Consider the following 115,343-nt stretch of genomic DNA (forward strand, 5'->3'; position numbering starts at 1 on the left):
AAGATTTTGTTTGAGATAAATACGAAAATTACGGAAAATGTTTTCTAACTTAGACCAGTGTTGATCAGTCAACATTGTACGAGGCATAGCGAGGAGTAGATTTGGTTTGGCGATTAAATTCTACTTTTTCGCTATTTTTTTTGCACAGTAAATGTCAACAGACCCTAGTAAAATGAATAATAAAAAAGCTCCCGGAAGGGAGCTTTTAGCGAGGAAGTGAATTTTATTGCTGGGCTTCTTCACGCACGTTCGCAGCACCTTGTTCAACAGCACCGGCTGCGGTTGCAGTTGCATCTTTGGTGGCTTCCTTGGTTTCATCCCAAGCCTGACTGGTTGCCGCAGCGGCATTATCCGCGGCCTGATCTAACTCTGCAGCAGCTTCATCCGTTGCAGCATCCATTTCAGCTGAAGCTTCTTCAGCAGCACCGGAAATATCATGACCTGCCTGTTCAGCAGCATTTTCCAGATGCTCGCCAGTGGTTGCACCTGTTTCAGGCGCCTGATCACGGTTACAGCCCACTAAAGCAACGGTAGCAGCAAGACCTAAAGCAACAAGTAATTTATTCATTGTCATATTCCTTTTAATTCTATTCTCAAGGCAAATATCCACAACAGCAGTGAATATTCAAAAATATAAACCAGTTCCGATCTGGCAATAGATAACAAATTGTTGATTAAATGTAAGAAAATGAAATACAAAAAAAGCCTATAGCGTAGTGCACGCTATAGGCTTGTGGTGTTCTAGAGTTAATTCAGCAGAATTATTGCCCCGAACGGATGATGTAATCAAAGGCAGACAACGATGCTTTCGCGCCTTCACCTGTGGCAATGATGATCTGCTTGTATGGCACTGTAGTACAGTCACCAGCAGCAAATACACCTTTGACATTGGTTTCATTACGGTCGTTAATCACAATCTCGCCACGGTTGCTCAGTTCAACTGCTGTTTCTTTCAAGAAATCGGTATTTGGTAACAAACCGATCTGTACAAAGATCCCTGCCAGTTCAACCGTATGCTCTTCATCTGTTGCACGGTCTTTATATTTCAGCGCTGTCACTTGTGAACCATCACCCACGACTTCTGTTGAAAGTGCATTTTTGATGACAGTCGTGTTTGGCAAGCTGTTTAGCTTGTCTTGCAATACCTGATCGGCACGTAACTTGGTATCAAATTCTACTAAGGTTACATGCTCAACAATACCGGCCAAGTCAATTGCGGCCTCTACACCCGAGTTACCCCCACCAATAACTGCAACACGTTTGCCTTTAAACAAAGGACCATCACAGTGTGGGCAGTAAGCCACACCACGGGTACGGTATTCTGCTTCACCTGGGACATTCATCTCTCTCCAGCGTGCACCGGTTGAAAGCACCACAGTTTTCGATTCCAGCTTGGCACCGTTTTCCAAGGTCACTTCAACTAAACCGTTGGCTGTTTCATCTGCACCTTTAATGTCAGATACACGTTGTAGGTTCATGATGTCGACACCGTATTCACGTACGTGTGCTTCCATTTCAGCGGCAAATTTTGGACCTTGGGTTTTCTTGATTGAAGTGAAGTTTTCAATGTCCATGGTGTCCATCACCTGACCGCCAAAACGTTCCGCCACGATACCGGTGTTAATGCCTTTACGTGCTGCATAAATCGCTGCAGTGTTTCCAGCAGGTCCACCACCAATCACCAAGACATCAAAGGCCGCTTTGGCATTTAACTTTTCAGCTTCTTTGGCTGCAGAGTTGGTGTCTAATTTGGCAATGATTTCTTCCAGTGTCATACGACCCTGACCGATGTGGTTACCGTCCTGGAATACCATCGGTACCGCCATGATCTTACGTTCTTCCACTTCATCCTGGAAGAATGCACCATCAATCATAGTGGCAGTAGTACCCGGGTTGTAAATCGCAATCAGGTTCAATGCCTGCACCACGTCTGGACAGTTATGGCAGCTTAACGATACGAACACATCGAAATCCGATTGGATACCCAAGTCTTTAATAGAAGCCAGCACTTCATCAGACACTTTTGGTGCATAGCCCGAAGTTTGTAACAATGCCAGAATCAAAGAAGTAAACTCATGGCCCATTGGTAAACCTGCGAAGAATACACGCGGTTGCTCACCGGCTTTGGCTACACCAAAGCTTGGTGCACGTTTGTTGTTGCCATCAAAGCGTGCAGTCACCTGATCAGACAGGGCGGCAATTTCAGTTACCAGTTCTTTGATTTTGTCTGATTTGTCAGAGCTATCTAAAGTGGCCACTAATTCGATTGGACCTTCAAGGCGTTCTAACAAGGCTTTTAATTGGGCTGTAGTATTTTGATCTAACATTGCTAACGTCTCCAGAGGAGTAAAATGTATTTGATAAAGACATGATAGGAGAAAATATTTAATTGGTGAAACGGTTTGTTTTTATCAAAACAATCGGTTTTTTAAATCAAATAATAAAAATCATGTATTTATGCGGAAGTTGCACATAAAAATGTATGGCTTTATCTTCTAAGATGTGGCTTGTCACTGGAATTTTCAAGAATTGACAATAAGAAAATCAAAGATTTGCTATTTGTGACTAAAACTAGGCATTATCCTGAGCAATGGCATTTAAAATTACAAAGGTGAGTATCAAGATGAGTTTAAGCCGAGGCATTTATCAGCATTATAAAGGGCAGTTGTATCAGGTGTTGCATGTGGCCACGCACAGTGAAACCGAGGAAAAGCTGGTGGTCTACCAGTGTTTATATGGTGATTATTCCATTTGGGTTCGACCACTGAGCATGTTTACCGAATCGATCAGTCTGGAAGATGATCGTGAATTACCGCGTTTTAAACTGGTTCAGGAAATGATGTGAGAGGTGAAATTGCTGCACCTCAATTCAAGGTCGCAACGAGACCTTGTTAAAGTGTAAATCGTACTCCAGATATTTTTGCACAAAAGCAGCTTTATCATGACTGCGTAGCAGATTGTTATAGATAAATTCTGGCACAGGATGATAAAGCTCTGCCAACCCATTGTTATAAAATATTTTTAAGTAGCGTGTTGAAGTATTGTATTTGCAGAAGGTTACAGTCAGGACAGTTTCCATTAGCCATTCCTCCTTTATTGTGTTTGGAATCGTTATAGTTTGACCATATGCCAAATGCAGAGCCGGATGTATTACTGATTTGTAAGAATTTTCAACTTTATCCGCGAAAGTCGAGTGTTGTGTGCCAACACTCCCGGTCAAAGCGCAGCGTATGGGGACAATCTGCACCACGGTTGCAGCAACACTAAACATTCACTGCAAAAAAACTACACTCAGAAAAATCAGAATCTTCTAAGCTTAGCGGCATCTCTGTAATAAAAACAATCGACTGAGCCATTCTCATGCAACTTTTTCAGTGCAGTTATTGTCAGCATCCGATTTATTTCGACAATACCCAGTGTACCGTGTGCCAGCATCATTTAGGTTTTGATGCGCAATATATGCATATGCTGGCGTTGCAACCGGGTCAGCGGGCAGGGGAATTTGTTGAAGCGGTCACGCAAAAGGCTTACCGTTTTTGCCAGAATCATCAGCATCAGGTCTGTAACTGGATTATTCCGTTTGACAGTCCGGAGCAGTTTTGTCCGGCCTGCCGTTTAAACCGGATTATCCCGGATTTAAACCAGCCGCAATATTACTGCCGCTGGCAAAAAATCGAGTTGGCCAAGCATCGCCTGGTCTATGCCTTGCTGCGCTGGAATTTGCCTTTACTGAGCAAGCTGGAAAGTCCTGAACGTGGGCTGGTGTTCGACTTTAAGGCCAATCCGAATGATGATCGTGCTCCCAAAGTCATGACCGGCCATGCCAGCGGGGTGATTACTTTAAATATTGCCGAAGCCGATGATGTCGAGCGGATGATGGCCAAGCAGAATATGGCCGAAGTGTACCGGACTTTGCTGGGGCATTTCCGGCATGAAATTGGCCATTATTATTGGGATGTTCTGGTGGCCAACAGTGATTATCTGGCACGCTTTCGGCAACTTTTTGGGGATGAGCGCGCCTGTTATCAGCAGGCGGTGAAGGACTATTATCAGCACGGCGCACCAAGCAACTGGATGGATGCCTATATTAGTGCCTATGCCACCATGCATCCGTGGGAAGACTGGGCGGAAAGCTGGGCGCATTATTTACATATTGTTGATGTGCTGGAAACGGCAACTTCTTTTGGCATGAGTATTCATCCGCAAATTGTGCATGAAGAGCAGCATTTTATGTACTTCAAGCAACGTGAAAATCCGTATTTTTTGACCGACTTTAACGAGATTTTTCAGGCCTGGTTGCCAGTGGCTTTTGCCATGAATAGTGTGAATCGGAGTATGGGGCAGGAAGATTTTTATCCCTTTGTGATTAGTCCGAAGGTGATGGAAAAATTACAACTGATTCATCAGGTGATCCATGGTTTGCCGCCAGTTTCGGACAATCCAATTCCTGTAGATGGTTAATGCTTGATCCATCATCAAACCCTCATCTATCATAAAATCATCCCACCTTATAAACGGCGGCATTGTCCTGTTTTATCGCCCTGTACCGTGTTACGTCCACCCACCGGTGGTGTCGCGTTATTTTCACATTCCAGATTGCCATCGACCTGATTACGGCTAATATTCAGCGTACCCCGATTGTTTTTGAGCTGGATATTGCCATTTACACGGTTATTGTGCAGCTGGGTCAGCTTGCCGCGTTCCAGTTGAATATTGCCTTCAATGCGGTTATTGGTCGCCACCAGCTGTGCAAAACGGCCTTTGGATTCCAGATTGCCATCAATATGGCTGTTTCGGAGAATGGCTTTGGCACCATCGGCCAGCATGACATTGCCATCGACCTGCACATTAATTAAGGTGCATTGCTTGCCAACGAAAATATTGTCGGAAATCGAACGATCTTTTAAGCTGCCGCTACACTGCACATCAGCCCAGGCCGGCAGGGACAGGGTGGTAAATAAGGCTGCAATTAATAGGGTTTTCATCGGTCTATCCATAGCGCATTTTTCAGTAGCTTAATCAACGCAGATGAAAATAAAAAGAATCTACAGCAGCTAAAATTGAGTAAAAATGTAAGCGCATCAATAAAAAAACCACGCGATCAAGCGTGGTTTTTTTCAATCAGTTTAATCTAATACAGATTAGATTTTACCAACTAGGTCGATTGAAGGAGCAAGTGTTGCGTCGCCTTCTTTCCATTTTGCTGGGCAAACTTCACCTGGGTGAGCGTGAACGTATTGAGCAGCTTTTACTTTGCGAAGAAGTTCTTGCGCGTCACGGCCGATACCACCCGCGTTGATTTCGATGATCTGGATTTTGCCTTCTGGATCGATGACGAAAGTACCACGATCAGCAAGACCGTCAGCTTCAATTAATACTTCGAAGTTTTTAGACAGTGTCCAAGTTGGGTCGCCAACCATTACGTATTGGATTTTTTTGATTTCTTCTGAAGAATCGTGCCAAGCTTTGTGCGTGAAGTGAGTGTCAGTAGAAACTGCATAGATTTCAACGCCTAATTTTTGGAATTCAGCGTAGTTGTCAGCAAGGTCACCAAGCTCAGTTGGGCAAACGAAAGTGAAGTCAGCTGGGTAGAAGAATACAACTGACCATTTGCCTTTAAGATCAGCTTCAGTTACTTCAACGAATTGACCGTTGTGGTAGGCATTTGCTTTAAATGGTTTAACTTCAGTATTAATTAAGCTCATCATTGTCTCCATGATTGAGGTTTGTTTTGAATTTCAATTAGATTATAGAAATTTGCTTTATTGCTGAAATGGTATTTTTACATTACCACCATCGGAAAAACCGAATTGATGATTGTTTAAGCCATATTCAGGCGGTGTGTATTATTATGTAGCCGAAAAATATGATGACCACATGACAATTAAAAAGTACACCTTTTTCATTCCTCATCAAACATGATGTCAAGCTCGGTAAAATTCAAGGGTAAAGCAAAAATATTTTTTATTTTTAGGCAGACTGCTTGGAAATGTTCGTCATCGTCACAATCTAGAAGCCACCGTACTCAGTTTGCGGACAGCGGATTCGCTGCAAAAGCAGACAGGCTGGAGGGTCTGTTCGTTCATTTCATGGGCGGATTCTTCCGCTGGCTGTCATTACAGCGTAAAATAGCCGATTGATATTTTTTTATTTAAATTAGGAATCTTGTTCTGTGCAGAGTCATTTAAATGTAGATCAACTCGTTATGGCGCGTGACCGTCATCGTTTAAATCGACTGCGTAAAGGAAAAGATGCAAATGAAAAACAATATTCTGAGCTATTTGAAAAATCCAATCTGAAAGTTCGGGAACGCCTGGGCCGTATTCCAAACATCAAACTGAATCAGGATTTGCCGGTCACCCAATACGCCGACAAGCTGGTTGAGGCAATTCAAAAACATCAGGTGATTATTGTGGCGGGGGAAACCGGTTCGGGGAAAACTACCCAGTTGCCGCAAATTGCCATGCTGGCCGGGCGCGGTTTAACCGGTCTGATTGGTCATACCCAGCCGCGTCGTCTGGCCGCGCGCAGTGTCTCGCAGCGGATTGCCGAAGAAGTCGGTGAAAAACTTGGTGAATCCATTTCCTTTAAAGTCCGTTTTAATGAACAGGGCTCGCAGGATTCGCTTGTCCGCTTAATGACCGATGGTATTTTATTGGCAGAGCTGGCCAATGACCGTTATTTAAGCAAATACGACACCATTATTATTGATGAAGCGCATGAACGTTCCCTGAATATTGACTTCATCATGGGTTATTTAAAGCAGCTGTTGCCACGGCGTAAAGATCTCAAAGTCATCATTACCTCAGCGACTTTGGACGTAAACCGTTTCAGCAATTACTTTAATGGCGCGCCGATTTTTGAAGTCGAAGGGCGCAGCTATCCGGTTGAGGTACGTTACCGTCCCATTTCCGAACTGAGCATTGGCGGCAGTGATGATGATGAGTTTGATGACTTTGAAGAAAACCTGCCGCGTGCAGTGGTGCAGGCGGTGGAAGAATGCTTTGCCGATGCACAGGAAAAAGGTCATCCTGAACATGCCGATATTCTGGTGTTTGCCAGCACCGAGCAGGAAATTCGTGAATTACAGGAAACCTTGATCAAGCATGGCCCGCGCCATACGGAAGTGTTGCCGCTATATGCACGTCTGGCCCTGGCCGAGCAGCAGAAAATCTTTAATCCATCGGGCGGTGGCCGACGGATTATTATTGCTACCAACGTCGCGGAAACGGCGTTAACTGTACCGAATATCCGCTATGTGATTGACAGTGGTTTTGCCCGGATTTCACGTTATAACTATCGTTCACGTGTACAGCGTCTGCCAATTGAAGCAGTTTCGCAAGCCGCAGCCAACCAGCGTAAAGGCCGTTGTGGCCGTATTGCACCGGGTGTCTGTATCCGTCTGTATTCGGAAGAAGATTTCTTAAGCCGTCCGGAATTTACCGAACCGGAAATTAAACGCACCAACTTAGCTTCGGTGATTTTGCAGATGCAAAGTCTGGGCCTCGGTTCGCTGGAAGATTTTGATTTTATCGAGCCCCCAGATCATCGACTGGTCAATGATGGTCGCAAGCTTTTGATTGAGCTTGGCGCAATGACGGAGAAGAAAGCGAATCCGTCTAAAGCGACTGACGAAAATAATAATCTCCCTCTGTCTAAAAGAGGGGTTGGGGGAGATTCCTTAACCAAAATTGGCCAGCAAATGGCAAAAATGCCGATTGATCCACGTCTGGCACGAATGATTCTGGGCGGGGCACATTTTGGTGCCTTAAATGAAATTCTGGTAATTGTGGCGGCACTGGCGGTGCAGGACCCACGGGAACGCCCGGCCGACAAACAGATGCAGGCCGATCAAAAACATGCCTTGTTCCGTGAAGCCGATTCCGATTTCCTGTTTTATCTCAAACTCTGGGATGCCTTGCTGGCCAATCGTGACTTGAGTGAAAACAAGCGCCGCAGTTTTGCCCGTAATCATTTCCTGAGCTGGTTGCGTTTACGTGAATGGAAGAAAACCCATGAGCAGCTGGTCGATCTGGCACAGGGTTTAAAACTGTCTTTCAATGAAAAGAAAGCCAGTTATGAAAATCTGCACCGGGCTTTATTAACCGGACTGTTATCGTTTATTGCCAATAAAACCGATGAACGTAATGTGTTTATGGCGGTGCGTCAGCAAAAAGCGCGGGTTTTCCCAGCCTCAACCTTGCATAAGACCAATACCCCGTGGGTGATGGCCTTTGAGATGGTGGAAACCTCACAGGTGTATTTGCGAACCCTGGCCAAAATTGAGCCGGAGTGGATTCTGCTGGCGGCGCGTGATCTGTTAAAACATCATTATTTTGAGCCGCACTGGTCGAAAAAAGCCGGGGTGGTCAATGCTTATGATCAGATTTCACTGTTTGGTTTAATCATCGAACCGAAACGTCAGGTGAATTATGAAAAGGTCGATCAGCCGGCGGCGCATGAGATTTTCCTGCGCGATGCCTTGACTACCGGTAACCTGGGAATTATGCCGCCGTTCTTAAAGCATAATTTACTCAAACTGGAAGAAGTGGAGCGGGTCGAAGACAAGCTGCGCCGCCGCGATCTGGTGGTAGATGAAGAAACCATCTATCAGTTCTATGCCGCAAAAGTGCCGACAGATGTGGCCAGCCGCCGTTCTTTTGAAGACTGGCGCGCGACAGTCGAGCCGAAAGAGCCACGTTATTTATTTGTTGATGATGATGCCTTGTGGCTGAATGATCGCCCGACCACGCAGCAATTCCCGGATTATCTGCGTAATGGCGAATTGCGTCTGGCGGCCAGCTACCGTTTTGATCCGAGCCATGATGAAGATGGTGCGACGGTAAAAATTCCGGTTCAGGCCCTGCCACAGGTCGATGAAAATATCTGGTCATGGGGGATTCCGGGCTGGCGTGAAGAGCTGATTGAAGCGCTACTGAAAGCCTTGCCGAAAGATAAACGCCGTAACCTGGTGCCAATTCCGGATACCGCGCGCAAACTGAGTGCACGAATTGATGCGACACATCTGCGTGAGCATATTTTCAGCTTCCTAGCTTTTCAGCTGCGCGGCGATCAGATCACTGAAAAAGACTTTAGCTTTGAACGGATCGATCAGTATCTGCTGCCGTTTATTAAAGTGATTGATGAAAAAGGCCGAGTCATCGAACAGGGCCGTGACCTGAGCGAGCTGAAAGCCCGCTGCCGTACCGAAACCCATAGTCCGGTGAAGCAGCTGAAAGGTGAATTTAAAACCTTCCCGGACAACTTTGTGTTTGAAGCCTCGCAAAAAGTCACTGGCGTGGTGGTCAAGCAGTATCAGGCGCTGGTACCGACCAAAGACTTTGCTGCGCTGGAACAGAAAGATGAATCGGGTGTGGTGATTCAAACCTTTAATGATCAGGCAGAGGCAATTAAACAGCATCGGGCCGGGGTGATTCGCCTGATTCATATGCAGCTGGGCGATTTAATCCGCCAGCTGAAAAAACAGATTTCTAAACCGCTGGCGCTGGCTTATTCTCCGTTGGGCGATAAAGCACAGCTGGAACAGATGCTGGTCTATGCCACCTTGCAGATGTCAATTGATGACTTGCCAGTCAACGCTGAACAGTTCCAAACGCTGCTACTTGAGGTAAAAAAATCATTCCTCAGTCATGGACAGAAAGCGCTGTTCAGCTTTAATGAGATTTATATTCAATGGCAGGATATCCGCCGTAAACTGCTGATGCTGGATGAGTCGGTCTTTGCCAAAAATATGGATGATATTGAAGATCAGCTGGACCTCATGAACCTGGCCGATTTCGTGTATAACAAGCCAGCAGACGTCTGGAGCGAATATCCACGTTATCTGAAAGCGCTGGTGCTGCGTTTGGAACGTTTGCCGAATAACCTGCAACGTGATGATGCCGCCATTGTGCAGATTGACCCGTGGATGGACAAACTGTTCAAGTTTAAAAATGACAGCCGCTTGAAAGAATTGTACTTTATGGTGGAAGAATTGCGCATCTCGTTATTCTCGCAGCCAATGAAGACCAAGATGCCAATTTCGCCAAACCGGCTACAAAAAGTATGGGAAAAGCTGGGAATCGGTTAAGATAGAGAGAATTTCAAAAAGGAGTTTTACATGGGCATTCGCATTACCGGTACGGGCTTATTCCATCCTGAAGATGTCATTACCAATGAAGAGTTAGTTGAAAGTTTAAATGCTTATGTGGAACAGTATAACTCGGCCAATGCTGACAAAATTGCAGCGGGCGAGTTAGAAGCACGCCGTGGCTCAAGTGCAGAATTTATTGAAAAAGCCTCTGGCGTGAAACGTCGCTACGTGTCAGAGAAAACCGGTCTGCTTGATCCAAACCGTTTACGTCCACATTTAAAAGAACGCGCTGATGATGAAATCTCGCTTCAGGCCGAGTGGGGCGTAATTGCAGCCAAACAGGCAATGGAAAATGCCGGTGTCACGGCTGAAGACATTGATGTGGTGATTCTGGCCTGCTCGAATATGCAGCGTGCCTATCCGGCGGTGGCCATTGAAATTCAGACTGCACTCGGGATTCAGGGCTATGCCTATGACATGAACGTGGCCTGTTCAGCAGCAACCTTTGGTTTAAAACAGGCGTATGATGCCATTAAAAGCGGTGCGCGCCGTGTCTTGCTGGTGAATGTCGAAATTACATCGGCACACAATGATTTCCGTTCGCGTGACAGCCACTTTATTTTTGGCGATGTTGCCACTGCGTCAATTATTGAAGACACCGACAGCAAAACCGGTTTTGAAATTGTGGACACTCAGTTATTTACCCAGTTCTCGAACAACATCCGTAACAACTTCGGTTTCCTGAATCTGTCTGAAAATGCCGATATTGATGACAAGCGTTTCCGTCAGGACGGCCGTAAAGTCTTTAAAGAAGTGTGTCCACTGGTTGCGAAAATGATTACCGCGCAGCTGGAGAAAAATGCGATTGCACCAGCCGATGTAAAACGTTTCTGGTTGCATCAGGCCAATGCCAGCATGAACGAACTGATTCTGAAACTGGTGGTTGGTAAAGCGGCTGCGGAAGCAGATCCGGCGTTGGTGCCAATTATTCTTGATGAGTTTGCCAATACTTCATCTGCCGGGGTCATCATTGCCTTGCATCGTACTGCGCATGAAGTGAATGATGGCGAATATGGCGTGTTATGTTCATTTGGTGCCGGCTACTCGGTGGGCTGTATCCTGGTACAAAAACACGTGGTTTAAGGGGCAGAGATTGCAGGTCCAGCATGATGCAAAATGGATCAAGACGCTGAGCGCCTTATCTAAACGCTATTTCACGCCGACCTTTTTAGGCAGTGAATATATTGATGCATCCCGACCTGCCATGTATGTGGGCAATCATTCCCTTTACGGGATTTTTGATGCCCCCGTTATTATTGATTATCTGTTCAATGAACATCAGGTGGCTGTGGTTAGTATTGCCGACCACAGCCATTTTTATTTGCCAATCTGGCGCGATATTGTCAAAAAGTTCGGCGCAGTCGATGGCCAGCGTGAATATGTGCGTGCCTTGATGCAGCAGGGCTATTCGATTCTGGTCTTTCCGGGTGGCGGACGTGAAGTGCTGAAACATCCGGGTGAGCAGTATCAATTGATCTGGAAACAGCGCTACGGCTTTTTACAGTTGGCACAGGAATTTCAGTACGACATTATTCCTTTTGCTGCCTTTGGCCCTGATGATATTTTCGAGTTTGGTTTTGATGCCAGAACCGTGGTGCAGCATCGTCTGTTTCAGAAACTGCTCAAAGTCCCTCAACTGGATAAATTATTACGTCATGGCGATGTGATTCCATCATTACCGAAACACCTGATTCCCAAGCGGGTACCTTTTTATTTTCAGTTTTTGCCACCGGTAGAGGTCGGGCAGAGATTAGGTTCTGAAGATTTGACCACGCTGCGAGAGGAAATCGCTCAGCAAATTTACCAGAGCTTAGCGCAGCTAAAAGCCCGTTCAACTGGGCACTCATCCTCATAATAGCCGGGTTGTGCCTGAGTTTAAGCCCGCATAAGTGATTTTTGATAAAAATAACGAGAAAACTTTATGAAAAATAATGCTTAGGTTAAGATGAACCATCCTTTTATTTGAAGTCTTTTGAACAGCTATGCAACCATTTGTTCTCTATAACTCAGAGCAGCGCAAAAAAGTAGAATTCGTGCCACGCGTCGATGGACAGATCGACATGTATGTCTGCGGTATGACCGTGTATGACTACTGTCATATTGGTCACGCGCGTGTCATGGTTGCATTTGACTACATCATCCGTTTCTTGCGGAGTCAGGGCTGGAAAGTCAAATATGTGCGTAATATTACCGATATTGACGACAAAATTATCAAACGTGCCAATGAAAATGGTGAAAGTATTACTGCTTTAACCGACCGCTTTATTCAGGCCATGAATGAAGATGCAGAAAACCTCGGTTGTCTGGCTCCGGATGAAGCACCACGTGCCACTGACTATATCGACCAGATGCAAAACATGATTGGTAATCTGGTTGAGAAGGGCGCGGCGTATCCAGCTTCAAATGGTGATGTTTATTTCCAGGTTGAAAAGTTTGCAAAATATGGCCGTTTATCCGGTCGTAAACTGGAAGATATGCAGGCTGGTGCTTCAGAGCGTGTCGATGTCGAAGTAGAGAAAAAACATCCGTTTGACTTTGTGCTCTGGAAACATGCCAAAGAAAATGAACCGGCCTGGCCATCACCGTGGGGCAAAGGTCGTCCGGGCTGGCATATTGAATGTTCGGCGATGTCGACCTGCTGCCTAGGCAATCATTTTGATATTCATGGCGGTGGTTCAGATTTAATGTTCCCGCACCATGAAAATGAAATTGCCCAGTCTGAAGCCTCTACCGGTGAGCAGTATGTTAATTACTGGATGCATGTGGGTTTTATTAATGTCGATGGCGAGAAAATGTCAAAATCGCTCGGCAACTTCTTTACCATTCGGGATGTGATGGAGAAATTCCATCCGGAAGTGATCCGTTATTTCATCGTGTCTTCACACTATCGTAGCCCGGTGAACTTCTCGGATGTAGCACTAAAAGAAGCCAAGACGGCGCTGTCTCGCTTCTATCATTCATTTAAAGCCTATCAGGCCGTGTATGGCGATAAGTTGGGGGAAACGCTAGATGGCACGTTGGTCGAACGCTTTAATACCGCAATGCGGGATGATTTTAATACCGCGGAAGCGATTGCAGTGCTGTTTGAAGTCAATAAAGAACTGAACCGCGCGGTGAAAGAAGAAAATGCCGAACAGGCAGCAATCTTCTATGCTACCTTGCGTCATCTGACCAATATTCTTGGTTTGGTACAGCACAATGTCGATGAATTCCTGAAGTCAGACATTGGCCAGGATGCACTTGGTTTATCTGAAGAACAGATTGAAGATCTGATTCAACAGCGTAAAGATGCCAAAAAAGACAAAAACTTTGCCCGTGCCGATGAAATCCGTCAGTCTTTGCTCGATCAGGGCGTAGTGCTGGAAGATACCCGTCAAGGTACCGTTTGGCGTCGTGCTGATTAAATCGCCACTTGGAAGCATAAAGAGTTGACAGTTGTATGAAACTCTCTATAATGCACTTCCATATTGCGGGAATAGCTCAGTTGGTAGAGCACAACCTTGCCAAGGTTGGGGTCGCGAGTTCGAGTCTCGTTTCCCGCTCCAAAATTCAAAAAGCCTGAATCATCTGATTCAGGCTTTTTTTATGCGTTTTTATCTAGATATGAAATATTATCCATTATCTTTACTAAAAATCGCCTTAACTGCTTGAACTAAAAAAATGAGATTGATGTTCACCATCTTCCTGTGCTGTGGTTTATCAGCAACAGGCGGAATCATGAAGAAATCGTGTGAAATCTTATACATTTAAAAACGTGACATTTGCATAGATATGCTAAAATTGCGAAAATTAATTTCTGCTTGGATGAAGACCGTTCAGCCCTGAACGAAGGTTAAAAATTTGAATTCTGAAAACATGTCAAACCCGATTGATTTTCAAGGTGTGGCGCTCAGTACCTTGCGTATAGAAGAACAAGCTTTGCAAACACTGGCCACACAAATTGATGAGCGCTTTAGCCGCGCCTGCGAAATTATTTTGCAATGTAAAGGCCGTGTGGTGATCACCGGTATGGGGAAATCCGGGCATATTGGCCGTAAAATGGCGGCGACTTTTGCCTCGACCGGTACACCTTCATTCTTTATGCATCCGGGCGAAGCAGGACATGGCGATTTAGGCATGCTGGTACGGGGTGATGTGCTGATTGCCATCTCCAATTCTGGCAAAAGTGATGAAATCATGATGCTGATGCCGCTGATCAAACATCTGCAAGTGCCGTTAATTACCATCAGCGGAGATGACAGCGGCCCAATGCCACAAAATGCCGATGTGGCTTTAACTTTAGGGAACATTCAGGAAGCCTGCCCACTGGGTCTGGCACCGACCTCGAGCACCACCGCAACATTGGCCTTAGGGGATGCACTGGCTGTGGCCTTACTTGATGCGCGTGGGTTTACCGCAGATGATTTCGCCCGTTCCCATCCTGCGGGTGCTTTGGGTAAACGCTTGCTGTTGCATGTCAAACACTTAATGCATACCGGCGCCGAGCTGCCAAAAGTCGCGCCAGAAACCCCAATGAACAAAGTGCTGTATGAAATTTCCGACAAGCGTTTGGGGCTGACCACGGTGGTGGATGAACAGGACACCTTATTGGGAATTTTCACTGATGGTGATTTGCGCCGTTTAATCGACAAACAGCAGGGCTTTGATATTCATCTGCCGGTGGCTGAAGTCATGATCAAGCAGCCTGCGACCATTTCTCAGGAAGCCCGTGCGGTTGAAGCACTGGCACAGTTACGCGATAAAAAAATTAATCAATTTGTAGTGGTCAATGATGCACATCAGGTGATTGGTGTGATCAGTATGCATGACCTGATTCAGGCCGGGGTAAATTAAAAAATGGCATCGTATATTTTATTGGAACAGGCACGTCACGTTGAGGCTTTGGTTTTAGATGTCGATGGTATTTTAAGTGATGGCTTCGTTACCTTAACCAATAGCGGTGATGAAATTAAAAACTTTGATATTCGTGATGGTCTGGGCATGAAACTGGTGCAGCAGGCCGGGGTGAAAGTCATCATCATTACCGGGCGTACCAGCCATATTGTTGAAAAACGTATGAATGCCTTGGGTGTGGACCTGATTTATCAGGGCCGTGAAGATAAAGGCGTGGCTTTACGTGAAGCCTGTGCCCAGCTGAATCTGGCACCAGAAGACTGCTTATATATGGGCGATGACTGGCCGGATTTGTCTGCCTTTGCCATTGCCGGGATGAAAGTGACGGTGCCGAATGGTCATGTTGAAGTGCGTCGTCGTGCTGATCTGGTGACTCAGGCGCAGGGTGGCCGCGGTGCGGTACGTGAAATCTGCGACATGATCCTGATGTCAAAAGGCGTATACGAACAGTTACTTGAAAAGTATACCGCGATCCCTCATTAATAAGATATTCCTCTGATTGAGTTGAGTTAAAACCCCACTTATGGACACCCGAGTTTTATATATTACTGCGATTGCAATTGCAGCTGTAAGTGGTGGTTATTACTATTACAGCGGTAAAGGCAATAAACTGGATACCGAGGGTTCCAGAAGTATGACCTATACGGCGGAGCAGATTAACCTGACTCAAACTGATGAACAGGGGAATTTATATGTTCGCGCTCAGGTTGACCGTTTAGAGCAGGATATGCAAAAGCAGACCTCTCAATTACAGAACCTGAATGCGTCGATGTATAAAGAAGGGAAAGTTGATGCCACTTTTTATGCCAAGCAGGCGCATGGCTATAATGACAATGAAAAAGTGGTGTTATCTGACCAGGTGCGTGCCACCAAAATCTTAGCGCAAGGTCAATTAGAACTGCAGACGACAGAATTGACGGGCTATCCGGACAGTCGGGAAATTGAAACCGATAAACAGGTGATGGTGCAGTCTCCACAAGCTGAATTTGTAAGCCAAGGACTGAAAGCCAATTTGAATGATGGTCAATACGAATTTTTTAATATTCGAGGAACATATGAACGTTAATCCGAAGCTTGCAACACCTCGTACTTTCCTGAAGAAAGCCGCGCTTGTAGGTTTGGCAGTATTGTCCTCAGCTACAGCCTGGGCCTTGCCTTCAGACCGGAACCAGCCAATTACCCTGGTGGCTGACCGTGCGACATTTAATGAGCGTACCGGTATTACCACCTATACCGGTAATGTGATTATCGAGCAGGGCACAATGCGCTTGCAGGCCAATTCAATTGTGGCCAATCTGAACAGTAAAAAAGAAATCAGCACCATTACCGCCAATGGTAGTCCGGCACAGTTCCAGCAAAAGACTGACCCGAATAAAGGTCTGGCCAAAGGTCAGGCGCAGAAAATTGTCTACAATGCGGAAACCGGTATTATTACTTTGTCGGGCGGGGCATTTTTACAGCAGGATGGGGCCAGTATTCGCGGCAATACCTTGCGTTATAGTATGAACAAAGGCGATATTGAAGCCATTGGTACGCCAAACAACACCGGATCATCTTCAGGTCGCGTACAGATTGTGATTCCACCATCCAGTTCAAAATCATTTCCGGGAGCACGCGATTAATGGATCAGGTCGTACAGCCACAAACTCTGACAATCAAACACCTGGCCAAAAACTACAGTAAGCGCTGGGTGGTGAAAGATGTTTCTTTCTGTATGCAAAGTGGCCAGATTGTTGGACTGCTTGGCCCAAATGGTGCTGGTAAAACCACCAGCTTCTATATGGTGGTTGGCTTGGTACGTATGGACAAGGGGGAAATTCATCTGGATGAACTGGATTTATCTGACCTGGCCATGCATGAACGTGCGCGCAAAGGCATTGGTTACCTGCCACAAGAGGCGTCAATTTTCAGAAAACTGACCATTGCTGAAAATATCATGTCGATTCTGGAAACCCGTAAAGACTTAAACAAGCAGCAGCGTCAGCAACGTTTAACCGAACTGCTGGCTGATTTTAAAATTACCCATATTAAAGATTCACTGGGCATGAGTGTCTCCGGTGGTGAGCGACGTCGTGCAGAAATCGCCCGTGCTCTGGCTGCCGATCCGAAATTTATGTTGCTGGATGAACCTTTTGCCGGGGTAGACCCGATTTCTGTCGGGGATATTAAAGATATTATTAGCACCCTTAAAGATCGCGGAATTGGTGTATTAATTACCGATCATAACGTGCGCGAAACATTGGCAATTTGTGAGCGTGCTTATATTGTCAGTGAAGGTGCAGTGATTGCCGAAGGAACCCCACAGGAAATTCTGGAAAATGAAACTGTGAAACAGGTCTACTTGGGCGAAGATTTTAAGGTGTAGTTGGTGAAAAACACATATAATTGTTATTTGTTGTATGTGTTTTATCCTGAAAGCGTTTTATAATTAACAAAAGTATAAAAAACTAGCTTAAAAACATTTACAATTTTAAAAATATTTCAAAATATTAGTTTGAATGACGACAATGATGGGTTGCAAGAGCTTAACAGTTCATAAAAATAAATTATTCAGGCAGACGCTACTGTGGCAGGCTTTATTGCTGAGTGGACTGCTGAGCCAGTCGCTTTATGCTGAAACGACGACTTCAGAACGGCAAACACTTCAACAGAGCGTGGCACGTTTATTTACCCCGCAATCTGACCAGAATTTTACTCGTGTCCGTATTAGTGAACTGAGCCAGTTTCAGCTCGATACACAAAATATTCAGGAAATGCCCCGGGCAGTACCAGCATCATCTGTTTCAGAAACAGCGGCATCAGCCCGATCCTCTGTGCAACAGCCTTTAAGTTTTAATGACACCATTCGGACCGCTGTTCAGCGTCATCCTGAAATTTCCCAGGCCATTTCCACTTTGGCAGCCCAGAATGCCAGTATTGATGTGGCGAAGTCCGGTTATTATCCGCAATTATCTGGTGGTATTTCCACAGCAGACCTGACCAAAGGCGAGCGCGGCCGTCAGCTGCTGAGCCTGAATGCCACGCAAATGCTTTATGATTTTGGCAAGGTCAAAAGCAGTGTCAACTTGGAACAGGCCCGTTTGGCCGCAGAGCAGGCCAATGTGCTGGTCAGTATTGATGATATTGCTTACCAGACTGCCAATGCCATGATTAATATCAAACGCTATCAGGAAATTACCCGTATTGCTGAAGAGCAGATTCAGGGGATTGCCCGCATTGCGGAAATCACCAATTTACGTGCCGAGGCCGGAATTAGTACCCAGGCCGACCCGATTCAGGCCCGTTCCAATCTGGAAGCTGCGGAAGCCAATTTAATTGTGCAGCAAACCCAGCTGCGCCAATTTCAGCAAAAGCTGCGCACCTTGGTCGGGTTTGAGGTTCATCAGCGTAACTGGCAGATTCCAGAGCGGCTGGTGAAAGAGGCGCAATTATATTCAGAGCCGGTTTTTCAGCAGATTCCCGGACTAATCGCTGCTCAGGCTGAAGTTGAAGTGGCCAAATTACGCAAGCAGCAATCACGTTTAAGTGCTTATCCCACTTTAAATGTGAAAGGTTCTATAAGTCAGGCCATCAATGGTCGTAATCCGAATAACAATGAAGATGATGGCCTCTATAATTCGATCATGCTGGAAGCCAATAGCAACTTTTATCAGGGCGGCGCAATTGCGTCACAAACCCGGGCGGCCAGTTATGCAGAAGAAGCGGCCAAGGCACGGGTCAATAGTGTGTATCTAGAGGTGCTGGATGAAACCCGCATGCTGCGTGAAGAAATCCAGAACAAGCAGCGCCAGATGAATATTCTGGTCAAGCGTCAGGCCACCACCATCCAGACCAAAGAGCTGTATCAGGAACAATATAAATTAGGCACGCGCTCAGCTGTCGATTTACTGAATGCCGAACAGGCAATTCATAGTGCCGCCCAGGAAATTGAAAATACGCGTTTTGATATTTATGCCGCCATTGCGCGCTATATCTCCATTACCGGACGGACACGCGATATTTATGATTTAAACCATATATCCATTCAGGGGTTTGAAGTTCAGCCATGAGTACTAAAATAAATTATCAACCATGGCTTCAAGCAGTTCTGAGCATTGCCAAGCATTACCGGATTGAACCATCCGCAGAACGTATCCGCTTGCAGCTGGACTGGAATCCGAACCAGAACATTGATGATATTTTAAATCTGATCGCCCGTCAGGTGGGCCTAAGTCTGCGCAAAACCGACTTTAGCGCCGAAGTGATCAATCCCTGGCGTTTGCCGGTACTGGTTGAATTCCAGGATGGTCAGGTGGGCGTAATTGACAAGGTCGATGCTGAGGGTAACCTGAGTATTCAGTTCAGTGGTGATCAGGGTTTGTCACAAATGCTGGCCAGCGACACCTTGGCTGAGCATGTGCGGCATGTCTATATCCTGCGCCCGGAAAAATCGGTGCCCGATGCGCGGGTAGATGAATATGTCAAACCTTATGAAGATAACTGGTTCTGGTCAATTGTGCTGCGGGACTGGAAACGTTATATCGATGTAATGTTTGCCTCCCTGATGGCCAATATTCTGGCGCTGGCCACCATCCTGTTTTCGATGAATGTCTATGACCGGGTAATTCCGGCACAATCGGTTCCCACTTTGTGGGTGTTGGCAGGTGGGGTGCTGATTGCGGCCATTTTCGAGTTTAGTTTAAGGGTCGCACGGATTTACCTCTCCGATATTATCGGCAAGCGCGCTGATCTGCGTATTTCAGATCGGGTCTATGGGCATGCGCTACGGATTAAAAACAGTGAACGCTCTAAATCGACCGGGACCTTTATTTCACAAATTCGTGAACTGGAAGGGGTGCGTGAACTGGTGACGTCGACCACCATTTCTGCAATCGCTGATTTGCCTTTCTTCCTGCTGTTCCTGGGCGTGTTCTGGGTGATTGGCGGGAACCTGTTCTGGGTGATGCTGATTGTGGTACCGCTCATGATTATTCCCGGCATTCTGGCGCAAAAGCCTCTGGCTAAACTGGCTAATGAGGGGATGCGTGAAGGGGCAATCCGCAATGCCATGCTGGTGGAATCGGTACAGGGCATTGAAGACATCAAGTTATTACGCGCCGAAGCCCGCTTCCAGAACCAGTGGAATCATATGAATGAAGTCTCCGCCGATATTGCCATGCGTCAGCGTAAAATTGTTGGGGTGATGACGGCCTGGACCCAGAAAATTCAGGGGCTGACCTTTGCAATTGTGGTGCTGGTCGGCTGTTTTGCCGTGATGGATGGAGAAATGACCACGGGTGCTCTGGTGGCCTGTTCAATTTTATCTTCACGGATGCTGGCGCCCATTTCACAGATTGCCGGCGTGCTGGGCCGTTTACAACAGGCCAAAGTGGCGAAACAGGGACTGGATGAATTAATGAAAAAACCGGTTGATCAGCCGGAACATAGCCACTTAATTCATCGTCCGGTGTTAAATGGTCATTATGAATTAAGCGGGGTCAGCTTTAAATATGGCGAAGATGATCCTAAACCAACCTTGATGGTGCCCAAGCTCGAAATTAAAGCTGGTGAAAAAATTGCCATTCTGGGTCGTAATGGTGCCGGGAAATCTACCTTGTTGCAGCTTTTTTCCGGCATGCAAACCCCGAATCAGGGCAAAATTAAACTCGATGGCGTAGAACTGGGCCTGATTGATCCTGCTGATGTACGCCGTGATATGGGGCTATTGAATCAGAATGCACATCTGTTTTTTGGCACGGTACGGGAAAACCTGACTTTGGGTGCACCATTGGCCAATGATGACGATATTTTACAGGCACTTCGAATTACCGGCGCGTTGGCTTTTGTGCAGGAAAAGAAAGAAGGGCTGGACCATCTGATTCTGGAAGGTGGTGTGGGGTTCTCTGGCGGCCAGAAACAGGCCTTGCTGCTGGCACGTTTGCTGCTGCGTCAGCCGAATATTTTATTGCTGGATGAACCGACGGCTGCAATTGATGATGTCTCCGAGAAACAGCTGATTGATCATTTGAAAATGTGGCTTGGGCACCGGACTTTGGTGGTGGCCACCCATCGCCGTGCAGTGTTAGAGCTGGTGGACCGGATTATTGTGGTCAATGATGGAAAAATTGTGATGGACGGGCCACGAGATCAGATTCTTAATCAGTCTGCATCTCAACCACGTCAGATGGCAGGAGCGAAGTCATGAGTGAACAATTAAGCAAACGTTCAATGCAGGTGACCGAGCTGGAGCCACCTTTACCTAAAGCCAGTCTGTTTATCTGGATTATCTGTATTGGACTGGCAGTTTTGCTACTCTGGGCCTGGCTGTTCAAGCTGGAAGAAGTATCTACCGGCACTGGTAAAGTGGTGCCATCTTCGAAAGAGCAGGTGGTACAGTCCTTAGAAGGCGGGATTCTCACCACCTTGAATGTCCGCGAAGGGGAAATTGTTAACCGTGGGCAGGTGCTGGCCCAGCTGGACCCGACCCGGTTTGCTTCTAATGTGGGGGAATCGGAATCTTTGCTGGTATCTTCCTTGGCGACTTCGGCCCGGTTACGCGCTGAAGTAAATGGCACACCCCTGGTTTTTCCGGAAGAAGTGTTAAAAGAGCCCAAACTGGTACAGCAGGAAACCGCTTTATACAATTCGCGTCGGGCCAACTTAGAAGAATCGCTGGCCGGTTTACGGCAGGCTCTGGTGCTGGTCGAGCAGGAATTGCGTATGACTGAACCCTTGGTGGCCAAAGGTGCGGCCAGTGAAGTGGAAGTGTTGCGTCTGAAACGCGAGGCCAATGACCTGCGTAACCAGATGAATGATATTCGTAACCAGTATTATGTCAAAGCGCGTGAAGAGCTGTCCAAGTCCAGTACCGATGTACAGACCCAGCAACAGGTGGTACGTGGCAAGTCCGACACCTTGAACCGCACAGTCTTCAAGTCGCCGGTACGGGGTGTGGTCAAGGAAATTGATGTGATGACCATTGGCGGGGTCGTACCGCAAAATGGCAAGTTAATGACCATTGTGCCTTTAGATGAACAGCTGTTAATTGAAGCGCGGATCTCGCCGCGAGATATTGCATTTATTCGCCCAGACCAGGAAGCACTGGTCAAAATTACCGCCTATGATTATTCGATTTATGGCGGTTTAAAGGGTAAGGTCACGGTGATTTCACCGGATACCATCCGTGATGAAGTCAAGCAGGACCAGTTTTATTATCGGGTCTATATCCGGACTGATACCGATAAACTGACCAATAAATCTGGCCAGCAGTTCAGTATTACCCCCGGAATGGTGGCCACGGTTGATATTAAAACTGGTTCTAAAACCGTACTGGATTATCTGATTAAACCGTTTAACAAGGCCCAGGAAGCATTACGCGAGCGTTAATCGTCAACTCAACATAACCTCCCAGTTTGGGAGGTTTTTTATTGCCAAAATTTGCCTGAAAACACGTTATAATTTCAGAGATTATTGCATTTTAGCTGTGTTATGCCATTTACCATTGCCTCCCTTGTTCGCTTTGAAGAAGATATTAAAAAGAGCCGTTTTGAGGCCATTGCCGTACCGGTAGAAAACGAACAGGCGGTTAAAGATTTTCTGGAAGCCAACAAAGACCTGACCACTACCCATCAATGCTGGGCATGGAAAATTGGCCATCAGGTGCGTTTTAATGATGATGGTGAACCTTCTGGCACTGCCGGCCGACCTATTCTGGCTACCATTGAGGGCAATGAGCTGACCAATGTGCTGGTGCTGGTCAATCGCTGGTATGGCGGGATTAAACTTGGCACCGGTGGCCTAGTGCGTGCCTATGGCGGTTGTGCCGGGCAATGCCTGCTGCTGGCAGAAAAAATTGAACTGATTGAAAAGAAAAAAGTCGAGTTTCAGTGCCAGTTTAATGAATGGGCCATTTTTCAATATGAACTGAATAGCCAGAATATCGAGTTTCAGGAACAGTACGGGGCAGATGGCGTGCAGGTCAATGCCTTATTACAGGTGCATCAGATTGAGCCTTTGGCCTTAAAAATTCAGGACGTTACCCGCGGCCGGGAACAGCTCAAAGTCATGGAGGAGCCAGCAGATGACTGAACATGATCCTTTGCTGAAATATCGGGAACAGCATAAACATCGGCTGAATTATATGCCATGGCTGTACTGGTCGCTGAAACCGAAAAACCGGGTTTGGGCCGAAGCCTGGCAAAAAGACTATCAGGCCTATTTGATGGAGATGGAAACGGTAGAAATTGGCGAGAACTGCTTTATTTCACCGCTGGCACATATTTTTGCCGAACCGGGACGTAAAATTATTATTGGGGATAATACTTTTATTGCTGCAGATTGTACCTTGCATGGCCCGCTGGACATTGGCAGTGAAGTGGCAATTAATCATCATAGTATTCTAGATGGGGGCCGGGTCGGGATTAAGATTCACGATCAGGTGCGTATTGCGGCCTATTGCCATTTATATGCCTTTGATCATGGCATGGATTTGGCTCAGCCGATTTACCAGCAGCCGGTGCGTTCGCAGGGCATTGAAATTGAACGCGATGTCTGGCTGGGTGCTCATGTCGGCGTTAAGGATGGTATTAAAATTGGCGCCCATGCGGTTGTTGGCATGCACAGCATGGTCACCAAAGATATTGAAAGCCGGGCCATTGTCGCGGGGAATCCGGCACGTTTGATTCGTTATCGTGATTAATTTCAGACATAGTTCTCTATCTGCAAATGTCTGTGTTTTATTTACATTTTGTCATGTCATCCGCTGAGGACTTATGCTAAGTTTTAGATAACAATTAAAACGAAAGCCTGGCAGACAGGCAACAAGAGAGGCGACAATGAAACGAGTAATTGCCTGTATTGATTCTTCACCTTGTATCAATGCACTCGCGGAAGCCGCAGCGTGGATAGCCAAGCAGACCCAGCGGGAACTGGTGCTGTTACAGGTGCTGGACTATTATCCGGCCAGTTATCACTTAGGTGAAATTAGCGGGGTCATTGGTTTTGAAAGCAATGCCATGTTATTGAAGGAACTGGCCGAGCTGGAACAGAAACAGAGCGACATTGCGCTGGAATATAGCAATAATCTGCTGCGTCATATTTCCGAGATGGTGCAGCAAAAATATAATATTGTGCCGACCCAGATTCAGGAAAAAGGCGATTTTCTTGAACAAAGTTTTAATGTCTTACAAGAAGATGATATTGCGGTTATTGGCCGGGTCGGGGAGCGTTCCGCCGAACGCAATAAAGCCCTGGGCAGTAATGTCGAAAACTTTATCCGCGGAGCCAATTGTGCCGTTATGACGGTGGGCGAGCAGTTTAAACCGCCAACCCGTTTTATTTTCGCTTATGAATATTCACCAACCTGCTTAAAAATCATGAAGCGCATCACCCAAAGTGATTTGCTGCGTCTGCTGCAATGTCATTTGCTGTATGTGGGTGATCATCCGGAAATATTGAATGAGCCGACCCAGTATTTAAAAGCCGCTGGTTTAGATGTGGTGGTGGAATATCGTTATGGAGATGTGGCGGAGAATATTCTGGATTATCAGCGTGAACATGGTATTCAGCTAATTTTGCTTGGGGCCTTTAGTCATAGCAAAATCCATCAGTTTTTCCTTGGCAGTATTACCACCACCATTTTCCGGAATTCGAATGTGCCGTTACTGGTAGTGAAATAAAGCCCAAATATCTTACACGCATCTGATGAATTACTGTCCAAGGTTATCCGCATTTATTGTGGATAACTATATGGACAGTATATGTAAGTTTATAAAAAATAAAATAAATATTATTTTGTGTGTTTTTTGTTCTGTTTGGACCTTATTTAACGATGGCCAAGGCAAAGCCATCATGCCCTTTGCTGCCTACCGTTTGCAAGGCAGTTGAGGACAATAAACGTGGATGCTCCTGCATCAGCTTAAACATCTCGCGAATGCCTTCAATGCTAGGCTTGTGATTGTCCGGATTGATGATGTCACCGGCGCGAATTACATTGTCCAGAAAAATTAAGGTGCCGGAGCGTGACAGATTCAGGCTCAGTTTCAGATATTCCGGATAGCTCTGTTTATCGGCATCAATAAAAATAAAGTCAAACGGGGCAGTATCAACCGGCAGGCTCTTTAAAATATCGGCGGCGCGGCCAACACGCAAATCAATAGTCTGTTTCAGCTTGGCCTGATCAATATTTTCCTGCGCCACGGCGGCGTGTGCATCACGGCCTTCAATAGTCAGAATATAGCCATCTTCCGGTAAAGCGCGCGCCAGCCACATGGTGCTATAGGCGGCAAAGGTGCCAAGTTCCAGAATACGTTTACAGCCGTTCATCTGAATTAACATCTGTAACAGCATGCCCTGGTTGGGCGCAACAGCAAGGTGATCCGGATAACCCCGATCATCGGTATGTTTTAAGGTTTGGGTCAGAATCGGATCTTCAGGAATTAAATGTGTTTCGATGTAGTGGTCGAGGTCGGTCCACATTTGTTTCATAGTCGGGGGCACCTTTGTTGCAATGCATGCATTTTAAACTTTTCCCCCTAGAGTGCAATTTTTATCGGGAGAGTTGCAGAATTAATAGACATAAAAAGAGGTGCCGCAGCACCTCCGTATTCAGATCCGGATTTATTCGTAATAGCACATTGACGAATAGCGGCTTAAATTCGGTCCCCAGGTACGATAGCCCTGCGTATCAATATGGATTTGCCCTGAAGCATACAGTCCCAAGCCCATATTCAGGCTTTGACCATACTGGGTCCAGAACTGGCACAGTCTGAACTTGGTATTTTCAATAAAGGCATAATCTTGCGGCTGTGGAAATTCCGGCCCAATCCGGAAATCAATAGCGGAATTATATAAATGCCGTGAGGAACTGGCACCACCGGCGCACTGGTTCAGCGGTAAATCGCGATAGACTGAAGTGACTTCAAAATCGGTCAGGACTTTGGAGGCAACCAGATATTTAAAGACTTTTAAGGTTGGAATCTGATTGCGCCATAATTCGCGGTTGGGCACCATGTATTGCGAGCGGCCACATTTTTGCCAGTCACGTGCGGTGCGCAGTAATTCAAAACTTGGAATAATATTGCCGACGCCTTCAGCATTCAGGAATTTTTCATATTCGCGGACCTGGCGCAGGTTATCGGTCACGGCAATCCAGCTGTTATAGGCATAGGGCACCACTTTTGGTGCGACCTTGCGTTCATAGCTGATTTTTTCTTGTGGGATATAAATCCGTTTTCCATCAGGCGAATGAATCGTTTTCCCTTTCTGCGGTGTGGTTGTACATCCGAGCATGATCAGGGGCACGATGCTGAGCGAGAGCATCGCCTTGAGAAATTGCGTCATTATGCAAATCAAACGTTTACTAAAATCCTAAGCATTCTAATCTAAAAGCTTCGGTAAAAATTGAAAATATTGCAATCAAATGTGTGTTTTAGGTATAAAAAAAGATCAGCTTTTGCTGATCTTTTTAAAATTACTTTTCTAAGTATTGTAATTTGTCTGGCTTGCCATTCCATTCTTCACGGTCAGCAGGTTGTTCACCAATTTGCGTGATATTTGGCCATTTTTCTGCCAGTTCAGCATTCAGCTCGATAAATACTTCTTGACCTTCTGGTAGCTCATCTTCCGAGAAAATCGCATTGGCTGGACACTCAGGTTCACACAGTGCGCAGTCGATACATTCATCCGGGTTAATCACCAGGAAGTTTGGACCTTCATAGAAACAATCTACAGGGCATACTTCTACACAGTCTTGATATTTACATTTAATACAGTTTTCAGTGACAACAAATGTCATGGCGACAGCTACCTAAAAATATGGTTCTAATAACTAAGCTGTATTTTAGGCAAAAATGATGTGAACTAACAATTGCTTTTACTGATATTTGATATAGACAGTGCTACTAAATTTGATAAAAGTGCTATAAAACCATCAAAAAAACTTATAAATGAAAAAGACTCTCAAATGAGAGCCTTTCCATATATGAGATTCAAGTCTTGAATCAGGTGTTTAGCTGCTCTTTCAGGGCATACAATTGTTCTAGAGCCTGACGTGGAGTGAGATTATCAACATCCAGCTGGCGTAAGGCTTCGAGGGCCGGTGATGGTTTTTCAACTTCGACAATCCGTTCAATCACTTCAGTTTCTACCACCGGTTCACTGAATAAATCATGCTGGACCGATTTTTGTACCGACTGATGTGACTGCTTTTCCAGAATCTTCAGGCGATTTTGTGCTTCTTTAATCACATTGGCAGGAATACCGGCCAGTTTGGCCACCTGCAAACCATGACTCTGGCTGGCCGGACCCTGCTGGACTTTATGCAGTAAAATCAGGTTGCCATTGAGTTCTTTGGCCGTAACATGATAATTATCAATACCTGATTCTTTGCCTAGCTCGGTCAGCTCGAAATAATGCGTAGCGAACAGGCATAAGCATTTGATCCGTTTGGTTAAATCCAGCACACAGGCCCAGGCCAGGGACAGGCCATCATAGGTACTGGTGCCACGGCCGACTTCATCCATCAGCACCAGTGACTGATTGGTGGCATGATGCAGAATTTGCGAGGTTTCGGTCATTTCCACCATAAAGGTTGATTTACCGGTAGACAGGTCATCGGCCGAACCAATCCGGGTGAAAATCCGGTCAATCGGACCTAGCACCGCAGCTTGAGCCGGCACATAACTGCCACAATAGCTAAGCAGGGCAATTAGTGCGGTCTGGCGCATAAAGGTCGATTTACCGCCCATATTCGGCCCGGTAATAATTGCCATACGATGGTTAAAATCCAGTGTGGTGTCATTTGGGGTAAATGCGGTTTTGCTCAAGGCTTCCACCACTGGATGACGGCCGGCGACAATCTTGACTCCAATTTCCGGTGAAAATTCCGGACGGGTCCAGTTTTTCAGGCGGGCCTGATGGGCAAAGTTGGCCAGCACATCAATCTGGGCAATGGCGCTGCTCATCATCTGCAAATTGCCAATGTCCTGACGCAGCTCATCCAGCAGCATTTCAAACAGCATTTTTTCCCGTGCCAGCGCGCGTGATTCACTCGACAATACCTTATCTTCAAAACTTTTCAGTTCCGGGGTGATATAACGCTCGGCATTTTTTAAGGTCTGACGACGGATATAATGCTCCGGTGCCTGTTCGGCCTGCGCACGGGACAGTTCAATATAGTAGCCACTAACGCGGTTATAGCCAATTTTAAGCGTGTTGATGCCAGTACGTTCACGCTCCTGAATTTCCAGATCAATCAGGAACTGGCCGGCATGATCACGGATTTGACGTAACTCATCCAGCTCGCTGTCAAAGCCTTCGGCAATGACATTACCATCACGCAGCAACACCGGTGGCTGTTCCACAATGGCCGCCATTAAACGCTGGTAAAGGCCCTGAAAATCGCCCAGTTCTTCATTCAGCTGTTGTAAATATTTGGATTGGCCGGCACTGACAATCGGCTGCACGGCATGACGTAAATACGGAATCTGGGCACAGGCCTGACGCAGCTGCACCAGATCACGTGGGCGCGCACTGCCTAAAGCGACCCGGCTCAGCACACGTTCAATATCACTAATTTCTTTCAGTACCAGACGAATTGGTGCATCGTGATAACCGGTTAAAATCGCTTCGGTCGCATCCAGCCTTGCATCCAGCAGTGCGGTATCACGTAGCGGTTGCATTAAGGTGCGGCTAAGTAGACGACCACCCATCGCGGTCTGGCAGTCATTAATCAGCTGAAACAGTGAGGTGCCGTGTTCAAATAAAGGTTCAATCAGTTCCAGATTACGCCGGGTCACCGGGTCTAGCGCAATAAAATCGCTACTTTGTTCCAGCTGAATCGAGCGGATATGCGGCAACGCCGTTCTTTGGGTTTCTTTGGCATAGTGAATCAAGGCGGCGGCGGCGGCTTTGGCCAAAGGCAAATGATCAATCCCAAAGCCAGATAGGGTAGCTACGCCTAGCTGGTCACACAGGGTTTTCTGGGCATTATTCAGGTTAAAATCGACATTTGGACGTTTGGTAACCGGGCAATCCAGCTGTTTTTTAACAGACTCGATGATATTCGGATCGACAATATCTTCATCGACCACAATTTCGCTTGGCATGAGACGCGACAGTTCAATCGCCAGCTGTTCCGGTTGATACTCCTGCTGCTGGACCTTGAAAATACCGGCACTTAAATCTAGCAGTGCAATCCCGATCTGGTTCTGCTGTAAACAGAGCGCGACCAGATTGGAAGATTGATAGCTGTTGAGCAGGGCATCGTCGGTGAGTGTGCCGGGGGTAATAATCCGTACTACGCCACGTTCCACCGGGCCTTTGCCAGTTACCTCGCCAATTTGCTCGCAGATCACCACGGTTTCGCCTTTTTTGACCAGCCGCGCCAGATAACCTTCGGCAGAATGATAGGGCACGCCGGCCATCGGAATTGGCTGGCCATTGGCCTTACCGCGATGGGTCAGGGTAATGCCTAACAGTTTGGCCGCCTTGTGCGCATCATCAAAAAATAATTCGTAGAAATCACCCATTCGATAAAACATTAAAGAATGTGGATGTTGCATCTTCACTTTTAAATATTGTTGCATCATAGGTGTTAGTGTGGATAGGTCAGGTCCTATATTTTCTGTATTCATATCACTTAACACCTTTAAAATTAATAATATTTACAATTAATTGCATACAAAAAGTTTTCCTGACGAATCCTGTTGAATCTTGTCTAAACCTGAACAATCCAATGAGTAAGTATACTTTTTGGTGTACCTTTTATTGGTGTGTGGTTAAAATACTAAGAACAAGATGATTCGATTTTTGAATTTCTGAAACGGATTCTAACAAAAACTGTGGCTTTGTTTCTAAGGAGATTTTTAAGTGAGTGAAAAAGAAACTCAAGCAACTAAAAAAGTTGCTCTATCTGCTAAAGCAATAGAGAAAATGAAGAATGATAGTTATAAAGCCGATATAGGTGAGAATGAAGGCTTGCGAGTATACAAAGGGAAGACTGAACCGTACCGGGTTTGTGGGAGACTTTTTATTTAAGTTAGGCCACCTGACCTAACGGGTTAATTTTATCATAGTACATTGCTTCAAAATCAAAAGGCGATACATAACCCAATGCACTATGTACACGCTCTTTATTGAACCAATCTACCCAGTTTAGTGTCGTAAGTTGTACATCTGCTAAACCTTGCCAATCTGCTTTTAAATATTCAATCACCTCTGTTTTGTATAAGCCATTCACTGTTTCAGCCAGAGCATTATCGTATGAATCACCAGTTGTACCGACTGATGCTCGTAAATTTGCAGCTTCTAAACGATTGGTATAGCGAATAGAAAGATATTGAACACCTCTATCGGAATGATGAATCACATTCTTTGGTATGCCTCGATCGTGCAATGCTTGCTCAAGTGCATCGAGTACCATATCTGTATTCATCCGTGTAGATACTTTCCATCCAACAATTGCTCGTGAGAACACATCAATAATAAAGGCGGTATAGACCCAGCCTGAATTTGTTTGAATATAGGTAAAGTCAGCAACCCACAAGTGATTAGGCTGATCAGCTCTAAAATTCCGTTTCACCAAGTCAGGTGCTCGTTTTTGGTCATCTCGGCTACGGGTGGTTTGTTTGTTCTTACCTCGCCAAACACCTTGTATACCTAGCTTTTTCATTAATCGAGCAACAGTACAGCGTGCAATAATATAGCCTTCACGTTTCAGTTTTTGCCAGACTTTACGTACACCATACCGACCTGAACTTTCCTTCCAAATTCGTTTAATCTCCTCAGCATGATGCAAGTCATGTAAATCTCGCTTTGCTCGATGTTCTGGATTTTCGCAGAGATCTAGAGTCCGGTAATAGGTTGAAGCTGCGATCGGTAAAATCCTACAAATCGCATCAACACCATATAAGTCTTTATTGTTATGGATGAAATCCACCATTATTTGTGTGGGCGGTTGAGCTCCGCCTGGGCGAAAAAAGCGGCTGCTTTACGTAGAATTTCATTGGCACGCTTTAATTCTTTAATTTCACGTTCCATTTGCTTCATTTTTTCTTGATCAGATATCTGTTGTACTTTAATAGGATTTTGCTGATCTAAATGCTTTTGATGCCAGGCACGAAGTGTTTCAGGAGTACAACCAATCTTAGGCGCAATTGCTGTGATTGCAGCCCAAGTAGAAGGATAATCTTTTTCAGATTCAATCAATAATTGAACCGCTCTTTCTCTGATTTCAGGGGTATATTTAGATTTTTTCATCGGAACACTACGCTTCGCTACGTCTTGCGAAGCAATGCTTCTCATCTCAGGAAAGTTAGTCTCCGACAAACCCAGTACGGTTCAATGGGATTTGATTTAGCAGATCACCCAAGACTTGTGAATCACTGATATTATTTGTCGTAAGCTGAACTGCTCGTATTTGCAGTGTTTCAGCATGTATACCAATATGCAGTTTACGCCATTGGCGACGATATTCAGGCTGATGTTTCTTACGCTTCCATTCGCCTTCACCTAAAAATTTTAACCCTGTAGAGTCGACGAGTAGGTGTAACCCATCATGACTTTTCTGATAGCTTATCACAATATCAATATGCTTTTGTCGTCTACAGAGGGTGGAGTAATCTGGTGCTGTCCAATTCAAACCACAGAGTTTAATTAGGCTTTGAGCAAAGCCAGTGACCATACGTAAAGAAAGACGGAATAGAGATTTGATCATTAAACAACATTGAATCGCTGTATCGGAATAAGTTTGATTTCGTCCATGCTTGCCTTGTGGCTGTGCATACCATTGGGTCTTGGGATCAAACCAGATTGAAATGTTACCTCGCTTGATTAAAGCTTGGTTATACGAGGACCAATTGGTTGTACGGTAGATTTTAGGGATAGGCTTCTTCATCTGGAAATTATATTGCTGAAGAAACCTTCAAGAATAGCTTTGTGCAACAAAGCCTTTTATAATTAAATGCTTATTTTAACACCCAAGTTTTTTAATAAATTAGTATAAAGAAAAAATGCCCAAAGTATTGGGCATTTTTAAATATAGTGTTAAAGGTATTTAATGAATACGACCCTGCTGAACAACCCATTTGTAGAGCATTGAATTTTTAATCGTCGACTGCGCAACGAGGGCTGCACTTTGTTGGCCACATAAGCTCTTCCCTTCAATCTTAATAATTCGCTCAGCTTCAGGATTTGCAGCGGGTCGATAAATGGTGAACAACGTATCCTGATCGCTTGAATAATAACAAGTACGCTGACTTAGATTACCTGAGCCATCAAAATTAATGGTTTCTACTTTTCCTTCATCAAGAATATATGACATCGTCATAGTGCCTTCTTTATTTGTTTGATAAGACATGGAAGACATACCTGCCTGAACAGTCTTTCCTGAACCACGAAATGTATTCAGATCAATACCATAAGTATATTTTTCCGCAGAATTAAATGACAAAGGTGACAAAGTCAAATTCTCGGTATAACGCATGATATTTGTGTTTGGCCAATAACAATTCAAACTGTATGAATTACGAGTCAAACTCGTATCTGTAATACGGCAATCTGATTCAACTTTAATACTCACTCGTGCAGGCTTAGATTCTCCAAAATCATTTTTAGCAATATAGATAAAGTGATCTTCAACCGATTTAAATATATCAGGTGAATAGCTGAATTCGCCAGTGACACTATTTAAACTCAGTTTTCCATGTTTAGGAAGTTCTACCAGTTGAATCGAACTAAAATTTTCAGCATCTAAAATCTGATTCAATGTATTGTTATTAAGCAAGTTAAAGGCTTGGCTATATGCATTTGGTAACTCAACATCTAACTTGGCACTAATTGGGCCAAAACTGACATTATCCTTACGATCAACAATGGTAAAACTAAATGGTATTGGGGTATTTTTAGGCTTTTTCGCTGCATTATTTTCCTTATAGATAAATTTAAAACTTAACCCCGAACTTGATTCCACCACATCACCAACAATGTTTGGATGATTGCTCGTTACTGTGAAATCTTGTCGATTTAAATCGAGATCAATATAACGACTAAACTGCTGAATTTGCTTTGGTATATTGTCGTAATAATCATTTTTTAACAGGCTTTGAATCTTCTTCATACCTGTCAAAATACTTTGGAAAGATGAAATTAAAACATCAGGTACCTGATCACTTAGTTTCAATTTAAGCTGTGCTTTTCTAAAATCTGACACATTATGGGTAAATAAAATATCTGAACTGCTTGCTAGAGATACATCTGATGCTACACTAAAACTAGTGGTTATCATTCTACGATTTGAAATAGCATCAAAATCTTGTTCGAATGCTCTAAAGGTTTTACCAATTTCACAATGCTCGATGATGTCTCCCATCAATTTAACTACTTGGTTTCTTTTCTTATATAGAACTACACCACCAGCAGCCATCAGAATTATTCCCGTTGTAGGATCACCTTTTAACATCATCCAACCAATTCCAGCCATTGCTGCACCAAAAGCAGGTGCAATATTCGCTTTGGTCCAGATCAAAGAGGAACATTTATCATTCAATGTACTTAATGTTCGCATTTGCATGGCTTGTTGAACTTCACTGTACTGATTAGCCTGTAAAATTTGTGCCAACTTTTGTTTATCCGATGCTGTCATTTCACTTAATGCGATCTCTATACGCGAGAATAACATAAGCCATTCTTGACGTTGAGCTTCGTCTTCAAGGCTCGCCCCTTCCTCAGGATTCTCTAGCTGCATATAAAGTTCATTGAAGTAATCTTGAAGAAATTGATCAGCATTGGCAATCGCGGTCATACGTTGACCAGTTTCAAATTGATGTGTAATACGCTGATTATCCACTTGAATTTCTATTTGATGTTGTCCAACAGTAAGTTCAGGTAGCAAAATATATAAGCTTTGATCGACTAACCCATATTCTACGGTTTGACCATCTACTTTCACGTCGAGCTGATAATAAGGTTGAGTATTTGGTAAGTTGAAAGTCATGATCTCATGTGAGGCATAGACATTATTTTCCTTAAGGCTTGGCAATACAGTAAATGCAAGATCATCTTTGCTGATCGTGCGTTGCTTTGCAATATCTAGAGAGGGCTGTGGATTACCTCCAGCATTGTTATTTCCACCGCTACTACTTCCACCACCGCCACCGCATGCACTCAGTAGAATCCCCATTGATATGAAAGTTGATAACGTCATTACAGCACAAGTTTTTTTCGACATTGCTGATTCTCCCTTTTGCTTGTTGCTGATCCCGTACAGCTTTTCACCTTCTCTGAGGTGACAATGCAATGTCCGAGTACTTTATTCCAAACTTTTTAAATCTATTTTAAACGCACCCTATAATGCTCATGCACACACTACAACTAAAATAAACCAACATAAAACAGCAATTTAATCTATTTTCAATCACATTCAATATTACAAAGCATAAAATATATTTTTTTAAGACAATATCCCTATTTAGGGGTATTTTTTTATTTTCCTGTAATTTAAAATTTATCGATCTATCATAAAATGATAGCCATGGAGAAAATTATGAAATACTCTAATTTTTCAATTTTATTGATCTGTGGTAATCCCCCCTAAAAATAAAAGCATCTTAAACGATGTTATGTTTATTGTTTAAAATTTGGGGGGCTCATACTCTTGTGAATCATATTCTTTCTGTTTTTGATTTATTTCATTCTTTAAAGCATTTATTCGATCTTGGTATTTGTTGGCAAAGGCTTTTTGATCCTGAAGCCACTCATCGAATCCATGCTTAAGGTCTTCTATAGTTCCTTGGACAACACGCCCTTTAAATACTATTTCATCTGGCCCCATACCAATTGTGCAAGGTCTTCTAAGATATAAATAGTAAAGGTTATCTGAATTAGCTTTTTGAACATATAAAATACTCTCCATTACATCAGCCCAACCATTTAAGGCATAGTCATCAGAATCTTTTACTTTAATTGTATATTGATGATGGTATAGAGAAGTGGTCACAATCAAAATGTTTTTAACACCATAACCATGTTGATCTAAATTTATGTATCCATTAGGGAAGTGATTTTTAAATATATTGTACATCCATTCAAAATCTTCTTTTTTAATCTTTATAAAAGATGATGTTTCTATACTACTTTCTTGGATTACACCATTTTTATCCAAGTGCCATGATTTCTTCTTTTCATATAATTTTAAATAAATGACAAGCCCAATTAAAGCCAATACACCTAAAAGAAATTCCATATTTTGAGTTCGCTAACTTGTTAAAATTATTTGCTTAATATACAGTATTGATCAAAAAACGGATCGCTAGAATATACAAACTGTAAAAAATATCTAAGTACTATGATAGAGTTTCTGGTAGAAGATTTAAACGGAAAAGCATGCTCTTAGAGGTATGCTTTTTTATTATGTATACCTTTTAGTATACTAAATTTTAATTGTTTATAAAAAATATAATAAAATCAATAATAAGATACTAATGCATCATCGGGGTATGCGAAGATAAGTCAGCCACAATTTCTTGCATGTTCATGTACATTCAGTTCCTTCAATTAACGCATGGGTGTTGGAATGGCTTTCACCGCGTGGATGTCATTTGGGCCAGCTGGAGCAGATAAAACATCGTGTTTAAATCCTGCACGTCGATGCTGTTGACGACCCAACAAGCGCTTCATCTTAACAAATTTAGCTAGGCGGAAAAAACCGATTCTGGAAAATCTGTGCTGAAACTGAGCAGCTTATGGCGGAGAAAATTAAGCGAGCAATACAGCTGATGAAGATTGCAGCAGAGAAGACCAGGAAATATGGAAAGCAGCGTTGCAGCAATGCGCTCGAAGCAGCAGGAGAGGCACTCTATACTGGGGTAAAGAACAACATGAAGATGAGCCCATGATGCCCAAATTCTATTATCAGGCTTTGCCAGTACAGGTGTATTTTGGTGCGGGGGAAGCCAAGCGCACGCAGGATATTCTCAAGCAGGCCGGTTATCACAAGATTCTGCTGATTGCCACGCCCGGCCAGCAGAAGGCCGCTGAGCAGCTGGCCCGGCAACTTGGTGATTTGACCGTTACGGTTTATGCTCATGCGGTAATGCACGTGCCGGCAGAGGTGGCACGGCAGGCGATTCAGGCCGCCCAAGAATTACAGGTGGATTGCTGTCTGGCTTTGGGTGGCGGTTCGGCTATTGGTTTAGCCAAAGCCATTGCACTGGACACCCATCTGCCGATTGTAGCAATTCCGACCACCTATGCGGGCAGTGAAATGACCCCGGTATATGGTATTACGGAAAATCAGCTGAAAACCACCGGCAAAGCTGCACAGGTGTTACCGAAAATCGTGATTTATGATCCAGCGCTTAACCTGAATCTGCCGGCAGAGATTTCTGCCTGTTCGGGCATGAATGCCATGGCGCATGCGGTGGAGGCTTTGTATGCAGAAAATAAAAATCCGGTGATTAGCCTGATGGCGCTGGAGGCGATTCGCTGTCTAGCCACCGCTTTACCGGAACTGGTACAGCATCCGAAAGATATCCAGCTGCGTGAACAGGTCAGCTATGGCGCGTGGCTGGCTGGGATTTGTCTGGGTTCGGTGGGTATGGCGATTCACCATAAAATCTGTCATAGCCTGGGGGGTACCTTTAACCTGCCTCATGCACAAACCCACGCGATTATACTGGCCTATTCGGTGCATTATAACCGCCATGCCGATGTACAGGCGATGGATCAACTGGCCGCTGCACTGGGTGTTGACAGTCGGGAGGAGCTGGGCCGTTTTATCTATCAATTAAACCAGCGCCTGCAAATTCCTTTGGCCTTAAAAGACTTAGGGTTACCGGAACATGCCCCGGCGGACATTGCCCGGATGATTTGTGATTCGCCGTATTATAATCCGCGTGAATATGACGATGACGAATTAAAGCAGCTGTTGCTGCAGGCTTATGCCGGTTTGCCTCCTGCCACACTTTAATATGTGGCAATATGTAGCCATCTTCCAGAGATAAAAAACCGAAGCGGTTGAAGGCTTCGGTTTTTTATTGGCAGGTTAAGGTTTATATAAACCCAGCTCCTGCAAATGTAAGCGTAAAATCCGGCGCAGTTCCAACACTGCTTCTGGAGTTTCCTGAATCGAGTGGCCGCCGGTAATAATTTTTTCAGACTGGGCCTGTTTCAGATGCGCACTTTCATAGGCCACAATATCATCGGTGATGAGAGCAGGGTCGTTACTCTGACTGGTATTGCCCATAATACTATGATATTTCAGTCCTTTACGTGGCTGAATATCTTGAGTTAAGGCAATAAATTTGGATTGATGGCTTAAATCGCTTGGGCCATTTTGAATCAGGCCTTTATCTAGTTCATTGACCAGATCTTTCAGGCTCGGGTCTTCATTTAACAGCGAATCGGTGGCCGCATTTAAAAATGCCCCCGGTAAACGGATAATTTTACGCGCCACTTTGGTAAACCAGCGGTCGGCATATTCGGTACCGCGGTGCGGAGCGGCCAAGAAAATCGCCCGGTTAAAATTAGGAATATCCTGCATAATCAGGCGCTGCTGAATCACGGGAATACGGCGATATTTGGCCAGTTGCCGGTCACTCATCATCGACAGGGCTTCTTTGGATACATCGGCATCACTGACCAGGAGTCGGGCAATAATCCCGCCCATACTGTGGCCGACCAGCACCGCATCTTTTTTTGCTGCGGCTTTAGGGTTGACCTGCTGGAAGGCTTGGGTCAGCAGGGCATGAATCTGGAAACGGCTTTCAATAATTGGCATATTGGTCGAATAAAACACCTGCCAGACCTGATAATGCTCGCGTAACACTGGATCACCCATAATATCGTTGGTTAAGCGAATCCAGGCTTCCGGACTACTGGCCAGACCATGCACCAAAACCAGCACTTTTTTATTCGGATTATATGGTTCCAGAAAATATAAATGCGGCATGGTCAGCTTGTCATCACGGTCAATCAGTGACAGATAAGCCGATTTCAGCAGATTATTTTCCGCCAGCCACAGTCCATAAGGCGCAGAAAAATTAGCCGCCAGCGGATAGTTTTTATTGGCAATGCGGGCCTGTTCATATTTATAGGGATCATAGGCGCGCAGGCGAAAATCCTTGTTCAGGATATCCTCTACATTGCCAAACTGCTGCGGTTCAGCCACCAGGGTTGCCGCCAGATAACGGGCCTGATGAATATTCGGATTCTGATTGTTTGGATAACGATGGCTTAAAGGATCAATAATATAACGGGCTTTCTCTGGCTGATCTGCGCGTTGCTCCGGCAGAATGACCAGAAATTCCGAGCCAAAACCATCACGACGGGTAATGGAGCGCAAGCCTGAAAAGTTCAGGTCATAGGTGGCTCTTAACTGCTCGATTTTTTGCTGTTTTAAGGTTGGAAAATAATTGAAGTCAATATGATAGGTACTTTCACCGACCTGAATCTGGCTGGCCACCACATCCGGCTGATAGCGCAGGGTATAGCTGGACACCAGTTTGGCAATGGCCTGATTATAAAAGTCGCGGATTTGTACCTGACGGTTGTCAAAAATCCGGTCTTGTGGCGCCCGTTCGGTTTTGAACATATAGGCATAGCTATAACGGATACTTTTATCCAGCATAAACAGCTGCTGGTCGAGGCATTTTTGATAGTTCTGCTGCTGTAATTGCTGTTTTTCTTCGGACTGGTGTTTGCTTAAAATTCCGATTTTACAATTGGAAGAATCGGCCAGTTGCATGGCTTTGGCCAGATAAACTTCGCTGGCAGTGGACAGCAGCTGTTCATCCAGAATTTCCGGAATCTGCTTCAGTTCATCAATACACTGTTTCGGGTTTTCGGTACAGATTTGCGCTTCACGGCCAGTCATGGACAAGACATTGAGGCTGGCCTCGCTCAAGCGGTCACGAGATAAAATACTTTCCCGCTCGTTGGCAATGCTGACATTTAATGCTTGCTGTTTAACACTGACCGTTTGGCAGCCAACGAGAATGGAACTGCTGAGCGCGGTGGCCAGCATCATCTTATACGTCATAGTGGTCATGTGAATTCGCATCGTATTTTATAAGTTTTTTTTAATCATACTGAATTTCTTGGTTTTTTCAATTGACAAAAAAATAGGCCATCTAACATGACCTATTTTTTCTTGCACCGGGCTTAAGCCTTCGGTGTCATGATTTGCCAGACATTCCAGCGGCCCTGTTTTTCAATTTCAGTAATTAAACGGTCGGCCACAGCTGCTTCTTGCGGATACTTGATCTTGTAGTTTTTCAAGGTCTGTACCGCATTTTTCTTTTGCTCTAAAGCAATATAGTTGTTGGCAGCAGCCAGATAGGCTTCCTGTACGCCGGCTTTCATGGCTTTATCTAAATAAGAAATTGCTTCACGATGACCGCCACCTTCAGACAGGGCAAAACCAAACCAGAAATTGGCTTCGGCATCTTCCTTGTTAATTTTCAAGATGCGCTGCGCATAAGCCAGAGAACGGGTGGTATAAATTGAACCTAAGTCCAGGTTACGTGCCATTACGCTGGCTTTAAAGGCACGAATCAGCACATCAAAAGAGGCATTTTCCTGTACCGCCAGGCTGTCCAGTTGTTGGGTGACTTCTTTGAGTTTAGCTTCAAAACCGCGGCGTTCCTGACGGTCAGTAAAACGTGGCGGATAGTGACGTGCTTTACCTTCGACCATCTGTAAAAAGTCATCAATTTCGGTGATATCAATTTCATTTTCACCGGCCAGCACCGCAAACTTCAAGCTGCGCTGGTTGTTGTTGATGGTCGGAATAATCAGACGGTTGGTGTCTAAAGTAATTTTTTTCGATGGATTATCCGGGGCAGTTACTTCCATTTTAGTCACTGGCTGGGCCGCAGCCTGTTGCAGGTTCAGTTCAAATGGAGGAGGTGCATCATAATTAAACGGATTTAAAGCATAAAATGGAGGGGTCAGATCAGGCTCGGTAAACACAATTGGTGCATTGGCTGGGTTTTGTTGTTTTGGTGCAGTGGAACAGGCTGAAACTAAAGTGGTCGCAATCAGAGCAAATGCCAAAGGCTTAAGCGTCATAATATTCATCCGTTAATTTATTTTAAAATGGCTGAGCATGTTCGTCAGTCTAAAAAATCTGTGACGAACATGCAAGAGAAGGCAAGAAGTTTGCTGTTACCGTGTTGTTAAGCTTTGGACTGGCTGCTTTGTGCTTCACATTCACGGCGCACATCTTCAATAATTTTTAATTCTTCAGCACTAAACGGCTGTTCGTTTTGCTGCTGCTTTTTAAAGCTTGGGTCGAGTAAAGACAGACGCTGGCATAAGGTATTCATGCGTTTTTCATTGTGCTGAATACGGTCTAGCAAGACCCGCATACCGTCTAGAATCGGATCAGACTGATCCTGGGTGGCCGCATAGGGCTGGAAACCGATGCTTTCAGCATAGTCACGGCGACGTGCTTCGGCTTCATCTTTCGGCTGATCTTTGGTAATAAAACGCGCCGGATTGCCGACCGCGGTGGTATTGGCCGGTACCGCTTTGGTCACCACTGCATTGGAACCGACTTTGGCATTTTTACCCACGGTAAATGGCCCGAGAATTTTCGCGCCAGCACCAACAATCACGCCATCTTCTAAAGTCGGGTGACGTTTGCCTTTGTTCCAGGTGGTCCCCCCAAGGGTCACGCCATGATACAGGGTCACATCATCGCCAATTTCGGCTGTTTCACCAATCACCACACCCATACCGTGGTCAATAAAGAAACGGCGACCAATTTTCGCGCCCGGATGAATTTCAATACCGGTGGCAAAGCGGCTAAATGAAGACAGCAGGCGCGCCGAACCCTTGCAGTCTTTGTTCCAGAGTTCATGTGCAACCCGATGCATGATCAGGGCATGAATGCCGGGATAGGTAGTTAAGACTTCCAAGGTATTGCGTGCAGCAGGATCGCGCGCAAAGACAGCTTGTATATCTTCTTTGAGCTGTTTAAGCATTATCTTGATCCTCGTCCTGTGTCGATGTTGTTGATGATTTTTTCCATGAACCGTTATTCAATGCCTGTACGCGACTAAAAATGCCACGTAATAAGTGATATTCCATACGATCTAATTGTATACGTCCAAAAAGCCGACGCAAGCGCAAAGGTAATAATCTTGGATTTTTCGGATCCATAAATTCAATCTCGGCCAGCATTTTTTCAATATGCGGATAGAACTGTTCCATCTGGGCATGGGTCACCAGAGGCTCATCCCATTCCATTTCAATGCCATCAAGAACCTGCATGGTGGCTTTAGGGTCTGGCTGCTGTTCTACCCGGGCCATGGCTGCCATCCGCATTTCATAACAGATAATCTGAATGGCCTGGGCCACGTTTAACACGCCGTAATCGCTATTCACCGGAATGGTGACATGGTAATTGGCTAGGGCCAGTTCTTCATTGGTCAGACCACGATCTTCACGGCCAAAAATCACCGCAATTTCCTGATGCGATGCCGTGACGGCCTGCATGGCTTTTTCCGCAGCCGGGCGGACATCCAGCAGCGGCCAGGGAATGGTGCGGCTGCGCGCACTGGTACCAAACACCAGATGACAGTCCTGAATGGCCTGTTCCAGGGTGTCGACAATTTCAATCTGTTCAATCAGATCGGTGGCACCGGCCGCCAGTGCGTCAATATCCGGATGCGGATAGGTCTTCGGTGCGACCAGCACCAGTTTGGACAGGCCCATGGTTTTCATGGCGCGTAAGGCGCTGCCGATATTGGCGGGCAGAGTGGTATTGACCATGACAATACGCACATGGGAGAGATGTGCTGACAAGGCAGCATTGTCGACTTGACTCATACAAGGTCCAGAATAAAGAAAATTTTAAATTAAGAATATTGACCCATTTCGGCCTGATATAAATCGAGCGCATCATCCATGCTCATGTCCGCTGGAGGTGCCGGAACGTGGGCAGGCTTGGGCTCATGCGCAACCGCTTGGGCGGCTTTAGATTTCACCTGATATTCGATATGCAGAGCATCTTTACCAAAATAATCACGTAGCTTGATCAGCAGTTCATCCATTGGCGCGACTTTCCATTGCACGCCTAAATGTAGTTCAGCAGTGGCATAGCCATAATCTACATACAGGATCACAGGAATATGCGCGCTCATATCAATATTGGTATACGGCATCAAAATCTGCTGTACATCACGACTCAGCGTTTTGCTGTCATGTTCAGCAGACAGCGTAATCTTGATACTGTTGGCCCGTTTCTGACGGATTTCATTTAGGCTAAAGGCTTTGGTCAGACGCCCCATTGGACGGTCAAAACCTTCGCGCTCATAAATTTCGCCTTCAATCACCACCACTTTTTCAACCTGGATGATGTCTTTAAAGCGCTGGAAACGCTCGTGATTGGCCGATACTTCAATTCGTGCGGTACCATCATCTAAGGTCACCACCACCCGGTTCGGGAAGTTGGCCACATCCAGCACCAGTCCGGCAAAGACTGTGGTGACCCCACGGCGGGTTGGACTCAGTTCATTAATGCGAGCCGGAATAAAGGATTTCAGCTCAGCCCGGTACACATCAATCGGGTGGCCGGTCAGGTACAGACCTAAGGTATCTTTTTCACCTTTTAAGCGGACTTCATCGGACCACGGTTTGACCGGTTTTGCCGGTTTGCGCTGTACTTCTTCGACTTCACCAAACAGGTCCATAATCCCGGTTTCACGGTTAGAACGGGCCTGTTCTGCGGCTTGCACCGCTTCTGGTAACTGCGCCATCAGGCTGGAACGTTCAATGCCTAAGCAGTCTAGCGCACCGGCACGAATCAGGGCCTCTAAGGTCCGTTTATTAATTTTTTTCAGGTCAATCCGGTGACAGAAATCAAATAGGTCTTTATATGGTCCTTGCTGGATACGCGAATCAATCACCGATTGCATGGCCTGTTCACCCACGCCTTTAATTGCGCCTAAACCATAAACAATAGTTTTGTCATCGGTGGCATGGAAATGATACAGCGACATATTCACCGACGGTGGTAATACTTCCAGACCATTGTGGCGGCAGTCATCAATCAGGAACACTACGTTATCGGTGTTCTGCATTTCCGAGGACATGACGGCAGCCAGGAACTCAGCCGGGTAATGGGCTTTGAGCCAGGCGGTCTGGTAGGCCACTAACGCATAGGCAGCCGCGTGTGATTTGTTAAAACCATAGCCGGCGAACTTTTCCATATAGTCGAAAATATGGTTGGCGGTGGCTTCATCAATATCTTTTTGGGCTGCACCTTCAATAAAGATTTTACGCTGCTTGACCATTTCTTCGGGTTTTTTCTTACCCATGGCACGGCGCAGCAAGTCTGCACCACCAAGCGTATAGCCGGCACAGTACTGTGCGGCCTGCATCACCTGCTCCTGATACACCATAATCCCGTAAGTTGGCTCCAGTACGCCTTCGAGCAGCGGATGCAGGTATTCAAATTCACCGCCATGCATACGATGAATAAAGTCCGGAATCAGGTCCATTGGACCCGGACGATACAAAGATACGAAGGCAATAATTTCTTCAAACTTGCTTGGGCGTGCTTCTTTCAGCATCTTTTTCATGCCCACGGATTCAAACTGGAATACCGCAGTAGTATTAGCATTGGCAAAGACCAAATAGGCATCTTTGTCATCCAGCGGAATATGGGCAATATCCAGCGGGACCTCGGGTTTAACCCGTTTATTGATATTCTGCACCGCATCTTCAATTACGGTCAGGTTACGCAGCCCCAGGAAGTCGAACTTGACCAGACCAGCGGCTTCAACGTCATCTTTATCGTACTGGGCCACCCGGCCGGTGCCATCGGCATCACACAGCACCGCAGAGAAGTCGGTAATTTTGGTCGGTGCAATGACCACACCACCGGCGTGTTTACCGGTATTTCGGGTAATGCCTTCCAGCTTTAACGCCATTTCCCAGATTTCAGAAGCATCGTCATAGTCCGGGTTACCCGGATTGGTGACAATATCTTTTAACTGCGGTTCAGCCGCCAGCGATTCTTCCAGACTCAGACCCAAAGGTTTGGTCGGAATCATTTTGGAAATACGGTCGGCCAGACCATAAGATTTACCCAAAACCCGGGCCACGTCACGAATCGCGCCTTTAGCGGCCATGGTACCGAAGGTGGCAATCTGCGATACCGCATCACGGCCATAGGTACGGGCCACGTAGTCAATCACGCGGTCACGGCCGGCAATACAGAAGTCGACGTCAAAGTCGGGCATCGAGACACGTTCCGGGTTCAGGAAACGTTCGAACAGCAGTTCATAGCGCAGCGGATCCAGATCGGTAATTTTTAAACTGTACGCCACCAGCGAGCCGGCACCCGAACCACGACCCGGACCGACCGGCACGCCGTTATTCTTCGACCACTGAATGAAGTCCATCACGATCAGAAAGTAACCCGGGAATCCCATCGAGTTAATAATATTAATTTCGTATTCAATCCGCTCATCATACGGTTTTCGGATTTCAGGCCAGTCTTCATCGCGCTGCGCTACCGGATAAAGATGGTTCAGGCGCTCTTCCAGACCTTCCTTGGATAAATGCGCAAAGAAGGTTTCAATGGTATGGCCTTCCGGAATCGGGTAATCCGGCAGGAAGTATTTGCCCAGTTGCAGCGTCACATTACAGCGCTTGGCAATGTGATAGGTGTTTTCAATGGCAGACGGAATGTCGGCAAACAGCTCGGTCATTTCTGCAGCGGTTTTAAAATACTGCTCCGGGCTGTAGTTTTTTGGTCGGCGGCTATCGCCCAAAACATAACCATCGGCAATACAGACGCGCGCTTCATGCGCTTCAAAATCTTCACGGCTGATGAAGTGCACATCATTATGTGCCACCACGCCAATATTATATTTTTTCGCCAGCTGTACCGCTTCATAAATGAAGTCTTCTTCATTCGGGCGATTGGTGCGGGTCAGGGCCAGATAAACCCGATTTCCAAACTTGGCAATCCATTCTTCAAGTAAAGGTTCGGCTTTTTGCGGGTTAGAGGTACAGAGCATTTTACCGACATCGGAGTGAATGCCGAGCAGGGCGATTAAATCGTCATGCTGCTCCAAGACCCAGTCTTTCTGTACGCAGGGAATATCCAGCTGCTGGCCTTCAATAAAACCGCGCGACACGATTTCGGTCAGATTACGCCAGCCATGATTGTTCATGGCCAGTAAGGTCATGCGATGTTCGGCATCATTCAGGCGGATTTCCGAACCCATGATCGGCTTGATGCCTTTGCCCAGACATTTGCCATAGAATTTGACGGCGGCATGCAGGTTGGACAGGTCGGTGATGGCCAGGGCAGGCATTTCTTCACTGGCTGCGGCTTTGACTAAATCAGGTATACGTACGATAGATTCTGTAATCGAAAATTCAGTATGAATACCAAGATGAACAAAGTGCATAAATCAGTCCCTGCAAAAACCACTGCACATTTTAGCACGGGATTTTGGCTTTCAGTTTGAAATTAAGGGGAAATGGCGAAGTTTTAGATATGTAAACCAACGTAGCGGATTGGTTTCTCATCACTTGAACAGTAATCTGCATGGGCTGAAAACCAGCGTTTTCGGGCTGCTATGAGGGTGATTAACAGCCAAAATAAAACCCTCCGTAGAGGGTGATTGATTTGAGGGCAGGTAATCTGTCTCGTGCTGGATAGAGAGGCGAGCCCTTATCTGAGTTTAGCCAGCCATTCACCTAGCATCTGCACAATTTGCACCAGAATCAGCAGCACAATGACGGTCAGAATCACCACGCTGGTATCAAAACGCTGGTAACCGTAAGAAATGGCCAGATCACCAATACCACCGGCACCGACGGCACCGGCCATTGCAGTTGCACCAATCAGGCTGATGGTGGCGGTGGTCAGGTTTAGAATCAGCGAGCTACGTGCTTCTGGCAAAATAAACTTGAAGATAATTTGTAGTGGCGTGGCACCCATGGCTTGTGCCGATTCAATAATCCCTTCATTCACTTCCAGCAATGAGGTTTCCACCAGACGGCCAATATATGGACCGACATAAATGGTCAGCGGGACAATGGCAGCCCAGGTGCCAATTGAGGTACCGACCAGAAACTTGGTTAAAGGAATAACGGCAATTAACAGGATAATAAATGGCAGGGAACGTAGCGCATTTACAATCGGGTTCAGGCCATGATAAATCGCGCGGTTCGGTAAAATACCGCCCGGACGGGTGGCGACCAGGGTAATCCCCTGAATAAAGCCCCAGATACAGCCAAACAGCATGGCAAAAAACACCATGTGGAAAGTTTCTTGTAAGGCTGTGACAAACTGGTCCATCGACAGGGCGCTTTTCCAGAACGGCGCGGTCAGGCTGGTGAGCCACTGGACAATTAAATCTCTCATCCTTGTACTCCTGCTTGTTCAACCTGAACCCCATTTTGTTCGAGGAACTGAAGTGCTTGCTGAATAATGGCCGGGTCCCCTAGCAACTGAATAAACATCTGCCCAATCACCGCGCCATTAATTTCAGTCATGTTGGCAAATAAAATATTCAGGCTTAAATCAAACTGTTTAATTACTGCCTGAATCACGGTTTCCTGCGCCGATTTCCCTAAAAATTTCAGGCAGTAAATACTGTGCTGATTCTGGTTTTCCAGATTGTTTAAAATATTCACCGGTAACTGCTGTTGCAGCACGGTTTGAATAAAATTCTTGGTGGTTGGATGCTGCGGCTGGCTAAAAATGTCCAGGGTAGAACCGGTTTCAATCACCTGGCCATGTTCCATAACGGCCACATAATCACAGACTGATTCAATTACATCCATTTCATGGGTGACCATGACAATGGTAATGCCTTGTTCACGATTAATTTTTTTTAGCAGTTCCAGCACCGATTGCGTGGTTTGCGGATCCAGCGCACTGGTGGCTTCATCACAAAGTAAGATTTTAGGATGATTGGCCAGGGCACGGGCAATCCCGACCCGCTGTTTTTGACCGCCAGACAGCTCATCTGGATAGGCATCTTTTTTATGTTTCAGATCAATAAATTCGAGCAGTTCATTCAGGCGTTTTTCACGCTCTGCCGCCGACCAGCCGAGCAGTTTCATCGGCATTTCAATATTGGCCGCTACGGTTTTGGTTTGCAGCAGGTTAAAGTGCTGGAAAATCATGCCGATATTGGCACGTTCCTGACGCAGCGCCTTGGCACTTAAAGCGGTAAAGTCAGTGTTATTGATGATTACCTGACCTTCATTCGGGCGCTCCAGCAAATTAATCAGGCGAATGAGGGTACTTTTTCCTGCACCACTATAACCAATAATTCCAAAGATACTGCCATCTGGAATTTGCAGATTGACCTGATCCAGCGCGCGAATGGTCTGGCCTTTAAGCTGATAATGTTTGGAAATATTCTTAAATTCGATCATAGCGTCAAGAAACTGTACAAAAATGAAAAACAGGCAAAGTACACTTTGCCTGTTTGTTAACTCAGCATTATATGCTTAATTGGTTTCAGTTAAATAGCTGACAGGTTTATTTACCGCAACTTTTGTGCCACCGAAGTTTTGATCTACATACTGTTTCACCGCTTCAGTGTGATAAAGCTCACCGACTTTTTTCAGGATCGGGTCATCTTTACGTGCTTCTGCAACTGCCAATACGTTGACGTTCAGCTTGGTGCTCTGGTCAATTGGTTCGTAGAAGATTGAATCTTTCAGTACGTTTAAACCGCCTTCCATCGCTAGGGTATTGCCTAGCACAATGGCATCCACTTCATCTTTAACACGAACTGCAGTCGCCATTTGAATTGGCTTGATGACAATTGCTTTGGCATTTTCAGTAATGTCATTTGGAGTGCCCGTTGCAGGAGAGAAGCCTGCTTTCAGCTTGATCAGACCTGCAGATTGCAATAACAGCAGGGCACGCGCTTCATTGGCTGCATCATTCGGAATAGCAATGGTCGCGCCGTTCTGGAACTCTTCCACTTTTTTCACTTTGCTTGAGTAAATACCCATTGGCTCAAGATAGGTGGTCGAAACCGGCGCAATCTTCTGCTCATTGTTGGCATTGTAAGCCACCAGATAAGCATAAGACTGGAATGCGTTCACATCAATTTCGTTGTTTGCCACAGCGGTGTTCATTGAAACGTAATCGGTGAAGTTTTTCACTTCCAGCTTGATACCCGCCGCTTCAGTTTCAGGCAAAGTCGCAATATAGCGCCAGATGTCAGCATCGGAACCGGTAGATGCCATGGTGACGGTTTGTACAGTTGCAGCATCAGTTTGTGCGGCGTCAGTTGCCGGCGTTTCCTGTTTTGCACAGCCAGCTAAACCAACAGAAAGACCTAGAACCAGGCCAAGGAACTTTTTCATGTGTCCATCCCAAATAAAGTGAAGCAGCCAAGCTGTTACTTTATTGATAATTTTAAGCGCCGGGATTTCACTTGAGCCGAAAGAGGCGAGATTCAAGTCCATCCAGTGCGCGAATTCGTTTAGGCTTTCAGCTATCTGCTGTATTTTTCAATTGACTTTAAAAACGCTTAAAGCCATGTAATTGAAAACTTTATTTTTAGAAGATAGCGAAAAAATGGTCTACATCATAACAATAAATTGATATACAAAATAGTGTATAGAAACTAGACCTTTAGCCGTATTCTTTCATAAGTAAAGTTCATAAAATAAGAAAAGAATAAATAAATCAATTTACTATTTTGAATTGAAAGGGCTAAATCTATGAAAAAATCTTATAGATGTTTATATAAAAAATTATCCAATCTAAATCGTAAAAATAGATATAGCACAGATGGGGTAGGATGATAGATCTTTATAATGATTATTTCCTTCAATCCTATGACAGTTTTCATCCAAACTTGAGATTTTTAATGCGCTTGCAGATAGCTTTGGCGATCAATTTGATAGAGCACATGCATGAGTAAAGGATGATCTGCCGGCACCAGCGGATGCGCAAAGGTTTTGACTTTGCTTAAGCCAATTTTTTTGCATGACTTTTTCCGAGGGCGTGTTGAGCACGGTAGTAAAGGAAACTACGTTGTCCAGCTGTAGCTCACGAAAAGCATAATCCAGTACGGCTTTTGAGCCTTCGGTGGCATAACCGTTGTGCCAGTATTGCTTGGCTAGTCGCCAGCCAATTTCAATACATGGGGCAAAATCATAGTGTTCTAGATGCTGATGTAAACCAATAAACCCGATAAATTCACCGCTACTTTTTAGTTCGACAGCAAACAGGCCTCAGCCGTGTGTGGCAATAAAATTCTGGATGCGTTGCATAAAAGCCAGACTTTGCTGCTCGGTCAAGGGATTGAGGAAATAACGCATGACTTCAGGGTCGGCACACATTTGGATAAATGGGGCAGCGTCGCTGTCTTGCCATTGGCGGAGGATCAGGCGAGGGGTTTGCAGGTGGATTTTCATGTTAAAACGATTAATAAGCTCTTGATGCATCATAAATGCATTTATCAAGAAAAGAATGATAATTTCCGTAATGAGATAAGACATGGAATCCCTTCTGCCTTTAGGGTGAGGGTTTTCACCTCTCCCTGACCCTCTCCTGAGAGGAGAGGGAAACCTTCGAAGCATAAAAAACCCCGCACTCAGCGGGGTTTTTTTACTTAATCAATCTAAGAGAGAATTAAGCATTTTCACGCGCAATCGCACGGTAACCAATATCTTTACGATATTGAACGCCGTCGAAGGTTACTTTTTGGCAAAGTTCTAAAGCTTTTGCTTGTGCTTCACCAATGGTGTTGCCTAGTGCAGTTACGCAAAGTACACGACCACCAGCAGTGACAATCTCACCATTTTCATTGGCTTTAGTACCGGCATGGAACACTTTGGCATCGGTCATTTCGGTGTTTAAACCAGAAATCACATCGCCATTGCTAGACGTTTCTGGGTAGCCTTTAGATGCTAAAACAATACCAACAGTCTTACGCTCATCCCATTCAGCTTCTGCTGGCAAGTTACCTGCAATACCAGCCTTAACCAGATCAACCAAAGATGATTTTAAACGCATCATGATCGGTTGAGTTTCAGGATCACCGAAACGACAGTTAAACTCGATTACCTTTGGTTGACCTTGTTCATCAATCATCAAGCCAGCGTACAAGAAACCGGTGTATACGTGACCATCTGCTTTCATACCGTCAACGGTTGGGCGCATTACTTCTTTCATCACGCGCTCAAATACGTCTGCAGTCACCACAGGCGCAGGAGAGTAGGCACCCATACCGCCTGTGTTTGGACCTTGGTCGCCTTCAAAAATACGTTTATGGTCTTGAGAAGTGGCCATTGGCAAGATGTTGTCGCCATCAATCATACAAATGAATGATGCTTCTTCACCTGCAAGGAATTCTTCAATCACTACGCGAGAACCGGCATCACCAAATTTGTTGCCTGCCAGCATGTCATCAATGGCTGCAAATGCTTCTTCGTTGGTCATCGCCACGATTACGCCTTTACCTGCAGCAAGACCATCCGCCTTGATCACAATCGGCGCACCATTTTTTTCAACAAAGGCTTTGGCTGCATCAACTTCAGTGAATACGTCATAGAATGCAGTTGGAATGTTGTGGCGTTTTAAGAAATGCTTGGCAAATGCTTTAGAGCCTTCAAGCTGCGCTGCAAACTGGGTTGGACCCCAGATTTTTAAACCTGCTTCACGGCAAGCATCCACCACACCATTGACCAGCGGTGCTTCAGGACCAACCACGATTAAATCTACCGCATTGTTTTTTGCAAAGTCGATAATCGCCGCATTGTCTAAAATGCTTAAATTGATGTTTTCACATTTAGCTTCGGTTGCTGTACCTGCGTTGCCTGGTGCAACAAAAACTTTAGCAACTTTTTCATCTTGTGCGATTTTCCATGCCAATGCATGTTCACGACCGCCATTACCCAAAACTAAAATGTTCATTTAAAAAATCCCTCAAAATTGAATCCCTCCCAACCTCCCTTTAAGAAAGGGAGGGGAATCGCGAAAAACACTGTTCTCTTACGCGAAAAGTCCCCCTTTTTACAAAGGGGGATTTAGGGGGATGATTAAATACGACTTCTAATTAATTTAGTTAATTAGTGACGGAAGTGACGCATGCCAGTGAACACCATGGCAATACCAGCTTCGTCAGCTGCTGCAATGGTTTCTTCATCACGCATAGAACCACCCGGCTGGATAATGCATTTGATCCCTGCTTTCGCAGCGTTATCAATACCATCACGGAACGGGAAGAATGCGTCAGATGCCATCACTGCACCTTCAACCACGAGGCCTGCATGTTCAGCTTTAATTGCTGCAATACGCGCAGAGTTTACACGGCTCATTTGGCCTGCGCCCACACCGATGGTTTGACGGTTTTTCGCATACACAATCGCGTTAGACTTCACGTATTTCGCCACTTTCCAGGCAAAGATCATGTCGTCAATTTCTTGCTCGGTTGGAGCACGTTTGGTCACCACTTTAAGATCATCTTTGGTGATCATGCCCAAGTCTTGGTCTTGCACCAGCAAACCACCGTTGACACGTTTGTAGTCCATTTGTGGCGCACGTTCGTCAATTGCTGGTAATTCGCCACAGACCAGTACACGTACGTTTTTCTTCGCGCCAGTCACGTCCAAAACACCTTCAGCAACGCTTGGTGCAATAATCACTTCAACGAATTGACGGTCAACAATGGCTTGTGCAGTTGCAACGTCTAATTCACGGTTGAATGCAATGATGCCACCGAATGCAGATTCAGGATCGGTTGCATAAGCCAAGTCGTAAGCCGCTTGAATGCCGTCTAAAGATACCGCAACACCACATGGGTTGGCGTGTTTTACGATCACACAAGCAGGTTTCGCGAATGATTTCACGCATTCAAGCGCAGCATCAGTGTCGGCGATGTTGTTATAAGAAAGTTCTTTACCTTGCAGCTGTTTAGCTGTTGAAACAGATGCTTCAGTTGCCGCTGGGTCTACATAGAATGCAGCCGATTGATGCGGGTTTTCACCGTAACGTAAATCTTGTGCTTTGTTCAATTGTGTATTGAACGTACGCGCAAATTTGTCTGCTTCGCCTTGTTCTTTACCTACGCGAGCGCCTAAGTAAGATGCGATCATGCCGTCGTATTGTGCAGTATGTTCAAATGCTTTCACTGCCAGGTCAAAACGGGTTGCGTATGACAGGCTGCCTTCAGCTTTAAGCTCGGCAATAACAGTCGCATAGTCAGATGCGTTGACGACGATACCGACAGACGCATGGTTTTTCGCCGCAGCACGAACCATGGTTGGACCACCGATGTCGATGTTTTCAATCGCATCTGGCAGGGTGCAGTCAGGTTTTGCAACCGTTGCTGCAAATGGATAAAGGTTCACTACCACCAAATCGATTGCATCGATGTTGTGTTCTGCCATTACAGCTTCGTCTAGACCGCGACGAGCCAGAATGCCGCCATGAATTTTAGGATGTAAAGTTTTTACACGACCATCCATCATTTCTGGAAAACCGGTGTGCTCTGAAACTTCAACTACAGCGATATTGTTGTCTTTAAGCAACTTATATGTACCGCCTGTAGATAAAATTTCTACCCCAAGAGCCACTAGATTTTGTGCAAACTCAACAATTCCAGTTTTGTCAGAAACAGAGATTAAAGCGCGTTTAATAGTCATGATTTTCGTCACAGTTATCAAAAAACAGATTAAAACATTAGCAAAATGCGGTTAAAAAAAATGCCCACGAAAGCCGCGAGCATTTTATCATTTATTCACTCATTAAACCGTGAGCTTTTAACTTTTTACGTAAAGTACCACGGTTTAAGCCTAGAATCTCGGCAGCACGTGTTTGGTTACCACGTGTATATTCTAGAACTACAGATAAAAGAGGTTTCTCCATTTCTGCTAGCACCATGTCATACACCTGAGAAGGTTGCTCGCCTTGCAATTGAGCAAAGTAATGGCGAACTGCGCGATCAACGTGGATACGAAGAGCGACATCAGATTGTGCAGTAAAAATAGGAGATTTGCTATTCATGCGAATTAATCCGAAAAATCAGATATCACTTGGGTAAAGTGATATATAAATGTGGTCTATAAATAAATGAACCCCGTTTTAGATCCTAAAACGGGAGTTCTAAAACTGGAACATTTAGCTTGCCACAACTCACAGCGCTGGTCGAAAAATAAGCGTAACAATAGATTAATAATTGTTACAGACCAAAAATCGAAACGAAAAAACCTGCTCAATACGCGTTATTGAAAATAAGGCGCATTCTGCGAGTTTCTATTTGTTTTGAATTACTGAGGAGTATGCAGCACTAAGCTTACGTGGCGCGTATCATACCATTGTCTTAGAAAAAGTGAGCAAGAAAACTGCACTTTTTTTACATTTTTTTTTAATTTTTAAGGCTTGATAATTTCTAAATTATAGGTATCAAAGCTTTTTCGGGTCACTGGCAGCTGAATTTCAAACTTGAATGGGGTATTTTTTGGAATCCGCTCAATGCTGGCCAGACTTTTAATTAAATACTCTTTCGGTTCGAGTACATAGGACGCCACTTCTTCATTATCATCTTTTAAGGTGATTTTCAGTTTTGGCAATACCAAACTCTTGTCATGAAAATTGATCAGCTCGCCGGAGAACAAGGTATGTTCATGGTCATAGCGTTTCACCCGCACACGGTTAATTGAAATCAGGCTGTACTGCTTTTCAAAGGTTTCACAGTTAAACAGCTGGCAGACCCCGTTAAAAGCCACAGTCAGGGCAGGGCTGTTGTTCATGAATTTCGGGTTAAACCATAGAATCTGGAAAATCAGCAAACCGACCAGACTAAAATTGACAATACCCCACAGCGTGTAATAGCCCGCACCATGTTTCTTGCGTTCTTGCTGCAGTTCATTTTCAGACAGATTCATCGAGGGAATACTGGCAATCGGTTCGGTGCTGAAATAATTCAGATTGTTTAAGTAGGTCTTTAAATCAATATTGGAATGTTCAACCTTACGGTCAAAAATATCCAGCAGATGGGTTTCATGTGTGTCGTCAAAAGCCAGACCATGATCGGCCAGAACCGGCGAACTGACCTGTCCACCAGTAAAACCGTTGTATTCGAGCTGGGTTGGCGCAGGCTTTGGCTGCACCAGATGCGAGAGTGCATTAAAGGTAGAGGCACATTTGGGACAGCAAACCATGCCCTGAGCCACTGTAAGCTGTGCAACAGAAACTTTATAGGTGGTTAAACACTCGGGGCACTTGGTCTGCTTTTCACTCATAAGATCTATAGAGGTTGATTAATGCGGCTGGCGCTTCCCGGAAATTCGGCACCAGTTTTCTTCACGTTTTTCGACCTCTAATATATCAAAAAATTCAGAATAAACACTAGAAACTTCAGCAACTTGCTCTTCGATTACACCTGCAAGTGCGAACTCTCCCTCAGATTTGGTTAAAGTTGCGAATTCAGGCGCAAGCATCATTAACGGGCCAGCCAGAATGTTGGCAACCAGTACATCGGCTTTCTGATCTTTTAAGGTTTCATTAAACTCTTCAGGCAGACCGACAAACAGACGATCCAGTACGCCATTCAATTCAGCATTTTGCTGGGTGGCTAAAACCGCTTGTGGGTCAATATCAGTGGCATAGACTTTTTTCGCACCTAAAAGTAGGGCAGCAACACCTAAAATGCCAGAACCGCAACCATAGTCAATGACGATTTTATCTTTAACATCGGTTTTACCTAACCATTGCAGGCACAGGAACGTTGAGGCATGGTTACCGGTACCAAAGGCCAGACCCGGATCCAGTTTAATATTCACCGCATCTGCTTCAGGGGGCTCTAGCCATTCCGGTACAATCCAGAATTTTTCAGCAATCTGGATTGGCTCGTAATAATCCATCCATGAGCGTTCCCAGACCTGATCTTCCAGGAATTCGCTACGCATTGGTGCATCTGGCAGTTGAGTGCGAATGAAAGTTTCCAGCGCAGCCACATCAATTTCTTCGTTTTCGTCCTGTGCATAAATACCGGTCACAATCACCTTGTTCCACAGCGGTGTTTCGCCTGGAAGTGGTTCAAGCAAGTCCTGATTTTCAGCATCATCCAGCGTTACACTCACGGCGCCAAGTGAGCTGAGTAATGTTTCAGTAAAGTCGACTTGAGCTTGATCAACAGTAATATGTATTTGTAACCACTTCACAGGAATAACCTAATTTGTTTTTTCAAAAGGATATTGTAGCGGAAGGCAATCGGTTTCGCCTACCAATGTACAAAATAAAAAGGATGCCAGCGCGACATCCTTGGGTGAAAAAAGTACTTAACTGTTTGCCACCACAGGCTTGGGTTCGGCAATCGGCACAAAGCGGTTTAATAACATGCCAAAGATGGCGGCGAAGATATACATGAAAATAGAATAGACTGCCGCCGGCATGGCCACGGTTGAACTGGCCATAACGGTTAAGGCAATGGTCATGGCAAGCGTGCTGTTATGAATCCCAATTTCAAAGGCACTGGCACGGGCCTGGGCGCTATTAATCCCAAACAGGCGTGGGACGAAGTAACCAATCACCAGGCTGGAAATACAGAACAGTGCGGTAGCCAGGCCAATATCACCAATATAATTCAGGATATTGTGTCGCTCCTGCACAATAGCCCCGATGATAATTAAAATCAGAAAGATCACTGCAAAAATCCGTAACGGTTTATTCAGTTTCTCGGTCAGTCGCGGGGCATAATGACGAATTAGCATACCAATAATCACCGGCACAATAATAATCCCGAATACCTGCAAGATTTTACTGAATTGCAGGCCAATGCTTTGGTCAGCCTGTAAAAAGTGGGCAATTGCGAAATTGACGATAATGGGTAAGGTCAGTGCTGCAATCACCGAGTTAATTGCGGTTAAGGTAATGTTGAGCGCCAGATCGCCCTTAAATAAATAACTGAACAGGTTGGCGGTACTGCCACCCGGCGAAGCAGCCAGCAGCATCATGCCGACGGCCAGTAACGGCGGTAGTGCCAGAATTTTACATAATAAAAAGGCAATCCCGACCAGCAATACCAGCTGGCAAAATAGTGCGACCAGGACTGCTTTGGGGTGTTTGGTAACGCGTGCGAAATCTTTGGGCGTGAGTTCCAGCCCCAGCCCAACCATAATAATGGCCAGCGCCAAGGGCAGCATAACGGTAATAATGCCTGAATCCATATGACCTTCCTGTCAAATTTATCCTTGTGAGAAAAGACAGTTGCTTCATGCAAAATATCTTTTACTGTTTATTCAAATTACTCTATGACTTTCTGTTTTACCGAATTTAACGGCATTCGTCTAGCCAGTAAATGTCCAAAGATCAAGGCAAACATATACATGAAGATGGTGTAAATGGCGGCAGGAATGGCAATCTGGGTGCTTTGTAGTACCGACAGTGCCAGGGTTAAAGACAGCGCGGTGTTATGAATACTCATAAAGAAACCGCAGGAGCGCGCCTGCTGTTCGGAAATGTCCATCAGCTGTGGCAGCACATAACCGGCCACCAGACTGACAAAAGCATACAGGGCGGTGGCCAGTCCAACCTGTTCCATATACTGCCCCAGTTGATAGCGCTCCTGAAAGAGCGCGAAAAAGAACAGGGCAAAAATAAAATATACCGACATGCGCCGAATCGGTTTACTCAGCCGTTTGGCCAGCTCTGGAAAAGACGAGCGAATGGCCATTCCCAGACAGACTGGTACTAAAATTAGCAGGAAGGTATAGGCAATCCGCTCAATTGGCATGTTGATTTCGGTCTGATCGGCCATGAAATAGCGCATGGCAATACTAATCACAAAAGGCAGGGTTAAAATGGCCATCACCGAATTGATGGCGACCACAACAATATTTAAAGCCACATCGCCTTTATAGACATAGCTGAACAGGGCAGAGGTGGAACCACTAGGGGTAGCTGACAGCAACATTAACCCCACTGCCAGCAAAGGAGGTAGTTCTAAAAACAGGCAGAGAATAAATGCCAGTCCAACCAGCAAGACCTGCCGGGTAAACAAGGCAATAAAAATGACTTTCGGTTGCTGATTGACCCGAATAAAATCTTTAGGGCTGAGTAGCAAGCCCAAACCCATCATTAATACCGCCAAGGTTAGCGGTAGAAAGAAGGTAAAAATGCCGCTTTGCATGGCATCATCCTATTTAATTCTTATTTTCCCCAGTTTCAGTGTAATTGAGTTGAGTTTTAAATCAACCATAAAAATAATAAAAACAGCCATTTACTTGGTAATAAATGGCTGTTTTCTTGATTGAGTTCACATATTTTGGCTAGATGTGAATCGGGTTGGAGTTTACATTTGAGCAGGACGCGGCGGGGTAAATCCAAGGGCACATTTACCACGAACTTCTGCACCGGAAATGGTTGCCGTGGTTGCATTCATGTCTTGGCCACAGGTGGTATACAGTGCAGCTTCATCACCGTGAATATCGAGTTTTCTGTCTGCCGGGAAGAACTGTGGCTGGCAGGTACCGTTCCAGATAATGCCACGATAGGCAAAGCTGACCGCAGCACCTTGAGATTTGCCTTTACAGACATTCTGATAGCGCTGTGAATCGTACACTTTTTCAACTTTGTCATTTGCCTGTACAGCTGCAAATGGAGATAAACATAAACCGCAGAGGATGGATGAGAGGAGTATCTTCTTATTCATAATTCGTACCTGTGCTTGTTTGTAATGAGTACATGATTTAGGATAAAAAATAATCAAAATAAAACAACCTATATCTGGTTAATTTTTAATATGAAATGTTTTTATTTGCGGTATATCTGCAACGTTCATTTACATTGCCAGGCGATCAATCAGGTGAAAAACCACGAGAAAATCCAAATAAAATTGACTTAATCTGTCAACTTATACGCCGGCTTTTGCTATAATATTCTGTCATTTCTTTTTATCTCTCAATTTACCACTATGCATTATCCTAAAGTTTACGATGTCATTGTTATCGGCGGCGGTCACGCGGGTACGGAAGCGGCTTTGGCTGCGGCGCGTATGGGCCGACAAACCTTGCTCTTAACTCATAACATTGAGACTTTGGGGCAGATGAGCTGTAACCCGGCCATTGGTGGTATTGGTAAATCGCATCTGGTGCGTGAAATTGATGCCTTGGGCGGTGCGATGGCGCTGGCTGCCGATAAAGGCGGGATTCAATTCCGTATTCTGAACTCGCGTAAAGGTGCTGCAGTGCGTGCCACACGTGCGCAGGCTGATCGGGTTCGTTATAAAGCCGCGATTCGTGAAACGCTTGAGAACCAAGCAAACTTGGATATTTTCCAGCAAGCAGCAGATGACCTGATTGTTGAAGGCGATACTGTAAAAGGTGTGGTCACCCAAATGGGCATCCGCTTTGATGCCAAAACGGTAGTGCTGACTGCCGGGACCTTTCTGGGTGGCGTGATCCACGTGGGTCTGGAAAAATCAAGCGGTGGCCGTGCCGGTGATCCGCCCTCTATTTCTCTGGCACACCGTTTACGTGAATTACAACTGCCAGTGGGCCGTTTAAAAACCGGTACACCACCACGTATTGATGCACGTTCAGTTGATTTTTCGGTGATGACCCCACAACCGGGGGATTTCCCGTCTCCAGTGATGTCGTTCATGGGTGATGCCGCGATGCATCCTGAACAGGTTAACTGCTATATCACCCATACCAATGAAAAAACCCATGACATTATTCGTGGTGGTTTGGATCGTTCGCCAATGTATACCGGCGTGATTGAAGGGGTAGGTCCACGTTACTGTCCTTCGATTGAAGATAAAATTCACCGTTTTGCCGACAAAGATTCGCACCAAGTGTTCTTGGAGCCTGAAGGCTTAGATACCCACGAGCTGTATCCAAACGGTATTTCAACTTCACTGCCTTTTGATGTGCAGTTTGAATTGGTACGCTCAATCCGTGGTATGGAAAATGCCCATATTCTGCGTCCGGGTTATGCGATTGAATATGATTACTTTAACCCACAAGCGTTGAAATTCACTTTGGAAACCAAAGCCATTAATAACCTGTATTTTGCTGGTCAAATCAACGGGACTACTGGTTATGAAGAAGCCGGTGCGCAAGGTCTGCTTGCAGGTTTGAACGCTGCACGCCGTGCCTGGGATCAGGAACAGTGGACGCCAAAACGTGATGAAGCGTATATGGGCGTACTGGTTGACGACCTGATTACCTTGGGAACCAAAGAACCGTACCGGATGTTCACCTCACGTGCCGAATACCGTTTAATGCTGCGTGAAGATAACGCAGATCAGCGTTTAACCGCGATTGGCCGTGAACTGGGTCTGGTGGATGATGCACGCTGGAATGCTTACTGTGAAAAAATGGATGCAGTTGAGCGTGAGAAAGGCCGTTTACAGCACTTGTGGGCTGCGCCAAATAACCCGATGGGTAAAAAATTCGTTGAAATGACGGGTGCAGACCTTTCTAAAGAGTGTTCTGCAATTGACCTGCTAAAACGTCCAAACATCACTTTTGCGCAAATTGCCGAACTGACTGGTTCAGAAGTATCGCAGCAAGTCGGTGACCAGATTGAAATTGCGGTGAAATACGAAGGGTATATCAACCGTCAGCATGAAGATGTAGCGCAGATGAAACGTCTGGAAGAAACCAAAATCCCGGCTGATTTTGATTATGACGGCGTATCTGGTCTGTCGCGTGAAATCACCATGAAGCTGAAACAGGTATTGCCGGAAACTCTGGCACAGGCCAGTCGTATTCCAGGCGTGACTCCTGCGGCAGTTCAATTGGTGATGATCACCATTCGTAAAAATGCCCAAGCCCGTAAATCTGCTTAAAAGATCCTAATTTGTGAAAAAGCCCGCGGTTGAGATCGCGGGCTTTTTTTATGTGCTGAATAAATAAAGTGGAAATTGAGTTTAAGAAAAAAACAGATTTAAGCTGCAGATCTTATGATTTCACAGATGATGTTGGAAGCGTTACAGTCATCTTATCCAAACAGAGAGGAGTGCACGATGACCTTAAAAACCATTCGTTATAATACGGCTGAATTGGCATGCTAACAGAAATAGCATCCTGTTCAACTTCCCTAAAAATCAGCAGCGATAACAAAAAAATTGAAAAAAATGATAAGCAAATGTTAGGTCCCGGACTTGGGACCTTTTTTATTCATTGACTTGATGCACAGCGTCAGACACTTCTGCCGGTTCAATCTGTACCAGTTTTTTGCCAAAACTGCGCAGCCACCACACCAGTTGCGAGGTAAATGGTACATTGGAAATGACCTGATACAAGCCATTGTCCAGCTGGATAATCTGTTGGTCTTTGCTTAAACGGGTTTCTTCAAAATAATGCGCATCGGCTTCTGACATGGTCAGTTTCAACTCGATATTTTCAGTCGGCTTGCTGTAATCGACTCTAAAGCCCAGCGCGCCGGATTCAATATAGGCATCAATATCAAAATTAACCGGATGCAGGGCGCGGGAATTTAATACCTCCGCCGATTTAAAGCGATGCAGGGCAAAGGTCTGAATATCGGTTTTGTCGTGTCGGGTGCAAATCAGATAAATCACTGCACCTTTTTGTACCAGCGCCAGCGGATTCAGAATATAGGTCTTTTCTTCCGAAGCGGTGGTACGTGGATGGTAAACACATTCCAGCTGTTTATCCTGCAATAAGCCTTCATAAATGGCCTGTTGTGCGCTTTTATCGACCACTGGCGGAATCAGCGGCTGAATGGCCGGCACAATCCGCACCCGGTTAATCCACTGGCGGACATTGTTCTGGGTCGACAGGCTGCGCCGTGCCAGATCAAACCACGGAGTCATTTCCTCAATCAGGCTAGGTGGTAACAGATGTTTGAGATGTTCTTCCACCATCATAAAGGTGACTGCCTGTGAGCTGGTCATGTGCGGCAGGCTTTGTAGCGGTGCATCGGAGCGCCAGCGCCAGCCTTGCGGGACGGTGCCATTATTTTCAATCGGGAAGCGCTGCGAAATCTGGTTTAAATCACGCTGGATGGTACGTAGGCTGATATCAATGCCTTCACGTTGCAGAATTTCCTGTAATTCACGGGTGCCCATCCATTTTCCGGTAGAAAGGCGGGACAGGATTTGCCACTGGCGATAGAGGCTATTGGACGTTTCTTTTTCTTGTGTCGACATATTGGAATCAGCGCTGAGATAAATATTGGAGAGTACATGGCTATAGTCCACACAATAAGAAATGTCATGCTTTTTGGCAAGTGGCAGGCACGAGGTCTGGCCATAAATTGATACAAGATGAAGCAAAATAAGATTTGTTTTATCTGTACAGATCGGCGATAAAGAAAGGGTGAATGCTAAGTCACAATTATTGGCACTGGAATTGCTTATATAAAATTAGAAAGGATAACAATGATGAGGTTTGTATGCTGAAAGAAAATCAAGATACAAATTCAATAGATACAATAACATCAGACCATCTTTTAGAGCGGGTGCAGGTCTCGGTGACCGATATTTCGCTGCCGCAGCAAAAATCATCTGTATTATTCGAACAATTGAAATCTGAATTTTTTAATGAATTGTCGGGCGAACAGAGCCTTGCCGATAGTGCCGCGCAGAAAATCGAACAATGGCTGACCCAGCACAGTTTAGAAGAACTGACAGCACTGAATGATGCCGCCAAAGCACATTTTCTGTATCAGGGAATTACCTTTACCGTGTATGGCGATCAGGAAGGCACCGAGCGCACCATTCCTTTTGATATTATTCCGCGGGTTATGGCCCGGCAGCAATGGAATACAGTGGCCTTGGGCTGTGCCCAGCGTACCCGGGCGCTAAATCTGTTTTTACATGATATTTATCATCAACAGGATATTCTAAAAGCCGGTATCGTACCGGAACTGCAGGTGCTGACCCACGAAGCCTATCAGCCACATATGCTTGGTCATGGTCTGAAGGGTAAGGTCTATAGTCAGATTAGTGGCATTGACATTATTCGTGATCAGCACGGTGAATTTTTTGTGCTGGAAGACAATTTAAGAACGCCATCGGGTGTGTCTTATATGCTGGAAAGCCGTAAGATTAGCCAGAAACTGATTCCCCAGCTGTATCAGCAGAATAATATTCAGGGCATCGAGCATTATCCGCAGCTTTTAAAAGAAATTCTGGCCGAAAATGCCTATGTCGATCAGCCTTTTATTGTGGTGCTGACCCCGGGGCGCTATAACAGTGCCTATTATGAACATGCATTTTTAGCCCGTGAGATGGGTGTACCTTTGGTAACATCGAGTGACCTGTTTGTATTAAATGACAAGGTTTATGTGAAAACGGTGCGGGGCAAACAGCAGGTTGATGTAATTTATCGCAGGGTAGATGATGCATTTTTAGACCCGCTCTGTTTCAGACCGGACAGCACCCTGGGTGTGCCGGGCCTGATGTCGGCCTATTTACAGCATCACGTCGTCATCGCCAATGCGCCGGGTACCGGGGTGGCCGATGACAAATCCATTTATCCTTATGTCGATAAAATGATTCATTTCTATTTGGGTGAACAACCAATCTTAAATAATGTCCCGACCTATCAATGCCGCGAAGCAGATGATCTGGCCTATGTGCTGGAACATCTGGAACAGTTGGTAGTGAAAGAAGCACAAGGTTCAGGTGGATATGGCATGCTGATTGGTCCTCAAGCCTCCGAGGAGCAACTGGCCGAGTTTAAAATGAAAATTCTGGCCGCACCGCAAGCCTACATTGCCCAGCCGACCCTGAATCTGTCGGTGAGTCCGACCTTAACCGAACAGGGCATTGCCGAACGGCATATTGATTTACGTCCTTTTGTGCTCAGCTCGCCTTATCGTACTGAAATTGTTCCCGGTGGCTTAACCCGTGTGGCCATGCAGGCCGGTTCGCTGGTGGTCAATTCATCTCAAGGTGGTGGCATTAAAGATACCTGGGTGGTTGATCCCTTACATTCATAACAACTCCCAAGGAGAATCATGTGATTTTACTGAGTCGTAATGCACAGCAGATTTTCTGGTTGGGTCGTTATTTGACCCGCATCCAGTATTTATGCAGTCAGTTTCCATTTAAATATAATGATGATGCCTTGCAGTATGCACACGCCTTCTGTTTGCCAGCCTTTGATGCGGCATCTTTAAATGAGCTGATTCTAAATCCGGAACAGCCCGCCTCTTTTCATCAGCAGTTTCAGTATGCCAAAGATAATATTCAGGATTTACGCGGGGTCTTGTCGGCACATGCCTATGCCGAATTAAACCAGTACATTAAAAATGCCAAAGAAAATCCAGCCTATATCTGTGATGTAGTTGGAGATTGTCATGAAGTCTTAGAAGCTGAAGCATCTGATATTTTCCTGTTCTTTAAACTGGGGCAGCATCTCGAGCAACTGGACCGGCAATTGCGCTTAAAGCAGGATATTCAGGGCACGGTCTATTATATTGAAGTGGTGGTAGGGTTATTGACCCAAGCCGGCTGGGATTCTTTACCCGAAATCTGGATGAAGCTGAAGCAGCAGCCCGACAGCATGCATTTTTACCAGTTTAGTGACCATATCCAGCAACTGTTCGAGGCCGATGCATGAGGCTCATGATTAATCACCAGACCCATTATCATTATTCGGCACCGGCCTGTAACAGTATTCAATATATTAAAATGACCCCGCCGAACAATGCCCATCAACAGGTTCATCATTGGGCGATTAGTGTGCCAGGGGAATCCGAGATTAAACAGGATGCTTTTCAGAATATCTGGATGACCAGCACCCAGCGCTTTAGCTATCAAAGTCTGAGTATTATGGCGCAGGGCATTGTCGAGTTGCGTCCGCAGACGCGATGGGGCCTGCAAGATCAGCTGAATCCCTATCTATTTTTACAACCAACAGCCAGCACGCTGTGCAGCCCTGAAATGCAGTGTTTTGCACGGCAGTATGTGTTGCAGGTGAATCGTGACAACCTGATCCGTTTGTCAGAAGCGATTTTAAGCCATATGCCATACCGTCCGGCCCAAACTTCGGTGCAGACCACCGCCATTGAAGCCTTTCAGGCCAAACAGGGCGTCTGTCAGGACCATGCCCATGTGCTGATTGCCATGTGTAAATCTTTAGGCATCCCGGCACGTTATGTTTCCGGTTATTTATATAGCAGCAACAGTTCACATCTTGCCAGCCATGCCTGGGTAGAGGTATTTTTAGAACAGCACTGGTACTGTTTTGATGTCAGCAATCTGGCTTTTCAGCCAGACTCGCATGTCTATCTGGCCGTCGGGCGGGATTATTGGGATGTGGCGCCGGTCCGTGGCGTAAGAGAAAAAGGCGGCATCGAGCACATGCAGACCATGGTGCAGGTTCTGGCCTGCTAAGTAATGGATGACAATTAAAAGGATAATGCTATGACGTATTGCTGTGCGCTGCGTTTAAAAGATGGTCTGGTGTTTATTAGTGATTCGCGTACCAATGCCGGGGTCGATCACATTTCGGTATTTCGCAAGCTGTATACCTTTGGGGTGGAAGGCGAGCGCCTGATTACCATTCAGACCTCGGGCAACCTAGCGACCACACAGGCAGTCATCGGTCATTTAAAAAATCATCTGACTTTAAACCAGGAACCGCATTTATATAGTGTCAAAACCATGTTTGAAGTGGCAGAATTGGTGGGCTGCTTGCTGAAAAAAGTCATTCAGGATGTCACTGACGATAAAGACGAGCAGCATAATTATTATTGCAATTTGCTGGTGGGCGGGCAGATTAAAGGCGAGCCGATGCAGCTGTATCATATTTATCCGCAAGGCAATTTTATTTGCGCCACGCGTGATACGCCGTTTTTCCAGATTGGAGAAAGCAAATATGGCAAACCAATTCTTGACCGGGCCTTACGCTATGATATGTCGCTGGAAGATGCCTTACGCTGCGGCCTGATTTCTTTTGATTCCACTTTACGTTCCAATGTGTCCGTGGGTATGCCGCTGGACTGTATGGTTTATCATAAAGACAGCCTGCATATTCCTTTGGGCAAACGTATTTGCGAAGAAGACCCGTACTTTGAATATATCAGCAAGCAGTGGTCCGATACCTTAAGACGCGGGTTGCAGGAATTGCCGGTGCCAACCGAAGATTATTTGACTTAAAAGCTCAGTCCCTTTATTTTAATCAAGTTTTCCTTGAATGATAAATCCTTAAGAAAATCAAAAAATATTCGTACAGATCATGATGAGGACTTGAATATGTTTCAGCTTTGCTATGCCAGCCAGAGTACCTCGACGGCTGAAAATTTACTGCAAGATTTACGCAATATTCTGATCGAAGCGCGCAATGCTAATACCCAGCATCAGGTATCGGGTGTGCTGTGCTATGCGGAGGGTTATTTTTTTCAATGTCTGCAAGGTGATGAACAGGCCGTTCAGGAAATTTTTGCCGGGATTGTTGGTGATCCGCGTCATCAGAATATCCAGATTTTTACCGAGAATCATGTTGCCCAGCAGCGTTTTCAGGATTGGGCCATGAAATATGTGATGCGTAATAGCGAGATCAAAGCCTATTTCCAGCAACTCGGTCATGCGCAATTTTTACCGCATCAATTAAATGCCACACAGGTTGATGGATTGCTTCAGGTGCTATATGAGGCGCTAAATCATTCGGTGGTAGATGAGGTGGCTTAAATCTGCTGCCTGCGTTATAAAAAGAATAAAAAAAGAACCTCCATTGAGATTCTCTTTTATTGAAAAGATTAAATAACTTTACGGTCCGGACGCTGGGTTAAGCGGCACAACAGCTCATAACCAATGGTGCCATTGGCTGCTGCGACATCATCCACTAATCGTTGCTTGCCCCAAAGCTCGACTTCCGTGCCTAACTGAACATCCAATCCAGTTACATCAATAGCAATCATATCCATGGCAACACGACCGACTACAGCTGCTTTTTGGCCTTTAATGGCGACAAAATTCTGCGCAAAGAAGGCACGTGGATAGCCATCACCGTAGCCAATGGACACAATAGCCAGTTGCATAGCTTTATCGGCAGTAAAGGTCGAGCCATAACCAACCTGTTCACCGGCCTGAATCTCATTTAAGGCAATAATTTCTGCGCTAAAGGTCATCACCGGTTTTAAATCTAGTGCATAAATATCTCGGTCTGCAAACGGAGTTGCGCCATAAAGCATGATGCCGGGACGGACAAAATCAAAATGCAGTTCCGGATATTTATAAATAGCAGCAGAATTACAGCACGAAGCTAAAATCGGTGCGCAGTCGTTTTTTACTTCCAGAAACTGACGGATCTGTTCATCATTCAGTGGATGATCAGCATCTGCATTGGCAAAGTGCATCGCCAGAACACAGGTAAAGCCGGCCGATTTTAATTGCTGAATGATCTCTTTAATCACCTCAAGTTTAAAGCCCAGACGGTTCATGCCGCTGTTGAGCTTAACCCAGACTTTCAGATTTTTAGAGATATAGGCATCTTTGTGCGCAATGAGCCATGTAACCTGTTCAGGCTGATGCACCACAATCTCGATATTCTGTTCAATGACAATTGGCATTTCATCTTCAGTGAACACGCCTTCAATCAAGGTGATGGGTTGCTGGAACCCCAGTTCACGAATTTCTAGTGCTTCTTGTAAACAGGCGACACCAAAGGCATCGCTGTTTTGTAAGGCTGCTAAGCAGTCTTTAACGCCATGTCCATAAGCATTGGCTTTGACCATACTGACAATTTTGGCAGTCGGGGCAAGTTGTCTGACACGGTTTAAATTATATTGAAGCGCAGCGCGATCAATATAAACTGTAGCTTGGCGCACCCTTATTTACTCCTACAGGGTCATGAAAAGGTAATGATGGCTGAATTATTCATCATCATCGTACTGAGCATAAAACTCAGGGGAAAGGTTACTAAAGCGGGTGTATTGGCCTTCAAACGCCAGACGCACGGTGCCAATCGGGCCGTTACGCTGCTTACCAATAATAATTTCGGCAGTACCGGCTTCTTTAGATTCCTTGTTATAGACCTCATCACGGTAAATGAACATGATCAAGTCGGCATCCTGCTCAATCGCACCCGATTCACGTAAGTCGGACATCACCGGGCGTTTGTTGGGACGGTTTTCCAGCGAGCGGTTGAGCTGGGAGAGGGCAATGACCGGACATTGCATTTCTTTGGCCAGGGCTTTCAAGCTACGCGAAATTTCTGAAATCTCGCCGACACGGTTATCGCCCATGCCCGGTACTTTCATCAGCTGCAAATAGTCGACCATGATACAGCCGAGTTTGCCGCCGTGCTGTTTGGCAATTCGGCGCGCACGCGAACGTACTTCGGTTGGAGGGAGCGCTGATGAGTCATCAATGTATAAATGCTTTTCTTGTAGCTGTAAAATGGTGCCGGTGACTTTGGACCATTCATCGCCGCTGAGTTTGCCGGAACGTAAATTCCCCTGATGCACTTTGCCATACGAGGAAATCAGACGCATGGCAATTGAATCGGCTGGCATTTCCATGGAGTAAACCAGCGCCGGCAGGTCGTTATTGAACAGTACACTTTCAACCAGGTTCATGGCAAAGGTGGTTTTACCCATTGACGGACGGGCCGCAACAATAATCAGGTCGCCAGCTTGCATCCCCGAAGTTTTATTGTCCAGCTCGACAAAGCCGGTGGTCAGACCGGTAATGTTGCCATCCATTTGCGACAGTTCATTTAACTTGTCGAAGACATCGGCCACGACGGTATTAATGGCTTTCGGACCGGCATTTTTCTTGTTGTTATTGTGCTGCTCGGCAATCTGGAAAATATTGGTTTCAGCGAGGTCTAGAATTTCACTGACAGTGCGGCCTTTGGTGTCATAGGCATTTTGCAGAATTTCCGAGCTGACTTTAATCATGTTTCTTAAGGTCGAAAACTCTTTAATTTTAGCCGCATAAGTTTCCAGGTTATAGAAACTCGATGGTGAATCGGCCATCAGCTGCATGAGATATTCTTCACCACCAATGGCATCAAGCAGATTGTGCTTGATCAGCCAGTCATTGACCAGAACGGCATCATAAGGGGAGTTTTCTTTGGCCAGGGTATCAATGGCACGGTAAATATATTTGTGTCGCGTGGCGTAGAAATCGGATTCCTGTAATACATCTCCGACCTGTTCCAGTGATTCGGCCACGGTCATGAGGGCAGCCAGAACGGCCTGCTCAATGGCCAGGTTATGCGGCGGGGTGCGAAACTCTTTGAGTGCACCGGAATCGTTGCTGGAACTCTCTGTTTTGACTGGAGTTGGTTTGGTGTTGGCCAGCGCCTGTGACATATAATTCCCTGATTTTAATACGATGAATACCAAATAAAACCGGTGGTCTTATAGCATGAATTCAATAAACGGTGTAACCACAAATCATACGCGCTCTGGCAAAAAAAGCGAGCAGATTTTAAGAACGGATAGCTTACAAAAAGGTGAGGAGATTTTTACAGAAATAAAAAAAGAGCATGCCAAGGCATGCCCTTTTTTCTTGCGAGAAATTACTCAGATACGATAGTAACGAGAACTTCAGCAACAACATCATGGTGCAATTGGATTGCGATGTTGAATTCACCAGTGTGACGAAGCGCACCGTTTGGTAAACGAACTTCTGAACGGTCTACTTCTAAACCAGCGTTCGTTAACGCGTCAGCGATGTCACGAGTACCGATTGAACCGAATAATTTACCTTCGTCACCCGCTTTCGCAGTGATTACGATATTTACTTCGTTCAGTTGGTCAGCACGTGCTTGAGCAGCAGCCAATACTTCAGCTTCTTGCTTCTCAAGTTCAGCACGACGAGCTTCAAAAGCAGCAGTGTTTGCTTCAGTCGCAGCAACTGCTTTACCTTGAGGGATAAGGAAGTTACGGCCGTAACCAGCTTTAACTGATACTTTATCGCCTAATTTACCAAGGTTTTTAATGCGTTGTAATAAGATAATATCCACAGCTCAACCTCACTTATGATTGTCAGTGTAAGGGATCAACGCTAAGTAGCGAGCTTGTTTGATCGCAAGCGCTAATTGACGTTGGTAACGAGCTTTAGTACCTGTAATACGGCTAGGAACGATCTTGCCGTTTTCAGTGATGTACTGTTTTAAAGTATCGATATCTTTGTAGTCGATGTACGTAACGTTCTCAGCTGTAAAGCGGCAGAACTTGCGACGACGGTAAAAACGTGCCATTGATGTTCTCCTTATGCTTCAGCAGAGTCTTGGTTAACTTGTTGTGCTTCTTCACGTTGAGCTTTACGCGCACGTTTTTCTTCAGCACTCTTAGCCAGTAAAGACTCTTCAGTGATAGCGTTTTCACGACGGATGATTAAGCTACGAAGGATCGCGTCGTTATAACGGAACAATTCTTCAAGTTCATCAAGAGTCGTTTGACCACATTCAACGTTCATTAAAATGTAGTGCGCTTTGTGAATTTTGTTAATTGGGTAAGCCAATTGACGACGGCCCCAATCTTCTAAACGGTGAATTTGACCTTCAGCTTCTTTGATGTGAGTCAGGTAACGTTCTACCATACCCACAACTTGATCGCTTTGGTCTGGGTGTACCAAAAGTACGATTTCGTAGTGACGCATTGTCAGCTCCTTACGGTTTATGCAGCCCCTGACCAAATAGCCAGAAGCAAGGAGTCACAACCAGGGTTGTGTCGCAAAATTGCGAAGCGTGAATTTTAGTGCTTTTGCTAACGAAATACAAGCCATTGAACAAAGAGCTTGATCACTTATTTCAACAAAAGAGTGAGGTGGGGGAATTATGGTAATAAGCTTACTAATAGAGAGTAAGTATCTATAAATCAGAAAAGAGATCGAAGAAAAGAAAACTGGAATTAGAAGGGGAGTCCCATCTTAAAAGATAGAGAGGGCTCTATCTTTTAAAAGAGGATGATTGAATTTGCAGGAGCTTGCGCAGTAATGCTGAAGCTTAAACTGATCACGGTAATTAAAATTACAGAGAACAGGAAAAAGCGTTTTGCCCACAGCTGATCATTTTCTGCTTTAAAGCCGAGGATGGCAATGTACAGCCAGTAAATACACAGGGCATTTAAAATCAGCAGATATAACCAGTTGGCATATCCAAATACAAATAAGGCATTCATGACCACTGTAAACAGAATCACATAAATTAGCGACTCTACTTTGGTGCGATACACAGAACGCGCCACAGGTAAAATTGGAATACCTGCATTTTTGTAGTCATCGAAGCGGTAAATGGCAATCGCCCAGGAATGCGGCATTTGCCACAGTGCATAGCCCAGAAAAATAAGCAGGGCAGCCAGGTCAAACTGGTTTGCAACCGCAGTATAACCAATAACCGGTGGGCTTGCGCCCGAAATACTACCAATAATGGTCTGATGAATGGTGGTGCGTTTGGTCCATAAGCTATAAAAGCCGACATAAACTACAAAACCAATCACGGCAAAAAGGAAAGCGTACGCATTTACCCCAAACCATAAAATGCTAAAACCCAGTACACCCAGCACTAAAGCAAACACTAAAGCAACCGGAACTGAAATGGTTTTTTTTACCATCGCACGATTTTGTGTACGTTGCATTTTTTGGTCGATGTCTTGGTCAATTACGTTATTAACCACACATCCAGATGCCACTACCAGGGTAGTGCCCAGAAGGGTAAGAAGCAGGAGAAGGAAATCTACAGAACCTTGAGTGGCTACAAAGTAGCCACCCAAAGTGGTAACGAAGTTACCGAAGAGAATTCCTGGCTTAGTCAGGAATAAATACTTTTTCAGCATGACAACCAGTTTAGATCATCATGTTGTAGTGAAGGTAGTTCATAATCCATACTGAACCGACTAACAGAATAGCGATACAGAGGATTGTATAAATAAACGCAATCACGTTCCAGCGTTGTTCTGAAGACGAGTTCATGTGCAGGAAGTAAACTAACTGTACAAGAACCTGAGCAACCGCAGTAATCGCAATAACTGTGACCAGCAGACCGCGGCTAAAACCACCTGCCATAACCATACCAAAAGGAATAACGGTTAAAATAACAGACAGGATAAAGCCAACAGAGTACTGCTTGAAGTTACCGTGTGATGCGCCAGCAGCGTTGTGATCGTGACCCATTATAGAACTCCCATCAAGTAAACGACGCTGAATACACAGATCCATACGATGTCAAGGAAGTGCCAGAACAAGCTTAGGCAAGCAAGACGACGCATGTTAGGTAGAGTCAAACCATATTTCTTGATTTGAATCATTAACACGATCATCCATACCAGACCAGAAGTAACGTGAATACCGTGCGTACCAACTAAAGTAAAGAACGCAGATAAGAACGCACTAACGCTTGGGCCATGACCAGCGTGAACTAAATGATTGAACTCATATAGTTCCATGCCAATAAAGATCGCACCGAAGATCCATGTGATGCCTAACCAAGTTAAAACTTTAGCAACATCTTTTTTGTATGCAGCCAGAACTGCAAAACCAAAGGTTACTGAAGAGATCAGCAGGGCGAAGGTTTCAGTTAAAACGAAACCTAAAGACTCGCCAAAAAGATCTTTTGCACTTGGAGTACCAACTGGAACGTGGCTGCTTAATACAGCGAATGCAATGAAGAGTGTACCGAAAATGATCAAGTCACTCATCAAGTAAGTCCAGAAACCAAAGACAGTGATGTCAGTATCATCGTGATGATGATGCTCATCGTGTCCGTGGTTGTCGTGATGAAGTACCTCAGCCATTGTCTTAGTCCTTCTTCAAGTGTTTTTCAAGTAAGGCATAACGTTCGTTTTCAATGCGTTCTACTTCTGCTGCAGGAACATAGTAGTCCACTTTCTTCGTGAACGAGCTCACGATGAACGAAATGATAGACGCGATAAACGTTACAACTACTAACCACCAGATGTGCCAGATAAGTGCAAAGCCCATTACTGTGATAAACATAGCAATCACAAAGCCCGCAGCACGGTTGGTTGGCATGTGGATGTCTTCGTACTTCGCTGGTTTCGCGTAAGCTACGCCATTCTCTTTGTCAGTCCAGAAAGTATCAATACCATTGATCTTTGGAAGATGCGCAAAGTTATAGAACGGAGCAGGAGATGAAGTCGCCCATTCAAGGGTACGGCCATCCCAAGGGTCGCCAGTGTGGTCAAGACGCTGGTTACGTTGCAAGAAGCCAACAATGATTTGCATCAAGAAGCATGCAATACCAATGGCAATCATTACCGAACCCACCATCGCGATCATGACATATGGGTCCCAATCTGGGTTGTCATATGTGTTCAGACGACGCGTCATACCCATGAAACCAAGGATATATAGCGGCATGAACGCAAAGTAGAAACCTAAGAACCAGAACCAGAATGCAGCTTTACCCCAAGTTTCATTCAGTCTCCAACCAAACATTTTTGGCCAGTAGAAAATGATACCTGCGAACATCGCGAATACTACACCACCAATAATTACGTTATGGAAGTGAGCGATCAGGAATAAAGAGTTGTGTACCAGGAAGTCCGCTGGTGGAACTGCCATTAATACACCTGTTAAACCACCGATACCGAAAGTCACTAGGAAGCCAAGTGTCCACAGCATTGGAGTTGTGTAGGTGATGCGGCCCTTGTACATGGTGAATAACCAAGAGAAGATTTTCACACCCGTCGGGATCGCAATAATCATGGTCATGATACCGAAGAACGCGTTAACGTTGGCACCTGCACCCATGGTAAAGAAGTGGTGAACCCATACAACGAAAGACAATACAGTAATTGCTACAGTTGCATACACCATTGATTTGTAGCCGAACAACGTTTTACGAGAGAACGTCGCAACAACTTCTGAGTAAATACCAAATGCTGGTAATACCAAGATGTAAACTTCAGGGTGACCCCAAGTCCAGATCAGGTTTACATACAACATTGGGCTACCACCCATGTCGTTTGTAAAGAAGTGGAAACCGAAGTAACGGTCAAGCGTTAACATTGCAATTGTTGCAGTTAACACAGGGAACGCAGCAATGATCAGTACCGCTGTACATAAAGATGTCCAGGTAAAGATCGGCATGTCCATTAACTTCATGCCAGGCGCACGCATCTTGATGATGGTAACGAAGAAGTTAACACCCGTTAGAAGCGTACCTAAACCGGAGATCTGTAATGCCCAGATGTAGTAGTCCATACCTACGCCTGGAGAGTATTCAATACCTGACAGTGGAGGATAAGCCATCCAGCCTGTTGCAGCGAACTCACCAATTGCAAGTGAAACCATCATCAGACCCGCAGCACCAGCGAACAGCCAGAAGCTTAAAGAGTTTAATAATGGGAAGGCAACGTCACGAGCACCAATCTGTAAAGGTACAGAGATGTTCATCAAGCCTACTACAAGACCCATTGCCACGAAGAAGATCATGATTACACCGTGCGCGGTGAAGATCTGGTCGTAGTGCTCAGGGTGTAAATAACCTTCGCCACCACCTCGTGCAAGGAATTGCTGAAGACGCATCATGATCGCATCGGCGAAACCACGCAGCAGCATGACCACAGACACGATGATATACATGATACCAATTTTTTTATGGTCTACAGATGTGAACCATTCATTCCACAGGTAACCCCATTTCTTGAAGTAGGTAATACCCGCAACAAGAACGAGACCGCCCAGGATCATCATTACAACTGTAGCCTGTACGATTGGATCGTACGGAATTGCATCTAGTCCTAACTTACCAAACATGTCTTATTCCTCTACAGAAGCAGTCGCATGTTCAACGTTTACATGAGCTTCTGAAGCAGGCGCTTCAAGCGCAGTTTCAGCTTGAGCTGAATGGTCTGCACCATGATAGTTACTCATGTATTTATTGATCACAGATTCAAACAAGCCTTGCTCTACAGAAGAGTAATAAGTCACAGGATGTGGCTGAGTCTTATAAGGACCTTCTGCTTCAGCAGTTGCAGCAAGTTTTTTCTCTAGTTCTGTTTTCGCGTTACGAACCATTGCATCAATTTGTTTCTGTGAACGGTTACCGTCACGTAAAGATGCAAATTCAGCTTGATCTAGAACTGTTTTTTGAACAGCTTCAGGATTGATCGTTGTGCCTTGTCCGGCTTTAACCGCAGTTACCCATTGATCAAAATCAGCTTCAGTTACAGAGTGAGCAAGGAAGCGCATTTGAGAGAAACCGTAACCTGAGTAGTTAGACGAGAAGCCGCGGTATTGACCGGTGCTGTTCGCTAATAGGTTCAGGTGAGTCTGCATACCCGCCATTGCATAAATCTGACCAGACAATGCAGGGATAAAGAACGAGTTCATTGTAAAGTTGGATGTTAAGCGAAGGCTTACCGGCGTTTGCTCTGGGAAGCGGATTTCGTTAACAGTCGCAATGTTCTGTTCTGGGTAGATGAAGATCCATTTGAATTGTTCAGCAATAACCTGAACAGTTAATGGAGCCTTATCTGACTCGATTGGACGGTATGGGTCATACTTGTGGGAACCCCACCAAGTTAACCAAGCTAGAATACCAATAATAATAACCGGGATACCCCAAACCACAATTTCAATCGCAGTAGAGTGTGCCCATGTTGGTTTATAGTCTGCATCTTTATTTGATGCGCGATATTTCCAACCAAACCATAATGCCATGATGATTGAAGGAATCACCACTAATAGCATCAAGTAGATCGCAGTCATCATCAGGTTCGATTGACCTTCAGCAACTGGACCTTGCGAGTTTAGAAGTACCATATCACCACCGCACCCGGTTAAGAGTGCAGCCATCGTAGATAAAGACAATACAGCTAAAATCGTTTGTCTCATTTTACAACCTCGGTGAAGAGTCCCATTCCCTAATTTAATTATGGGATAGCGATTATAGTGTCGCATGATTGATAAGTATTTTTTTTGACGCAAAAATCCTTGTTAATCATGATACACCGCTACGTTGTAGGGCATTATGCCTGATATCGACAAACTAAGCTACTCAAAAAGCGCCTTTAAAGGACTGTAATAAAAACCGATTTTGTCACTCGGAATTAACTTTTTTACGAAATATTTTTATTTGTATATCAATGTAATGAATAAAAAAGGGATGAAATTTCATCCCTTTTTTTGATCTTTTATTTTTCTTGCTTTACGACTTTGGTTTTGGCCAGTTTGTCATGCAGGGTCTGACGTTTTTCACCCAAAGCGAAGATATAATCGGCAATTGTAATAAACGGCATGAATAACAGATTCAAAATAATGAAAACCAAGGTACGCAGCGCAAACACGCGGGTCAGGCCTACTTTGCTGTGGTCTTCAGCGTCGACAATCTTGATTTTGGTTAAACGTTTACCAATACTCTGGCCACTTTTGGCCAGCAGAAACGCCTGAATCCCGAGCATAATCAGCAGGTAAATAGCCATCATTTGCCAGGCATCGGCAGGAATCAGGCGAAACAGTTCCGACTGTAATTGCACCGCCTGATCAGAGCTGGTGGCTGACTGCATTTTCTGTTGCAGTTCAGACAGTTGACCAAACTGGTCCTGCGTTAAAAAGAAAGATGGAATGGCGGCAGCCGGTAACCACAGCAACAGGTCAATAATTTTCGCCAGTGCACGGGTGCCGATAGAGGCCAGTTCAGTTTGAGCAGCTTTTGCTTGCGGCTGGTTCAGGCTTGAATTGTTATAGCTGGCGGTATTCTGTGGCTGCTGAAACGGTGATGCTTCTGGTGTGGCCGGCGCAGGCTCGTAGCCTTCAGGTTGATATACAAGTTTACCTTGGGTGAGCTCACCTAAAGCTTTCCATTCTGTCATCCCTTGATGCCATGCAAGATCTGTCAGTAACACTTGCTGGCTGGCAAGCATCTGGTTCACTTGCTCCAGGGTATATGGACCGGCTTGTTGATTATTTCGTGCCAAGTAAATCTGCATAAAGTTTAAATCTCAAATCTATAAATAAAAAAGACCCAATGAATGGGTCTTTTTTAACATGTTTTATTAAGCTTGTTGAGCTTTTTCTTCAGCAAGGAAGAACCAGGTGTCTAATACTGAGTCTGGGTTCAGCGACACAGATTCAATCCCTTGTTCCATCAGCCATTTTGCCAGGTCAGGGTGGTCAGAAGGACCTTGACCACAGATGCCGACATATTTACCGGCTTTACGGCAAGCATGAATCGCCATCGACAGCAGGGCTTTTACCGCTGCATCACGTTCATCAAACAGGTGAGAAACAATACCTGAGTCACGGTCTAAACCAAGGGTTAACTGGGTCAAGTCGTTTGAACCGATTGAGAAACCGTCGAAGTGTTCAAGGAATTGCTCAGCCAACAGGGCGTTGGTTGGTAATTCACACATCATGATCACTTTCAGACCATTTTCACCACGTTTCAGGCCATTTTGTGCCAGCAGTTCCATCACACGTTTCGCTTCAGCCACAGTACGTACAAATGGAATCATGATTTGTACGTTGGTTAAGCCCATTTCATCACGGACTTTTTTCAGTGCGCGACATTCAAGCTCGAAGCAGTCACGGAAGTTGTCTGATACATAACGGCTTGCACCACGGAAGCCCAGCATTGGGTTTTCTTCTTCCGGCTCGTATAACTTACCGCCAATCAGGTTGGCATATTCGTTTGATTTGAAGTCAGACATACGCACGATGACTGGCTTGTCTGCAAACGCGGCTGCCAGCGTTGAAATACCTTCCACCAGTTTTTCAACATAGAATTCAACTGGAGAAGTATAACCCGCAGTACGTGCCATTACGGCTGCACGTGTTTCACGTGGCAAGCTGTCAATATTCAGTAGTGCTTTTGGATGCACACCAATCATACGGTTAATGATGAACTCAAGACGTGCCAGGCCAATGCCTTCGTTTGGAATTTGCGCGAAGTCAAATGCACGGTCCGGGTTACCCACGTTCATCATGATCTTGAACGGCAGCGCAGGCATCGACTCGATTGAGTTACGTTGTACTTCAAAATCTAAAGCACCTTCGTAAATGAAACCGGTATCACCTTCAGCACAAGATACTGTCACTTCCTGACCGTCAGTCAAGACTTCAGTGGCATTACCACAACCCACAATTGCAGGAACACCTAATTCACGCGCAATAATCGCAGCGTGACAGGTACGACCACCACGGTTCGTGACAATGGCAGCGGCACGTTTCATCACTGGTTCCCAATCCGGGTCGGTCATGTCAGAAACCAGTACATCACCGTCTTGGACTTTGTCCATTTCTTTAATCGAGGTTACGATGCGAACCTTACCAGAACCGATACGCTGACCAATTGAACGGCCTTCACACAACACAGTGCCGCGTTGTTTCAGCAGGTAGCGTTCCATGGTGCCCACGTTTTGACGGCTTTTCACTGTTTCCGGACGCGCCTGAACAATGTAAATTAAACCGTCATCACCATCTTTGGCCCATTCGATGTCCATTGGTGCACCATAGTGCTCTTCAATGATTAACGCCTGTTTTGCCAGTTCTTGCAGTTCGTGATCGTTTAAGGCGAACTGTTGACGATCCGCTTTTTCAACATCAACCACAACCACAGATTTACCAGCCGCACCTTCTTCACCATAAATCATTTTCTGGTGTTTAGAACCAAGGTTACGACGTAAAACCGCATGCTTACCTGCTCTTAACAGCGGCTTAGAGATATAGAATTCGTCAGGGTTAACCGCACCTTGTACCACCATTTCACCCAGACCGTAAGAAGCCGTAATAAAGACTGCATCACGGAAACCAGATTCTGTATCCAGGGTGAACATTACACCTGCGGCACCTGTTTCTGAGCGCACCATGCGTTGTACGCCAGCAGACAGGGCAACAACATCATGGTCAAAGTTTTGGTGTACACGGTAAGAAATTGCGCGGTCGTTGTACAAAGAGGCAAATACTTCTTTAATGGCAATCAGGACGTTGTCGATGCCACGGATGTTCAGGAAAGTTTCCTGTTGACCCGCGAAAGAAGCATCTGGCAAATCTTCTGCGGTAGCAGATGAACGAACGGCAACCGCGATGTCAGGGTTACCGTTAGAAAGTTCTGCGAAAGCATCGCGGATTTCTTTTTCAAGTTCTGCCGTAAGCGGAGTGTCGACAATCCATTGACGGATTTTTGCGCCTGTCTCAGCAAGAGCATTGACGTCATCTACATTTAACGTTTTAAGCTCGGCTTGAATTTTAGCGTTTAGGCCACTTTGCTCGAGAAATTCACGATAAGCTTGAGCCGTTGTCGCAAAGCCACCTGGTACAGAGACGCCAGCATTAGACAAATGGCTGATCATTTCGCCCAGAGATGAGTTTTTCCCACCTACGAGCTCAACGTCGTGTTTCCCTAATTTTTCTAGACCAATTACGCGCGCTTCCAAAGTTATTACTCCACTTTTGCAGTATTAATCACTATCTTGGCATGAAATTATATTGAATATGCTTAGCTTTTTGATTTAACTAAGCGACAGTCATGTAAGATCAGTTTACTATAAAGATTATATAGCACTAAGACAAATGTTTAAGGAGAATTTTAATGTCCGAAGGTAAACAAATTAAGCGGAGTGTTTTTTTTATTTCCGATGGAACTGCAATTACAGCTGAAACCCTTGGACATTCACTCTTAGCGCAATTTCCAAATGTAGACTTTGATATTCACATTCATCCTTATATTACGTCTGAAGAAGCGGCAATGAATGTGGTGACTGAGATTAATGCGCGTGCACAGCAAGATGGTCAACTGCCTTTGGTTTTTGACACGCTAGTAGATCAATATGTGCGTGACATTATTAACACTGCAAAAGCGATTAACCTAGATGTGTTCGAAGGCTTAATTAGCAAGCTTTCAGAGGAATTGGGTACACCACCAACCACCTTGGTTGGACAAACTCACGCAGTGACAGATTCTGAGTCATATAAGGCACGTATTGATGCGGTGCATTTTGCTTTGGACAATGATGATGGCGCACGTACCCGTCACTATGACAAAGCTGATCTGATTCTCATTGGCGTATCCCGTTCTGGTAAAACCCCAACCTCGATTTATTTGTCATTACAGTTTGGTATACGTGTGGCCAACTATCCACTGACCGAAGAAGATCTGGACGATAACCGCTTGCCAGCTGTGCTGCGCCCACATAAACATAAATTATTCGGGTTGATGATTGATGCCGAGCGTCTGGTGGCAATTCGTACCGAACGTAAAGCCAATAGCCGTTATGCCAGCTTTAACCAGTGCCAGATGGAATTACGCGCCATTGAAGGCATTTATATTTCTGAAGGTATTAAATACCTGAACGTGTCTGAAATGTCGATTGAAGAAATTTCGACCCGTGTCCTGCAAATGACCGGTCTGAAACGTCGTATTGGTTAAGTAATTGTTGTTAAAGCTGGAATACTACAGGCTGCAGTATTCCAGTGGATATTAGACTGAAAATAAATTAAAAAACTAAAAAATCGGCCTAAAATCCTGTTTCATCCATTGCTCTCATCGGCTTGAAAATTAATAACACTTTTCTCTTAATTTACCGCTCTTTTAATTTACTTGTACCTGTATTTACTTTTCCGGATTACGGTGAGTCGTAATAATCACATCGACCTTATATTCACTGCCATCAATGGTATAAATACTGTGTTCTGCAATTCGGGCAATGGGCCAGGTAATTAACTGGCAGTTGTCACGTTGCAGCGCAGCATAATAACTGTCCGATTTAAAATAGGCGTGCTGGGTATCGGCAATATTCGGGGTCAGCTGACGTTTTAGCCAGGTATCTACTACCTGCGCATCTAAAAAGCGCAAGGCCAGAATATTCTTGACCCGGTTGTTAAACAGCCGGCGGTTTTTAAATACCAGCGGATGGCTGATTAAACGATGGATACCGCGTTCGGTACTCGGTAATACAAAATGCGGTTCAATCTGAAAGACTTTAACCTGACTGGCGACCTGGGCAATTTTGTCCAGCTGCGAGACACTGTCCTGATTGGCACCAATAATCGCCACGCTGCGTTGACTGAAGTCATGCTGTTTGCTGTCTTTGGCACTGATGCAAAGCCCCTGAAAGGCATGAAAGTCTGCTGCACAATTTTCAAAAACGCTTTTGCCGGTATCCTGCTGTTTAACGACCATGAGGGCATCCTTTCATTCTTGGTTTTATCAATTTAGATGTTTTACTCTATTTTTAGTCAGCTCTTGCTGGAAGGTAAAGCGCTTTAACTATCTGGCCAGTCATTTCGGTCACGGTGACGAAAATATCAGTGCAGGATGGGGCGAGAATAGATTCACCGTCACAATAAAAAAAGCCTGTAAATCCACACGGTTTACAGGCTCCATTACAGCTCGATGAAACTTATTTGAGCTGCATCAGGTAGTCAAAGTTTTGCAGACGTTTTTCAGTGTCATAGACATCACAGGTAAAGATAAACTCATCGACCTCATAACGGCTCAACAACTGTTCTAAGCCGGCTTTAACAGTCGAAGGTGAGCCAATTTGACCCATGGCATAGAAGTTATCCACCGACATTTTTTCAGCCGGTGACCATAAACCGTCCATGCTGGCGACTGGCGCTTTCAGTTTCAGGCTCTGACCACGCATTAAACCTAAAACCCGCTGATAGGCACTGGTGGCCAAAAACTGCGCTTCTTCATCGGTGGCCGCCACGACCGTTGGCACGCCCATTGAGACATAAGGCCGATCTAGATATTCAGACGGCTGGAAGTTATCCCGATACAGCTGAATGGCCTGACCGAGCATCCGCGGCGCAAAGTGTGAGGCAAACGAGTAGGGCAGACCCAATCGAGCTGCCAGCTGGGCACTAAACAGGCTGGAACCGAGTAACCAGACCGGAACATGGGTGCCTTGTCCCGGCGTCGCTACAATGCGTTGCTGCGGTTCAGGTTCTTTGAAATAGTGCAGAATTTCCAGCACATCTTGCGGGAACTGGTCTTCAGTTTCCTGACGGCCACGGCGCAAGGCACGCATGGTGGTCTGATCGGTGCCGGGCGCACGACCAAGACCCAGCTCAATCCGGTCCGGATAGAGTGTAGCCAGTGTACCGAACTGTTCTGCCACCACTAAAGGGGCGTGATTGGGCAACATAATCCCGCCAGAGCCGACTTTTAAAGTCTGGGTGTTGGCCAGAATGTAGCCGAGCAGCACCGCTGTGGCCGAGCTGGCAATGCCGTCCATATTATGATGTTCAGCCAGCCAGAAGCGGGCATAGCCCAGTTTTTCTGCCCGTTGCGCCAGCTCTAGCGCATGATGCAGGGAAAATTGAATGGTTTTATCGTCACGAACCGGTGCCAGTTCCAGAATGGAAAATTGTGTGTCTTTTAAACTGCGCATTGGCGTTCTCTATTCACATATCTATGGCTCACAGCATACGTTGTGTCCCGATGTTTGTATATCGCTTTTTTTCGATATAAGGTTTCATCGTGTAAAACAACACAAGCACCCGAAGGTGCTTGTGATAGGTTCAGATTTTGAACTTTGAAATTAACGGCGTTTCCCGTTTTTATAATGACCCAGATGCAGGCCATTATCACCGCGGTAACGGTCATTATAACGATAGTCGTTGTAACGGTAGCCACGGCTGTCGTAGCGACGGTCATAACGGTCATCATAACGGCGATCTTCGCTGACTTTGGTGCCTAATACTGCACCGGCACCACCACCTAAGGCTGCGCCAATATAACCACCATTGCTGCCGGCCATGTTTTTACCGACACTATAACCACCAGCGCTACCTAAAGCGGCACCAATGGCTGCACCATTGCGGTCACGTTTATCGGCAGAGACTGCTGCACCACCGGCACCACCCAAGGCAGAACCAATTAACGCACCGGTTGAGCCGCCCATTTGCTGGCCAATGGCTGCACCGACCACACCACCTAAAGCGGAACCTACTGCGACACGGGTGTTGTTGTCGGCGTGTGCTGTACCCATCATAAGCGCTGAGCTGGCCAGTACTGTACTCAATAAAATTTTGTTGATCTTCATGGTTACACTCCAAAGAGCACATTCAATTTGTCTTGACTTTAATGTAGAAAAACTTTGAGAAAAGATCGTGGAGGGCACAGGTGTCAAAATGCTAATTTTGGTCAATGCTGTGTAATTTTTCTGTCGAATCTCTTCATAATTGCCTCCTCATCCATCTACTGAAAAAATGAAATCCCAGGCGTAAAAAAAGCATCCTGAAGATGCTTTTTTACAAGGGGGGAATTAACGACGACGTTTTTTCTTCCATTTACGTTCCTGGTAACGGTCGTATTCTTTATCTTTGGAAATCTTGTTACCCAGCGCTGCACCACCGGCTGCACCGAGCGCTGCACCAATATAACCACCGTTAGTACCGCCCATGTTCTGACCCACGGTATAACCCGCACCGCCACCTAAGGCACCGCCAATGGCAGATTCAGTACGATGGCGTTTGTTACTGGCTACAGCTGCGCCACCTGCACCACCTAAAGCCGCACCAATGGTTGCACCCGTGGTACCGCCCATGTTTTTACCTAAGGCTGTACCTGCGACACTACCTAAGGCACTGGCTGCAGCTACACGGGTCGCATTGTCAGCATGTGCATTCACCGTCATGAAAGAAGTGGCAGCAAGCGTTGCACTTAATAAAACAGCATTGAGTTTCATATTCACTCCATGTCCAAGAGCGGACTTTTTAATGTCATTTGATGGCAGTAAATGTAACAAAAGGATTCCCTGGAAATATGGAGAGGCACCTTCATAATTCAGTGCTTTGGTTTCGGCTTTGTATAAGTTGTATTAAAACTGTCGATTTTATCGGCAGCCCAGACTTTAAATTGAAAGAGGCAGGATGCATCTCTTGCACGCTGTAGCGTATTTGCCGGATTTGGCCATCAACCGCGCAGTTTCTGCTACGAATAAAGATGTTATTTGCCGGCCAGAATCGTTAAACTATGGCAATTTTTTGATTTCGCTGGCCTTATTGAATTAGGGTGACAGCCTGTATATTGAGATAATTTGCACAATGAAAGAATCGTTACGTTTACGATTAGATCAACTTTCTGACCGTCACGAAGAATTAACGGCACTCTTGGCCGATGCTGAAGTCATTTCCGATAACAAACGCTTTCGCCAGCTGTCGCGCGAACACAATGACCTGAGCGAAATTACCGAAGTCTGGGGCAAATATACCCAGGCCGAAGCCGATATTGAAACGGCTGAAGCAATGCTGTCCGATCCTGACTTTAAAGAGATGGCGCAGGAAGAGATCAAGGAAAACAAGGCACTGATTGAACAGCTGGAAGCGGATTTAAACATCCTGATGATTCCTAAAGACCCGAATGATGCCAACTCGGCCTATCTGGAAATTCGTGCCGGCACCGGTGGTGATGAAGCGGCAATTTTCTCCGGCGATTTATTCCGCATGTACAGCAAATATGCCGAATCTCAAGGCTGGCGCATTGAAGTGCTGTCAGAAAACGAAGGCGAACACGGCGGTTATAAAGAAGTGATTTGTCTGGTTAATGGTGACGGGGTCTATGGCCGCCTGAAATTTGAAAGTGGCGCACATCGTGTCCAGCGTGTTCCGGCAACTGAATCGCAAGGCCGTGTACATACGTCCGCCTGTACCGTGGCCATTTTGCCTGAAATTGATGTCGATACCACGGTGGATATTAACCCGGCAGATTTACGTATTGATACCTACCGCGCGTCGGGTGCCGGTGGTCAGCACGTCAACAAAACTGACTCTGCGGTGCGTATTACCCATATTCCAACCGGAACGGTAGTGGAATGTCAGGAAGAACGTTCGCAGCACAAGAACAAAGCCAAAGCCATGGCCTTATTGGCCTCACGTCTGGAAAATGCCAAACGTGCCGCAGCAGATGCTGCCACTTCGGAAATGCGTCGTGACCTGGTCGGTTCCGGTGACCGTTCCGAGCGTATTCGCACCTATAACTATCCGCAAGGGCGGATGACCGATCATCGTATTAACTTAACTTTATATAAGTTAGATGCAGTGATGGAAGGTGATTTAACCGAATTGCTGGACAGCCTGCACCGTGAATATCAGGCCGATCAGCTGGCTTTACTTGCCCAGCAAAATGGTGGCTAATGAAAATTGCCGATGCACTGGCCATTCGTGGCGTAGCAGACAGCTACGAACGTCAGGAAAATCTCTGGCTACTGGAGCATATTCTAGGTTTATCTGCCTTGGCGCTGAAATATCAGGCCGATCGTGAGCTAAGCCCAGAACAGGAACAGCAATATCTTGCGGGTATTGCCCGGATTGAAGCAGGTGAACCCTTGGCCTATGTCACCGGTTCACAGCCATTCTGGACACTGGATTTAAAAGTCACACCAGATACCCTGGTGCCAAGACCAGATACCGAAGTACTGGTAGAAAGCTGTTTGCAACTGGATTTACCGGCACAAGCGGCGATTATCGACTTGGGTACCGGCACCGGTGCGATTGCCTTGGCCTTGGCATCGGAACGTCCGGATTGGCAGGTGACTGCAACCGATATTTATCCGCCGACTCTGGCGGTTGCCAAAGAAAATGCGCAGACGCATAACTTGGAGCGGGTAGAGTTTAAGCTGGGCGCCTGGTTTGCTGCTTTAGGCGTTCCTGCCGAGCCGAGGTTTGATCTGATTGTGTCGAATCCACCGTATATTGCGGCTGATGATGTACATATGAAAGATTTGGCCACCGAACCTGAACGGGCCTTAGTGGCGGCCAAGCAGGGCTTATCTGATCTTGAGATTATTATTCAGCAAGGCAAGCACTGGTTAAAACCGCAAGGCTGGATTGCTGTAGAGCATGGTTATGATCAGGCAGTAGCTGTGCAAAATATCTTTAACGATGCCGGTTTTGTTGCGGTACGCACCATTCTGGATTATGGCGGTAATGATCGGGTGACTATCGGCCAACTCGGCGATTAAGTCAGGTTGCCTTTAATCGCCTGAATGGCCGGAGGTAATTCTTCACCCAAGGCACTCAGCATTTCCCGTTCGATTAGCCGGACCATGGCACTCAGTGGCAGGTCATTGTCTTGCAGGCCAAACGGTTCTTCCAGCTGTTCGCTTAAGGCATCCAAGCCCAAAAACAGATAGGCAATCAATCCCACCAGAATGGGGGTCCAGATACCTAAATTCGCCTCTAAACTAAAAGGCAGAATAAAGCAGAAACAGTACACGGTGCGGTGTAGCAATACCGAATACGAAAACGGCAAAGGTGTGGTCAGAATCCGGTCACAACCGGCCTGAATATCCCCTAAGCTGATAATGTGCTTGTTCAGGCCATGATAGACAATATCTGACAGTTCGCCGCTGTGCAGGGCCTTGACCAGATCTTTCTGAATCTGTTCCAGAATAAACTGGGCGGCATTAATATGCCCAAACAGCGCCTGATAATCGGCCGGGCTTAAATTGACCTTGTTATGATAAAAATCAATCGGCTCATTCTGGGTGCGCAGCCGGTTTTTCAGTAAATTGCTAAACAGCATTACCCGATACATCAGCACCTGACGTTCGGCGGGCGGCAACACATAGGAATCACGGGCAAGATGGCGTGAGGTGGCAATCAGCTGCCCCCATAATTTGCGGCCTTCCCACCAGCGTTCATAACTGGCAGTATTTCTGAAACTGAGGAAAATCGACAGGATAACCCCGAAAATGGTAAAGCCAATCGCGGGCACGGCCGGCGCCTGTACATAATGATGCGAGGACAGATAGACCAGCACGGTGGAAATGAACACCACCATCATTAAGGCCGGCATGACCTTGGGCAAGATGGTGCCTGACCATGCAAAAAGTAATGCGAAACTGTTGCTTTTATCCCGAATAATCATAGTGCTTCTGCGCGGATGCTCAGCCGTAGTGTTCCATAGCCGGACAAGGCAATGCAAGCCGTATACGTTGGGATGATTCAGTATAATCCAGTCAAAAAAAGTGACGCCGTAGCGTCACTTGAATAAGGCGTTGGGTAACTGCTCAAGATTTACATTGGATAATCTTGCAGACAGTCAGATACTTCCACTTGAGCCAGGCTATCGGTTTCTAAAGCCAGACACAGCGCTACAATTTTTGCCGTTTCGCTCAGGTTTTCATCTTTAAGTGCTAAGCCTGCTTGTAAGGCGTGCAGATCTTCCTGAGGAATATCTAAGGCTTGTGCCGCTTCTAGCGCATCTTCACGATCAAAAAATGCCGCCATCGCATTACGTAACTGATCTTCAGAGGTGTTGAGAATGCCTTGATTCAGCAATTCATCAAGTTGCTCTGAAGGAGTAGAAAGTGCGTGATTAAAATTTTGAACCAGATTTTGTGCAAGCACATCAATCATCTTAAGCATGGGAACCTCTAAAGATGGAGTACAACAAGGAGGAGGAGGGATTACAGCCAAAATTGCATAGAATCTATGCGATAAATTGAGTGAAAATTAATCTATTTTGGTGTGATTGGCAATGCTGTTACGATGAATGACCGGTTCAAATACTGCACTTGAAATGCCAAGTGCTTCATATTGCAACTTATATTTAAAAGTTCTGAGTTAAAAATATCAGCATAAATAACGGCTAGCTTTGATTCTGCCGGTAGGCCCCCGGATTTAAGCCAGTCCACTTTTTAAAGGCTCGGTGAAAGGCACTTGGATCATGAAAATTCAGCCGTTCACTAATATCTTGTAGCGATAGCTCGGTTTTCGAGAGTAGTTCAATCGCGGTATCGCGGCGGATTTCATTTTTCAGTAGCTGATAGCTGGTACCTTCCTGTTTTAAACGGCGCTGAAAAGTGGCGCCTGACATATTCAGTTGTCGGGTCAGTTCATGCAGTTCCAGCCATTCACTTGGCGGACGCTGCATCAGTTGTTTGCGAATCATCGTGCTTAACGCATGCGGATTTTTAAAACGCACCAGCAGGTTATACGGGGTTTGCTGTAAAAAGCGTTTCCAGCTGCGCTCATCCTGCTTGATTTTTAGACCCAAAGCCTGCGCATCAAAATAGATTCGGTTGTCGGGTTGTTCATAGCGAATGTTTTCACAAAAGCGCACCCGATAATCTGCATCATCGCTTGGAGCCGGGCATTTTAGTTCGATTTTTTGAATGGCAATGCGCTGTCCACTGAGCCAGCAGATCAGGCTATGCACCAGCATTAAATAAGTCGCATAACTGAACATGGCTTTGGGCTGCGCCCGATCATGAAGGGTCAGCACAGCAGCATCTTTGTTGAGCTGCAGTTCCCCGCGCAGATCATCCAGAATCAGGTTGAAAAACTTTAGAATCTCTTTCAGTGCGGTTTCAATGGTATCGGCAGAGTAGACCCATTTGGACAATAAACGATAACTGCCACGGCGCAGCGGATGGCTGTCCATACCAAAAAACTCATCATTCATGGCATCGGCCAGGGCAATCCACAGCTGCCCATATTGCAGCACCGACACCCGCGCTTTGGCCGAATGCATCAGCTCCAGCGGAATACCGGCCCGGGTCAGAATGGAGTGAATTTCCACCCCTTGCTGCTGGGCGGCTTGCAGTGCTTCATGCACCAGTGCAATAGAAATGGTGCCTTTACTATAATGCAAATGGGATGGCGTCATCGCGTGTCTATTCAATTTAAAATTATGTTAAAAATGCTATTGTTCAAAGGCATCATGCAGGATGCTGTATTTGGAAATTGTACTCAAGCTGGAGTCTGATTACTCTGCATCTTAAGTCGAGTATGTGTCATTGATAACAAAACTATTTGGGAAAATAAAATGAAGATTCAAGGAAAAGTATGTGTGGTTACCGGTGGTGCATCTGGTTTGGGCGCTGCTACTGCACAGTATCTGGTGGAGCAGGGGGCCAATGTCATTCTGGTCGATATGAATCAGGAGCTGGGTACGCAAATGGCACAGCAATTGGGTGAAAAAGCCCAGTTTAAGGCGCTGGATGTGACCGATGAAGCCGCGGTAGAGCAATTCTTTGCCGAGATTGAGCAGCACTATGGCCAGTTAAATGGTCTGGTCAACTGTGCCGGCATCGCACCTTCAGCCAAAGTGCTGGGCAAAGAAGGCTTACATAGCTTAAGCATGTTCCAGAAAGTGCTGGACATTAATGTCAGTGGCAGCTTTAACATGATTCGTTTTGCTGCGCAGCTGATGGCCAAATATCAACTGCAAGCTGGTGAAGAAGAGCGCGGTGTAATTGTCAATACCGCTTCAGTGGCGGCGTATGAAGGACAGATTGGTCAGGCGGCCTATTCTGCGTCCAAAGGTGCGATTGTGGCGATGACCTTGCCGCTAGCGCGTGAACTGGCCCGTGAATCGATCCGCGTGATGACCATTGCACCGGGGATTATGGAAACACCAATGCTGAAAGCCTTTCCACAGCATGTGCAGGATGCTTTGGGGCAGATGGTGCCATATCCACCGCGTCTGGCTAAGCCACATGAATTTGCCCAGTTGGTAGGACAGATTTTTGAAAATGGCTATTTGAATGGTGAGGTGATTCGTCTGGATGGTGCGATCCGGATGCAGCCTAAATAAGTACAATGCTTAAAAAAGCAGCCCTTTGCTGGGTTAAATAAATAGCCTAAGTAAATAAAAATAAGATAAACCCATCTGGTCTGGTTGTCGTGCTGATGCTGCAGCTAGACCATCCCCCAAGTTTTTAGATCAGCCAGCGAACTTCAGCCGAATCCAACGTAATGAGAACGAGAAAGCAATGATTTTAAATGAACAACAAAAAATGGTTCAGGACATGATGCGTAGCTATGCGCAGGAGAAATTGAAACCGACCGCAGCCGAACGCGATAAAACCGCACAGTTTCCGGCACAGGAACTGAAAGAGCTGGGCGCTTTAGGTGCACTGGGTATGACTGTATCGGAACAGTGGGGTGGTGCCGGTCTGGATTATATCTCGCTGGTACTGGCTTTAGAGGAAATTGCCGCAGGAGATGGTGCGATTTCGACGATTGTGAGTGTGCAAAACTCTTTACCGTGCGGCATCATTCAGCGTTATGGCACTGAAGCGCAAAAACAGCATTATCTGACCAAACTGGCGACCGGTGAATGGTTAGGCTGTTTTTGCCTGACCGAACCGCAAGTCGGTTCCGATGCCAGTGCCATCGAATGCAAGGCTGAACGTGATGGTGACAGCTGGATATTAAATGGCACTAAGCAGTTTATTACCACTGGTAAACATGCGCAGCTGGCTTTGGTCTTTGCTGTGACCGATAAATCTGCTGGCAAAAAAGGCATTTCCTGCTTTTTGGTCCCGACCGATAACCCGGGATATATCGTGTCGCGTTTAGAAGACAAGATGGGGCAGCATTGTTCCGATACGGCGACTATTGTGCTGGATCAATGCCGTATTCCAGCTGATCATCTGCTCGGTCAGGAAGGCGAAGGCTATAAAATTGCTTTGTCCAATCTGGAGTCAGGCCGGATCGGGATTGCTGCCCAATCGGTGGGAATGGCGCGTGCTGCTTTAGATGCCGCCGTGGAATATGCCAATGAACGTAAAGCCTTTGGGGTTGAGATCGTGCAACATCAGGCAGTGGCTTTTCGTCTGGCCGATATGGCCACGCAAATTGAAGCGGCGCGTCAGTTGATTTTGCATGCAGCCAGCTTAAAAGATGCCGGTTTACCGTGTTTAAAAGAGGCTTCGATGGCCAAACTGTTTGCTTCAACCATGGCAGAGCGCGTCTGCTCCGATGCCATCCAGATTCATGGCGGTTATGGTTATGTGTCCGACTTCCCGGTAGAACGGATTTACCGCGATGTTCGGGTTAGCCAGATTTATGAAGGTGCTTCGGATATTCAGCGTTTGGTAATCGCCCGGGCTGTGACCCAGCCTTAAACCGGCGTTGATACAGCAATATGTCCAAACACGGCATCACGATTGAGGCCAATGGAAATTGCAGTGGTGCCCTCCTTATGCTGAACTGAAGCATAAGATGTTATTCATCATCTAACCCATCTCCCATGTGAAGACCGCTTTGCATGGGTACAATCTAAAAATAGCCGTATAAGAAATAACCCTGCAGTCGGATGGACTGCAGACCATCAGCCCGATGGCATGAAAACAACAAGGAACACGTTCTGCAATACGGATGTTTTTGCAGATCAATCGCCCCGAAGGATAAGAGGTTGCCCCCATGAAAACGTTGCAAGACGCCTATCAAGATTTTAATTTGGAACAACTGATTGCTACTCAGTTACAGGGAACGGCACAGGCACTGAATGCCTATACCGAATGCTGTGGCCGATATTCTGGACAGCAGCACACCGCTTTGATCTGGGAAGGTAAGCAGGGTGAATCAGCCCGTTGGAGCTTTGATCAGCTGGCTGAGGCTTCGGGCAAGCTGGCCAATTATTTTCAGGCCATGGGTTTAAAAGCAGGCGACTGTATTGCCGGTCTGCTGCCAAGAACTCCGGAATTGCTGATTACCGTATTGGCCACCTGGCGGATGGGCGCGGTCTATCAGCCGCTATTTACGGCCTTTGAATCGAAAGCGATTGAACACCGGCTGGAGGCTGCCAATACCCGCTTTATTGTGACCCATACCGAGCAGCGCGCCAAACTCAGTTCATTGCAGCAGATTGGTATATTAACCGTCGGTGCTGAAGCGGCTGGAACAGGTGATGCCGATTTCTGGCAGCAGCTGAATCAGCATTCTGCCAGTTTTGAGCCGGTACTGCGCAGCTTTGAAGATGACTTCCTGATGATGTTTACTTCCGGTACCACGGGTCTGGCAAAATCGGTGCCGGTGCCTTTAAAAGCCTTGCTGGCCTTTAAAGGTTATATGCAGTATGCGGTCGATTTACGTGCTGAAGATTCGTTCTGGAATCTGGCCGATCCGGGCTGGGCCTATGGGCTGTATTATGGCATTACCGGGCCGCTCAGTCTGGGGCACAGTATTATCATGGATGAACGACCATTTAGTGTCGATCATGCACTGGAAGTCATTCAAAAATATCAGGTCAGCAATTTGGCCGGTTCACCAACAGCATTTCGTATGTTCTTTGGCTTTAAAGAAAAATTTGCCGGTGCACCTAAAACCTTGCGCGTGGTCAGCAGTGCCGGTGAGCCACTAACCCCAGAAGTTATTCACTGGTTTAAACAGGATCTCGAGGTCAATGTTTACGATCAGTACGGACAAACTGAACTGGGCATGGTGATTGCCAATCATCATGCACTGGAACATCACAAAAAAGTCGGCTCGGCCGGGTATGCCATTCCGGGACATCGTTTTGCAGTATTGAATGCACAGCATCAGGAAGTCGCCGCGGGTGAGATTGGCACGCTGGCGCTGGATGAATCACAATCTCCATTAATGTGGTTTAAAGGCTATGCTGGGCATAACCGTAAATCCTTTGTGGGTCAGTATTATTTAACTGGTGATACGGTGCGTTTAAACGAACTGGGCGGGATTGATTTTATTGGGCGTGCGGACGATGTCATTACAACTTCAGGTTATCGGGTCGGACCGTTTGATGTCGAAAGCACCTTGCTGGAATGTGAGGAAGTGCTGGAATCAGCGGTTGTCGGTAAACCGGACCCGGCGCGTACTGAAATCGTTAAAGCCTTTGTGGTGCTAAAAGCACAATTTGCTGCAAGTCCGGCACTGGAACAAAAACTACAGCACTATGTGCGTTCACGTTTATCCAAACATGCTTATCCGAAAGAGATTGAATTTGTCGAGGCTTTACCCAAAACCTCCAGCGGCAAGATTCAACGCAATATCCTTAAGCAGCAGGAAATTGATAAACAGATACTGTTGGAAAAAGTCAGTTAAGAGGAGATAGAAGACAATTAAAATTATTTAATTTATGTAATTTGTATGTCATTACATTTGGTTTCTTGATATTGATTTTTATCAGTTTTATTTTTATCTATAAAAAGTCACGCAAGAATCTGCAAAATACAGGTCAAAGCGTGACTTTTTTTATGGCTATTTCAAGGCGTATATGTGGCTGTTATAAATCCATTTTCTGGTGTTCAGAATTGGGTTCACCAGTTTTACCGGTCAGATTGCCTTTCAGTACTTTAAATAACTGGGTGACTTTATTGTCGGTGACATTCCAGTATTCGGCACTAATCGCTTCTGCCACCAGAACACGCACCGAAGGATCATCCTTGCCGTTAAACCAGTTTTCCGCCCATGGATTCCAGAGCTGATCAATCAGGGCACGATCGGTACTGATTTGCGCATGTGCACTCATCGACACATAAATCCCGTCTGAGGGTTTGGAGAACGCCAGACCAATCTGGTTACGGCCGCTGGTCACTGCTGTAACCAGATCATTGCTGTCACGCAAAATAAAATACAAATTCTGACGTTCATGCAGCTTTTCAGAATTGAGCATGGTCATTGGCTGTGCATGAATTTCTTGGGTTTCGGTGTGGTGACTGATCATGGTGAAGCGTACATCTTTAATCAGTTCCCATAATTTGTCGCGGTTATGTTGATCGTTCATGTGCTTTGCTCCTGATGCAGTAAATGCGCTTTTACGCAAAAGAACTCATTCACAAGCAGAGTAAAACGATTTTTGTGCTTCGCGTAGCGGTCTCACCTAACTCATACAGATTCAGGGTAAAACAATATCTGCGCTCAACAAAAGCGCATCAGGCAAGACAGTTGTTTACATATCATTCAGACCAAGAGGTTATACATAAAACGAAGGGCGGCGAACACCGAAAAAACAGTGGGTAAGGCTGTTAAAAAAAATCAATCGAATTACACTATAGCCAGCAAAAAACAGGAAGATAAATGGTGACACTTGAGGATAACTGGCAGGAACTGAGCGATGCAGAAATGCATTTATATAGTCGCCAGATTTTGCTGGATGGCTGGGATATCGAAGCGCAGGAAAAATTAAAACTGGCCAATGTGCTGATTGTCGGCTGTGGTGGTATCGGCTGTAGCAGTGCCGAACTGTTGGCGCGCGCCGGGGTCGGAAAAATCACCCTTATTGATGCCGATACGATTGAAGTCAGTAACCTGCAACGTCAAATTGCCTATAGCGCAGAAGATCTAGGTTTTTATAAGGCCGACATTCTGGCCAAGCGTCTGCAAAAGATTAATCCGTATATTCAGGTACATGCCATCACAGCCAAACTGGATGACAGCAATGCCGCCGAACTGATTGCCCAGCAGGATCTGGTTTTGGATGGCTGCGATAATTTCAGTACCCGCTATCTGGTCAACCGTGTTTGTGTGCAGCATCAGGTGGCGCTGATTAGTGCCTCGGCTATTGGTTTTCAGGGCCAGCTGTTTATGGTGGAAGGCGATTCGGCTTGTTATGAATGCCTGTTTCCAAAAGAAGATCAGGCCAATGAAAGCCTGCGCTGCGCCGATTCCGGTGTGCTGGCCACGACTCCGAATGTGATGGCCAGTTTACAGGCGCATCATACCTTGATCTATTTAGGACTGGGAATTGCTGCGTTAAAACAGAAGCTGCTGCTCTGGGATGGGCTGAGTTTAAAACAGCGCCTGCTGGCATTTGAAAAAGACCGAAATTGCCCATGCTGTCAGGCAAGATAAATCTATCTGACATCAATTTTTTGCTACACTGACTCAAATTTAATTTCATCGAAGACATTATGAAAAACAATATCTGGTTAGATGGCCTTCGTTCCGTGGCGCGTATGGGCGAAACGGCGGTCGTGGCGGCCAAAGCCGGCCTGAAATATGCGACTGAAAAACCCAGCAACGCCAAACTGATGCGTGAAACCTTTGAATCGCTCGGTTCAACCTATATCAAGCTGGGACAGTTTATTGCCAGCACGCCATCTTTGTTTCCACGTGAGTATGTGGAAGAGTTTCAGGGCTGTTTAGATCAAACTCCATCATTACCGTTTAGCTATGTACAGCAGGTGCTGGCTTCAGAATTCGCCGGGCGTGATTTAGGCGAAATTTTTGCCTCGATTGATGAAACCCCACTGGCTTCGGCTTCTATTGCCCAGGTGCATGCTGCCAAGCTGGTCTCGGGCGAAGATGTGGTGATTAAAGTCCAGAAGCCGGGTGTGGAAACCATTTTATATACCGACCTGAATGTATTGCATTGGGCCACCAAGTTGCTGGAAAAAGCCGTACCAAAAGTGAAATTCGCCTCTCTGGCCGATATTGTCGAAGAAATTAAAGTCCGTATGGTGCGCGAAGTCGACTTTATTGAAGAAGCCAAAAACCTGGATGATTTTGTCAATTATCTGAACCTGACCCAGAATCAGGCTGCAACAGCGCCGAAGGTTTATCATCAGTATTCCACTCGCCGGGTGTTGACCATGCAGCGTCTTTTCGGGGTGCCTTTAACCGATTTTGAAGTGGTAAAACAGTATGCCAAAGACCCGTCGCAGGTGTTAATTACCGCCATGAATACCTGGTTTGGCAGCCTGATGATGTGTAACAGTTTCCATGCCGACCTGCATGCTGGCAACCTGATGCTGCTGGAAGATGGCCGCGTCGGTTTTATTGATTTTGGTATTGTCGGGCAGCTGAAGCCTGAAGTCTGGACGGCCTGTATCGCCTTTATGGATGCCTTGCAGAATACCGACTACACGCTGATGGCGGAAAACATGCTGAAAATGGGCATGACCGATACCCAGATTGACACTAAAATTCTGGCGCAAGATTTGGAACGTCTGTTTAGTGGTGTACTGCTGGCCGATCCACAGGAAATCCTCAGTTCAAATCCGGCCGATTTAAATGACATCATGATGGATATGGTGGCGGTTGGTGAACGTCATGGCATCCGTTTCCCGCGTGATTTCGCGCTGCTGTTCAAGCAAATGCTGTACTTTGACCGTTTCATGCGTATCCTGGCGCCGTATACTGACATTTATGCCGACCAGCGCTTGCAGATGGTACAAAGTATGGACCCGAATCTGCTGCTCAAACATTAATTTATAGACATCGCCCAGCTTTTATATAACAAGCTGTTGCTGCTACATCGCAAAGTGACACGTGATGCTAATGTAGCAGGCAGGCGATGATTCACGTTATACACGCCCGAGTAATCCGATGGACGCAATTATTATTGAAGGCTTAAAGGTCGAAACAGTGGTGGGCTGTTTTAACTGGGAGCGTCAGATTATCCAGCCTTTGCTGCTGGACTTAAGCATTCAGTGCAGTCTGGAGCAGGCTGCCTGTTCTGATGAACTGGAAGATACCCTGAACTATGCCGAAATTTGCGAAATTTCTGCGCAAGTGATTCAGGCCGCTCAGCCAAAATTGATTGAACATGCAGCAAAGCTGGTGCTGGATGCACTTTTTGCTCACTATCCTACAGTTGAATCGATTATGATTAGCATCCGTAAGCCTGCCATTATCCCGCAAGCCCAATCTGTAGGAATTCGTCTTGAACGCCACCGAAACGATTTTCGCCCTAGCACTGGCGAGTAATTCTCATCCTGAACAGCATTTTCAACAGGCATTTGCTGCGCTGTCGCGTTTGGGGCGTTTGCAGTGTTCCTCGATTTATCTGATTCCGTGCCGGGATGGGATTGGTGCGGATTACTGGAATGCCGCCTGTCTGCTCAAGAGTGAACACAGTGTCGAGCAGATTCTGGCCTTGCTAAAACAGTTAGAAGCAGATTCCGGGCGGGTACGACCTTCACATCAAATCAGTTTAGATGTGGATTTAATTGCTTGGGGGACAAGCCTGGAGCAAATGCAATTTAATCCGAAAAAATTACCGCTGGCTCTGGATGTAAAAATCCCGATGTTCGAGCTGTGGCACAATGCGGCATTTGCTCATCAGCCCCATCCATTTCCTGTAATTCAATGTTCAGCGTGAAGATGACATGATTTATCAGCAAGCCCGGTTTTTATACCGGGCTTTTTAAATTAAGTAGATAAATTGGTCGTGTTGATTTTACTTAAGCTTGCACACGCATGATAAAACAGCCTGCGAGGATGCAGGCTGTTTTTGGAATCTTTCATCAAACATGATGAAGATAAAACGCTTAAATATAATAACTGGTCTTGGTCATCAGTTTTGAAATACCGGTCATAGCAATACGTACAGGCGCAGGGAGATCAACCCCGCCTGCATTTAGCGCCGTATCACGATGATGCAGCTCATCCTCGTTCATTTGTTCCAGAATTTTGCGCGAGCGTTCATCATGTGCTGGCAATTGACGAATATGATCTTCTAAATGCAGGCTGACCTGACGCTCAGTTTCAGCGACAAAACCTAAGCTATATTTGTCTCCGGCAATTCCGGCAATAGCGCCCATGCCAAAAGATAGTCCGTACCAGACCGGATTGAGCAGGCTGGTATGGCTATCCAGTTCTTTTAAACGGTCTTCACACCAGGCCAAATGATCCTGTTCTTCAATGGCGGCCTGTTCCATTTCGCGGCGTACATTCGGGAGCTTCGCTGTCAGTGCCTGACCATGATACAGCGCCTGCGCACAAACTTCACCACTATGATTGACCCGCATTAATCCCGCCACATGACGCGCTTCACTCACTGCTAATTGAGTTGGAGTATTTTGCCCAGGATTATCGCGCTGAGCCGAGGTGACACCCGGAACCAGGCTGCGTAAGGCCTGATCAAATGAATGAATAAACTTGTCGAGACCGGTGTAATGACGCATGAATTTAATCCTCCAGAGGGTCTGCTGCAGTATCAAGCATAGACTTGAGTTTAAACAAGAGCCAGATGGTGAATATGGCGCTTAAAACAGCAGTAATACAAAACAGAATTTTAAGGTCAATTTGCAGCACGCTTAAAATAATAATCGAGAAGATGGCTGAAGAAACCATAAAAATCGCATTTAAAATGTTATTGGCTGCCACCACCCGGGCACGATGCGAGCGCGGTGAATAGGCCTGCATCATGGCATATAGGGGCACAATATAAAAACCACCGCTAATACCGAGCAAGGTCACGGCTAGCATCACATGATAATAACTCCAGCCTTGCTGAAAGACTTCACTTAAGCCCAGCAGTTCGCCAGTTTGTGGTGGTACAAAGGCCAGTGCAGCAGCCAGATAAAACGCAAATACGGTTAAACCGACCGCACCAATCGGCACCATCTTGATATTTACCTCGGTGCCGCCAATTTTACGACAGAGTAATGAACCGACACCAATCCCGACCGAGAAGAAAGTTAGCAATAAGCTGACCACATTTTCAGAAGCATGCAGGTTTTGCTGGGTCAGCTGCGGAATTTGGGTCAGATACGTCGCGCCATAAAACCAGTACCAGGAGTTACCGAGTAAAATCAGAAAAATCAGCGGCAGGTTTTTGGCATATTTTAAGGTTTGAATACTGGTACGGAAAAAGTTCCAGTCCACCTGTAACTGCGGTGCAGCAATCGGCTGTTTTAAAATAAAACGGCTGGCAAGATAACCGACCACGGCAATAGCCAGCACGGTCAGGCTGATCCAGAGTAAATTACCAGCGGAGAGGGAAATCACCGCGCCGCCTAGAATCATCCCGACCAGAATGGCAATTGAAGTGCCGGACTGGAACAGCGCATTTCCCGACATCAACTCATTCGGTTTCAGGATTTCCGGCAAAATCGCATATTTGATTGGACCAAAAAAGGTCGATTGGGTACCCATTAAAAACAGGGCAAACATCAGCAGCCATAAGTTGCCAATCAGGAAGCCGACCGTGGCCAGTAACATCACCGCAATTTCCAGCAGTTTTAAATAACGCACCAGCTGCGAGCGTTCATATTTATCGGCAATTTGTCCGGCTGTGGCCGAGAAAATAAAATAGGGCAAAATGAACAGCAGTGCTGCCAGATTATTCAGGGTGCTGATACTGCCAGATTGCTGACTGATCCAGCCATAGGTAATCACCAGCAGCAAAGCCTGCTTAAACACGTTGTCATTCAGCGCGCCCAGAAACTGGGTACAGAACATGGGCAAGAAGCGTCGTGTGGCTAGCAAATTTTCATTTTTTTCCATAAGAAGTGGACTTCATTAGTTTTATTAAGAAATGTGACCAATTGATATAATTGCCCGAAAATCATGTATGATATTTTGCAGTGTTTTCACTGTTGAAAAAATCCAATAAATTAGAGTCTGTTAGCGAACATTTCATTGCGGATTTTTCCATTAAAAAGATTAAATTTAGAGTTTTCTATGCTTGTGAACCGAACTTTTAAAAAGTCTGCGCTGTCTAACAGTATGCATGCCATAATTCAGTGGAGGCATTCCAGACAACTTTGTCTGAGCATCTTTTTAAGTTTAGTCGCACAGCAGGGCTTTAGTCAAAATCCTCCCGCAGTGGCGGAACCGGCGAGCGATCCGGTCGCATCGGCCGACATGAAACAGGAAATTCGCGATCTGGCGCTCAGCCAAGGCAAAGATACCCCTGAAGAATTAGAAAAAATTGAGAATTTTCAGGTGCCCAGCACTGAGCCGGACAGTCTGGAGATGTTGCAACAGCAGCAAAATAGCAGTGAACCGATAGCCGCTTTTCAGCCAATTGAACTGGAAAATCTGGATGATTTACCGGTAATGCCGGTCGATGCCAATATGGCCGCAGAAATTTTCCAGATCGCTGAACAGGCCAAACAGGAAGCACGCCAGTATCGCGCCGAGCAGAATACCGAAGTACTAATTAATGATGCCACCCAGCAGGAACTGGCCGAAATTAACCAGTCTCCGGTCAATGTCGACCAGCTCATGGACAGTATTCGCGCCGACAGCCAGATTGTGGTGGAAGCCAATACCTCCGGCCGAACCCTGACGGAGTTGGGCCTGAATACAGAAGTGGCCGATGCCGATAAACCGGGGTTTTTCCGGCGCTTGCTGTATAAGGTACGTCCACCGCGTGAGTTAAATACTGCACGGGTGCCCCGGATTAGTGCCGATGTGGTGATTACCGGCGCCGAAAATAGTGGTGAAGTTTCCGCAGAGGCCTATGCCACGGCACTGGAAAATCTGCGTGCCAATGTGCGCGGCAAACTGTCCAGTTTTACCCAGGAATCTTTTGCCGATTTTCCCTCGGCTTTACCACAGCTGCGTTCTTTATCTAATCAGGCGGCACAGGCCGTCGGCTTTTATCATGCCGAATTCAAGTTTGAAAAGCTGAATGACAGCCGGGTGCGGGTTCTGGTCACACCAAATACACCGGTGCGTGTGCAGGAGCAGAATATTGAATTTAGCGGCCCAGGTGAGAATCTGGCACAGTTCCAGGTAATTCGCGTCCTGCCCGATCAGGATGTGGGCGATGTGTTTCACCACGGTCTGTATGAAGAGACCAAAACCCGGATTAATGATGCTGCCTCCAATAACGGTTTCTTTGATGGCTATTGGCGCCTGCATGACGTGAAAGTGGCGCAGCCGCAAAATACTGCCGATATTAATCTGCGCTATGAAACCGGCGAGCGTTATACGTTGGGGCCGGCCCAGTTCCGGATGAGCGATCCGAGCAAAGAATTTCCTCTGGATATGGATATTCTGGAAAGCATGGTGCCGTGGGAAGATGGCGCCGATTATACTTTCTGGCGGGTCAACGGTCTGGCCAATAACCTGACCAACTCACGTTATTTTAACTATACGTTGGTCGATACCATGCGTCCCGATCCGCTGGAACGCCCAACAGAGTTGCCACCGGATATTCAGGCCCTGGTTGATCAGCGCAAACTTTCCGCTGAAGACTTCCAGCCGGTTCAGGACCAGAAAGATTTAAGCTCGACTGAAGAAGTGACCCAGTCAGTGGTGGATGAAGACCAGTTTGCCGGCACTCAGGAAGCCGAGCAGAATGAAAACATCCGTCAGCTGCGGGTCGAACAGGAAACCCAGCAATCAGAAGAAGAGCGGCTAAAAGAACAGGCACGTCTGGAAAAGAAAATTCCGGTGATTGTGACTTTGAACGCCGATAAGCTGAACAGTGCAGAAGTCGGTGCCGGTTATGGCACAGATACCGGAATGCGTGTACGTGGCCAGTATCGCCGGGCCATTGTTAACCGTCGTGGTCACTCCTTCGATGCCAACCTGGAACTGTCTGAAATCCGCCAGTCTTTAGATGGCCGCTATAGTATTCCCTATAATCATCCACTGAATGACTATATTACCCTGGTGGCCGGTTATGAACGTGAAGAGCGTAGCGATGTTTCTGCCGGCAATGACCTGTTAATTGAATCGGCAGTGGCCGGCGCCGACCGGATTATTAAAAATCCGCGTGGCAGCTGGCAACATGCTTATGGTCTGCGTTACCGTCTGGACCGTTTAACCCAGAACGGTGTGGTCGATATTGACAAGATTCCTGACGCCTTTATTGGCAATGGTTCCACCGAACAGCAGTCTTTACTGTTTGGTTATGAACTGTCGCGTACTGACAGCAGTCCGCGTGTCAATCCAACCCGTGGTTTCAAGCAGATTTATAAAGTTGAACTCGGCAGTGAAAGCCTGTTGTCCGATGCCGATATGGCAATTTTAAATGCCGGCTGGCGTTTTATTTATTCTCTGGGTGAAAATAACGATCATCAGTTTGTTGGTCGTGCCGATCTGGGTTATATCGTGACCGAAGATTTTAGCAAAGTGCCTTATAATCTACGTTACTTTGCCGGTGGGGATCAGACCATTCGCGGTTTTGACTTTAAGAGCCTGTCTCCGCAAATTGATGGCTTTAAAATTGGTGGACAAGCACTTGGGGTGGGCTCACTGGAATATAACTATCAATTCAGGGAAGGCTGGCGCGCCGCAATTTTTAGCGATTTTGGTAATGCCTATGATGCCGATTTTAGCAATCCGACCGAATACAGTGTCGGTTTAGGGGTACGCTGGGCATCACCAATTGGCCCGATTCGGGTCGATGTCGCTTCGGGCATTTCGGATGAGAATCATCCAATTCGTCTGCATTTCTTTATTGGCTCGCAATTATAAAATTAAGATTTAGAGAGAACTATGGCTGAAGTTGAACAGCAACCAAATACACCCGCGCCTGTACCCAAAAAGCGCAGAATAGTCAGAAGTGCCTTGTTGTCACTGCTGTTTATGGTGGTGTTGCTGGTATCGGCTTTGGCAATCATGTTCTCGACCGACCGTGGCAGTAAATTCCTGCTCGACCGGGTGCTGGAACGTCAGCAGATCATTCAGTATGAATATGAAGGCGGAAACTTATTACGCGGTATTATCCTGCGCAATATTCTGGTTACGCTAAAATCAGTCGATGTCAAAATTGACCGCGCTGATGTCATGCTGGGCTGGCGCGCCGTGCTGAATAAGGAAATCCATTTTACCCATGCCGATGTGCGTAATCTGCAAATTACCACCAAAGGACCGCCAAGTGATGGACCATTCAAGTTTAATGAAATCCGTCTGCCTTTTGTACTCCGGCTTGATCATGCCGATCTGGACCGTTTGCTGATTCAGACTTCAGGTGGCAGCAAAGTCAATTTTTATGATGTGATCCTGAACGATGCGCTGTGGTCGGGCACCAAACTGGAATTTGAAGATTCCAGTATGCGTATGGATTATCTGTCGGTCAAAAATGCCAGCGGCGATATGGATTTTTATGGCAAATATCCGCTGAATGCCATTGGTGATGTGAATTTACCTTCGTTAAACAACAGCCTGAATATTCATGATATTAAAGTCGTCGCCAAAGGGTCTTTAGATACCGTTCAGGCCGGGGTGGCGACCTATACGCCCGATTTGCTCACCGGTTGGGTGGTGCTGCATCCGATGCGTAAAAATGTGCCCATGTTTGGCGAGCTGCAGTTCAATCAATACCATTGGCCGCTGTTACAAGATTGGGAGCTGTATACAGAAGACGGCACAGCCAAGTTTAAGGGTGATATTAAACGTCTGGATTTAGATGTCGCTACCGATCTGACGGGTAAAGATCTTCCAAAAGGACAATATACCGCGCTCATGCATACCGATCTGGTCAATCAGCTGAACATCAGCAACTTAAATGGCCAGCTGATGCAGGGCGCCGTGAATGTGGCTGGTGTGGTCGGCTGGAACGAGCGCGTCAGCTGGGATATTACCGGTCGCCTGGACAAGATTAATCCGAAAGACCCGCTGATTCCGCAAGTGGTGCAGGATTTTCTGCCGCCAAGTCTGGATGCTCAAATTGCCTCTAAAGGCCATTTAGAAAATGGAACTCATCTGACGGCGCAGGTCGATTTCGACCGCTATGAAACCTGGAACCTGAAACTGGATCAGAATGCGCCGAAAAACCGCCAGCCAAACCCCATGGTACTGGATGTGCGCTGGAACAATATTGACCGCGCGATGCCTTATATTGGCTGGTTATCCAGTGAATCGGGTGATGTGCAGATGGCCCTGGTCGAAGGCCAGCAAAAGATTTTTGTCGCAACCCAGGTGGCGCAGCATGAGCAGGGTGCTTTACCAGCGGGCATGTATAAGGCTGAGCTGAATCTGAAGAACAATAATCTGGATGTACCAAGCTTTAGTTATAACGCCGGCGCCAGCACCTTGACGGGCCGTGCGCTGATTGAACTGCCAACCGACAAACGCCAGCTCAAATGGAATGCTACCTTAAACGCGGATAATTTTAATCCGAAAATCATTGCTGATGCTGCTCCGGTCAATCTGCTGAATGGCCGTTTGCAGGCCAATGGTTTTGCCCGTCCAAACCAGCAGATTATTCATTTAAACAATATTGATTTACGCGGTCGTCTGGCCGAGCAGGATGAAACGGTGCATCTGACCGGGAACAGTACCGTGGCCTTGCTGTTTCATGATGAGCGTGCGGGTGGCGGCTTCAAGAGCTTTGCGGTCAATTATGATGGCGCACTCAACAGCAGTCTGCTGCAAGCCAGTCAGGGCAGTTTAAAGCTGAAACTGTCCGGTACACCGGAGCTGATCAAGATTTCAGACCTGCGTCATGACGGTGTGGCCGGGCAGATTCTGGCCAATGGTATGCTGAACCTGAAAAATGGCATTGGCTGGAACCTGAACGCCTCTTTAATCCGCTTTAAACCGCATTATTTTGTCTCGAGTGTGCGCGGCGAGCTGTCGGGCAATGTACGTACCCAAGGGGTTTGGTCAGATCAGCTTAAACGCATCAATATTGAAAAGCTCAATCTGGCCGGCATGATCAACAATAAACCGGTACGTGGTACCGGTAATCTGGCCCTGTTGATGGATGCCAATCAGCAAGGTTTCCTGCCGCAGCAGTTTGAGGCCAATAATTTATATCTGGCCTATGCCAAGAACCAGATTCAGGCTACTGGTAATGCACAAAACCTGAGAATCAAACTGAATGCACCAGCACTGTATGAACTGTATGCCGGTTTGCGTGGCCGTGCTTATGGCTATTTAAATGTGCAGTCGCAACCACGTTTGCAGGCCACCGCCAATCTGGTGGTCGATGATTTTGGTTTAAATAACCTGTTTAGCGTGCGCAAAATGCGTTTACGCGGTGAATTGCCGACCTCGGAAAATACCCCAACCTTGCTTACGGCCAGTCTGGAAAATTTACGTAGCGGCAACCGTGAAATTCAAAAAGGCGAGATTTCACTGGCTGGTACCCGCCAGGCGCATCTGCTGAAAGTGAAAGCGGAAAACCGTTTAAGTAGCTTCTATGTGCAGCTGGCCGGCGGCTTTAATGCTGAAAATAACTGGCTGGGTCAAATCCAGAAAGGTGATTTTGACTCCTTAAGAACCCGTCTGGTGCAGCGTCAGAATGCCTCGGTCATCTTCCAGACCAAAACCAGTGATCTGTTTGTGGGTGCGCATTGCTGGATGAGCCAGCAAAGCCAGTTGTGTTTTGACCAGCCAATTCGGGTCAATAAAAACCGAGGCAATGTGTCCTTTGTAACCCGCAATGTCGACCTGAACGATTTTGCCGCCTTTATGCCGGAAGGTCTGGCGATTACCGGTAAAGTCAATGGACATGCCAAAGCCTCCTGGGCACAAGGCCAGCGGCCAAAAATTGATGCACGTCTGGTAACCCGTAATGGGGTCATTGGTCTGGCAGGTGATGACCCGCAAGAACTGGGTTCGACCTTAAGCTATGATCAGGTGGCTGTGGTGGCTAAAAGTATTGCCGAAGGTCTGCAAATTCGACTGGATGTGAAAACCCCGGAAATTGGTGCCGGTTATGCCAATGTTATTATTGATCCATATACCGAGCGTAAGCCGATGCGCGGTGAAATTGCCTTTAATGAAGTGCAGTTAAAAGTCTTTAAGCCGTTTATTGCCGATGTGCGTTCTATGGCTGGGGTATTGTCCTTTGCCGGTAAGGTCGGCGGTACGTTAACCCAGCCATTACTGACCGGTGAAATGCGTCTGAAAGATGGTGCCATCAGCATGATTTCCCTGCCGGTGAACCTGACCAATGTGCAGCTGTATTCCTCGATTCGACAGGATTCGGCCACAATTAATGGCGCATTTAACAGTGGTCAGGGCGTGGGACATTTAACCGGTCATGTTGACTGGAAAGGCGTACCGAAAATTCAGCTGAACTTAAAAGGGGATAATCTGCTTGTGCGTCAGGCGCCGCTAATTACTGCCATTGTGACGCCGGATTTATCCATGGAGGTTTTCCCGACTCAGAAACGTTTAAGCTTAAATGGCAAGGTCGATGTGCCGCGTGCGTTAATTTCCATGCCAGAAGCTTCCGATCCGGTGGTGAATCTGTCTTCGGATGTGCGTGTGGTGCATGAAGGGCAAGACCAGCTGGCGGTATTACGCTCTGCGCGTCCTTGGGATATTCGTGCCGATCTGGAACTGAATCTGGGCGATCAGGTCATCTTCCAGGGCTTTGACAGCCGTATTCCACTGGTGGGCCGTCTGTATCTGAGTCAGCGTGGTCTGGAAACCGCCATGCGCGCCAATGGTGCAATTGGGGTTAGCCAGCGCGTCAAGATTGAAGCCTATGGCCAAAGTCTGGATTTAAACCGTGCCATCGCCCGTTTTAATGGACCATTAGCCAACCCGAGTCTAGATATTGATGCCAACAAGAGCGTACAGGGCAGCGTAGTCGGGGTGCGGGTGACCGGAACGGCTTCTGGTCCGAATATTCAGGTCTATAACGATGCCGGCTTGTCCGAGCAGGAAGCACTAAATGCCCTGATTACCGGCCGGATTAACGAAGGTGCCAGCGGTTTAAGCCAGACCGACAGTTTCCGTTCCGATGTCAACAATACCATTGCGGCGGCAGGTATCAGTCTTGGTTTAGGCGGCACGCGTGCCCTGACCAACCAGATTGGGCGTACCTTTGGTTTAAGTGGGTTGGCTTTAGATGCACAGGGTACGGGGGATGATACCCAGGTCAGCCTGACCGGTTATATCACTCCGGATCTGTTTATCCGTTATGGCGTGGGCGTGTTTACCCCGGTGAACAAGCTGACCTTGCGTTATCAGATGAACAAACGTCTGTATCTGGAAGCCAGTCAGTCGCTGGAACGTGCCGTGGATATTTTCTATAACTGGCGTTTCTAAGCCGTCTATTCTGAACTTGAAAATGCGCTCAACACGGGCGCATTTTTTCTGGCCGATTTCTCATTCACGATAACTTTGATTATCATAGCGGAAATAGGAGAGTATGCATGAACAAACTATTCGCTTTGGCTGCCGTAATTGCATTGGCTGGCTGTGCAGAGAAAAAGCCCTTAACCCCGGAAGAGCAATGGAAAGGTTACTGTACCAGTGTTGGCAATGCAGCACGAACCATCATGCTGGATCGTCAAAATGCCATTGAAAAAGATCAGGCACTGGCCCATGCGGACAAAGTAGAAGATGAAACCACACGCAAATTTATTTTTGAGATTATTGAAACGGTCTATGCCATGCCTGAACAGGAAGTGAAGGGTGATGTAGATGCCGCGCGTGAGAAAATTAAAACGCAATATACAGAAAAATGTCTGGCTACGCCGTATGACGAAATGCCGGATTATCGACGTTTTTAAGTCATGAACCTAAAATGCCAGATGACATATCCGTAATCTGGCATTTTTTTGTGCTCACTATTTCTGCATATAGATAACAATAATCAAAATTCGCTGCGTTGATTTATATTTTAAGCAGATATTGAGTCTGCTATTTCTTCCTCTACTTACTTCTAAATAGCCTAAGCAATATAAATATATATTGTGACACTTTTCTTTAGCACCAATATAGAAAAGCTTATCTTTTTAATGAATAATGGATTTAACAATAGCCAGAAGAAAGGAGCACATCATGGACGTGATTGGTTATCTGCATCATGCAGATTTGCTCTTGGAAGATGAACAGGGCGTGACCATTATTGGCAATAGCAACTATGTGCTCAGTATTGGAGATAAAGTCTATTTTCAACAACTTATTGATGCTGACAGCAAGCGTTATCAGGTCAATATCTCCTTTGCCAGTGCCGGGCATAGTACCCTGCATGAAGATGAAATTCAGGTCAAATTTGAGGGCAGTCGCGAACATCTGCAGCAATATTTAAACAGTACAACGGTACACTAAGGTTGAATAGTAATTGGAACCCGGAAAAGGCAGCATAGTGTTGCCTTTTTTCTATTTAGAATTCGGTTAAAGTGGATTAAAAGCAGCAATGACGGGTCTAAACGTGCTCCGCTTGATTATTGTATAAACAATATGAACATCATTTAGTTATAAAATAATGAGCATCACAAAGAAACACCTTCCTTGCATTAACTTTTAACTGGAATTTTAGTAAAATTTTGCAGTCCATATTACTTGTGAAGCTTTGAACAAGCTGGAATTCACAGGTAATTTTTTAAAAAAGAGGAATAACACCGTGCTAGAAGCTTACCGCCAACACGTTGAAGAACGTGCCGCACTCGGAGTCCCACCGAAGCCACTTGATGATGCTCAAACCGCTGCATTAGTTGAATTATTAAAAAACCCGCCAGCTGGTGAAGAAGCTTTCTTGGTTGATTTGCTTGAAAACCGTGTTCCAGCGGGTGTAGACCAAGCTGCTTATGTAAAAGCTGCTTTCCTGTCTGCTGTTGCAAAAGGCGAAGCGACTTCTCCATTAGTTTCTAAAGAACGTGCGGTTTACTTACTAGGTACTATGCTTGGTGGTTATAACGTAGCGCCTTTAGTTGAGCTTCTGGAAAATGCTGAACTTGGTGGTTTAGCGGCTGACGCTCTGAAGAAAACCCTGCTTGTATTTGATGCATTCCACGACGTTGCTGAAAAAGCAAAAGCGGGCAATAACAATGCGAAAGCAGTACTTCAATCATGGGCTGAAGCTGAATGGTTCACTAGCCGTCCAGACGTTCCAGAAGAAATCAAACTGACTGTTTTCAAAGTAACAGGCGAAACGAATACTGACGACTTGTCACCTGCACAAGACGCGTGGAGCCGTCCAGACATTCCATTGCACGCAAATGCAATGCTGAAAAACGTTCGTGATGGTATCAACCCAGAAGTTCCTGGTGAAGTTGGTCCATTAAACCAAATTAAAGAACTGATCGCGAAAGGCAACCAGGTTGCTTACGTTGGTGACGTTGTTGGTACCGGTTCTTCTCGTAAATCTGCAACGAACTCTGTGCTTTGGTTCTTCGGTGACGAACTTCCACACATTCCAAACAAAAAAGATGGCGGTTACTGCTTAGGCGGTAAGATTGCTCCGATTTTCTTCAACACCATGGAAGATGCGGGTGCATTACCAGTTGAGATCGATGTTTCTAACATGAACATGGGTGATGAAATCACACTGAAAATCGATCACGCTGCTGCAAAAGTAACTGCGTTCAAAAACGGCGAACAAATTGCTGAATCTGAACTGAAAACTCCAGTGCTTCTAGACGAAGTACGTGCTGGTGGCCGTATTAACCTGATCATTGGTCGTGGTTTAACTGGTAAAGCACGTGAAGCTTTAGGTCTTGAGCCATCTTCTTTATTCCGTACTCCAGTACAACCTGCTGACTCTGGCAAAGGCTTCACTTTAGCGCAGAAGATGGTTGGTCGTGCATGTGGTCTTCCAGAAGGTCAAGGCGTTCGCCCGGGTACTTACTGCGAACCGAAGATGACTACTGTTGGTTCTCAAGATACAACTGGTCCTATGACTCGTGACGAGTTAAAAGACCTGGCTTGCTTGGGCTTCTCTGCTGACCTGGTAATGCAATCTTTCTGTCACACAGCTGCGTATCCAAAACCAGTTGACGTGCAAATGCAACACACACTGCCTGACTTCATCATGAACCGTGGTGGTGTATCTTTACGTCCAGGCGACGGTATTATCCACTCTTGGTTAAACCGTATGCTTCTTCCAGATACAGTAGGTACTGGTGGTGACTCGCATACTCGTTTCCCAATTGGTATTTCATTCCCGGCAGGTTCTGGTCTGGTAGCGTTCGCTGCTGCGACTGGTGTTATGCCACTGGATATGCCTGAATCTGTACTTGTGAAGTTCAAAGGTAAAATGCAGCCTGGTATCACTCTACGTGACCTGGTACACGCGATTCCTTACTACGCAATTAAAGAAGGTGACCTGACTGTAGAGAAGAAAGGTAAGAAAAACATCTTCTCTGGTCGTATCTTAGAGATCGACTTAACAGAAATGGAAACTGACTTAACTGTTGAGCAAGCATTCGAATTGTCTGATGCTTCTGCTGAACGTTCTGCAGCAGGCTGTGCGATCACGCTTTCTGAAGAGAAAGTTGCTGAATACCTACGTTCTAACATCACCATGCTGAAGTGGATGATTTCACAAGGTTATGGCGATGCTCGTACTATGGCGCGCCGTGTTGAGAACATGGAAAAATGGTTAGCGAACCCATCACTGCTGAAAGCTGATGCTGACGCTGAATACACTAAAGTGTATGAAATTGACCTTGCTGACATCAACGAACCTATCCTGTGCTGCCCGAACGATCCAGATGATGCGAAACTGCTTTCTGACGTTCAAGGCGACAAGATTGATGAAGTATTCATCGGTTCTTGTATGACGAACATCGGTCACTTCCGTGCAGCTGGTAAACTTCTAGATAAAGTTCCTGGTGGTTCTTTATCTACTCGTCTATGGTTGGCTCCTCCAACGCGTATGGACGAACACCAGTTAATGGAAGAAGGTTTCTTCAACATTTATGGTAAAGCTGGCGCGCGTACTGAAATGCCAGGTTGTTCATTATGTATGGGTAACCAAGCACGTGTTGCTCCGAACACGACTGTAGTGTCTACATCTACACGTAACTTCCCGAACCGTTTAGGTCAAGGCGCGAATGTATACTTGGCTTCTGCTGAGCTTGCATCTGTTGCTGCGGTTCTTGGTAAATTACCAACTCCAGAAGAGTATCAACAATACGCTTCTCAAATCGACAGCATGTCTGCTGACATTTACAAGTACTTGAACTTTGATCAAATGTCTGAATACACAGATGCTGCTGAAAATGTAGATACGAAGAAAATTGCTGCAGCTCAGTTGACTTAATGTCTGATTGATCAAAAAGTAGTTTAGAATAAGGGCTGATTTATCAGCCCTTATTTTTTTGAGTATTAATATGTCTATTGGTATATGGGAAGATTTGAATTTTAATTTCAATGAGTTTATATGTCTTCATAAAGGCTTTTTAAGAGCAGAAAATGGGAATTTTTTGCTATTTAGAGATGAAGAAGCTAGATTAAAATGGCTTTGTTGCACAAAGATTTCATAACTATATGATTTTAAAAGTTTTGATTATTTTTTTATCCAAAATTAAATTTATTTAAATCAGATGCTTACATATTTATGCAACAAAGCCGATTAAAATTAAAAGTAGAAGGGACGGTTGTTGATGATTCAAATCTGAAAGAAAAAACTGGATATATTGATAAAAATTAAAGCCTTATTGTATTCGAACATAAATTATTAAAACAAAAAATACTAATGTATGCTTTACCGATACAAAGGAGTCATTCTTTACTACCCTGTAATTCAAAGTATACAGATATATTTATAGTTGATGAAATTTGTTTTGAGGATAGTAATGAGTTAATAGGTGCTGAATATTTAATAGAATTTGTTGATAATTTAAAAATTAATCATATATTCCCTCATTCAATAGAATGGAAAGAAGAACATACAAGAACTTATGAAATAAATACACTAGATTGTAAATTGGTAAAAAAATTAATAGATCAGTCACATCATCCTCGCAATAGTATTAAATTTAAAATAGAAGAAGATGAGGTATCAATAATTAAAAATAATAATGGTAATAAGGGGGTAATATTTTATAAAAATAATGTAAGTTTGGAAAAGAGGGAAAAAATTAGAAAAGTTATTTCTTATATTTTAGGATGTCCATTGATTTATTTTGGATACACTTTTGTAAATAAATATTTTACACCTTCTTTTAGTTATTTAAAAAATATTAATACGAATGAGAGTAATTTATTAAATATTAATTTTCAACTACCAGCACCTCTTAGTTTAAATGCCGTAAATATTATAGAGTCTAATTTTTTTCAAAATTTGTTGAAAGAATTTTATTCTAAATATGAAGAATATGATCTTGATAGTATATTTTTTACTTATTGGGTAGCTGTAAACTCTAACTCAATAACTGCAGCTGTACACTACGGGGCTTTAATTGAAAAGTTACAAGCTATATATATGAAAATTAATAATGTTAGTTATAGTAAAATTATAGATAAATCTATCTTTAAAAAAATGCGAAAGCAATTAGAAGTACAGTTAGAAGATTTTGAACTGACTGACGAACAGAAGACAATTTTTTTAAATAAGATAGGAAATATGAATACTTATTCGCAGAAAGATAAGATGAATTTTTTTTGTAATGATATTTCAATACCGCTATCAGAATTTGAAAAATTAGCTTGGCAACAACGAAATGATGCAGCACATGGTAATGAAGTTAGCGATGTTAACCAAGCTTGGAAAAATACTCTCATATTAAGAGAATTATTTAATAAGTTTTTTTTGAAGATGCTAACATCCTCCTCATATTACTTATCTTATATAGAAGGAAGCCCAATAATCAAAAGTCTTTAAATAGAAAATTATTCAAGAGTTTTAATAGATAAAATGACCTCACAATCCCGCTTCCTCTGCATCGGTGGTTTCCTCAACGGAACTCAAGTCAAAGACCAAGGCGACAGTTTTGTCTGCGTCGAAAATGGTAAACAGGTGAATTACCATAAAAAGGAAATCTTCCATCAAGATGCTTGGGATCATGATTATTATGTTTGTGAAAGGGCTTTGTTGCACAAAGATTTCATAACTATATGATTTTAGAAGTTTTGATTATTTTTTGATCCAAAATTAAATTTATTTAAATCAGATGCTTACATATTTATGCAACAAAGCCGTTATGAATTATGAAATCGATGCCTTTGGCACCTTGGTGATTGCAGTATTTTTTCTTTTTATTGGGCGGTATCTTGTTAGTAAAATTGGCTTCTTTAGAAACTATAACTTACCTGAACCTGTAATCGGCGGTCTAATCGCAGCGATTACAGCTTTTATTCTCTATAAATTTTTTAATATCAGTGCCACATTTGACTCAGAAATTCAAACCATTCTGATGCTGATGTTCTTTACCTCTGTTGGTTTAAGTGCAGACTTTACCAAGCTCAAAGAAGGTGGGAAATCACTGCTGATCTTTCTGGTCTGTGTCATTCTATTTGTAGTTGTACAAAATGCGGTTGGCATGAGTTTAGCCACAGCACTTGGGCTTGATTCATTGATTGGTCTGATTGTCGGTTCTGTTACCTTAACGGGTGGACATGGTACTGCCGGTGCTTGGGGTGAAGTGCTTGAAACTCAATATGGAATACAGGGGGCGATTGTCCTCGGAATGGCAAGTGCTACTTTTGGTTTGATTATTGGTGGGCTTGTGGGTGGTCCGGTTGCCAAATTCTTGATTAAACGAAATCAGTTGGCAGAGACAGTAGCGCAAGAGACCAATGAACAACAACTCGATACTAGCATCAACACCGCACCCTTCGAATATCCAAAGAAAACCCGGTTGATTACAGCCAGTAATGCAGTGTCGACTTTGGGGATGTTTGCGCTATGTATTTTTGTTGCGAATGAAATGACAGAGATCAGTCAGGGAAGATGGTTTGAACTGCCGACCTTTGTCTGGGCTTTAGGTACAGGAGTAATTGTACGTAACTTTCTGGAGCATGTACTGAAAGTCGATATTTTCGACCGTGCCATTGATGTATTTGGCAACGCGTCATTGTCCCTGTATTTATCTATGGCTTTACTGTCACTGCAACTCTGGTTGCTGGCCGATTTGGCAGGCCCGCTCATTACCATTTTGTTTGCGCAGACAGCGGTACTGATTTTATTTACCGCAATTGTGACCTTTAGAATCATGGGAAAAAATTACGATGCAGCCGTATTGGTAGCAGGGCATTGTGGTTTTGGTATGGGAGCAACCCCGACTGCGATTGCCAATATTCAGGCGGTCACCAATAGCTATGGTCCATCACATAAAGCCTTTTTAATCGTACCGCTGTGTGGTGCATTTTTTATTGATATTGTGAATGCTGTGGTGATTCAGAGTATCATTGCATTTTTCGGTTAAATTTTAATACGACTTCAAAATCATATAGACATTAAAAAGCCCCATGGTTAGGGGCTAGTCGTATGCACATCTGAGGCACATACTGTAAGAGGCTCATCTCATACTGAGCGTATTAAAGCACACTCTTTTACTTCAACCTACGAAAGTTTTTCTGATCTGCTGGTTATAAATGAAAGGTCATAGCCAAAAGTGGGGGGGAGAAAGTTTTATTGCTCAAAAATAAGCATTTTTTATCTGGAACTTGGATGTTTTGAATTTCTCATTTCATCGTTAAATGGTTACAAAAATTTTCCAATAAGACGGAAAATATTACACGGGAATAAAAGAATTTAATCATTTACCAAGTTAATTAAAGTAAAAGTTATATAACTATTCATCTTTTTAGTCATGCAAAATAGCTTGAAATTAAATCAGATATTCAGAAGCAGAATTTGGTTTTTATCCCTGATTTTGGTGATTTTTTAAAACAGCCCATAAAACAATAAATAACAATAATGACAATAGTTGTTGTCAAATTATCTTTATGCTCATGAATGAAGTTATACATATAAAAACTTCAGAAAAATAATAATTTATGGATGAGCGTATGAAAGGAAAACTGGTATTCAATAGCCTCAATATTGCGGTGTGTAGTGTCATATTGTATGGCTGTGGTGGCGGAGGTGGAGATTCTTCCGGTTCAGGAACATCTTCAAAAGTAGAACGGGAAATGGTGGAGGTGTTATCCACCCGGCCAGATTTAATTACAGACTCGGATGTATTGCTGAAACTGGATCTGCCCGATGATATTCAAACTACGGCGTTGAAAGTGTCCCTGAATGGACAAAATATTAGTGATGCATTTGCCAATGAGCAGCGCCAAGCCTTAGTTGAAGGACTTAAACTGGGCGATAATCAACTCAAAGTTGAAGCAGGGCGTTATTATCAGAATTTAAGCCTGATCAATCATCCTTCGAGTGGACCATTACTGTCTGGCCCGCAGTTAAAGCCCTGGACCTGTACTAATGCGTCGACCGATCAGTTCTGTCAAAAGGCTGTGCAATATAACTATTACTATAAAGATCGCTTGGGACTCATTAAAAGTTATGACCCGGCACAACCGCCGGCCAGTCAGAATATTGCCACCACCACTACCGATGAAGGACTAACGGTGCCATTTATTGTGCGTGAGGAAGTGGGCTATCAGAACCGCGATGAATACCGTTTTGCGGTGTTGTATGATCCGAACCAGCCGTGGACCGCCTTAAAGCCACAAGCGCAATTTAACCATAAACTGGTGGTCACGCATGGCCAAAGCTGTGGTAATGATTACCAGTCTGCCTCTGCGCCAACGGTCATTGCCACCTCAAGTTCCATTTTGCCTGATGTCACCATTTTGGCTTTAGGCCGCGGCTTTGGGGTGATGTCGACTGCACTGTCTCATAGCGGTCATAACTGTAATCTGGCGATTCAGGCAGAATCGCTGATTATGGCCAAAGAGCGTTTTATTGAGCAGTATGGCACCTTGCGCTATACCATCGGGCAGGGCTGTTCAGGTGGTGCGCTGGCAGCACAATGGGTGGCCAATGCCTATCCGGGAATTTATCAGGGGATTTTACCCACTTGCTCATTCCCTGATGCTTGGAGTACCGCTTCACAGTTCGCCGATTATCACCTGATGATTAATTATTTCCAGACTCCAGAAGGCCGTTTAAGCTTCTTGCCGCATCAGATTGCGCATGTTCAGGGACATATTTCTGAAATTAATGGCTATGTCAGTGAGCTGGCCCAGTTTGATGTGGCGCGGCCAAATACCATCTGCAAGGGAATTTCATCGGCGCAGTTATATCATGCCACCAATAATCCTCAAGGCATTCGTTGCTCGATTCAGGATGCTGCAATTAATTTGCTGGCCCCACGTCCAACGGAGCTGTGGACCGAAACTGAAAAACGGATTGGTCGCGGTTTTGCCGGCCTGCCGATGGATAATGTCGGGGTACAATATGGCCTAGACAGCTTGATGAAAAATATCATCACCCCAGAACAGTTTGTACAGTTAAACGAAAAAATAGGCGGTGTGGATATTGATATTCAGGCGGTGCCTGAACGTCTAGAAGCCAATTATACGGCGCTGAACAATGCCTATCGCAGTGGCTTAATTAATGTTGGGAACAACCTGAATAAAGTGGCGATTATTGACTGTCGAGGTCCGGACCCGGCGTTGTTCCATGATTCCTATCGTGCCTTTGCCATTCGGGCGCGACTGGAAAAAGCGCATGGCAATTATAATAACCATGTGATTTATGGCGGTGATCTGGTCATGATTGCCGATGCCAAATGTCTGGAAATCAGCTTTAATGATATGGACCGCTGGTTAAGCAATGTCGAAAAAGACTTAAGTGATTTGCCTATTGCCACCAAACTGACCCAAAACAAACCGGCAGATGTAAAAGATGCCTGTATTACTGCCGGCATCATTAACCGCGAGAATCTGTGCAGCACGCTCAGATTACCGGTATATGGCACACCGCGTATGGTGGCCGGGGACAGCCTGACCACCTATGCCAACAAGTGTCAGCTGAAACCTTTAAATGTGTCGGATTATGGCAATACGGTCCGCTTTAGCAATGAACAGCTCCAGCGATTGCATCGGGTTTTCCCGCAAGGCGTGTGTGACTATAGCCAAGCCCCAGTTGGCTTTGCTGACACCATTGGCTGGATGAGTTATCAGGATCGGCAGGGCAGCGTAGTTTATGGAGGACAACCTTTGCCTGCGGTCAGTTCATCGGCTGCACGCGGCTGGGCATCTAAAGCTTTCCAGTTGTTTTAATTCTTCACACATTTTTTGTTTCACAAAAACCAGTGATTTTTCACTGGTTTTTTTATGATTCATTTTGATTTTTAGTTGAAAATTCATGTGATATAACGGCGGTTATTTCGCCGGTGTGTAGATGGCAGGCAGATAACCTTTGGTCGAATTAAAATGTTAACCAGATCTCATTAATTCGCTGAATTATCAGGTTTTTTAGCGAGAAAGCCCAGATAAGCGTTGTAAAA

At 45.5% G+C, this 115,343-nt stretch carries 98 protein-coding genes, 1 tRNA gene, 3 pseudogenes and 1 other annotated feature; of the genes and pseudogenes, 46 read left to right on the plus strand and 56 right to left on the minus strand.

Going from position 1 to position 115,343, the window contains the following annotated elements:
• The 3 genes and pseudogenes from FTT64_RS04665 to ahpF form a co-directional block, all read right to left on the minus strand.
• Positions 1 to 87 (minus strand): annotated as a pseudogene (locus FTT64_RS04665) (IS5/IS1182 family transposase); the annotation flags it as partial.
• A 136-nt stretch (positions 88 to 223) separates the two neighbouring features.
• Entirely contained in the window at positions 224 to 568 is a 345-nt protein-coding gene (locus tag FTT64_RS04670; protein WP_005178845.1) for a hypothetical protein, read from the minus strand.
• Between the two features lie 193 nt (positions 569 to 761).
• Positions 762 to 2,327, minus strand: coding sequence for an alkyl hydroperoxide reductase subunit F (gene ahpF / locus FTT64_RS04675; RefSeq protein ID WP_005179083.1), 1,566 nt, complete (start codon positions 2,325 to 2,327; stop codon positions 762 to 764).
• 296 nt (positions 2,328 to 2,623) lie between these two features.
• Here ahpF and FTT64_RS04680 point away from each other — a divergent pair, with 296 nt between their 5' ends.
• Positions 2,624 to 2,845, plus strand: a complete 222-nt coding sequence (locus FTT64_RS04680) for a DUF1653 domain-containing protein (RefSeq protein ID WP_005178842.1) — start codon at positions 2,624 to 2,626, stop codon at positions 2,843 to 2,845.
• Between the two features lie 24 nt (positions 2,846 to 2,869).
• Here FTT64_RS04680 and FTT64_RS04685 read toward each other — a convergent pair whose 3' ends face one another.
• Complete coding sequence (locus FTT64_RS04685) at positions 2,870 to 3,079, minus strand: KTSC domain-containing protein (protein ID WP_005178841.1); 210 nt, start codon at positions 3,077 to 3,079, stop codon at positions 2,870 to 2,872.
• Between the two features lie 281 nt (positions 3,080 to 3,360).
• Between FTT64_RS04685 and FTT64_RS04690 the strand changes: the two genes are divergently transcribed.
• Positions 3,361 to 4,461: a putative zinc-binding metallopeptidase gene (locus FTT64_RS04690; protein ID WP_005178839.1), complete on the plus strand. Its 1,101-nt coding sequence runs from the start codon at positions 3,361 to 3,363 to the stop codon at positions 4,459 to 4,461.
• 47 nt (positions 4,462 to 4,508) lie between these two features.
• Here the strand turns inward: FTT64_RS04690 and FTT64_RS04695 are convergent, their stop codons facing one another.
• Positions 4,509 to 4,985 carry a hypothetical protein gene (locus FTT64_RS04695; protein WP_005178836.1) on the minus strand — a complete coding sequence of 159 codons (477 nt, stop codon included), beginning with the start codon at positions 4,983 to 4,985 and terminating at the stop codon, positions 4,509 to 4,511.
• A 156-nt stretch (positions 4,986 to 5,141) separates the two neighbouring features.
• Positions 5,142 to 5,705: an alkyl hydroperoxide reductase subunit C gene (gene ahpC, locus FTT64_RS04700; RefSeq protein WP_005178834.1), complete on the minus strand. Its 564-nt coding sequence runs from the start codon at positions 5,703 to 5,705 to the stop codon at positions 5,142 to 5,144.
• 467 nt (positions 5,706 to 6,172) lie between these two features.
• Here ahpC and hrpA point away from each other — a divergent pair, with 467 nt between their 5' ends.
• The 16 genes from hrpA (at position 6,173) to FTT64_RS04780 (ending at position 24,702) form a co-directional block, all read left to right on the plus strand.
• Positions 6,173 to 10,090, plus strand: coding sequence for an ATP-dependent RNA helicase HrpA (gene hrpA, locus FTT64_RS04705; RefSeq protein WP_168405511.1), 3,918 nt, complete (start codon positions 6,173 to 6,175; stop codon positions 10,088 to 10,090).
• 30 nt (positions 10,091 to 10,120) lie between these two features.
• Complete coding sequence (locus FTT64_RS04710) at positions 10,121 to 11,236, plus strand: beta-ketoacyl-ACP synthase III (protein WP_016659123.1); 1,116 nt, start codon at positions 10,121 to 10,123, stop codon at positions 11,234 to 11,236.
• Positions 11,237 to 11,246: 10 nt separating this feature from the next.
• Complete coding sequence (locus tag FTT64_RS04715) at positions 11,247 to 12,008, plus strand: lysophospholipid acyltransferase family protein (protein WP_127798774.1); 762 nt, start codon at positions 11,247 to 11,249, stop codon at positions 12,006 to 12,008.
• Between the two features lie 127 nt (positions 12,009 to 12,135).
• On the plus strand, positions 12,136 to 13,557 hold the full coding sequence (gene cysS / locus FTT64_RS04720; RefSeq protein WP_180182091.1) for a cysteine--tRNA ligase: 1,422 nt from the start codon (positions 12,136 to 12,138) through the stop codon (positions 13,555 to 13,557).
• 65 nt (positions 13,558 to 13,622) lie between these two features.
• A tRNA-Gly gene (locus tag FTT64_RS04725) sits at positions 13,623 to 13,698 on the plus strand.
• A gap of 310 nt (positions 13,699 to 14,008) precedes the next feature.
• Positions 14,009 to 14,986 (plus strand): SIS domain-containing protein, encoded by a 978-nt coding sequence (locus FTT64_RS04730; protein ID WP_005178820.1) that lies wholly within the window; start codon positions 14,009 to 14,011, stop codon positions 14,984 to 14,986.
• A 3-nt stretch (positions 14,987 to 14,989) separates the two neighbouring features.
• The gene (locus FTT64_RS04735; protein WP_005178818.1) at positions 14,990 to 15,529 is read left to right on the plus strand and encodes an HAD family hydrolase; all 540 of its coding nucleotides are present in this window, start codon (positions 14,990 to 14,992) and stop codon (positions 15,527 to 15,529) included.
• 40 nt (positions 15,530 to 15,569) lie between these two features.
• A complete protein-coding gene (gene lptC, locus FTT64_RS04740; RefSeq protein ID WP_005178816.1) occupies positions 15,570 to 16,112 on the plus strand; it encodes an LPS export ABC transporter periplasmic protein LptC in 543 nt (180 codons plus the stop codon).
• The gene (gene lptA, locus FTT64_RS04745) at positions 16,102 to 16,668 is read left to right on the plus strand and encodes a lipopolysaccharide transport periplasmic protein LptA (protein WP_005178815.1); all 567 of its coding nucleotides are present in this window, start codon (positions 16,102 to 16,104) and stop codon (positions 16,666 to 16,668) included. The genes lptC and lptA overlap by 11 nt, the downstream gene beginning before the upstream one ends.
• Positions 16,668 to 17,411, plus strand: a complete 744-nt coding sequence (gene lptB, locus FTT64_RS04750) for an LPS export ABC transporter ATP-binding protein (RefSeq protein WP_005178814.1) — start codon at positions 16,668 to 16,670, stop codon at positions 17,409 to 17,411. The genes lptA and lptB overlap by 1 nt, the downstream gene beginning before the upstream one ends.
• A 142-nt stretch (positions 17,412 to 17,553) precedes the next feature.
• Positions 17,554 to 19,095: a TolC family outer membrane protein gene (locus FTT64_RS04755; RefSeq protein WP_104470859.1), complete on the plus strand. Its 1,542-nt coding sequence runs from the start codon at positions 17,554 to 17,556 to the stop codon at positions 19,093 to 19,095.
• The gene (locus FTT64_RS04760) at positions 19,092 to 21,230 is read left to right on the plus strand and encodes a type I secretion system permease/ATPase (protein WP_163145711.1); all 2,139 of its coding nucleotides are present in this window, start codon (positions 19,092 to 19,094) and stop codon (positions 21,228 to 21,230) included. The genes FTT64_RS04755 and FTT64_RS04760 overlap by 4 nt, the downstream gene beginning before the upstream one ends.
• Entirely contained in the window at positions 21,227 to 22,411 is a 1,185-nt protein-coding gene (locus FTT64_RS04765; protein ID WP_005178811.1) for an HlyD family efflux transporter periplasmic adaptor subunit, read from the plus strand. Before FTT64_RS04760 ends, FTT64_RS04765 begins: the two co-directional genes overlap by 4 nt.
• 102 nt (positions 22,412 to 22,513) lie before the next feature.
• Positions 22,514 to 23,113, plus strand: a complete 600-nt coding sequence (locus FTT64_RS04770; protein ID WP_005178810.1) for a YigZ family protein — start codon at positions 22,514 to 22,516, stop codon at positions 23,111 to 23,113.
• Positions 23,106 to 23,723, plus strand: a complete 618-nt coding sequence (locus FTT64_RS04775) for a DapH/DapD/GlmU-related protein (RefSeq protein ID WP_005178809.1) — start codon at positions 23,106 to 23,108, stop codon at positions 23,721 to 23,723. Before FTT64_RS04770 ends, FTT64_RS04775 begins: the two co-directional genes overlap by 8 nt.
• Before the next feature lie 136 nt (positions 23,724 to 23,859).
• A complete protein-coding gene (locus FTT64_RS04780; protein WP_005178808.1) occupies positions 23,860 to 24,702 on the plus strand; it encodes a universal stress protein in 843 nt (280 codons plus the stop codon).
• Positions 24,703 to 24,844: 142 nt separating this feature from the next.
• Here FTT64_RS04780 and FTT64_RS04785 read toward each other — a convergent pair whose 3' ends face one another.
• From FTT64_RS04785 to mutS, 4 genes are all read right to left on the minus strand, one after another.
• Positions 24,845 to 25,510: an O-methyltransferase gene (locus tag FTT64_RS04785; protein WP_180182092.1), complete on the minus strand. Its 666-nt coding sequence runs from the start codon at positions 25,508 to 25,510 to the stop codon at positions 24,845 to 24,847.
• A gap of 132 nt (positions 25,511 to 25,642) precedes the next feature.
• Positions 25,643 to 26,365 carry a D-Ala-D-Ala carboxypeptidase family metallohydrolase gene (locus FTT64_RS04790; protein ID WP_180182093.1) on the minus strand — a complete coding sequence of 241 codons (723 nt, stop codon included), beginning with the start codon at positions 26,363 to 26,365 and terminating at the stop codon, positions 25,643 to 25,645.
• A 130-nt stretch (positions 26,366 to 26,495) separates the two neighbouring features.
• Positions 26,496 to 26,819, minus strand: coding sequence for a ferredoxin FdxA (gene fdxA, locus FTT64_RS04795; RefSeq protein WP_005178805.1), 324 nt, complete (start codon positions 26,817 to 26,819; stop codon positions 26,496 to 26,498).
• Positions 26,820 to 27,024: 205 nt separating this feature from the next.
• Positions 27,025 to 29,658, minus strand: coding sequence for a DNA mismatch repair protein MutS (gene mutS / locus FTT64_RS04800; RefSeq protein WP_180182094.1), 2,634 nt, complete (start codon positions 29,656 to 29,658; stop codon positions 27,025 to 27,027).
• Between the two features lie 235 nt (positions 29,659 to 29,893).
• On the opposite strand from mutS, the gene FTT64_RS04805 reads away from it, so the two are divergent.
• On the plus strand, positions 29,894 to 30,061 hold the full coding sequence (locus tag FTT64_RS04805) for a hypothetical protein (RefSeq protein WP_180182090.1): 168 nt from the start codon (positions 29,894 to 29,896) through the stop codon (positions 30,059 to 30,061).
• Position 30,062: 1 nt separating this feature from the next.
• Here the strand turns inward: FTT64_RS04805 and FTT64_RS04810 are convergent.
• The 6 genes and pseudogenes from FTT64_RS04810 to FTT64_RS14415 all read right to left on the minus strand — a co-directional run bounded on the left by FTT64_RS04810 (position 30,063) and on the right by FTT64_RS14415 (position 35,698).
• Positions 30,063 to 31,282 (minus strand): IS3 family transposase gene (locus tag FTT64_RS04810; RefSeq protein ID WP_180182095.1). Its coding sequence is split into 2 segments (ribosomal slippage): positions 30,063 to 31,006 and positions 31,006 to 31,282, totalling 1,221 coding nucleotides; the frame shifts between segments, so codons are not numbered across the junction.
• Positions 30,891 to 31,007 (minus strand) — a sequence feature (AL1L pseudoknot). Its footprint overlaps the gene before it by 117 nt.
• Positions 31,283 to 31,361: 79 nt before the next feature.
• A pseudogene (locus tag FTT64_RS04815) lies at positions 31,362 to 31,919 on the minus strand (IS5 family transposase); the annotation flags it as partial.
• 159 nt (positions 31,920 to 32,078) lie between these two features.
• Positions 32,079 to 34,250, minus strand: coding sequence for a hypothetical protein (locus FTT64_RS04820; protein WP_180182096.1), 2,172 nt, complete (start codon positions 34,248 to 34,250; stop codon positions 32,079 to 32,081).
• Positions 34,226 to 34,297, minus strand: a complete 72-nt coding sequence (locus FTT64_RS14580) for a hypothetical protein (protein ID WP_350312041.1) — start codon at positions 34,295 to 34,297, stop codon at positions 34,226 to 34,228. Before FTT64_RS14580 ends, FTT64_RS04820 begins: the two co-directional genes overlap by 25 nt.
• Before the next feature lie 355 nt (positions 34,298 to 34,652).
• On the minus strand, positions 34,653 to 35,264 hold the full coding sequence (locus FTT64_RS04825) for a hypothetical protein (RefSeq protein ID WP_180182097.1): 612 nt from the start codon (positions 35,262 to 35,264) through the stop codon (positions 34,653 to 34,655).
• A gap of 311 nt (positions 35,265 to 35,575) precedes the next feature.
• Positions 35,576 to 35,698, minus strand: a complete 123-nt coding sequence (locus FTT64_RS14415; protein WP_257220575.1) for a hypothetical protein — start codon at positions 35,696 to 35,698, stop codon at positions 35,576 to 35,578.
• A 65-nt stretch (positions 35,699 to 35,763) separates the two neighbouring features.
• Between FTT64_RS14415 and FTT64_RS04830 the strand changes: the two genes are divergently transcribed.
• Both FTT64_RS04830 and FTT64_RS04835 read left to right on the plus strand, forming a co-directional pair.
• Complete coding sequence (locus FTT64_RS04830; RefSeq protein ID WP_155756624.1) at positions 35,764 to 35,916, plus strand: hypothetical protein; 153 nt, start codon at positions 35,764 to 35,766, stop codon at positions 35,914 to 35,916.
• The gene (locus tag FTT64_RS04835) at positions 35,916 to 36,989 is read left to right on the plus strand and encodes a maleylacetate reductase (protein WP_156189687.1); all 1,074 of its coding nucleotides are present in this window, start codon (positions 35,916 to 35,918) and stop codon (positions 36,987 to 36,989) included. The genes FTT64_RS04830 and FTT64_RS04835 overlap by 1 nt, the downstream gene beginning before the upstream one ends.
• 75 nt (positions 36,990 to 37,064) lie before the next feature.
• On the opposite strand, the gene FTT64_RS04840 is transcribed toward FTT64_RS04835, so the two are convergent.
• From FTT64_RS04840 to FTT64_RS04920, 17 genes and pseudogenes are all read right to left on the minus strand, one after another.
• On the minus strand, positions 37,065 to 39,068 hold the full coding sequence (locus tag FTT64_RS04840) for a triacylglycerol lipase (RefSeq protein WP_104471030.1): 2,004 nt from the start codon (positions 39,066 to 39,068) through the stop codon (positions 37,065 to 37,067).
• 113 nt (positions 39,069 to 39,181) lie between these two features.
• Complete coding sequence (locus FTT64_RS04845; RefSeq protein WP_005178801.1) at positions 39,182 to 40,090, minus strand: ABUW_2363 family tetratricopeptide repeat lipoprotein; 909 nt, start codon at positions 40,088 to 40,090, stop codon at positions 39,182 to 39,184.
• Positions 40,091 to 40,197: 107 nt separating this feature from the next.
• Positions 40,198 to 41,007, minus strand: a complete 810-nt coding sequence (cysE, locus tag FTT64_RS04850; RefSeq protein WP_005178800.1) for a serine O-acetyltransferase — start codon at positions 41,005 to 41,007, stop codon at positions 40,198 to 40,200.
• Entirely contained in the window at positions 41,000 to 41,854 is an 855-nt protein-coding gene (locus FTT64_RS04855) for an RNA methyltransferase (RefSeq protein WP_005178798.1), read from the minus strand. The genes cysE and FTT64_RS04855 overlap by 8 nt, the downstream gene beginning before the upstream one ends.
• 29 nt (positions 41,855 to 41,883) lie before the next feature.
• On the minus strand, positions 41,884 to 45,450 hold the full coding sequence (gene dnaE, locus FTT64_RS04860) for a DNA polymerase III subunit alpha (protein ID WP_180182098.1): 3,567 nt from the start codon (positions 45,448 to 45,450) through the stop codon (positions 41,884 to 41,886).
• A gap of 266 nt (positions 45,451 to 45,716) precedes the next feature.
• The gene (locus tag FTT64_RS04865) at positions 45,717 to 46,412 is read right to left on the minus strand and encodes a methionine ABC transporter permease (protein WP_005178793.1); all 696 of its coding nucleotides are present in this window, start codon (positions 46,410 to 46,412) and stop codon (positions 45,717 to 45,719) included.
• Positions 46,409 to 47,434: a methionine ABC transporter ATP-binding protein gene (locus FTT64_RS04870; protein WP_075174374.1), complete on the minus strand. Its 1,026-nt coding sequence runs from the start codon at positions 47,432 to 47,434 to the stop codon at positions 46,409 to 46,411. The genes FTT64_RS04865 and FTT64_RS04870 overlap by 4 nt, the downstream gene beginning before the upstream one ends.
• Before the next feature lie 75 nt (positions 47,435 to 47,509).
• On the minus strand, positions 47,510 to 48,379 hold the full coding sequence (locus FTT64_RS04875) for a MetQ/NlpA family ABC transporter substrate-binding protein (RefSeq protein WP_075166892.1): 870 nt from the start codon (positions 48,377 to 48,379) through the stop codon (positions 47,510 to 47,512).
• A gap of 506 nt (positions 48,380 to 48,885) precedes the next feature.
• Positions 48,886 to 49,438, minus strand: a pseudogene (locus tag FTT64_RS04880) (GNAT family N-acetyltransferase).
• Positions 49,439 to 49,655: 217 nt separating this feature from the next.
• Positions 49,656 to 50,939 carry a phosphoribosylamine--glycine ligase gene (gene purD / locus FTT64_RS04885; RefSeq protein WP_180182099.1) on the minus strand — a complete coding sequence of 428 codons (1,284 nt, stop codon included), beginning with the start codon at positions 50,937 to 50,939 and terminating at the stop codon, positions 49,656 to 49,658.
• A 155-nt stretch (positions 50,940 to 51,094) separates the two neighbouring features.
• Complete coding sequence (purH, locus tag FTT64_RS04890) at positions 51,095 to 52,669, minus strand: bifunctional phosphoribosylaminoimidazolecarboxamide formyltransferase/IMP cyclohydrolase (protein WP_005178775.1); 1,575 nt, start codon at positions 52,667 to 52,669, stop codon at positions 51,095 to 51,097.
• A gap of 91 nt (positions 52,670 to 52,760) precedes the next feature.
• Positions 52,761 to 53,030 (minus strand): DNA-binding transcriptional regulator Fis, encoded by a 270-nt coding sequence (fis, locus tag FTT64_RS04895; RefSeq protein ID WP_001086304.1) that lies wholly within the window; start codon positions 53,028 to 53,030, stop codon positions 52,761 to 52,763.
• A gap of 368 nt (positions 53,031 to 53,398) precedes the next feature.
• Positions 53,399 to 54,268, minus strand: a complete 870-nt coding sequence (locus FTT64_RS04900) for a DUF3426 domain-containing protein (protein WP_104491618.1) — start codon at positions 54,266 to 54,268, stop codon at positions 53,399 to 53,401.
• Between the two features lie 18 nt (positions 54,269 to 54,286).
• Positions 54,287 to 55,189, minus strand: coding sequence for a 50S ribosomal protein L11 methyltransferase (prmA, locus tag FTT64_RS04905; protein ID WP_005178769.1), 903 nt, complete (start codon positions 55,187 to 55,189; stop codon positions 54,287 to 54,289).
• A gap of 117 nt (positions 55,190 to 55,306) precedes the next feature.
• Positions 55,307 to 56,194, minus strand: a complete 888-nt coding sequence (locus FTT64_RS04910; protein WP_016659105.1) for a bile acid:sodium symporter family protein — start codon at positions 56,192 to 56,194, stop codon at positions 55,307 to 55,309.
• 77 nt (positions 56,195 to 56,271) lie between these two features.
• The gene (locus tag FTT64_RS04915) at positions 56,272 to 57,156 is read right to left on the minus strand and encodes a bile acid:sodium symporter family protein (RefSeq protein WP_156189179.1); all 885 of its coding nucleotides are present in this window, start codon (positions 57,154 to 57,156) and stop codon (positions 56,272 to 56,274) included.
• Positions 57,157 to 57,318: 162 nt separating this feature from the next.
• Positions 57,319 to 57,678: a hypothetical protein gene (locus tag FTT64_RS04920; RefSeq protein WP_005178766.1), complete on the minus strand. Its 360-nt coding sequence runs from the start codon at positions 57,676 to 57,678 to the stop codon at positions 57,319 to 57,321.
• Positions 57,679 to 57,939: 261 nt separating this feature from the next.
• Here FTT64_RS04920 and mnmG point away from each other — a divergent pair, with 261 nt between their 5' ends.
• Positions 57,940 to 59,820 (plus strand): tRNA uridine-5-carboxymethylaminomethyl(34) synthesis enzyme MnmG, encoded by a 1,881-nt coding sequence (gene mnmG, locus FTT64_RS04925; protein WP_180182100.1) that lies wholly within the window; start codon positions 57,940 to 57,942, stop codon positions 59,818 to 59,820.
• 327 nt (positions 59,821 to 60,147) lie between these two features.
• Here the strand turns inward: mnmG and FTT64_RS04930 are convergent, their stop codons facing one another.
• On the minus strand, positions 60,148 to 61,146 hold the full coding sequence (locus tag FTT64_RS04930; protein WP_016659102.1) for a YafY family protein: 999 nt from the start codon (positions 61,144 to 61,146) through the stop codon (positions 60,148 to 60,150).
• 245 nt (positions 61,147 to 61,391) lie between these two features.
• Between FTT64_RS04930 and FTT64_RS04935 the strand changes: the two genes are divergently transcribed.
• The 5 genes from FTT64_RS04935 to FTT64_RS04955 all read left to right on the plus strand — a co-directional run bounded on the left by FTT64_RS04935 (position 61,392) and on the right by FTT64_RS04955 (position 65,637).
• Entirely contained in the window at positions 61,392 to 62,942 is a 1,551-nt protein-coding gene (locus tag FTT64_RS04935) for a circularly permuted type 2 ATP-grasp protein (RefSeq protein WP_016659101.1), read from the plus strand.
• Positions 62,943 to 62,962: 20 nt separating this feature from the next.
• Entirely contained in the window at positions 62,963 to 63,565 is a 603-nt protein-coding gene (locus tag FTT64_RS04940) for an alpha-E domain-containing protein (protein WP_016659100.1), read from the plus strand.
• Complete coding sequence (locus FTT64_RS04945) at positions 63,562 to 64,341, plus strand: transglutaminase family protein (protein WP_104491613.1); 780 nt, start codon at positions 63,562 to 63,564, stop codon at positions 64,339 to 64,341. The genes FTT64_RS04940 and FTT64_RS04945 overlap by 4 nt, the downstream gene beginning before the upstream one ends.
• A gap of 30 nt (positions 64,342 to 64,371) precedes the next feature.
• Positions 64,372 to 65,106, plus strand: a complete 735-nt coding sequence (locus tag FTT64_RS04950; protein ID WP_005178750.1) for a proteasome-type protease — start codon at positions 64,372 to 64,374, stop codon at positions 65,104 to 65,106.
• Between the two features lie 96 nt (positions 65,107 to 65,202).
• Complete coding sequence (locus tag FTT64_RS04955) at positions 65,203 to 65,637, plus strand: BLUF domain-containing protein (RefSeq protein WP_016659098.1); 435 nt, start codon at positions 65,203 to 65,205, stop codon at positions 65,635 to 65,637.
• 68 nt (positions 65,638 to 65,705) lie between these two features.
• Here the strand turns inward: FTT64_RS04955 and alr are convergent, their stop codons facing one another.
• The 12 genes from alr to ppsA all read right to left on the minus strand — a co-directional run bounded on the left by alr (position 65,706) and on the right by ppsA (position 78,299).
• A complete protein-coding gene (gene alr, locus FTT64_RS04960) occupies positions 65,706 to 66,776 on the minus strand; it encodes an alanine racemase (RefSeq protein WP_180182101.1) in 1,071 nt (356 codons plus the stop codon).
• Between the two features lie 45 nt (positions 66,777 to 66,821).
• Positions 66,822 to 68,267: a replicative DNA helicase gene (gene dnaB, locus FTT64_RS04965; protein WP_005178744.1), complete on the minus strand. Its 1,446-nt coding sequence runs from the start codon at positions 68,265 to 68,267 to the stop codon at positions 66,822 to 66,824.
• A gap of 209 nt (positions 68,268 to 68,476) precedes the next feature.
• Complete coding sequence (rplI, locus tag FTT64_RS04970; protein WP_005178742.1) at positions 68,477 to 68,923, minus strand: 50S ribosomal protein L9; 447 nt, start codon at positions 68,921 to 68,923, stop codon at positions 68,477 to 68,479.
• 9 nt (positions 68,924 to 68,932) lie between these two features.
• Positions 68,933 to 69,160 carry a 30S ribosomal protein S18 gene (rpsR, locus tag FTT64_RS04975; protein WP_004719336.1) on the minus strand — a complete coding sequence of 76 codons (228 nt, stop codon included), beginning with the start codon at positions 69,158 to 69,160 and terminating at the stop codon, positions 68,933 to 68,935.
• A gap of 11 nt (positions 69,161 to 69,171) precedes the next feature.
• The gene (gene rpsF / locus FTT64_RS04980; protein ID WP_005178734.1) at positions 69,172 to 69,561 is read right to left on the minus strand and encodes a 30S ribosomal protein S6; all 390 of its coding nucleotides are present in this window, start codon (positions 69,559 to 69,561) and stop codon (positions 69,172 to 69,174) included.
• Positions 69,562 to 69,857: 296 nt separating this feature from the next.
• Entirely contained in the window at positions 69,858 to 70,736 is an 879-nt protein-coding gene (gene cyoE / locus FTT64_RS04985; RefSeq protein ID WP_016659096.1) for a heme o synthase, read from the minus strand.
• A gap of 10 nt (positions 70,737 to 70,746) precedes the next feature.
• Positions 70,747 to 71,076 carry a cytochrome o ubiquinol oxidase subunit IV gene (locus FTT64_RS04990; RefSeq protein WP_171065104.1) on the minus strand — a complete coding sequence of 110 codons (330 nt, stop codon included), beginning with the start codon at positions 71,074 to 71,076 and terminating at the stop codon, positions 70,747 to 70,749.
• Positions 71,073 to 71,693, minus strand: a complete 621-nt coding sequence (gene cyoC, locus FTT64_RS04995) for a cytochrome o ubiquinol oxidase subunit III (RefSeq protein WP_005178726.1) — start codon at positions 71,691 to 71,693, stop codon at positions 71,073 to 71,075. Before cyoC ends, FTT64_RS04990 begins: the two co-directional genes overlap by 4 nt.
• A gap of 4 nt (positions 71,694 to 71,697) precedes the next feature.
• Complete coding sequence (gene cyoB / locus FTT64_RS05000; RefSeq protein WP_180182102.1) at positions 71,698 to 73,680, minus strand: cytochrome o ubiquinol oxidase subunit I; 1,983 nt, start codon at positions 73,678 to 73,680, stop codon at positions 71,698 to 71,700.
• Positions 73,681 to 73,683: 3 nt separating this feature from the next.
• A complete protein-coding gene (gene cyoA / locus FTT64_RS05005; RefSeq protein ID WP_005178724.1) occupies positions 73,684 to 74,760 on the minus strand; it encodes a ubiquinol oxidase subunit II in 1,077 nt (358 codons plus the stop codon).
• A gap of 299 nt (positions 74,761 to 75,059) precedes the next feature.
• The gene (locus FTT64_RS05010) at positions 75,060 to 75,854 is read right to left on the minus strand and encodes an RDD family protein (protein ID WP_016659095.1); all 795 of its coding nucleotides are present in this window, start codon (positions 75,852 to 75,854) and stop codon (positions 75,060 to 75,062) included.
• Positions 75,855 to 75,920: 66 nt separating this feature from the next.
• A complete protein-coding gene (ppsA, locus tag FTT64_RS05015) occupies positions 75,921 to 78,299 on the minus strand; it encodes a phosphoenolpyruvate synthase (RefSeq protein WP_005178721.1) in 2,379 nt (792 codons plus the stop codon).
• Positions 78,300 to 78,454: 155 nt separating this feature from the next.
• On the opposite strand from ppsA, the gene FTT64_RS05020 reads away from it, so the two are divergent.
• A complete protein-coding gene (locus FTT64_RS05020) occupies positions 78,455 to 79,291 on the plus strand; it encodes a pyruvate, water dikinase regulatory protein (protein ID WP_104488923.1) in 837 nt (278 codons plus the stop codon).
• A 183-nt stretch (positions 79,292 to 79,474) separates the two neighbouring features.
• Here FTT64_RS05020 and FTT64_RS05025 read toward each other — a convergent pair whose 3' ends face one another.
• From FTT64_RS05025 to FTT64_RS05040, 4 genes are all read right to left on the minus strand, one after another.
• Complete coding sequence (locus FTT64_RS05025) at positions 79,475 to 80,044, minus strand: hypothetical protein (protein WP_005178717.1); 570 nt, start codon at positions 80,042 to 80,044, stop codon at positions 79,475 to 79,477.
• 220 nt (positions 80,045 to 80,264) lie between these two features.
• On the minus strand, positions 80,265 to 81,260 hold the full coding sequence (locus tag FTT64_RS05030) for an LLM class flavin-dependent oxidoreductase (protein WP_005178716.1): 996 nt from the start codon (positions 81,258 to 81,260) through the stop codon (positions 80,265 to 80,267).
• 150 nt (positions 81,261 to 81,410) lie between these two features.
• The gene (locus FTT64_RS05035; protein WP_045794933.1) at positions 81,411 to 81,914 is read right to left on the minus strand and encodes a glycine zipper domain-containing protein; all 504 of its coding nucleotides are present in this window, start codon (positions 81,912 to 81,914) and stop codon (positions 81,411 to 81,413) included.
• Positions 81,915 to 82,136: 222 nt separating this feature from the next.
• Positions 82,137 to 82,559, minus strand: a complete 423-nt coding sequence (locus tag FTT64_RS05040; protein WP_005178713.1) for a glycine zipper domain-containing protein — start codon at positions 82,557 to 82,559, stop codon at positions 82,137 to 82,139.
• A gap of 358 nt (positions 82,560 to 82,917) precedes the next feature.
• Between FTT64_RS05040 and prfA the strand changes: the two genes are divergently transcribed.
• The gene (gene prfA, locus FTT64_RS05045; RefSeq protein WP_005178710.1) at positions 82,918 to 84,006 is read left to right on the plus strand and encodes a peptide chain release factor 1; all 1,089 of its coding nucleotides are present in this window, start codon (positions 82,918 to 82,920) and stop codon (positions 84,004 to 84,006) included.
• Positions 84,006 to 84,833 (plus strand): peptide chain release factor N(5)-glutamine methyltransferase, encoded by an 828-nt coding sequence (gene prmC, locus FTT64_RS05050; RefSeq protein ID WP_075166875.1) that lies wholly within the window; start codon positions 84,006 to 84,008, stop codon positions 84,831 to 84,833. Before prfA ends, prmC begins: the two co-directional genes overlap by 1 nt.
• Here the strand turns inward: prmC and FTT64_RS05055 are convergent.
• The 3 genes from FTT64_RS05055 to FTT64_RS05065 all read right to left on the minus strand — a co-directional run bounded on the left by FTT64_RS05055 (position 84,830) and on the right by FTT64_RS05065 (position 87,484).
• The gene (locus FTT64_RS05055; protein WP_005178708.1) at positions 84,830 to 85,741 is read right to left on the minus strand and encodes a bestrophin family protein; all 912 of its coding nucleotides are present in this window, start codon (positions 85,739 to 85,741) and stop codon (positions 84,830 to 84,832) included. The two genes, prmC and FTT64_RS05055, sit on opposite strands and share 4 nt — an antisense overlap.
• A gap of 149 nt (positions 85,742 to 85,890) precedes the next feature.
• A complete protein-coding gene (locus FTT64_RS05060) occupies positions 85,891 to 86,241 on the minus strand; it encodes a hypothetical protein (RefSeq protein ID WP_005178707.1) in 351 nt (116 codons plus the stop codon).
• 223 nt (positions 86,242 to 86,464) lie between these two features.
• Entirely contained in the window at positions 86,465 to 87,484 is a 1,020-nt protein-coding gene (locus tag FTT64_RS05065; RefSeq protein WP_104491604.1) for an AraC family transcriptional regulator, read from the minus strand.
• 159 nt (positions 87,485 to 87,643) lie between these two features.
• On the opposite strand from FTT64_RS05065, the gene FTT64_RS05070 reads away from it, so the two are divergent.
• The 3 genes from FTT64_RS05070 to FTT64_RS05080 all read left to right on the plus strand — a co-directional run bounded on the left by FTT64_RS05070 (position 87,644) and on the right by FTT64_RS05080 (position 91,668).
• Positions 87,644 to 88,414 (plus strand): 3-hydroxyacyl-CoA dehydrogenase, encoded by a 771-nt coding sequence (locus FTT64_RS05070; RefSeq protein WP_005178702.1) that lies wholly within the window; start codon positions 87,644 to 87,646, stop codon positions 88,412 to 88,414.
• A gap of 178 nt (positions 88,415 to 88,592) precedes the next feature.
• Positions 88,593 to 89,729: an acyl-CoA dehydrogenase family protein gene (locus FTT64_RS05075; RefSeq protein ID WP_168384383.1), complete on the plus strand. Its 1,137-nt coding sequence runs from the start codon at positions 88,593 to 88,595 to the stop codon at positions 89,727 to 89,729.
• 298 nt (positions 89,730 to 90,027) lie between these two features.
• Positions 90,028 to 91,668 carry an AMP-binding protein gene (locus tag FTT64_RS05080; protein WP_180182103.1) on the plus strand — a complete coding sequence of 547 codons (1,641 nt, stop codon included), beginning with the start codon at positions 90,028 to 90,030 and terminating at the stop codon, positions 91,666 to 91,668.
• A 181-nt stretch (positions 91,669 to 91,849) separates the two neighbouring features.
• On the opposite strand, the gene FTT64_RS05085 is transcribed toward FTT64_RS05080, so the two are convergent.
• A complete protein-coding gene (locus tag FTT64_RS05085) occupies positions 91,850 to 92,350 on the minus strand; it encodes a pyridoxamine 5'-phosphate oxidase family protein (RefSeq protein WP_005178694.1) in 501 nt (166 codons plus the stop codon).
• 293 nt (positions 92,351 to 92,643) lie between these two features.
• Between FTT64_RS05085 and FTT64_RS05090 the strand changes: the two genes are divergently transcribed.
• The 4 genes from FTT64_RS05090 to FTT64_RS05105 all read left to right on the plus strand — a co-directional run bounded on the left by FTT64_RS05090 (position 92,644) and on the right by FTT64_RS05105 (position 95,668).
• A complete protein-coding gene (locus FTT64_RS05090; protein ID WP_104488920.1) occupies positions 92,644 to 93,417 on the plus strand; it encodes a HesA/MoeB/ThiF family protein in 774 nt (257 codons plus the stop codon).
• A gap of 59 nt (positions 93,418 to 93,476) precedes the next feature.
• On the plus strand, positions 93,477 to 94,775 hold the full coding sequence (locus FTT64_RS05095; RefSeq protein WP_075166870.1) for an AarF/ABC1/UbiB kinase family protein: 1,299 nt from the start codon (positions 93,477 to 93,479) through the stop codon (positions 94,773 to 94,775).
• Between the two features lie 118 nt (positions 94,776 to 94,893).
• Entirely contained in the window at positions 94,894 to 95,274 is a 381-nt protein-coding gene (folB, locus tag FTT64_RS05100) for a dihydroneopterin aldolase (RefSeq protein ID WP_016659086.1), read from the plus strand.
• Positions 95,231 to 95,668 (plus strand): 2-amino-4-hydroxy-6-hydroxymethyldihydropteridine diphosphokinase, encoded by a 438-nt coding sequence (locus FTT64_RS05105; RefSeq protein WP_005178682.1) that lies wholly within the window; start codon positions 95,231 to 95,233, stop codon positions 95,666 to 95,668. Before folB ends, FTT64_RS05105 begins: the two co-directional genes overlap by 44 nt.
• Positions 95,669 to 95,837: 169 nt before the next feature.
• Here FTT64_RS05105 and coq7 read toward each other — a convergent pair whose 3' ends face one another.
• Together coq7 and FTT64_RS05115 are read right to left on the minus strand one after the other, a co-directional pair.
• Entirely contained in the window at positions 95,838 to 96,473 is a 636-nt protein-coding gene (coq7, locus tag FTT64_RS05110; protein ID WP_005178679.1) for a 2-polyprenyl-3-methyl-6-methoxy-1,4-benzoquinone monooxygenase, read from the minus strand.
• Between the two features lie 4 nt (positions 96,474 to 96,477).
• On the minus strand, positions 96,478 to 97,797 hold the full coding sequence (locus FTT64_RS05115) for an MFS transporter (RefSeq protein WP_016659084.1): 1,320 nt from the start codon (positions 97,795 to 97,797) through the stop codon (positions 96,478 to 96,480).
• A 177-nt stretch (positions 97,798 to 97,974) separates the two neighbouring features.
• Between FTT64_RS05115 and FTT64_RS05120 the strand changes: the two genes are divergently transcribed.
• From FTT64_RS05120 to FTT64_RS05160, 9 genes are all read left to right on the plus strand, one after another.
• Positions 97,975 to 100,725 carry an autotransporter assembly complex family protein gene (locus FTT64_RS05120; RefSeq protein WP_104488918.1) on the plus strand — a complete coding sequence of 917 codons (2,751 nt, stop codon included), beginning with the start codon at positions 97,975 to 97,977 and terminating at the stop codon, positions 100,723 to 100,725.
• 21 nt (positions 100,726 to 100,746) lie between these two features.
• Positions 100,747 to 105,258: a translocation/assembly module TamB domain-containing protein gene (locus FTT64_RS05125; RefSeq protein ID WP_180061427.1), complete on the plus strand. Its 4,512-nt coding sequence runs from the start codon at positions 100,747 to 100,749 to the stop codon at positions 105,256 to 105,258.
• A gap of 107 nt (positions 105,259 to 105,365) precedes the next feature.
• Positions 105,366 to 105,725 carry a hypothetical protein gene (locus tag FTT64_RS05130; protein WP_016659081.1) on the plus strand — a complete coding sequence of 120 codons (360 nt, stop codon included), beginning with the start codon at positions 105,366 to 105,368 and terminating at the stop codon, positions 105,723 to 105,725.
• Positions 105,726 to 105,996: 271 nt separating this feature from the next.
• Entirely contained in the window at positions 105,997 to 106,266 is a 270-nt protein-coding gene (locus FTT64_RS05135; protein ID WP_005178664.1) for a hypothetical protein, read from the plus strand.
• Positions 106,267 to 106,561: 295 nt separating this feature from the next.
• Positions 106,562 to 109,201 carry a bifunctional aconitate hydratase 2/2-methylisocitrate dehydratase gene (locus FTT64_RS05140; protein WP_180182133.1) on the plus strand — a complete coding sequence of 880 codons (2,640 nt, stop codon included), beginning with the start codon at positions 106,562 to 106,564 and terminating at the stop codon, positions 109,199 to 109,201.
• Between the two features lie 435 nt (positions 109,202 to 109,636).
• Positions 109,637 to 110,764 carry a hypothetical protein gene (locus FTT64_RS05145; RefSeq protein ID WP_180182104.1) on the plus strand — a complete coding sequence of 376 codons (1,128 nt, stop codon included), beginning with the start codon at positions 109,637 to 109,639 and terminating at the stop codon, positions 110,762 to 110,764.
• 33 nt (positions 110,765 to 110,797) lie between these two features.
• Positions 110,798 to 111,001 (plus strand): hypothetical protein, encoded by a 204-nt coding sequence (locus tag FTT64_RS05150; RefSeq protein ID WP_104489642.1) that lies wholly within the window; start codon positions 110,798 to 110,800, stop codon positions 110,999 to 111,001.
• An 82-nt stretch (positions 111,002 to 111,083) separates the two neighbouring features.
• Positions 111,084 to 112,307: a sodium/glutamate symporter gene (gene gltS, locus FTT64_RS05155; RefSeq protein ID WP_180182105.1), complete on the plus strand. Its 1,224-nt coding sequence runs from the start codon at positions 111,084 to 111,086 to the stop codon at positions 112,305 to 112,307.
• Between the two features lie 586 nt (positions 112,308 to 112,893).
• The gene (locus FTT64_RS05160; protein ID WP_104489194.1) at positions 112,894 to 115,116 is read left to right on the plus strand and encodes a DUF6351 family protein; all 2,223 of its coding nucleotides are present in this window, start codon (positions 112,894 to 112,896) and stop codon (positions 115,114 to 115,116) included.
• Positions 115,117 to 115,343 lie beyond the last annotated feature (227 nt).

The organism is Acinetobacter sp. Q186-3 (assembly GCF_013420655.1).
GTDB lineage: Bacteria > Pseudomonadota > Gammaproteobacteria > Pseudomonadales > Moraxellaceae > Acinetobacter > Acinetobacter indicus.

Bases quoted from the DNA above. Each gene is read 5' to 3' on its own strand.
- FTT64_RS04670 (WP_005178845.1), bottom strand. From the start codon at position 568: ATGAATAAATTACTTGTTGCTTTAGGTCTTGCTGCTACCGTTGCTTTA.
- ahpF (WP_005179083.1), bottom strand. From the start codon at position 2,327: ATGTTAGATCAAAATACTACAGCCCAATTAAAAGCCTTGTTAGAACGC.
- FTT64_RS04680 (WP_005178842.1), top strand. From the start codon at position 2,624: ATGAGTTTAAGCCGAGGCATTTATCAGCATTATAAAGGGCAGTTGTAT.
- FTT64_RS04685 (WP_005178841.1), bottom strand. From the start codon at position 3,079: ATGGAAACTGTCCTGACTGTAACCTTCTGCAAATACAATACTTCAACA.
- FTT64_RS04690 (WP_005178839.1), top strand. From the start codon at position 3,361: ATGCAACTTTTTCAGTGCAGTTATTGTCAGCATCCGATTTATTTCGAC.
- FTT64_RS04695 (WP_005178836.1), bottom strand. From the start codon at position 4,985: ATGAAAACCCTATTAATTGCAGCCTTATTTACCACCCTGTCCCTGCCG.
- ahpC (WP_005178834.1), bottom strand. From the start codon at position 5,705: ATGAGCTTAATTAATACTGAAGTTAAACCATTTAAAGCAAATGCCTAC.
- FTT64_RS04710 (WP_016659123.1), top strand. From the start codon at position 10,121: ATGGGCATTCGCATTACCGGTACGGGCTTATTCCATCCTGAAGATGTC.
- cysS (WP_180182091.1), top strand. From the start codon at position 12,136: ATGCAACCATTTGTTCTCTATAACTCAGAGCAGCGCAAAAAAGTAGAA.
- FTT64_RS04730 (WP_005178820.1), top strand. From the start codon at position 14,009: ATGTCAAACCCGATTGATTTTCAAGGTGTGGCGCTCAGTACCTTGCGT.
- FTT64_RS04735 (WP_005178818.1), top strand. From the start codon at position 14,990: ATGGCATCGTATATTTTATTGGAACAGGCACGTCACGTTGAGGCTTTG.
- lptC (WP_005178816.1), top strand. From the start codon at position 15,570: ATGGACACCCGAGTTTTATATATTACTGCGATTGCAATTGCAGCTGTA.
- lptA (WP_005178815.1), top strand. From the start codon at position 16,102: ATGAACGTTAATCCGAAGCTTGCAACACCTCGTACTTTCCTGAAGAAA.
- lptB (WP_005178814.1), top strand. From the start codon at position 16,668: ATGGATCAGGTCGTACAGCCACAAACTCTGACAATCAAACACCTGGCC.
- FTT64_RS04755 (WP_104470859.1), top strand. From the start codon at position 17,554: ATGATGGGTTGCAAGAGCTTAACAGTTCATAAAAATAAATTATTCAGG.
- FTT64_RS04760 (WP_163145711.1), top strand. From the start codon at position 19,092: ATGAGTACTAAAATAAATTATCAACCATGGCTTCAAGCAGTTCTGAGC.
- FTT64_RS04765 (WP_005178811.1), top strand. From the start codon at position 21,227: ATGAGTGAACAATTAAGCAAACGTTCAATGCAGGTGACCGAGCTGGAG.
- FTT64_RS04770 (WP_005178810.1), top strand. From the start codon at position 22,514: ATGCCATTTACCATTGCCTCCCTTGTTCGCTTTGAAGAAGATATTAAA.
- FTT64_RS04775 (WP_005178809.1), top strand. From the start codon at position 23,106: ATGACTGAACATGATCCTTTGCTGAAATATCGGGAACAGCATAAACAT.
- FTT64_RS04780 (WP_005178808.1), top strand. From the start codon at position 23,860: ATGAAACGAGTAATTGCCTGTATTGATTCTTCACCTTGTATCAATGCA.
- FTT64_RS04785 (WP_180182092.1), bottom strand. From the start codon at position 25,510: ATGAAACAAATGTGGACCGACCTCGACCACTACATCGAAACACATTTA.
- FTT64_RS04790 (WP_180182093.1), bottom strand. From the start codon at position 26,365: ATGACGCAATTTCTCAAGGCGATGCTCTCGCTCAGCATCGTGCCCCTG.
- fdxA (WP_005178805.1), bottom strand. From the start codon at position 26,819: ATGACATTTGTTGTCACTGAAAACTGTATTAAATGTAAATATCAAGAC.
- mutS (WP_180182094.1), bottom strand. From the start codon at position 29,658: ATGAATACAGAAAATATAGGACCTGACCTATCCACACTAACACCTATG.
- FTT64_RS04820 (WP_180182096.1), bottom strand. From the start codon at position 34,250: ATGTCGAAAAAAACTTGTGCTGTAATGACGTTATCAACTTTCATATCA.
- FTT64_RS04825 (WP_180182097.1), bottom strand. From the start codon at position 35,264: ATGGAATTTCTTTTAGGTGTATTGGCTTTAATTGGGCTTGTCATTTAT.
- FTT64_RS14415 (WP_257220575.1), bottom strand. From the start codon at position 35,698: ATGAAGCGCTTGTTGGGTCGTCAACAGCATCGACGTGCAGGATTTAAA.
- FTT64_RS04830 (WP_155756624.1), top strand. From the start codon at position 35,764: ATGGCGGAGAAAATTAAGCGAGCAATACAGCTGATGAAGATTGCAGCA.
- FTT64_RS04835 (WP_156189687.1), top strand. From the start codon at position 35,916: ATGCCCAAATTCTATTATCAGGCTTTGCCAGTACAGGTGTATTTTGGT.
- FTT64_RS04840 (WP_104471030.1), bottom strand. From the start codon at position 39,068: ATGACCACTATGACGTATAAGATGATGCTGGCCACCGCGCTCAGCAGT.
- FTT64_RS04845 (WP_005178801.1), bottom strand. From the start codon at position 40,090: ATGACGCTTAAGCCTTTGGCATTTGCTCTGATTGCGACCACTTTAGTT.
- cysE (WP_005178800.1), bottom strand. From the start codon at position 41,007: ATGCTTAAACAGCTCAAAGAAGATATACAAGCTGTCTTTGCGCGCGAT.
- FTT64_RS04855 (WP_005178798.1), bottom strand. From the start codon at position 41,854: ATGAGTCAAGTCGACAATGCTGCCTTGTCAGCACATCTCTCCCATGTG.
- dnaE (WP_180182098.1), bottom strand. From the start codon at position 45,450: ATGCACTTTGTTCATCTTGGTATTCATACTGAATTTTCGATTACAGAA.
- FTT64_RS04865 (WP_005178793.1), bottom strand. From the start codon at position 46,412: ATGAGAGATTTAATTGTCCAGTGGCTCACCAGCCTGACCGCGCCGTTC.
- FTT64_RS04870 (WP_075174374.1), bottom strand. From the start codon at position 47,434: ATGATCGAATTTAAGAATATTTCCAAACATTATCAGCTTAAAGGCCAG.
- FTT64_RS04875 (WP_075166892.1), bottom strand. From the start codon at position 48,379: ATGAAAAAGTTCCTTGGCCTGGTTCTAGGTCTTTCTGTTGGTTTAGCT.
- purD (WP_180182099.1), bottom strand. From the start codon at position 50,939: ATGAACATTTTAGTTTTGGGTAATGGCGGTCGTGAACATGCATTGGCA.
- purH (WP_005178775.1), bottom strand. From the start codon at position 52,669: ATGACTATTAAACGCGCTTTAATCTCTGTTTCTGACAAAACTGGAATT.
- fis (WP_001086304.1), bottom strand. From the start codon at position 53,030: ATGAATAGCAAATCTCCTATTTTTACTGCACAATCTGATGTCGCTCTT.
- FTT64_RS04900 (WP_104491618.1), bottom strand. From the start codon at position 54,268: ATGAGTGAAAAGCAGACCAAGTGCCCCGAGTGTTTAACCACCTATAAA.
- FTT64_RS04910 (WP_016659105.1), bottom strand. From the start codon at position 56,194: ATGGATTCAGGCATTATTACCGTTATGCTGCCCTTGGCGCTGGCCATT.
- FTT64_RS04915 (WP_156189179.1), bottom strand. From the start codon at position 57,156: ATGCAAAGCGGCATTTTTACCTTCTTTCTACCGCTAACCTTGGCGGTA.
- FTT64_RS04920 (WP_005178766.1), bottom strand. From the start codon at position 57,678: ATGAATAAGAAGATACTCCTCTCATCCATCCTCTGCGGTTTATGTTTA.
- mnmG (WP_180182100.1), top strand. From the start codon at position 57,940: ATGCATTATCCTAAAGTTTACGATGTCATTGTTATCGGCGGCGGTCAC.
- FTT64_RS04930 (WP_016659102.1), bottom strand. From the start codon at position 61,146: ATGTCGACACAAGAAAAAGAAACGTCCAATAGCCTCTATCGCCAGTGG.
- FTT64_RS04935 (WP_016659101.1), top strand. From the start codon at position 61,392: ATGCTGAAAGAAAATCAAGATACAAATTCAATAGATACAATAACATCA.
- FTT64_RS04945 (WP_104491613.1), top strand. From the start codon at position 63,562: ATGAGGCTCATGATTAATCACCAGACCCATTATCATTATTCGGCACCG.
- FTT64_RS04950 (WP_005178750.1), top strand. From the start codon at position 64,372: ATGACGTATTGCTGTGCGCTGCGTTTAAAAGATGGTCTGGTGTTTATT.
- FTT64_RS04955 (WP_016659098.1), top strand. From the start codon at position 65,203: ATGTTTCAGCTTTGCTATGCCAGCCAGAGTACCTCGACGGCTGAAAAT.
- dnaB (WP_005178744.1), bottom strand. From the start codon at position 68,267: ATGTCACAGGCGCTGGCCAACACCAAACCAACTCCAGTCAAAACAGAG.
- rpsR (WP_004719336.1), bottom strand. From the start codon at position 69,160: ATGGCACGTTTTTACCGTCGTCGCAAGTTCTGCCGCTTTACAGCTGAG.
- rpsF (WP_005178734.1), bottom strand. From the start codon at position 69,561: ATGCGTCACTACGAAATCGTACTTTTGGTACACCCAGACCAAAGCGAT.
- cyoE (WP_016659096.1), bottom strand. From the start codon at position 70,736: ATGCTGAAAAAGTATTTATTCCTGACTAAGCCAGGAATTCTCTTCGGT.
- cyoC (WP_005178726.1), bottom strand. From the start codon at position 71,693: ATGGCTGAGGTACTTCATCACGACAACCACGGACACGATGAGCATCAT.
- cyoB (WP_180182102.1), bottom strand. From the start codon at position 73,680: ATGTTTGGTAAGTTAGGACTAGATGCAATTCCGTACGATCCAATCGTA.
- cyoA (WP_005178724.1), bottom strand. From the start codon at position 74,760: ATGAGACAAACGATTTTAGCTGTATTGTCTTTATCTACGATGGCTGCA.
- FTT64_RS05010 (WP_016659095.1), bottom strand. From the start codon at position 75,854: ATGCAGATTTACTTGGCACGAAATAATCAACAAGCCGGTCCATATACC.
- FTT64_RS05020 (WP_104488923.1), top strand. From the start codon at position 78,455: ATGTCCGAAGGTAAACAAATTAAGCGGAGTGTTTTTTTTATTTCCGAT.
- FTT64_RS05025 (WP_005178717.1), bottom strand. From the start codon at position 80,044: ATGGTCGTTAAACAGCAGGATACCGGCAAAAGCGTTTTTGAAAATTGT.
- FTT64_RS05030 (WP_005178716.1), bottom strand. From the start codon at position 81,260: ATGCGCAGTTTAAAAGACACACAATTTTCCATTCTGGAACTGGCACCG.
- FTT64_RS05035 (WP_045794933.1), bottom strand. From the start codon at position 81,914: ATGAAGATCAACAAAATTTTATTGAGTACAGTACTGGCCAGCTCAGCG.
- FTT64_RS05040 (WP_005178713.1), bottom strand. From the start codon at position 82,559: ATGAAACTCAATGCTGTTTTATTAAGTGCAACGCTTGCTGCCACTTCT.
- prfA (WP_005178710.1), top strand. From the start codon at position 82,918: ATGAAAGAATCGTTACGTTTACGATTAGATCAACTTTCTGACCGTCAC.
- prmC (WP_075166875.1), top strand. From the start codon at position 84,006: ATGAAAATTGCCGATGCACTGGCCATTCGTGGCGTAGCAGACAGCTAC.
- FTT64_RS05055 (WP_005178708.1), bottom strand. From the start codon at position 85,741: ATGATTATTCGGGATAAAAGCAACAGTTTCGCATTACTTTTTGCATGG.
- FTT64_RS05060 (WP_005178707.1), bottom strand. From the start codon at position 86,241: ATGCTTAAGATGATTGATGTGCTTGCACAAAATCTGGTTCAAAATTTT.
- FTT64_RS05065 (WP_104491604.1), bottom strand. From the start codon at position 87,484: ATGACGCCATCCCATTTGCATTATAGTAAAGGCACCATTTCTATTGCA.
- FTT64_RS05070 (WP_005178702.1), top strand. From the start codon at position 87,644: ATGAAGATTCAAGGAAAAGTATGTGTGGTTACCGGTGGTGCATCTGGT.
- FTT64_RS05075 (WP_168384383.1), top strand. From the start codon at position 88,593: ATGATTTTAAATGAACAACAAAAAATGGTTCAGGACATGATGCGTAGC.
- FTT64_RS05080 (WP_180182103.1), top strand. From the start codon at position 90,028: ATGAAAACGTTGCAAGACGCCTATCAAGATTTTAATTTGGAACAACTG.
- FTT64_RS05085 (WP_005178694.1), bottom strand. From the start codon at position 92,350: ATGAACGATCAACATAACCGCGACAAATTATGGGAACTGATTAAAGAT.
- FTT64_RS05090 (WP_104488920.1), top strand. From the start codon at position 92,644: ATGGTGACACTTGAGGATAACTGGCAGGAACTGAGCGATGCAGAAATG.
- FTT64_RS05095 (WP_075166870.1), top strand. From the start codon at position 93,477: ATGAAAAACAATATCTGGTTAGATGGCCTTCGTTCCGTGGCGCGTATG.
- folB (WP_016659086.1), top strand. From the start codon at position 94,894: ATGGACGCAATTATTATTGAAGGCTTAAAGGTCGAAACAGTGGTGGGC.
- coq7 (WP_005178679.1), bottom strand. From the start codon at position 96,473: ATGCGTCATTACACCGGTCTCGACAAGTTTATTCATTCATTTGATCAG.
- FTT64_RS05115 (WP_016659084.1), bottom strand. From the start codon at position 97,797: ATGGAAAAAAATGAAAATTTGCTAGCCACACGACGCTTCTTGCCCATG.
- FTT64_RS05120 (WP_104488918.1), top strand. From the start codon at position 97,975: ATGCTTGTGAACCGAACTTTTAAAAAGTCTGCGCTGTCTAACAGTATG.
- FTT64_RS05125 (WP_180061427.1), top strand. From the start codon at position 100,747: ATGGCTGAAGTTGAACAGCAACCAAATACACCCGCGCCTGTACCCAAA.
- FTT64_RS05130 (WP_016659081.1), top strand. From the start codon at position 105,366: ATGAACAAACTATTCGCTTTGGCTGCCGTAATTGCATTGGCTGGCTGT.
- FTT64_RS05135 (WP_005178664.1), top strand. From the start codon at position 105,997: ATGGACGTGATTGGTTATCTGCATCATGCAGATTTGCTCTTGGAAGAT.
- FTT64_RS05145 (WP_180182104.1), top strand. From the start codon at position 109,637: ATGTATGCTTTACCGATACAAAGGAGTCATTCTTTACTACCCTGTAAT.
- FTT64_RS05150 (WP_104489642.1), top strand. From the start codon at position 110,798: ATGACCTCACAATCCCGCTTCCTCTGCATCGGTGGTTTCCTCAACGGA.
- gltS (WP_180182105.1), top strand. From the start codon at position 111,084: ATGAATTATGAAATCGATGCCTTTGGCACCTTGGTGATTGCAGTATTT.
- FTT64_RS05160 (WP_104489194.1), top strand. From the start codon at position 112,894: ATGAAAGGAAAACTGGTATTCAATAGCCTCAATATTGCGGTGTGTAGT.